Annotated in this window: 74 protein-coding genes and 2 pseudogenes (1 of these 76 cut by a window edge); 24 read left to right on the top strand and 52 right to left on the bottom strand. The window is 41.5% G+C overall.

The features are described 5' to 3' along the window. Positions 1-344: 344 nt before the first annotated feature. The 8 genes from P6709_RS15875 to fbp form a co-directional block, all read right to left on the bottom strand. Positions 345-1,961 (bottom strand): FAD-dependent monooxygenase, encoded by a 1,617-nt coding sequence (locus P6709_RS15875; RefSeq protein WP_278241920.1) that lies wholly within the window; start codon positions 1,959-1,961, stop codon positions 345-347. Positions 1,962-2,188: 227 nt separating this feature from the next. Next, entirely contained in the window at positions 2,189-3,052 is an 864-nt protein-coding gene (locus tag P6709_RS15870) for an AraC family transcriptional regulator (RefSeq protein WP_278241919.1), read from the bottom strand. Positions 3,053-3,342: 290 nt separating this feature from the next. After that, positions 3,343-3,909 (bottom strand): signal peptidase I SipW, encoded by a 567-nt coding sequence (sipW, locus tag P6709_RS15865; RefSeq protein WP_278241918.1) that lies wholly within the window; start codon positions 3,907-3,909, stop codon positions 3,343-3,345. Between the two features lie 5 nt (positions 3,910-3,914). Continuing rightward, positions 3,915-4,436 (bottom strand): hypothetical protein, encoded by a 522-nt coding sequence (locus tag P6709_RS15860; RefSeq protein WP_278241917.1) that lies wholly within the window; start codon positions 4,434-4,436, stop codon positions 3,915-3,917. A gap of 215 nt (positions 4,437-4,651) precedes the next feature. Next, positions 4,652-5,257, bottom strand: coding sequence for a TasA family protein (locus P6709_RS15855; protein ID WP_278241916.1), 606 nt, complete (start codon positions 5,255-5,257; stop codon positions 4,652-4,654). Between the two features lie 200 nt (positions 5,258-5,457). Continuing rightward, a complete protein-coding gene (locus tag P6709_RS15850) occupies positions 5,458-9,789 on the bottom strand; it encodes a S8 family serine peptidase (RefSeq protein ID WP_442905353.1) in 4,332 nt (1,443 codons plus the stop codon). 984 nt (positions 9,790-10,773) lie between these two features. Then, positions 10,774-11,202, bottom strand: a complete 429-nt coding sequence (locus tag P6709_RS15845) for an SRPBCC family protein (RefSeq protein WP_278241914.1) — start codon at positions 11,200-11,202, stop codon at positions 10,774-10,776. A gap of 51 nt (positions 11,203-11,253) precedes the next feature. Further along, positions 11,254-13,185 carry a fructose-1,6-bisphosphatase gene (gene fbp / locus P6709_RS15840; protein WP_278241913.1) on the bottom strand — a complete coding sequence of 644 codons (1,932 nt, stop codon included), beginning with the start codon at positions 13,183-13,185 and terminating at the stop codon, positions 11,254-11,256. 357 nt (positions 13,186-13,542) lie between these two features. Here fbp and P6709_RS15835 point away from each other — a divergent pair, with 357 nt between their 5' ends. The 4 genes from P6709_RS15835 (at position 13,543) to P6709_RS15820 (ending at position 17,149) form a co-directional block, all read left to right on the top strand. Further along, on the top strand, positions 13,543-14,625 hold the full coding sequence (locus P6709_RS15835; protein ID WP_278241912.1) for a DUF1611 domain-containing protein: 1,083 nt from the start codon (positions 13,543-13,545) through the stop codon (positions 14,623-14,625). A gap of 53 nt (positions 14,626-14,678) precedes the next feature. After that, positions 14,679-15,722, top strand: a complete 1,044-nt coding sequence (locus P6709_RS15830; RefSeq protein WP_278241922.1) for an alanine/ornithine racemase family PLP-dependent enzyme — start codon at positions 14,679-14,681, stop codon at positions 15,720-15,722. 514 nt (positions 15,723-16,236) lie between these two features. Next, positions 16,237-16,869, top strand: coding sequence for an HNH endonuclease family protein (locus tag P6709_RS15825; protein ID WP_278241911.1), 633 nt, complete (start codon positions 16,237-16,239; stop codon positions 16,867-16,869). 37 nt (positions 16,870-16,906) lie between these two features. Further along, positions 16,907-17,149 (top strand): hypothetical protein, encoded by a 243-nt coding sequence (locus tag P6709_RS15820; RefSeq protein WP_278241910.1) that lies wholly within the window; start codon positions 16,907-16,909, stop codon positions 17,147-17,149. A 330-nt stretch (positions 17,150-17,479) separates the two neighbouring features. On the opposite strand, the gene P6709_RS15815 is transcribed toward P6709_RS15820, so the two are convergent. From P6709_RS15815 to P6709_RS15760, 12 genes are all read right to left on the bottom strand, one after another. Further along, positions 17,480-19,135, bottom strand: coding sequence for an ABC transporter substrate-binding protein (locus P6709_RS15815; protein WP_278241909.1), 1,656 nt, complete (start codon positions 19,133-19,135; stop codon positions 17,480-17,482). A 21-nt stretch (positions 19,136-19,156) separates the two neighbouring features. After that, a complete protein-coding gene (locus tag P6709_RS15810; RefSeq protein WP_278241908.1) occupies positions 19,157-20,059 on the bottom strand; it encodes a carbohydrate ABC transporter permease in 903 nt (300 codons plus the stop codon). A gap of 12 nt (positions 20,060-20,071) precedes the next feature. Then, a complete protein-coding gene (locus tag P6709_RS15805; RefSeq protein ID WP_278241921.1) occupies positions 20,072-20,962 on the bottom strand; it encodes an ABC transporter permease in 891 nt (296 codons plus the stop codon). Between the two features lie 212 nt (positions 20,963-21,174). Then, positions 21,175-22,641 (bottom strand): response regulator transcription factor, encoded by a 1,467-nt coding sequence (locus P6709_RS15800; RefSeq protein WP_278241907.1) that lies wholly within the window; start codon positions 22,639-22,641, stop codon positions 21,175-21,177. A 4-nt stretch (positions 22,642-22,645) separates the two neighbouring features. After that, positions 22,646-24,424, bottom strand: coding sequence for a cache domain-containing sensor histidine kinase (locus P6709_RS15795; protein WP_278241906.1), 1,779 nt, complete (start codon positions 24,422-24,424; stop codon positions 22,646-22,648). A gap of 254 nt (positions 24,425-24,678) precedes the next feature. Continuing rightward, the gene (locus tag P6709_RS15790; protein WP_278241905.1) at positions 24,679-25,419 is read right to left on the bottom strand and encodes a YesL family protein; all 741 of its coding nucleotides are present in this window, start codon (positions 25,417-25,419) and stop codon (positions 24,679-24,681) included. After that, positions 25,349-27,688, bottom strand: coding sequence for a glycosyl hydrolase family 95 catalytic domain-containing protein (locus P6709_RS15785; RefSeq protein ID WP_278241904.1), 2,340 nt, complete (start codon positions 27,686-27,688; stop codon positions 25,349-25,351). Before P6709_RS15785 ends, P6709_RS15790 begins: the two co-directional genes overlap by 71 nt. Next, positions 27,685-29,712 (bottom strand): beta-galactosidase, encoded by a 2,028-nt coding sequence (locus tag P6709_RS15780; RefSeq protein WP_278241903.1) that lies wholly within the window; start codon positions 29,710-29,712, stop codon positions 27,685-27,687. Before P6709_RS15780 ends, P6709_RS15785 begins: the two co-directional genes overlap by 4 nt. Beyond that, positions 29,709-32,039: an alpha-xylosidase gene (gene yicI / locus P6709_RS15775; protein ID WP_278241902.1), complete on the bottom strand. Its 2,331-nt coding sequence runs from the start codon at positions 32,037-32,039 to the stop codon at positions 29,709-29,711. The genes P6709_RS15780 and yicI overlap by 4 nt, the downstream gene beginning before the upstream one ends. 237 nt (positions 32,040-32,276) lie before the next feature. After that, the gene (locus P6709_RS15770; RefSeq protein ID WP_278241901.1) at positions 32,277-33,146 is read right to left on the bottom strand and encodes a DMT family transporter; all 870 of its coding nucleotides are present in this window, start codon (positions 33,144-33,146) and stop codon (positions 32,277-32,279) included. A gap of 94 nt (positions 33,147-33,240) precedes the next feature. Beyond that, positions 33,241-33,432, bottom strand: coding sequence for a hypothetical protein (locus tag P6709_RS15765; RefSeq protein ID WP_278241900.1), 192 nt, complete (start codon positions 33,430-33,432; stop codon positions 33,241-33,243). A 117-nt stretch (positions 33,433-33,549) separates the two neighbouring features. After that, a complete protein-coding gene (locus P6709_RS15760) occupies positions 33,550-33,900 on the bottom strand; it encodes a DUF3221 domain-containing protein (RefSeq protein ID WP_278241899.1) in 351 nt (116 codons plus the stop codon). A 176-nt stretch (positions 33,901-34,076) separates the two neighbouring features. Between P6709_RS15760 and P6709_RS15755 the strand changes: the two genes are divergently transcribed. Then, positions 34,077-34,598, top strand: a complete 522-nt coding sequence (locus P6709_RS15755; protein ID WP_278241898.1) for an AAA family ATPase — start codon at positions 34,077-34,079, stop codon at positions 34,596-34,598. Between the two features lie 195 nt (positions 34,599-34,793). Here the strand turns inward: P6709_RS15755 and P6709_RS15750 are convergent, their stop codons facing one another. The 7 genes from P6709_RS15750 to P6709_RS15720 all read right to left on the bottom strand — a co-directional run bounded on the left by P6709_RS15750 (position 34,794) and on the right by P6709_RS15720 (position 43,437). Then, positions 34,794-37,361, bottom strand: a complete 2,568-nt coding sequence (locus P6709_RS15750; RefSeq protein ID WP_278241897.1) for an ABC transporter permease — start codon at positions 37,359-37,361, stop codon at positions 34,794-34,796. Further along, positions 37,358-38,041 carry an ABC transporter ATP-binding protein gene (locus tag P6709_RS15745; protein WP_278241896.1) on the bottom strand — a complete coding sequence of 228 codons (684 nt, stop codon included), beginning with the start codon at positions 38,039-38,041 and terminating at the stop codon, positions 37,358-37,360. Before P6709_RS15745 ends, P6709_RS15750 begins: the two co-directional genes overlap by 4 nt. Positions 38,042-38,151: 110 nt before the next feature. Next, positions 38,152-39,168 (bottom strand): sensor histidine kinase, encoded by a 1,017-nt coding sequence (locus tag P6709_RS15740; protein ID WP_278241895.1) that lies wholly within the window; start codon positions 39,166-39,168, stop codon positions 38,152-38,154. A 1-nt stretch (position 39,169) separates the two neighbouring features. After that, on the bottom strand, positions 39,170-39,856 hold the full coding sequence (locus tag P6709_RS15735) for a response regulator transcription factor (RefSeq protein ID WP_278241894.1): 687 nt from the start codon (positions 39,854-39,856) through the stop codon (positions 39,170-39,172). 117 nt (positions 39,857-39,973) lie between these two features. Next, complete coding sequence (locus P6709_RS15730) at positions 39,974-41,044, bottom strand: Ger(x)C family spore germination protein (protein WP_278241893.1); 1,071 nt, start codon at positions 41,042-41,044, stop codon at positions 39,974-39,976. A gap of 1 nt (position 41,045) precedes the next feature. After that, positions 41,046-42,113: a GerAB/ArcD/ProY family transporter gene (locus P6709_RS15725; RefSeq protein ID WP_278241892.1), complete on the bottom strand. Its 1,068-nt coding sequence runs from the start codon at positions 42,111-42,113 to the stop codon at positions 41,046-41,048. Continuing rightward, on the bottom strand, positions 42,106-43,437 hold the full coding sequence (locus P6709_RS15720) for a spore germination protein (protein WP_278241891.1): 1,332 nt from the start codon (positions 43,435-43,437) through the stop codon (positions 42,106-42,108). The genes P6709_RS15725 and P6709_RS15720 overlap by 8 nt, the downstream gene beginning before the upstream one ends. A gap of 188 nt (positions 43,438-43,625) precedes the next feature. Between P6709_RS15720 and P6709_RS15715 the strand changes: the two genes are divergently transcribed. Next, positions 43,626-44,318, top strand: coding sequence for an AIM24 family protein (locus tag P6709_RS15715; protein WP_278241890.1), 693 nt, complete (start codon positions 43,626-43,628; stop codon positions 44,316-44,318). A gap of 364 nt (positions 44,319-44,682) precedes the next feature. Here the strand turns inward: P6709_RS15715 and P6709_RS15710 are convergent, their stop codons facing one another. The 9 genes and pseudogenes from P6709_RS15710 to P6709_RS15675 all read right to left on the bottom strand — a co-directional run. Continuing rightward, positions 44,683-45,009, bottom strand: a complete 327-nt coding sequence (locus P6709_RS15710) for a DUF1048 domain-containing protein (protein WP_278241889.1) — start codon at positions 45,007-45,009, stop codon at positions 44,683-44,685. Beyond that, complete coding sequence (locus P6709_RS15705; RefSeq protein ID WP_278241888.1) at positions 45,006-45,359, bottom strand: DUF1048 domain-containing protein; 354 nt, start codon at positions 45,357-45,359, stop codon at positions 45,006-45,008. The genes P6709_RS15710 and P6709_RS15705 overlap by 4 nt, the downstream gene beginning before the upstream one ends. Positions 45,360-45,404: 45 nt before the next feature. Next, entirely contained in the window at positions 45,405-45,737 is a 333-nt protein-coding gene (locus tag P6709_RS15700) for a DUF1048 domain-containing protein (RefSeq protein WP_278241887.1), read from the bottom strand. 1 nt (position 45,738) lies between these two features. Continuing rightward, complete coding sequence (locus tag P6709_RS15695) at positions 45,739-46,077, bottom strand: PadR family transcriptional regulator (RefSeq protein ID WP_278241886.1); 339 nt, start codon at positions 46,075-46,077, stop codon at positions 45,739-45,741. 334 nt (positions 46,078-46,411) lie between these two features. Continuing rightward, the gene (locus P6709_RS15690) at positions 46,412-47,917 is read right to left on the bottom strand and encodes a S41 family peptidase (RefSeq protein ID WP_278241885.1); all 1,506 of its coding nucleotides are present in this window, start codon (positions 47,915-47,917) and stop codon (positions 46,412-46,414) included. Positions 47,918-47,995: 78 nt separating this feature from the next. Continuing rightward, positions 47,996-48,163, bottom strand: coding sequence for a hypothetical protein (locus tag P6709_RS15685; protein WP_278241884.1), 168 nt, complete (start codon positions 48,161-48,163; stop codon positions 47,996-47,998). A gap of 111 nt (positions 48,164-48,274) precedes the next feature. Further along, positions 48,275-48,766 (bottom strand): SRPBCC family protein, encoded by a 492-nt coding sequence (locus tag P6709_RS15680; protein WP_278241883.1) that lies wholly within the window; start codon positions 48,764-48,766, stop codon positions 48,275-48,277. Between the two features lie 244 nt (positions 48,767-49,010). Then, complete coding sequence (locus tag P6709_RS20570; RefSeq protein ID WP_442905352.1) at positions 49,011-49,244, bottom strand: VOC family protein; 234 nt, start codon at positions 49,242-49,244, stop codon at positions 49,011-49,013. A gap of 126 nt (positions 49,245-49,370) precedes the next feature. Further along, positions 49,371-50,098, bottom strand: a pseudogene (locus P6709_RS15675) (transposase); the annotation flags it as partial. 246 nt (positions 50,099-50,344) lie between these two features. Between P6709_RS15675 and P6709_RS20565 the strand changes: the two are divergent. The 4 genes and pseudogenes from P6709_RS20565 to P6709_RS15655 form a co-directional block, all read left to right on the top strand. Continuing rightward, the gene (locus tag P6709_RS20565) at positions 50,345-50,566 is read left to right on the top strand and encodes a helix-turn-helix domain-containing protein (RefSeq protein ID WP_442905350.1); all 222 of its coding nucleotides are present in this window, start codon (positions 50,345-50,347) and stop codon (positions 50,564-50,566) included. Positions 50,567-50,633: 67 nt separating this feature from the next. After that, a complete protein-coding gene (locus tag P6709_RS15665; RefSeq protein WP_278241882.1) occupies positions 50,634-51,005 on the top strand; it encodes a hypothetical protein in 372 nt (123 codons plus the stop codon). A 523-nt stretch (positions 51,006-51,528) separates the two neighbouring features. Continuing rightward, a complete protein-coding gene (locus P6709_RS15660) occupies positions 51,529-52,761 on the top strand; it encodes an erythromycin esterase family protein (RefSeq protein ID WP_278241881.1) in 1,233 nt (410 codons plus the stop codon). Between the two features lie 1,026 nt (positions 52,762-53,787). Then, a pseudogene (locus P6709_RS15655) lies at positions 53,788-54,012 on the top strand (JAB domain-containing protein); the annotation flags it as partial. A 31-nt stretch (positions 54,013-54,043) separates the two neighbouring features. On the opposite strand, the gene P6709_RS15650 reads toward P6709_RS15655, so the two are convergent. Both P6709_RS15650 and P6709_RS15645 read right to left on the bottom strand, forming a co-directional pair. Beyond that, complete coding sequence (locus P6709_RS15650; RefSeq protein WP_278241880.1) at positions 54,044-54,592, bottom strand: GNAT family N-acetyltransferase; 549 nt, start codon at positions 54,590-54,592, stop codon at positions 54,044-54,046. Positions 54,593-54,623: 31 nt separating this feature from the next. Next, entirely contained in the window at positions 54,624-55,367 is a 744-nt protein-coding gene (locus P6709_RS15645) for a phosphotransferase family protein (RefSeq protein ID WP_278241879.1), read from the bottom strand. A gap of 259 nt (positions 55,368-55,626) precedes the next feature. Between P6709_RS15645 and P6709_RS15640 the strand changes: the two genes are divergently transcribed. From P6709_RS15640 to P6709_RS20560, 3 genes are all read left to right on the top strand, one after another. Next, a complete protein-coding gene (locus P6709_RS15640) occupies positions 55,627-57,042 on the top strand; it encodes a hypothetical protein (protein WP_278241878.1) in 1,416 nt (471 codons plus the stop codon). A 187-nt stretch (positions 57,043-57,229) separates the two neighbouring features. Next, positions 57,230-58,000, top strand: a complete 771-nt coding sequence (locus P6709_RS15635) for a metal-binding protein ZinT (RefSeq protein ID WP_278241877.1) — start codon at positions 57,230-57,232, stop codon at positions 57,998-58,000. A gap of 397 nt (positions 58,001-58,397) precedes the next feature. Further along, positions 58,398-59,039 (top strand): CPBP family intramembrane glutamic endopeptidase, encoded by a 642-nt coding sequence (locus P6709_RS20560; RefSeq protein ID WP_442905349.1) that lies wholly within the window; start codon positions 58,398-58,400, stop codon positions 59,037-59,039. Positions 59,040-59,322: 283 nt separating this feature from the next. Here P6709_RS20560 and P6709_RS15630 read toward each other — a convergent pair whose 3' ends face one another. The 4 genes from P6709_RS15630 to P6709_RS15615 all read right to left on the bottom strand — a co-directional run bounded on the left by P6709_RS15630 (position 59,323) and on the right by P6709_RS15615 (position 64,663). Further along, a complete protein-coding gene (locus P6709_RS15630; protein ID WP_278241876.1) occupies positions 59,323-60,714 on the bottom strand; it encodes a sugar porter family MFS transporter in 1,392 nt (463 codons plus the stop codon). Positions 60,715-60,899: 185 nt separating this feature from the next. Beyond that, positions 60,900-62,318 carry an L-arabinose isomerase gene (gene araA, locus P6709_RS15625; protein WP_278241875.1) on the bottom strand — a complete coding sequence of 473 codons (1,419 nt, stop codon included), beginning with the start codon at positions 62,316-62,318 and terminating at the stop codon, positions 60,900-60,902. Positions 62,319-62,342: 24 nt separating this feature from the next. Then, the gene (locus P6709_RS15620) at positions 62,343-63,041 is read right to left on the bottom strand and encodes an L-ribulose-5-phosphate 4-epimerase (RefSeq protein WP_278241874.1); all 699 of its coding nucleotides are present in this window, start codon (positions 63,039-63,041) and stop codon (positions 62,343-62,345) included. Next, a complete protein-coding gene (locus tag P6709_RS15615) occupies positions 63,035-64,663 on the bottom strand; it encodes a xylulokinase (protein ID WP_278241873.1) in 1,629 nt (542 codons plus the stop codon). Before P6709_RS15615 ends, P6709_RS15620 begins: the two co-directional genes overlap by 7 nt. 214 nt (positions 64,664-64,877) lie before the next feature. Between P6709_RS15615 and P6709_RS15610 the strand changes: the two genes are divergently transcribed. Continuing rightward, on the top strand, positions 64,878-65,963 hold the full coding sequence (locus P6709_RS15610) for a GntR family transcriptional regulator (RefSeq protein WP_278241872.1): 1,086 nt from the start codon (positions 64,878-64,880) through the stop codon (positions 65,961-65,963). Between the two features lie 75 nt (positions 65,964-66,038). Here P6709_RS15610 and P6709_RS15605 read toward each other — a convergent pair whose 3' ends face one another. The 5 genes from P6709_RS15605 to P6709_RS15585 all read right to left on the bottom strand — a co-directional run bounded on the left by P6709_RS15605 (position 66,039) and on the right by P6709_RS15585 (position 70,211). Beyond that, a complete protein-coding gene (locus tag P6709_RS15605) occupies positions 66,039-66,659 on the bottom strand; it encodes a YdhK family protein (RefSeq protein ID WP_278241871.1) in 621 nt (206 codons plus the stop codon). Positions 66,660-66,859: 200 nt separating this feature from the next. Next, positions 66,860-67,756 (bottom strand): sensor histidine kinase, encoded by an 897-nt coding sequence (locus P6709_RS15600; protein WP_278241870.1) that lies wholly within the window; start codon positions 67,754-67,756, stop codon positions 66,860-66,862. A 21-nt stretch (positions 67,757-67,777) separates the two neighbouring features. Next, a complete protein-coding gene (locus P6709_RS15595; protein ID WP_278241869.1) occupies positions 67,778-68,527 on the bottom strand; it encodes an ABC transporter permease in 750 nt (249 codons plus the stop codon). Further along, positions 68,496-69,443 (bottom strand): ABC transporter ATP-binding protein, encoded by a 948-nt coding sequence (locus P6709_RS15590; RefSeq protein WP_278241868.1) that lies wholly within the window; start codon positions 69,441-69,443, stop codon positions 68,496-68,498. Before P6709_RS15590 ends, P6709_RS15595 begins: the two co-directional genes overlap by 32 nt. A gap of 81 nt (positions 69,444-69,524) precedes the next feature. Continuing rightward, the gene (locus tag P6709_RS15585; RefSeq protein ID WP_278241867.1) at positions 69,525-70,211 is read right to left on the bottom strand and encodes a response regulator transcription factor; all 687 of its coding nucleotides are present in this window, start codon (positions 70,209-70,211) and stop codon (positions 69,525-69,527) included. A 342-nt stretch (positions 70,212-70,553) separates the two neighbouring features. Between P6709_RS15585 and P6709_RS15580 the strand changes: the two genes are divergently transcribed. From P6709_RS15580 to P6709_RS15560, 5 genes are all read left to right on the top strand, one after another. Beyond that, positions 70,554-71,522 carry a LytTR family transcriptional regulator DNA-binding domain-containing protein gene (locus P6709_RS15580; RefSeq protein WP_278241866.1) on the top strand — a complete coding sequence of 323 codons (969 nt, stop codon included), beginning with the start codon at positions 70,554-70,556 and terminating at the stop codon, positions 71,520-71,522. Positions 71,523-71,705: 183 nt separating this feature from the next. Continuing rightward, on the top strand, positions 71,706-72,557 hold the full coding sequence (locus tag P6709_RS15575; RefSeq protein ID WP_278241865.1) for an ABC transporter ATP-binding protein: 852 nt from the start codon (positions 71,706-71,708) through the stop codon (positions 72,555-72,557). Then, entirely contained in the window at positions 72,554-73,303 is a 750-nt protein-coding gene (locus tag P6709_RS15570) for an ABC transporter permease (RefSeq protein ID WP_278241864.1), read from the top strand. Before P6709_RS15575 ends, P6709_RS15570 begins: the two co-directional genes overlap by 4 nt. A gap of 24 nt (positions 73,304-73,327) precedes the next feature. Beyond that, the gene (locus P6709_RS15565) at positions 73,328-73,516 is read left to right on the top strand and encodes a DUF6440 family protein (protein ID WP_278241863.1); all 189 of its coding nucleotides are present in this window, start codon (positions 73,328-73,330) and stop codon (positions 73,514-73,516) included. Positions 73,517-73,773: 257 nt separating this feature from the next. After that, positions 73,774-74,568 carry a hypothetical protein gene (locus tag P6709_RS15560; RefSeq protein WP_278241862.1) on the top strand — a complete coding sequence of 265 codons (795 nt, stop codon included), beginning with the start codon at positions 73,774-73,776 and terminating at the stop codon, positions 74,566-74,568. Positions 74,569-74,668: 100 nt separating this feature from the next. Here the strand turns inward: P6709_RS15560 and P6709_RS15555 are convergent, their stop codons facing one another. Together P6709_RS15555 and P6709_RS15550 are read right to left on the bottom strand one after the other, a co-directional pair. Continuing rightward, on the bottom strand, positions 74,669-75,742 hold the full coding sequence (locus P6709_RS15555) for a PQQ-dependent sugar dehydrogenase (RefSeq protein WP_278241861.1): 1,074 nt from the start codon (positions 75,740-75,742) through the stop codon (positions 74,669-74,671). Between the two features lie 70 nt (positions 75,743-75,812). Next, entirely contained in the window at positions 75,813-76,562 is a 750-nt protein-coding gene (locus P6709_RS15550; protein ID WP_278241860.1) for an RQC-minor-1 family DNA-binding protein, read from the bottom strand. Positions 76,563-76,776: 214 nt separating this feature from the next. Here P6709_RS15550 and bla point away from each other — a divergent pair, with 214 nt between their 5' ends. The 3 genes from bla to blaI all read left to right on the top strand — a co-directional run bounded on the left by bla (position 76,777) and on the right by blaI (position 79,973). Then, a complete protein-coding gene (gene bla, locus P6709_RS15545; protein ID WP_442905351.1) occupies positions 76,777-77,661 on the top strand; it encodes a class A beta-lactamase in 885 nt (294 codons plus the stop codon). 137 nt (positions 77,662-77,798) lie between these two features. Further along, positions 77,799-79,568 (top strand): BlaR1 family beta-lactam sensor/signal transducer, encoded by a 1,770-nt coding sequence (locus tag P6709_RS15540; protein WP_278241858.1) that lies wholly within the window; start codon positions 77,799-77,801, stop codon positions 79,566-79,568. A gap of 21 nt (positions 79,569-79,589) precedes the next feature. Then, positions 79,590-79,973 (top strand): penicillinase repressor BlaI, encoded by a 384-nt coding sequence (gene blaI / locus P6709_RS15535; RefSeq protein WP_278241857.1) that lies wholly within the window; start codon positions 79,590-79,592, stop codon positions 79,971-79,973. 203 nt (positions 79,974-80,176) lie between these two features. On the opposite strand, the gene P6709_RS15530 is transcribed toward blaI, so the two are convergent. The 3 genes from P6709_RS15530 to P6709_RS15520 form a co-directional block, all read right to left on the bottom strand. Further along, positions 80,177-80,320, bottom strand: coding sequence for a hypothetical protein (locus P6709_RS15530; RefSeq protein ID WP_278241856.1), 144 nt, complete (start codon positions 80,318-80,320; stop codon positions 80,177-80,179). A gap of 242 nt (positions 80,321-80,562) precedes the next feature. Then, positions 80,563-80,787, bottom strand: a complete 225-nt coding sequence (locus P6709_RS15525; protein ID WP_278241855.1) for a hypothetical protein — start codon at positions 80,785-80,787, stop codon at positions 80,563-80,565. 322 nt (positions 80,788-81,109) lie between these two features. After that, positions 81,110-81,403, bottom strand: a complete 294-nt coding sequence (locus P6709_RS15520) for a hypothetical protein (RefSeq protein ID WP_278241854.1) — start codon at positions 81,401-81,403, stop codon at positions 81,110-81,112. A gap of 239 nt (positions 81,404-81,642) precedes the next feature. On the opposite strand from P6709_RS15520, the gene P6709_RS15515 reads away from it, so the two are divergent. Continuing rightward, the gene (locus tag P6709_RS15515) at positions 81,643-82,659 is read left to right on the top strand and encodes a LacI family DNA-binding transcriptional regulator (RefSeq protein ID WP_278241853.1); all 1,017 of its coding nucleotides are present in this window, start codon (positions 81,643-81,645) and stop codon (positions 82,657-82,659) included. Positions 82,660-82,810: 151 nt separating this feature from the next. Continuing rightward, positions 82,811-83,841: the start of a carbohydrate binding domain-containing protein gene (locus P6709_RS15510; RefSeq protein WP_278241852.1), read on the top strand. 1,972 nt of this gene lie beyond the right edge of the window; the window shows 1,031 of its 3,003 coding nt (coding positions 1-1,031); the start codon lies at positions 82,811-82,813; the stop codon falls past the right edge of the window.

The raw sequence follows: 83,841 nt of genomic DNA, 5'->3' as shown, positions 1-83,841 counted from the left end.
AGCGGGAAGGGTGAGACCATGCAGATGCGAAAGCATCAAAGGGGCTCACCTCACGCCACGCGGAAAGCCTCCGGACGGAGCGGAAATGAACCGGTCCCCGTTCCTTTTACAACAATAGTTGCTTGCAAAAAGAAGAATAGAGAAGGTTACATATTTTATTTACAAGTGAACTCACCAAAGAATAGGTTCATTGCAGCGGAGACCGGGGACTCCTGCGTGATGCAGCGGGAAGGGTGAGACCACGAAGATGCGAATGCATCGAGGGGGCTCACCTCACGCCACGCGGAAAGCCTCCGGACGGAGCGGAAATGAACCGGTCCCTTTTAAGAAAAATTAATTTAACCTCAAATAAAATACCGCTTTAATTTCCCCATCACCTGCTGCAAGTCAGCAGATCCATCATGAAACCCCACATGTCCATCCGGGCGTATGAATAATGTGCTGCCTTTTTTCATCCCAAGATTTCTGTCTAAGTGGCGATAGGAATCATAAATAATAGGCAGTTCATCCCTGTCAGTCAGCACCGTTCCGCCCCTTGCCACAAGATACACCTTCATCATATCAGGAAATGCTTCATTTGCTTTTTCTGTAAACTCATACGCATAATCCACCAGACCCTGCTGATAGGAGTCAATATAAATTAAACAGACATAGCCCATTCTTTGAATGATCGGATACAGTCTTTCATCCGTGGTCCCGTTCATAAATAGCAGCTGATCCGGCACCCGTTCGCCTGCCTGAATCGCTCTTCTTGGCAAAGAAGTATCTTTAAACGAGCGGTTGATCGGCGTTTTATCATAATCGCTGTGAACATGGGACAAGGCTTTAGCAAAGATAGCCTGAACCCAATCTTGTGTTAAAGCGGCTTTGCCTGCCCAGTTACGGAGCTTGCCTGGTATACCCTGCAAACGGATGAGCTTCAACTCCATCGTGGTGTGTCGAATCACCTCTTTGGCAACTGGAGCCCTTTCTTCATGATACGTATCCAGAAAAGGATTGCCGGCATATCCCTTTAATACCGTATCAATTTTCCAGCAAAGATTCGCCACGTCTTCAAGTCCAATGTTCATTCCCTGGCCGCCCAGCGGATTATTGATATGTGCAGCATCTCCTACAAAAAAGACCCTTCCTTTTCGGTAATTGGGGACTTGCCTGTGTGCTGTTCCAAAATAAGCCAGCCACTTAGGGTTTTCAACCTGATAGGATGTATCCAAAATTGTATCTAGAGTACTTTGCAGTTCTTGAAGCTCCATTTTCCTTTTTCGGGGTCCATCCTGTCTTGTCCGGTCAAATCCTACTACCCGGTACGTACCATCCTTGTATGGGAAAAAAGCAGCTGCACCTCGATCGTTAAGATGAAGATTGATATGAATTTCCTTCATGTCGGGAATTTCCACATCTCCTGTAAAAAAGGTAATTCCCTCATCCTCACCCTCAAACTCAACATCCAACAGCTCTCGAACTTTACTGTGTGCACCGTCACAGGCAAGCACATAATCTGCTAAATAGGTTTTCTTTTCGCCGTGATGCTGAGCTGTAACATACACTCCTTCAGCCTGCTCATTTACTTCCAGGACCTCATGTTCACGTGAAATTTCTCCCCCCCGGTCATTTAAATGCTCCTCAAGAATTTCTTCTATCTCATGCTGAGGAATGATTAACAAATAGGGATATCTGCTTTTTATATGATACATCTCCACATAGGAAGGTGCTTTACCTGCCAAATGAAGCTTTGCACCAGGACCTGGATAGCCCCTTTTCACAAAAGGCTGATTCACACCCAGGAATTCAAATAATTCAAGAGACCTGGCTTGAATCCCGAGGGCCTTAGAAAGAACTGAGCGCCCTGCTTTTTTTTCTAGGCAGACAAAATCTACCCCTCTTTTCTGCATGACATTCGCGGCCATCAGTCCAGCCGGTCCTGCTCCTATAATTAAGACATCTGTTTTAATCACTGCCATATGACGAGCTCCTTTCGTTCATCATTGGTTTATAAAATAAAGATTTGGACTGATTCAACAATAGTCTCTTTGAAAAACTGCCAGTAAAAAAGCGTTTCAGAATAAACGTAACCTACCATACGATACCCTTATTCCTTTCCTACATGCACAATTTAGCCTATAAAAAAGAAGAGGGGGTCCATTTACTGCAATTGGACCCCCTCTTCTTTCACTATTGACTTATTGATTTATTTTTTTACCGGAATCCAGATTTCAGAATAGTAATCCTCTGAGTATGGATTCCCTGAAGGATAGACCTCTAATTCCGGAGTACCAGCGTGTTTGTAATTACTCACTGGAAACCATTCCGTGTAGATGCGATTCCACATCTGTTGAATCGCATGCGGCATGGCTCCTCTTACTTCAAACACCGCCCATTTAGATGCAGGCAGTTCCATCATTTCGAAACGTTCATCACCACTGCCATCATGAGCAACTCCAACCCAATAGTCTAATGTGTCAGCCTTCTCTTTACTCTTATCCACGCAAATGCCAAGTATTCCTTCTATTGAACCAGTATTCACCGCAGCAAGTTCCTCAGTCGTACCATCTTGATTTACCCTGTCCCAAATTTTCGTGATCTCTACCAGGTTGTTACCATCCACACAACTTACTTCCTGTTTTAATCCGACAATTTGAACAGGCCCCTTTTCAATAATCTCAACATTCATCGGCGTTTCTCCTCTCACGATCACCTGGACCACCAGGCGATTATAATATTTAAGCTTTCCTTTCCCGCTCTTTGCTTCTCTTGGTGAAAGTCCATGCTGCTTTCGAAAGGCTTTTGAAAACGATTCAGGAGTGTTATAGCCAAACTTTAAAGCGGCATCAATAACCTTAACATCGTCCCTTACCAACTCGTGCGCTGCGAGTGTCAGTCTTCTTTTGCGTATATATTCTCCAACTGACATGTCCGTCAGCAGTAAAAACATGCGCTGAAAGTGATACGGTGACACAGAAGCCCGGTTTGCTGCTTCTTCCAGCTGAATCTCTTCTAGAAGATGGGTTTCAATGTAGTCAATGGATGCCTGTAATGATTGAATCCAGTTCATGAGCTTCACTCCTTATGACCATCATAATGGATTCGAAACGAGAAAACATGTCAATTTTTGCTTTTGGGGAACAGGTTTCGATCAATTACTTCGTTATTGTAAATCAGCATTAAGAAAGAGCCTGGGACAAATATGTCTCTGGCTCTCAAACCGTTTCACTTCGATTAAGACGAACCCTTTCAGCTGCGTTCACTTCTTACTAATAAGATATGTCATCATTCTCCAACTTTTTTCGGTTACATCCCACCTTCTCTTATTAAAAAATCGTTTATATTGGACCTTCTGCAGGATCATCCCGCATGTGATTCTTTTATGCTTTTTTTATTTTCTTCTATTATTAATCTTGCCACTTGATAAAGGGATTGACTGAGCAGAAAAAGACCCGGCAAAAAAAACAGCAGGAAAATACCGTTTTTTGACTGAGAAAACTCAATAAGATAGCCGATATAAGGAACCGTCACTCCTTCGTATTTAGCTACTATATTTTGGGGCAGCAGAAGAGCAGTATCCGGCCCGTCATTAGCATCTCCTTTTGTTCTGTACATCATTTGATTGTTTTGCGAAATGACTTCTATAATTCTATGAGTGACGAGCTGGTGACGATTCACTTTATAGGTGACGATGTCGTTTTCTTTAAAACTTTTAAGATCTCGCGCACCTTTCACCACAATGATGGATCCCGTTTGAATACCGGGCTCCATCGATCCTGATAATACAGTTTTTATTTGATATCCAAATACTTGGGGCGGTTCCCCGGTGACTTTAGATGAAGCAACGAAAAAAACCATGATCATCAGCATCAAATAAAACAAACCGGTTATGCATTTCGTTAAAAATAGTACCATTTTCTCCTTCACTTCTATCACCTCTCATTCTTCATTTCCACTTCTTTATTTTTTACATCATTTATATCTTTCTCACTTTTTCCTTCCTCAGCCTGTGTTTCCAGCTCCTCAACCTGTTCTATTTCCTCACTTTCATGTTCATCTTCCTTTACAGCCATTTCCTCTTCTTCACCTGCTTCTATTACATCTTTTTCCTGCTCTACCGTTTCATCTACAACGTCTACTTCATCTTTTTCTTCTATTTCTTCATTTAATACATCATCATTTTCATCTTGATTTGATGCCTCTCTTGCCGGATCCTCCACAGTGGTATTTTCTTCTTCTTCCTTTTCTGCGGGTGCTTCCTGCATATCATTTTCTTTTTCATGTTCCTCTTCGGTCAAGGCATCAGATGGATCTGTTTCTTCGTTCACCTTGTTATCCTCTTTATCTGACTCTTCTTCCCAATGGCCCGCCTGAATCGTTCCTTTGAAAGGATAGGAGGTGGTGTAAAAAGCAGTTGTGGTAGAACTTATGTACGTTATGATTACGAACATCATATAAAATACGCCTATAGAATAAGCGGCCAACCTATAGCGGCTTGTTTTTTTGGCTTGCTTGAATTGTTTTATCATAATCCCCCATTTCTCATGTATGCAGAATTAACTTTTCAGCGTACTTCAATAGCAAACTATTACGGTACGCTCAAAATTCAATATCTTTCTATTTAGGATAGAAAGGTGAGTTTCCTCACCTTTCCGGCCTTTACATATCTTTATTCAATATGTTCTCCCTCACCCTGGTTTGCAATAAATTCCCATGTGATTGACAAAGAATCACCTTGAAATTGATTTTGATCTCCTTCGTTATCAATAAATTCAAACTGAACAAACATCTCGTCACTTGTTCCCGCGTCTAAACCACTCTCTTCTCCAAAATAATCTTCAACAATCTTTTTTACAGCGTCCGGTGTCATATATTGCAGATCATACAGCGTCGTTTGAAAGATGATATCGTTATATTCAGCACGCCCCGTTTTGTCTGCATTTTCAAGAAAATTCACTTGAATGTATTTTCCGAAGTCTTCTGTATTATCGTTATTTGCATCTATTACTTCGTAAGTAGAATTTAGTGTGACTTCCGGAATATCGAGTGATCCGTTATTCTCAATGTAAAAGACACGATTCATCCAGTCACCTGGTTTCATGCCATCCACATCGATAATGGTCTCCGGATTTACGGCAATATCTAAAGTGCCTGCGGCAAACGTACCATTTGCTTCGGCTGCATCAGTAAAATATGCGTATGTACCTCCAGCCATTAAGGTTATGCCAAGTGCCGCCGGAGCCAGTCCCATTGCAATTTTCTTTTTCATTCCCATTTAAATTCCTCCTCTTATTTGATTACCTGTTGTTCTTTAGTAAGAATATAGTTCTTGATTAAGAACTAAAAGACCATAGATATCTCATTTTATTAAACGATTTACACTTTTTTATCCACTTTTGTTCTCTTACTGGATTTCACATTTTTTTGGAAAAGAGTAAAGATGCAAGATCGCTTACATCTTCACTCTTTCTTAAGTTATCTTCCAGGAATATCAGGTCTTCCCGGTATCGGTCTTACCGGCCGGTCCTTGTCTCCAGGCGACCAGCTGTTAATAAACAGCTTGCCTTCAGCAAGTTGACGGGCTTCGTTTCCGAATTCATCGTTCACCATGACTTCTACTCCTACTCCATCGGCAATAACGGACGATGTGGCTGTCCAATACGCCTCATATTGACCCGGAGCTACTTCATTGACAGGGAGCTCGGTTACATTACTTGTGCCTGAAAGATTCGTTAAAGGCATACGTAATATAAAGCTGGCATCCAAATCTTCTTCACTTTCAAAAGAGATCTTAACAGATTCTCCTGCTTTAAGATAAACATCTTCTGAAGGCTGAAGGTTTTGTATTTCAATTTCGCCAAACTTCGCTTCAACTGTTAAAGTTTCAGTTGTCGAGTTGCCGGCTAAGTCTGTTGCCGTCATTTCAAATTGATTTTCACCGTTTTCCAGGAGTAATCGTTTGGAGAATGCACCGTCCGTAACGGACACGTTCTGCCCGTTAATCGTGAATGTGTCAAGATGCTCCTCGTTTACCATTCCTGTGATGGTGATCGTCTCTTTATTGGTCTTCAATCCGTCTTCAGGACTCGTCACTTCTATGACAGGGGATGTCAGATCTACTGTAATTGTTACAGGAGAGGACTCGTCTGTCATGCCGGCTTCGGTAGAAACTCTGGCAGTAAGTACGTTTTCCCCTTCTGACAAGTCAACAGCTACCTCATATTGTCCATCCTCAGAAGCAGTTGTTGTTGCAGCTTCTTCGCCTTGGTTGTAGACAATTACATCTGTATTCGGTGCTGCATTCCCTGTTACATTGACGGACGTTTCATTCGTAAATGAACCATCTGCAGGAGAGGTAATAGAAGGCGCTGTTACCTCATAGTCCACGAGGGCGCGTATCATGTAATTTCCTTCTTCTTCAGGCACTGGTGACCATGCACCGCCTACATACTGCCAGCTTCGGCCGGCATTTGGTCCATCTTCATCTGTACCTAGCCCAGGGGTGTCAGGATTAGCCTTCGATTGAATGTAAACCAGATAAAACTCTCCGTCTACGACAACACCTTCGCTGCTAAGATCCACCTGAGTCCAAGTACCATCACGCTTAGCTTCAGCATCAATTGGACCTGCTAATTTTTGTCCAGGTGCACCATCTGCTCCGCTCGCATCATAGATCTCTACTTGAAATTCAGTGCCGCCCGGGACCGGCCATTCTGTGTCCCAGAATCGGAACAATCCGCCTGTTACAAGAGCCGCATCAGAACCTTCTTCCAGTGACATTTTTACAGCCCAGCCATTTCCAGCATCAAAGAAAGCTCTCGCATTTTCTGCTGTCCCATCGTCATAGCCAATTTCACCTGCATAGCCGATGAATGGACGCAGTTCAATATCCTGTTCTACATCCCCTTCAAGCATTACTTCAACTTCTTCCCCATAAAAGTTTGGTGCTACAACTTTTAAAGTGTAGGTGCCTTCGTAGCCTGTAATGGAATAGTCTCCATTTTCATCTGTTTCAACAGGCGCCACCGCGGCATCTTCCATTAGATACAAAGTTGCTCCGGTAATTGGTTCACCCGTTGCCTGGTTGACAACTGTTCCCGTTACCGTTCCTGTTGGAAGCTCTTCAAGTGAGAAGGAAACGTCTGTATTTTCATCTTCCACAACGGTAACCTCTTGTGTTTGAGGTGCAAATCCGTAAGCTTCAGCAAGCAGCGTATAGTCGCCAACCGCATGAGTCATAGAATACTCACCCGTTGCAGGGTCTGTATTGACAGAACGATTCGTTTCTTCCACCGTTACTCTTGCACTTACAGGCAATCCGGAAAGAACAGATTCTTCTGCTGGATTTTTCTCTTCAGCTGCTTCGGCATTTTTCCGATCAACGGCTTTTTGTGCATTAAATTTAGGTGCACGTTCTTTTTTAACGGGTCCGCTGTCTTTTACCGATTTTACTTTCGTCATTGAAGAAAGAGCTTCATCCGTAATTTTAAAATCATCGATATACCAGCCTGGTCTTACAATGGTAAAGTCCGACTCAAGCTCAAATGCTACAACAATAGTTTTGCCGGCATAAGCAGATAAGTCGTATTGGCCATCAATCCAATCACCGCTTAATCCGGTAAATGAGTCAATTAACTCCCATGTAGTTCCCCCGTCCTCCGAGATAAATACATGGCCGAAATCCCAGTTTGTTTCAATGTTGTACCAGTGTTTAAACTGAAGATAGGCAGCACCTTCTTCAGGTATGGCAAATGGCGGAGATTCAACTGATTCAAATAAATCATTGTCATAGTCTCCAGCTAAATTAGTTGCTATGACTTTCTCACCTGAGAATGCTGAACCAGGACCGGATGCAGGAGCACCCCACTGCCATGTTTGCATTGGGCCAGTCATTGTCCAGCCATTAATATTGTCTTCAAAATCCTGCTCGTATCCGACAGTCGGAGGAGCATTCACGGTTATATCAGCTTCTTCGCTGACGGTTTCATTTGCACCGAAGTCCACCGCTTTCCAGCGATAGGTGATGGTGCCTTCTGTAATCCGATCCCCGTCGATCGTTGCGCGGTACGTTCCATTGCGGTAATCACCGCCAACACGTGATGCAGCTGCCATTTCCCAAGTCCCGTCCTGCTTTTGGTACTCAAGCATTACGTCTGTAACACTAACATCATCTGTTACAGTCGCTTCTAATGTGACAGGCAAGCCTGCAAATACTTCTTCAGGACCTGAAAATTCAATTTCAGGAGCAGTTGCATCCTCTCCATCTTTCGTTACTTGACCGCTGATCGTTCCCAGTCCGGAAATAACAGCAGATACTGCGTCAAACACATTGATTATCCCGTCGCCAAAACCATTATTCGGCGCGGTTGGGTATTGTGCATTGGTTCTTGGCGTTGCTGTATCCATAAGTAAATCTTCTACGTCATCAATGCTTAGGCTTGAATTAGCCTGAAGGACAAGCGCAGCCGCCCCTGCAACATGCGGTGCTGCCATTGAAGTTCCATTGTAATTTCCATAAGAGCCTCCCGGAACGGACGAGCGAATCGAAACCCCAGGTGCGGAAACATCCGGCTTCTGCGTCCCATATGGAGAAGGACCTTGTAAAGAGAAGGAAGCCAGGTTTTGATTAATATCCGTCGCCCCAACAGCAAATGATTCAGGATAATTCCCCGGAGCTGATACAGAACCAGGCCCGCCCGGATTTCCTTCACGCGTGTTTCCTGCAGCAAAAACCGGAATAATTTCAGCCGCTCTCCAGGCCTGAACCATTGGGCGATACCACTCATCAAGTCCAGGACCGCCGCCCCAGGAATTATTTACGATATCCGGAGCCATGGCTGGATTAGGATTGCCCTCTGCATCAGTAGGCGCTAAAATCCATTCACCCGCTTGCAATAAGTGAATATCCTCTCCGCCTAATGGACCGAATGCATTTGCTGAAATCCATTTAGCCCCCGGTGCAACCCCAACCTGATTGACATCGTCCGGCTCTGTACCCGTCATCGTTCCGGTTACATGCGTTCCGTGGCCATCAGGATCGACAGGTGTGGCAGAGCCATTCACAGGATCAAACCAGTTATATTCATGACTGACTTCGCCATTATTGAATCCCCTGTATTGCTCTTTAAGAGCAGGATGATCCCATTGAGCACCCGTATCGATTGATGCCACTACAATTCCGGCGCCATCAATCCCCTGTTCCCACACTGCCGGTGCACCGATTTGATCGACTCCCCATTCGACGGCTTCGGTTTGGTTTTCAGGTGCTGCCGTTTCTGTATCAATGACTGCTCGTATTTCATTTGGATCAATACTCGCAACTTCAGGAAGCAATGCGATTTTTTCCATTACCTCCTTTGAAGCTGTAACAGCAAGTCCATTCACAATGTAAAAGGATTGAATATCCTTTGCATTTCCTTTGCTTTCCTGCTTTTGCAGAAGATCCAATACTCTTTCTTGTGATACTTTAGCTGTGGATCTTAATTCGTTGACGATTAGAGACCTTTTTGTCAGTTGAGCTTTTGAAGGAGTTAATTTTGATTTTACGGCGGCTTTATCTGCTTCTTTAGCTATACTGGCCGTATCCACTTGCTCCTTCATTCGCACTAAAAATGTCACCATTTCATCTTCTTGGTATAGCTGATTCAACTTTTTATCCACTTTACTTTCTACTATTTCCTTACTGCTGCCTAAATAAGAGGTTGAAGGTCCATTTGATTGTGCCGATGCCTGGCCATAAGTGAATGACGGTGCAATTAACAGCATGCACATCACCAATGACGCCGCTCTCGTAAACTTTCTTTTCATGTTCTTATTCATTCTCATCCTCCATTATTTGTAGTGTTTGAACGAAAAGATCGTTCCCCCTTTCGCTATGTTCCCTATGATCCGAGTCAGACATTGAAAGCAGCAGTTCAGAACGCAGCTCCTCATGTACGCTGTTGTTATGAGATCAGTTTAGACCAATCAGTTATGTAGGAAAATAGGTATATCTATACTCTACTAATAGTGATAAAAGGATGTTGTCGAAAAAAGAATGAATTTTCAAACTATTTAAAAAGAGGTCATATGAAGCAGGCAATTATACATATGACTAGTTTTTTGTAACCATATTTTCCTTGATTTGTCATTATAAAATGTTTTTTTAAGTAAAAATCAGTTTATGAGGGTAGTGTGTAATTTCTTACTTCGTTCAAATTTAAATAGATTTTACACATAAATTGTAAAAAAACAGTCGATATAGGTTGTTATATAACGATTTACTTATAGAAAAAAGTCGAATGTGGAAATTTGATCATTAGCGCTTTCTACCCATTCACTCGAATTCTTTAGTTTTCCTAATGAATATTCACCTTTGGAGAGTGTATTTTCTTTAAAAACATCCATATAAGGGATGGACACTTCTTGATAAATTTTTTTGTCGAAACCGAAATATTTTAGGAGAAAAAGGAAACACCAAAAAAGAGCTTGGGACAAAAGTGTCTCAAGCTCTTTGACCTGTTCGGCTACGCTTCATGCGGACGCTTTCCGCAGGGACGGCGCTGAGCCTCTCTAGGCCCTTGCCCCGGATAGTCTCAGCTTGCCGTCAAATCCTGCAGGAGTCGTCACCTTCCGCTCCGCTCTCCTCTTACTATTAATAAATACTTCTTCATTCTTAAAATACTTTTGAGTTTTGTCCCAGCCTCTAGAAAGAGCTCACTGCGCTTCAAAGGACCCTTTTCGCTCTGCTCACTTCATACATAGAATAGATACTGCCTCATTTTTAACTTTCTTCACTCAAGATCCAATCACTCAACCCTGCTTAATTAAAGAGGCTCTTAAACTAACACCATATTCCATGTACCCTTTCAGGCACGTTAGCATATAAACCCATCCTTCTTTATTGTCCAATAGTTGAGAAATTAGGTTTTCGTCCTTGTTGTCAAACCCATCTTCTTTAACTTTTACAATCGTACTGTTGCTTTGTTCGGGCAGGAAATGAATGGTCACAGCGTGACTGCCAGCCCATTCGAAAACAATTTTCTCATTTTCCAGAAGTTCAATGATTTTAATATCCCCTTCAGCATCATACTCTTTATAGGTTAATGTAACGGTTTTTCCTTCCTGCCATCTTTCAGAACTAGAGGAAAACCAAAATCCGCCTATCTTTTCAGGATCAACAAATGCTTCGAAGATTTCTTCTGCCGGTTTTTGAATTCTCATTTGCGATACGGTATTCAATCTGTCTCACCTCCTTTTCAACGTGAGGCGTTGCTGCTTGAAATCAGTAGCTTATTTTATATAACGGTATTCCATTAAACGATTCAGCAGGGTGACCTTCTGAAGCAGTTCTTCCCCCACATTCGTTTCCATCACTTTTTTTCTCTTCAGCTCTTTATCTACCAGTCTCTTAACCGACAACACGTCTGTTCCATTTAGAAGAATGTCTTCTTTTGAATTAAAATGCTGGTGAGCGACAAGCTGCATGCCGTAGGAATTATATAACAGCGTATAGCCCGCGATGCCGGTTTTGGATTGATACGCCTTTGAAAAGCCCCCGTCAATCACGACCATTTTGCCATTCGCTTTAATTGGGTTTTCTCCGTCGATTTCCTTCACCGGTGTGTGGCCATTAATAATGTGGCCCTGATCCGGATTCAGGCCGAACTCCTTAAGGATGGTGCGGCAGGTTTCCTCCTGTTCACGCAAATGGTAATAGGGATTTTTCTTTTCTTTATGCGCTTCCTTATCTTGAATAAAATAACGTTCAAATGTCGTCATTTCCCGCTTTCCGAATAGAGAGGAATATTCTCCGGTCCACAAATACCAAACCATATCTGTATCCAGGTCTTCGGTTTGATCAGGATTGGCAAATGACCTGCGGAGACATTGTTCAAAAAGATCAAGCAGCTCACGGCCTGCATAGGTTTCATTCTCGATCATCATTTTTTCCATATTTCCTTTTTCATCAAGAGGAATGCATCCATGAATTAATAGATTCCCATTATATTGTAAATAAAGACTCCCTTTTTTCATGAGAAAATTCATATGTCTGGCTAATTTTTCCGAATGCTGGACGGAAAATAACAGCTTGTCCATCACTTGCTTTTCTTCTTCTAAAAGCTCATCAGGCTGCTCCGGGTTAATTGTTTTAAAGCAGGTATTTTCCAGCAGATATATTTTTCCATTTATATTAATTTCCCGTTTATCAAAATCAATTTTTTCAAGCAAAAGCCTGCCTGACATATTAAAATTCGGACGCCTTTTAATAATCGGGCTTTCTAGCTTAAACTGAATCATCGCGATCGCCTGATGAATTTTTGTTATTTGCAGCCGTTCATGGTCCGATGTATTTTTATCTGTCTGGGTTTTCGGTCTGAAAACAGGATTATCCTCGTAGTATTTTTCCGCCAGGTTCAAAAGAGGTCTTAGGTTAATGCCATAAACGTCTTCAATAATATCAAGATTGTCATAGCGGGCGCAGATTCGAATGATATTTGCAAGGCACACCTTGGATCCGGAAAACGCGCCAAGCCAAAGCACGTCATGATTGCCCCATTGGATATCAACAGAATGATAGTTAATAAGCGCCTCCATAATTTTATCCGGCTCCGGTCCCCGGTCGTAAATATCCCCCACTACATGAAGATGATCTACGACCAGCCTCTGCGTGCTGTAGGCAAGTCCAATAATGAGCTTATCTGCCTGACCGAGCGAAATAATCTGCTGAACGATTTTGTTATAGTACTCCTCTTTATTCGCGAATTCATCTTTCTTATACAGCAGTTCTTCAATGATATAGGCAAACTGTTCCGGCAATGCCTTCCGCAGCTTCGACCTTGTATATTTGGAAGATGCATAGGAAATCAGCTTGATCATCCGCTGAATCATTTCTTTATACCAGTGATTCAGCTCCTGTTCATTATCAAAACTATTTTTAATAATCTGTAATTTTTCTTCAGGATAATACACGAGTGCCGCCATATCATTAATTTCATTTTCGTAAATGACACCGCTGAAGATGTCCCTTATCTTCTCTTTAACTCTTCCCGAGCCATTTCTCAGCACATGCTGAAACGCCTGATATTCCCCATGCAAGTCACTTACAAAATGCTCTGTACCTTTAGGCAGATTTAAGATCGCTTCATAATTAATAATTTCTGTCACGACCTTTTCTTCGCTGTTATATTTTTGCGCCAGTAAATCCAGGTAATTTTTGTCCATTATAATGAAGCCCCCTTTTCCTTGCATCCCCATACTTACTCTACTTTTTAAAATTTATATTCCTTTTCATCTCTTATCATCTTATCATTCTATCAGGAATTCCTCATAAGTTTTTATGACAGGCTGTCCTTAACCGAATGGCTATGTAATCTTTTTTTAGAAATGAATTCCCTGCCCCTTTCATTTTTCTTATAAGGGTGCAAGTTCCTGTTGCTAGAAAAAATTAAAAAAATTGGAAAGTGTGCTATACTAAAGAATACAAAGAATACACCTTTCCCTTTTAGACCAATGACCTCTGTTCACTTCGTCTAAACGGGTAAGGTGTTTTTTTATGTACAATTATAGGAGGAACACTAATTGAAGAATACTGCCTTAATATATTGTGAAAGAAACTTTGGTAAAATGGACGGAAAAACAGCCAATGGATTGATTCGTCAGTCAGGAAAATATGATATTACCGGCGTAATTGACAGTACACAAGCAGGTTTAGATGCTGGTGAAGTGCTTGATGAAGGAAAAAACGGGATTCCGGTATTTGCTAGTTTAGAGCAAGCGATTGAACGTCTGGAGCAAATGCCCACAGATTTTATTTATGGGATTGCGCCTGCTGAAGCATTTCTTAAATCAGAAGAACGCGAGCTATTATTTCAAGCGATGAAGCAAGGGATGAATATTATTAACCCGCTGCATGAATTCTTAGGGGAAGATGAAGAATTTAAACAATATGCTGAAAAGTACAGCGTGACAATTGTTGACGTGCGAAAACCACCTTTGAAAAAGGATCTTCATTTATTTTCCGGGCAGATTTTATCAATTGAGACACCGATCGTAGCTGTACTCGGAACGGATAGTGCAGTAGGAAAAAGAACCACCGCCGTTTTGCTTCAGGCTGCTCTTGAAAAAGCCGGTTTCTCTGCGGCTTTTATCGCGACCGGTCAAACAGGACTGCTTCAGGGTGCTGCTTATGGGGCCGCTGTTGATGCGCTTCCTTCTCAATATATAACGGGGGAAATTGAAAACCAGATAATGAAAGCGTATAACAAAGAACATCCTGACATCATTATTGTAGAAGGACAAGGCGCTCTTAGTCATCCTGCTTATATCAGCTCTTCTGGTATTTTAAAAGGGGCAAGACCAGGCGCTGTCATCGTGCAGCACCCGCCTATGCGTGTAAACCTGGGCGACTTTCCTTTTATGAAAATGCCTACAGTAAAAAGTGAAATCGAATTAATCGAAAATTTCTCTCATTCAAAAGTAGTTGCCATTACCATTAACCACGAAAACATGACGGACCATCAAATCGATCAAACAGTTAAGAAGTATGAGGAGGAACTTGGTCTTCCTGCCACGGATGTTCTTAAGCATGGCTGCGATAAACTGGTTCAAAGCATCTTAACCGCCTTTCCGTCATTAGCACATAAGAAAACGCTCGTTAGGTGAACGCAGCCAATCAGCCATTTATTGAGACACACTTCAATCATTCATTGCCTAAAATGGAAATAAACCTTTCGAAAATTACGCATAACGCCAGAAAAATTATGGAGATCTATGGAGCGAAAGGGATTCAAGTAATGGCTGTTACAAAAGGCGTCTGCGGCAGCTTAGAAATTGCTAATTTACTGATTGATATTGGAATTCGTCAATTAGGAGATTCAAAGATCGAGAATATAAAACAAATGAAAGACGCCGGGGTACAAGCCGAATTTGTTTTATTGAGAACGCCAGCCTTAAGCCAAATTGAAGCCGTTACTGAATATGCAGATATTAGTATGCAAACAGAGCTGGTAGTGATCGATCATCTCTCTCAGTGTGCAATGAAAAATGAGACTGTGAAGAAAATCATTTTAATGATTGAACTCGGGGATTTGCGTGAAGGAATCATGCCCGACCAGCTAGCTCACTATCTCCCTCATATCATACAGCTGCCGGGAATCGAGCTAGTTGGAATTGGAGCTAATTTTGCCTGTTTCGGAGGAGTAAAGCCCGATACGGAAAAAATGAACACACTCTCTGCATTGGCAGCTTCGATCAGAAAACAATATGCCCTCCCTTTGCCGATTGTTTCTGGAGGAAATTCTGCCAATTATAATTGGTTTTCATCTAGTGAAGAAGTAGGTGAAATTAATCATTTGCGCATTGGAGAATCCATCCTTCTTGGACGTGAAACCCTTTCCCGTGAAGCTATTCCGGGATTGTATACAGATGCTTTTACATTTTACTCAGAAGTCATCGAATCTAAAGTAAAACCTTCTGTCCCCTATGGTCAAATCGCACAAAACGTTTTAGGAGTATACCCTTCTTTTGATGAAATGGGTGATATAAGGCGTTGCATTCTTGGCGTTGGTTTTCAGGATGTCTTAGTCTCCGGGCTGACTCCTTTATTGGATCTGAATATTATGGGATTCAGCAGCGACCATACCGTACTCAACGCAAAAAAGGTGGATTTGCAGGTTGGGGATGCCGTCGCTTTTTCAGTCAACTATGGGGCTTTGTTGTCTATCATGACTTCTTCTGCTGTAGCCAAAGAATATATCTAAAACAGATGTAACGTATACGGCCGTCTATGTTGAGTCCTTCTCAACAGACAGGCCGTTTTTCTTTGCTGTATAGCAAAATAAATAGGTATACACTCTATAAATCTAGATTATATCGAAACAAATTTGTGCTAGTTATTAATTTTTAGTAAAGCACCTTTTGGATCGCTGAACAGGTCCTATGTCACATTGAAAGCCCAATAAGATTTTAAAGAGTCTGGCTTTCTATCAAAATGAAGTATTTTTAAGGTGTACAAAGATCTACTCCAGTGTCATTGATCCTTTATGAGTGCATGTAGATGTCTCTTACGTATGTGGGTCGTTTACAAATTATTAACTTGTTATATGTTTGAACTATACTCTAACATTGCAACTAGAACCACTCCTGTTTTATCTGTCAGAAAACGATTTTTGCTGTAAATTTTAATGTACTCCCCCTACCCGCGGTATTCACATTTTGTTCAACTCACATGAGCAGGATGTAAATATATAAAATTACATACTAGGAGGCATTACTTTGTTTAAAAAATCGATGGTATTTATTTTTGCCCTGCTTATCTCTTTTGCTGCTTTTCAGTTTGATGCGCAGCCAGCTTCAGCTTTTTTGCCTGATACTCCTTCCAAGTCAGCTGCCCAATCTCAATTGAACTCGCTAACCGTAAAATCGGAAAACTCGATGGCCGGCTACTCCCGTGATGAGTTTCCTCACTGGATCGGACAGGGCGGCGGCTGTGATACCCGCCAATTGGTTCTTCAACGCGATGCTGACTATTTCAGCGGAGACTGCCCTGTCACATCCGGCAAGTGGTACAGCTACTTTGACGGCATCACGGTGTATTCTCCATCTGAACTCGATGTAGATCATGTTGTTCCATTAGCTGAAGCATGGCGCTCCGGAGCTAGCAGCTGGACAGAAGCGCAGCGCCGTGAATTTGCAAATGACTTAAGCGGTCCGCATCTGATTGCTGTAACCGCCAGCGTTAACCGCTCCAAAGGGGACCAGGATCCATCAACTTGGCAGCCTCCCCGCTACAGCGCACATTGCGGATACGCGAAATGGTGGATTAATACAAAGCACACTTGGAACCTAAGCCTCCAGGCATCGGAGAAATCTTCCCTGCAAACCATGCTTAACACCTGTTCGTACTAATCGTTAAATGATTCATATCAGGAAAGGAGTCTTTCTCATGGATAAAAAGTCAACGATCTTTACCGCAACACACGGAGTCATGACCACTGAAGTTGGCGTCATCAGCGGAGAGCTTGAACTGCAGACTACTTGTGATGACAGCGGTATGCTTACACTCTCCATTACATATGCCGGAGCCAAGGAATGGTACACTTTACCCGGCAAAGACTACCGTCTGAACGATACAAGTGACCATGAAGTTGTCCACCGTATGCTCTCTGCTGTTCTTGAGCGTCCATAATAACTGGGTGACGTAATTCTAAGTTGATTGTAAAGTTTAACAAGCCATGCACAACGGAGACTATTTATTCCTTTTAACAGAGGCATAAAAAGAACCTGGGACAAAATTCAAAAAGTTTAAAAAATGAGGAAATTTTTATTACTAGTAGTAGGTGAGCGGAGCGGAAGGTGGCGACTCCTGCAGGTTATGACGGCAAGCTGAGCCTTTACAGGGCAAGGCCCTGAAAGGCTCAGCGCCGTCCCTGCGAAAGCGTTCGCCTGAAGCGCAGCGAACCGGTCAAAGAGCTTGAGACATTTTTGTCCCAAGCTCTTTTTTCACTTTATATCACTGTCACTGCCAAAGCTCCAGTCGATCCTTAATCATTTCTGTGTAATCAGCCTCAGCCTGTTCAACACCTGCACTCTCCAGATCGGCCATGAAGCTCTCCCATACATCGTCAAACTCAGACGGGTCTGCCAAAATGGCTTCAGGTATACGTTTTTTCACAACATCCAGCGACTTTTGCATGATCAGTTCAAGATCGGAACCTGCTTCAACCTGCATGTTGTAAGCTGCTCCCCATGGTTTTACCGGGAATTCCTCTGTTTGCGGATACAGGTCTTTCCACATCTCTACATTGTAGTTTGACAGCACTTCTTTTTCTGTATCCGTATAGGCATTAATAATTTGATCCGGACTAGCAATGGAATAAGTCTGTCCGGTTGAATCCGTTACACCATCTCCATATAATGGAGCAAATCCGCTTAATACGCCGATACCCGTATTTTTCACATAGTTGGCATTGTTATTGCGTTCATTCATTTCCTCATCTGATATCACACGTTTGCCGTCTTCAATTGTGTAATGCTCACCCTCGATGCCCCAATTTTGCAGGATTTGGCCTTCATCAGATGCTAAATAATCCAGGAACTTAATTGCACGAACCGGATCTTCACACTCGGTTGTGATCCCGATTCCCCAGCCTCCAAGATAACCGGTATCCTGGAAGTTTGCATGTTTATATTCTTCAGTCAAAGTGACAGGGTACATCCCATGCATTCTCTCTGTTTTACCTGCTTCACGTAGTGCACGCTGTGCGTCTCCTACTTCCCAGTCTGTGTCAATCAGACCAAGCACACGGCCAGAGGATATTTTCGCCAGGTACTGATCATATTTTTGAACAAAGCTCTCCTGGTCCAGCAGACCTTCAGCGTTCATATGGTTCAGCCACTTAAAGTACTCTTTTTCTTCAGGACGGCGATAATGCATGGTCGCTTCATATGTCTCGGGATCAATATAAAATTCGCCGTCATCCGGAGCACCTGTTGCGTAAAAAGCCGGATTCGTTGTTGAAATCATAATTCTCCAGTCATCAGCCAGCAATGACAATCCGATCGTCGGCTGCCCGTCAATGGTTGGGTTCTTTTCCTTGTAGTCTCTGATGGCATTCTCAAAATCGTCTACTGTACGAATTTCCGGATAACCCAGCTGCTTTACCACATCATGCTGCAGCATAAAGCCATTGCCCGGTGCCCAGTACGTATGATCAACTCGGGATGTTGGCAAAATATAAATAGATTCGTCTTCTCCGCTCCATTTTAACCGGTTGAAATAATCACCATATACTTTTTTCAAATTCGGAGCATGCTCTTCAATCAGATCCGTTAAATCAATGAGCGCACCCGCATCTACCAATTTGCCTGCATTCCCTTTTGGCAGAATCAAATCCGGATATTCACCGCTTGCGATCATGAGAGGGATCTTCTGTTCTCCGCCTCCAACGTCAAATTCCGGCTCAATCGTGACTTCAGTTGTCTCTTTCACCATCTGACTGACCGGGCTTTCCATGTTGTCCCATTGGGAATGAGGATCGGCACTAAAGAGTGAAAACGTGACTGGACCGGTTGTTTCTTCTTTTGTCGCTGCATTGTCACTTTGACAGCCTGCCACTGTAAGCATGGTCCCCATAATAAACACAGCACTTGCTTTTCTCCACTTTGTTTTCATCAATTTCTCCCCTTTATCTAGTTAGCTTTTTACTGCTCCAAGCGTCATGCCTTGCACAAAAAACCGCTGCAGAAATGGATATACCAGTAATATTGGGATAATGGTAACCATTGAGATCGCCATTTTAATAGATTCCGGTGACACAGAAGAAGCTGCCTCCTGCCCCTGAGCATCGCGAAATGCATTGGCATCTGTAGCACCCATTGTAGTATTCTGCAGTATTTTCATTAATTCAAACTGCAGTGTAGTTAAACTCGGATTGGAACTATTGTATAAGTATGTGTCAAACCATGAATTCCATTGGCCTACTGCGATAAAAAGAGCGATTGTTGCAAGTACCGGTGTACATAGCGGCAGGATGATCCGCCAGAAAATAGCAAAGTCATTAGCGCCATCCATCTTGGCTGATTCCTGCAAAGCAAACGGCAGTCCATCCATAAACGAACGGACAATAATGATGTTGAAAGCATTTACCATGCCCGGAAGGACGTACACCCAGAATGTATCAATGAGCTGTAAATCGCGCATTAACATATAACCGGGGATCAGACCGCCGGAAAAATAAAGTGTAAGAACAAGAACGGTTGAGAAAGCTTTTCTTCCCTGAAAATCTGCTCTGCTTAATGTAAACGCTACCATAGCAGAAGACACCACACCGAGCACCGTACCGATTACCGTACGTAAGGTGGAATTTATAAAGCCGGTGATCAAGTTATCGTACTCAAAAATGGTCTGGTAGTTGGTAAGTGTAAACTCCCGCGGAAAAATAGTGATGCCGCCTCTGACCGTATCGGTGGATTCATTTAGTGAAATTGCCAGCACATTTAAAAATGGATAAAGCGTAACAAGTAAAACGACTGTTAAAAACGAATAGTTAATTATATCAAACAGCCGATCATCCCATCCCTTTCGGCTTCCTTTCATAATATCCCTCCTTTACATGACACTTTGATTCGTGTAGCGCTTAAAGATGCCATTGGCAAGAAACAGCAGAACAATACTTACCAGAGAGTTGAAAATTCCGATCGCTGTTCCGTAGGAGAAACGGCCAAGACCGATTCCATAATTCAGAGCATACAAGTCAAGCACTTCAGCGTAATCCACGACAATCGGATTGCCGAGTAAAAACTGCTTTTCAAAGCCGATGGTGATTAAATGACCGATGGATAAAATTAACACAACAAGAATCGTTGGCCGGATTCCAGGAAGCGTTATATGCCAGATTTGACGCAGCCTGCTCGCACCGTCTACCTTCGCTGCTTCGTATTGCTGCGGATCAACCCCTGCCATTGCGGCCAAAAAGATAATCGAATTCCAGCCCATTTCCTTCCACAAATCCGACAGCGTCACAATCATCCAGAACCATTCGCCTTTGGTCATAAACTGAACAGGATCATTTACAAAGCCTGCCGCCATCAGCATTTCATTGACGATTCCCCCGTCAGTAGACAGCATCTTGGTAACAATGCCCGCCACAACGACCCATGAGACAAAATGGGGCAAATAGGAGATCGTCTGAACCGTCCGCTTAAACGTCTGGACCCGCACTTCATTCAGGAAAACCGCAAAGATAATGGGAACAACAAATCCAATAGCGAGCCCCATAATGCTCATCGCCAGCGTGTTGCGGAGAACCAAATAGAACCGTTCATCCTGAAAAAGGGCAGCAAAGTTCGCAAGACCCACCCACTCCTGCTCCATGAATGACCTTGCCGGTTTAAAGTCCTGAAAGGCCATGGTCCAGCCCCAAAGCGGGACATAATTAAATACAATCACCCACAGAACAAATGGAACAGACATCGCATATAAATACTTTTGCTGCTTCATCGTTTTAAAAAATCTGTGCTGTGTTTTGGCAGAACGGTTTATTTTTGTATGCGCTTTCTTTTCAACCGATTCCACTTTATCTCCCCCTGTTCTATACCTCCATCTTACAAGGAAAGATTCGGGTTCAATACCTGCTGATTTGCGTTAAAAATCATGTCAAAATTAAAGGATGCCCGTCCTCATTGGTTTAAAGCAACGAAGAACGGACATCTTTATTGGTTGTGCTTGTTTTTAAAAGTCGTTGGAGAAACACCTGCATGCTTTTTGAACTTCCGGTGAAAGTAATCCACATTTGCATACCCGACTTTTTCTGCGACTTCATATACTTTATAGCCTCTATTCAGCATTTCTTTCGCTTTTTCGGTGCGGACTTTATCTACATACGTATTAAAATATTCACCAGTATGGCTTTTAAACAGCTTTCCCAGGTATGCACTATTATAGTTGAAAATCCCGGCAAGCGTTTCGAGTCTCAGATTTTCGTTATAGCGTGTGCGGATCAAGTCAATCATTTTATTCATGACGCTGTCCGGTGTACCGTCATCCATTATGTCAAGTACCGCTGTGAGAAAAGAATGGCATGATGCATGCATGGCTTCCATGGAAGAAGCCTCATATAACTCCGTTGTTTTTAATCCCGTTTTGAGAAGCAATGATTGTTTTTTTGGATGGACGGCAGCAAGTTTATTCATCACCTGATTGCATAGGGAAGCTGCTTCTTTTTTTACTTCCTGCTCCGGCCATTTTCTTGCTGTCCATTCTTCCATTACCTCATCTAATATGGCGTACGCTGCTTCACTGCTTGAAGCTTCCAGGGCAAAGAAAAGACGATTGCGGTACACATCCGGATGCCATTCTTTCGTTACCACATCTTCTCGATCAAACGGCTGCTGAAGTACTGTTTTTTCAGGTATGTAAAATGATGAATCCAACACCCGCTGAATGTCCTTCCATTGGAGCAGACTATCTTGTAGTTTATGAAGAACCGCAGACGCTGCCACATGATAAGGCATTGATTCGCCAAGCTCCTGCAGGAATGTAGCTGCATGGGAAGAGACGGGCAAAATAAAAATAAAGAGGTCTTTAATAGGAAAAACAATCACTGATTCTGTCCGGTGAATCAGCTCATCTATTCTCTGCTGCCAGTGCTGCAAATGGCGACCGGGCTTTACGACTAAAAGGCGAGAGGGCCCTTGCCAAATTCCTTTTTGTTCAAAAATAGAAATGGCTTCAGTTCCATTTTCATCAGGAATATGCTGAAAAAGTTCTTTCCAGGCGCTGGACCGGCTTGGTTGATGGACAGAGAGTATAAAAGATGACTGAATGGCGATAAGCTTCTCAATCAGCTCATCTTCATCAATCGGCTTAAGCAAGTAAGCCTCAGCTCCGCAGCTGATGGCACGCCTTGCATAGTTGAAGTCTGCATAACCGCTAAGCAGAATAAAGCGGATATTGTGTGATTCATCGCGAAGTGTTTCGAGCAGTGTAATTCCATCCATTTCCGGCATCTTAATATCGGCTATAATTAAATCCGGCTTCAGCTGATGAAACTTTTCATAGCCGTCTTTGCCATTTCGGGCCAGCCCAACCACACGATAGCCGTATTCCTCCCAGTCAATCAGCGTCTTTAGTCCCTCTCGGATCATCGGTTCATCATCTACAATCAAAACGTCACGCATCATGTCACTCTCCTTGTATAGGAATCACAAAATGAATCACTGTACCTTCTCCTTCATCACTTCTAATCTGCAGTCCGGATGAGTCGCCATATGTCAGCAGAAGCCGCTGATGCACGTTTCTTAATCCAATTCGATTTTCCTCTTCTGTATCATTAATAAAATGGAGCACTTCAAATAACCGTTTTTCTGTGAATCCTTTACCGTCATCTTTTACGGTCACTTTCATTCCGCCAGATACCATTTGAACATAAACAGAGACCTTTCCTCCGTCGTCTTTATCTTCAAGTCCGTGAATAACCGAGTTTTCCACAAGCGGCTGAATAATAAGAGGTTCAATATACACATCTTTTGCTGACGGATCTACAAAGAGGTCATAGGAGAGACGTTTCTCATAGCGGAACGATTGAATTTCCAAATAACAGCGGACCATTTCAATTTCCATTTCCACCCGAACCGGGCGCCCGCCAGTCTCAATGCTTTTTCTCATCAGCTTCCCTAACAGCTTAACAATGCCTGCCGCTTCCTTTGCCCCTTCCATATGGGCTTTCATCCGGATCGATTCAAGCGTGTTAAATAAAAAATGCGGATTGATTTGACTTGCCATCATCTTTAATTTTATATCTGCCTGGTTACGCTGCAGCTGTGCTTTTTGGCTGTTTGATTCCTTCAGGGTCTCAATCGATGCATCCAGTTCTTCCACCATGTGCTGAAACTGACGGGACAGTTCCCCAATTTCATCATTGCCTGACATTTCAACACTTGTCGATAAGTCTCCTGTGGCAACTCTGCTGATCCTGGCGCTTAGCTCATCAAGCCTTTTTGAAAATAAACGGGACATAATGGCAATAAATCCAATCGCTACAAGTGCTGCTAAAACCGTCATGAGTGCCCCTTTTGCGGCCAGGGCATTTGCGTTGCCAACGATATGATGATGCTGAACGGCAGTTACTACACGAAGCCGGTTTTGACTTAATTCATCGATTAAAATATCACTTGTTATAATTTGAGAAGCATTGCCATCTACAACCGCTTCATATAGCGCCTCCTCATCATCTTCTGTACTGTCATCCAAAATCGTGCCTAGCTTCTGACCTTTATTTGAAGGGTCATTAGAGGCAACAATATGATCATTTTCATCTACAATCATCGTTAAAAACATTTCCTGATTTAAAATTACATCTAAAACAGCAGGATTGATGGTAATAATTAAAATAGCGAAGCTTTTTTCCTCCAAAAAATTGATGCGGCGAATCAGGCTCAGATACGGCTTACCGCCTTTTGTTTCATCTTCTATGTACTGCCACTTCATAAACCCGGCATCAGCGGCTGCTTCCCGGTACCAGGTTTCGTCCATTATCGTTTCATTCAGCGGGATCAGCTCCCAATTATTGATCATCGTTTGATTTTGTGTATACAATCTGATGGACTGTATATCAGGGTAGTATTGTTTATAGTAAGAAAACGTATTGAATGAACGATAGGCTTCCACCACCTCGTTTGTTCTCGTAAATCGGGTATTTACAAGCATTCTGAGACGGTCATCAAACATGAGATTGTTGGAGACAAATACAGGTACACGAAGGACTTCCGATGTCCGCTGACGAACCCGCTCATTATTTAATGCAGATTGGGTAATCGCATCATCAAGAGCGTCCTGACGCATTTCATTCGTTAAATAGATACCTGCAGACAGAATCGGAAATACAACGATAATGAGAAAAAACCAAATAAACTTCTCCGGCAATTTCATATTGTTAAACCGTAAAAGCAGCCACTTTTTCACTTAAACACCTTCCCGTCCATCTGTAAGCGCTTCCAATTATGTTACTTCATTTTATCATGATCTGTTTTGTTTTCTGAAAGTGTATACTGTATCTATTTTCATGTCAAAATTAGTGATATTCAATTTCAGATATCTGCTTGGAGTTGTTTAATTAAATATAAACAGCAAAATCCGAGCGCAATCGAAACTGAAAAAATTTCGATTGTGTTCGGATTTTTCATAAGGTAAATGTTCCTCTGGATTTTTCATTTGCGCTACTCACTTGCTTTTGACATGGCCGTATCGAGACTTGATATAGGACGGGTATGCCCGGTACTTTCCATATTCTTCATCTTTAAATATCCCGTTTGCTGAGTCAGTCTTACTTGATAAAAGCGGTAAAAGAGACTAAACGCAATATAAGCAAGAACAACTGCTGAACAAAATGGCAGTAAGAAGGTGTAGATAGAAGAGATGTAAAAGAGCGTCCCCGCCATTGCAGCAATCATGACGATAGAGAGCGGTCTCATAGCAGTCATAATTACTGCATTTTTAATTGTGTGCAGTACATTTACGGAAAAATGTACTTGAAACGCAAAGAAAAAGAACATCCATGCGAGCAGCCAGCTGCTGATAATGACGATAACCAACTGAGGAAGCGATCCGGCCTGTACAAGCCATCCGGTCCAGACGATCGTAAAAAATACTCCCCCGATCAGGCTTTGAATGAAATTGTTTTTAAAATATCGAAAAAAAGCCAACACTGTCTCCTCTTCCTTCAACACCCACTTCCGCACAATCGCAAACAAGGCGGCTGTGGATGGAAAAAACAGCAACGGCACAAGGGCAATAGGTACACCCAGCCCTAAAGCCAGCTCTCCGCCGTTTGCCCAATAATCCGCCAGTATAAAGAAAAGCGGAGCGTTGCATAAAAACCACAGAAAGTTAAGACTTGCTCCCTTTGTGATCCAGCTCGTACTCCGGTGCACACTTCCAAGCATTCCGCCCATTTGCATACGATCTCCTCCATTCAAGTTGAATCGGTTCTTCTGCCGGCAAGGGTTGCATCCACTCCATTCCTTCCTCTTCGTTTAGTGACCATCCGGGTTGCCGGGTATAGAAGACAACTTCCTGCTTTATTCTTGATTTGATGATCAGCTGCATAATGCCCGCTGGTACATTCCAGTTAAACCGAATCACTGTCAGCCCGCCGCGGCACAGCATGCCTTTTAAGATGCCTTCGCTCATTTCAACCGGCAGTGCCGGAAGCAGTTCAATCCTGCCTGGCAATGAAAAGAGTGCCGTATGTTGAATCAGCTCCGGAAAAGCCCCATTTGCATCTACATTAAAAACATCATGATGTTCAAAATGTGCAGTCATAAAGCTTGGATACACTGCACCTCCTGAAAGCATCATTTTCATTATATCCGCAATGGTTTTACCGTCTCCCAGCCTCGCTGCACAAAGAGCAGCATGCATCCGGCCATGAGACGATGTATCTGTATCCGGATTAAAGAGCCAATGCTTCAGCTTATTTTGATAAGCTTTTTCTGCCGCTTTCCATAAAACCGGGGTTTTTTCCGGGGTAAATTCATAGCTTTGAAACAGCGGATACAAGTGTGAAAAGTGGCGGTGATTATCATTTTCTTCGTGGTCGTCTACAGCCCACTCCTTTAAGGCGCCATCCTCAGTCAATTCATAAGAAGGCAGCTTCTCCAGCATCTTCTGCCAGCGTGGAATGTCTTCTTCTCCTGTTTCAAGAAGGCGATTTGCCCTAATCAAATTTGTTAGAAGCTCTCTAACCACGGCAATGTCCATCGTACTGTTGGCAGCAATCCCATTTTCCGCTGAATAAGACGGCAAAAAAAGCAGTTTGCCGTGTTCTTCTATTAAAAAATCCTCATAAAACAGTGCTGCTTCTTTCATAAAAGGAAGGGCATGATCACGTAAATATTCGAGGTCTCCAGTGTATTGATAGTAATCAAAAAGCCAATGAGCCAGCCACCCTGCGCCGCACGTCCAAAATGCACCAAAAAACGTATCGCACTCCCGGTCTCCCCAGCTTGAATCGCCCCAATGAGTGTGACGTCCGCTCGAAGAAGCACAAACACCCGATAAAATTCCCCTGCAGCCAAACATCCTTCTGGCATTATAACGGAAATCATCCATATAGGATTCCAGCAGGCGCGTATAAGGTTCCATTCCGTGCAGCATGTTTGCACTGAAAACGGATGCCATCGCCAGCTGCAAATTCGTGTCCATGGTATAATCCGAGGACCACGGCGGATCAAAGGCTCCTGTCCAGATTCCTTGCAGATTAGGCGGGCGGCTGCCTGCACTGCATAAGAACATATAACGTCCTGCGTCGTAGCATTTTTCAATCAGTGCGGGGTGCAGTACACCCGTTTCTTTGATTTCTTTTAGCAATGCCTCACCTGTCCAACTTCTTCTCTCTCCACCGTTTAAATCCAATGAGGCCTTGTAAAACAGCGCTTCATGTTTTCTCTTGTGACGTTCAAAGCATTCTGCATAGCTGCCACTTGAGAATAAGAAGTCATTCCCGATCTCAGGAGCCACTTTCATTTTCAATTCAATCGTTGTCGCACCGTTTATGATTAAACAATCTTCTGCAAATCTTGCTTCACCATTATGATTTGCTTCAATTTTGCTTCGGTAGCCGCCACCGTGTGTATAGGAGTGGATTCCGCTCCAGGTTTCCCCCTTGAATTGGACATCTGCTTTTACCCCTGGATGGCCTGCTTCTTCAATTGACAGACGTACATTTTGACGCGCACTGCCGGATGAAATTCGCAGCATGACGCAGCCATCCGGACGGGAGGCAAATAATTGATGCGTAAACGTCTCACAGCAGGAGATGATTTCGCCGGTTGCATAATTAACCGAGCGGCTATAGCCTCTTGCTCCACTTGCCTCCTCCTGTTCAATCACAAGTGTTAATGCCGGATGAAAAGGGTCGGTTGAAACAATCGTATGACCCAGTTCCTCCCCTTTTCGGATAAAGTAATCATGCCCAGCCCTGTATCCTTCTGATCGGCTGATTCTCCGTACTTCCTCCAAATAAGGTGCCATGTCCGGAATAGAGCCTGGAGAGCCAAGCGGCATAAACAGCTCTGCATGGCTTAAGACGATCCGCTCTTTTTCGGGCGGCCCATACTGAATCACACCCATTTCACCATTGCCTGTCATGTGACCGAATTGCCAGGTTAAGGCAGGAGTAAGACTGTGCGTACCGTGTCTTGGCACTTGCAGGGTTCTGCCGCTCATTGTCCGCTCTCCTTCAGTACTGCCACCCCATATGGAGAAAGATCAATGGCCCCTTCATATTCCTCTCCATCCAGTATATTCGTGTAGCTTTTATCTAATGAAACTCTCCCGCTCTCCTGTGAATGATTTAATAGGAATATAAACGTGACGCCGTCTTTTTCACGCGCCGTCACTTCAACGTCGGCACGAGCCTTTGACCCAAGCAGAGGCTTAAGACCATGAGAGGTGCACAGCGATGAAACAATCCGCTCCATAAATTCATGATCCATACTTGCCGCCACATACCAGGCGTGTCCTTGGCCAAAGCGGTTTTTTGTCAGTGCGGGCATCCCTTCATAAAAATCACTGGCGAATGACGCAACCGCTTCAGCCCCTTCTAAATGAAGCAAATCGCATAAGATGGAAGCCTCATATTCACTCCCGTCTTCCTTCATCACCACTTTATTGGTTTTACCAGGAGGCAGGGAATCAATTTCTTCTACCCAAATGCCAAGCAAGGGGCGAAGTTCACCAGGATATCCACCTGTTACGACTAAGTCGTGTTCATCGACGATCCCGCTGAAAAAAGTGGTAATAAACGTCCCGCCGCTTTGTGTAAAGGCCTCAAGTTTCTTGGCCATTCCCGGCTTCACCATATACAGCACCGGCGCTGCGACGATTTGGTAGCTGCTCAAATCATCCTCTGCACTAATCAGATCTACTGGAACATCGCATCGCTGGAACGCTTCGTAATACTTAAATACTTCATTAACATAGTTTAAGTCCCGGCTCGGTCCGCTTGACAGCTCCATCGCCCACCAATTATCCCAATCAAACAGGATGGCGGCTTTGGCAGGAGTTGTGGCGTGAAGAAGCGTATCTCCAAGAGCAGTCAGTTCATTGCCAAGCGCTGCACATTCGCGAAAAACGCGGGTATGTTCATGACCCGCATGATCAATAACCGCTCCATGAAATTTCTCACACGCACCGATCGACCGCCGAATCTGGAAAAACATTACGGTATCTGCCCCATGGGCCATCGCCTGCCAGCTGTGTAGCCTCATTTCACCCGGCCGCTTCAGTTCATTGTAAGGATGCCAGTTTGTTACGCTCGGTGTCTGTTCCATCAGCATGAAGGACTGACCCTGTTTTAACCCGCGCATGACATCATGACTCATCGAATTTAAAAGCGGGGAAGATCCTGCCTGCGGATAGCTGTCCCATGATACAATATCCATTTCTTTCGCCCATTTATGATAATCAAGAGGTTTATACGTCCCCATCAGGTTAGTCGTTACGTTGATCCCAGGCGTCCATTTTTTTAAAATGTCCCGCTCAAGCTTAAAGCAATCAAGCATGCTGTCTGAGTTAAAGCGGCGGTAGTCGAGTGAAATCCCTTGAAACGCTGTGTAATCATATTGACCCAAATGCTCACTGAGATTATTTGGCGCTACGATTTCCTCCCAGTCGTAAAATGTGTGGCCCCAAAATGAGGTATTCCACACCCTGTTCACTTCATCCAGCGAACCGTATTTGTTTTTGAGCCAGTTCCGAAAGCCCTCTTCGCACTGGCAGCAGTAGCAATCTCCTCCAAATTCATTGGATACATGCCACAGCAGTAGAGCCGGGTGGTCGTGATACCTCTTTGCAATCTGTTCAACAAGCCTCCCTGCGAAGCGGCGGTAGGAGGGACTGTTCGGACAGGAATTGTGCCGAAGACCAAATTTCCTTCTCCGCCCCTCAAAATCTGTCCGCAAAACATCGGGATAACGATGAGCCATCCAGGCCGGATGCACTGCAGTAGAGGTGGCAAGGCATGCATATCGATTTTCTTCCGCCAGCAGATCCATGACTTGATCAAGTGTGGAAAAATCGTAGGTGTCTTCATCCGGCTGAAGCTTTGCCCAGCTAAACACATTGACCGTCATGATATCCATTTCTGCAAGCTTTGTGATTCTCATATCTTCCTTCCATATCTCTTTTGGCCATTGTTCCGGATTGTAGTCGCCTCCGTAGAGCACCTTTTTTACTTTTTCATGAATCATAAATGAGATTCTCTTCTTTCATTTAGTGAAAGAACTGCTTTATCTCCTGTCATGACGAGCATTTTGCCTGTTCCTGCAGCTTCCAGCTTACCGCCGTCAGCCCGGTCTATATCTTCACGATGGAGGTGCAGAGTACAGCCTGACAAGCCTCCTGTTTCTACCGTGATGGTGCTTCCATTGCGCGAGGCTTTTGCCCACCCTGCTTTTTCTCCATCTTTTGTCCAGACATCCGCAGCAGCCGTTTCCCCTTCCTGAAGGTCAAATACATGTACGGTCACATCTTGCAGATAATCGTACTCAGCTGTTTGTTCCTGAGCTCCTGTAATCAAAAGGGACGATCCTTTTACTAGAAGCGGCAAAGTCATATAGCTGTGTTCTTCTGTATACCAGCGTCCGCCTGCCATTTTTTCTTCAGTTAATAAATTCGTCCAGCTTCCTTTTGGAACATAATACCGCACCGTTCCTTTATCGTTGAAAATCGGCGCCACAAGAAGTGAATCCCCAAGCATATACTGGCGGTCAAGATACTGACACGTATCATCCTCGGGAAATTCCAGCACCATCGGACGCATCATGGCCACACCGCTTTCAGTTGCTTCACAAGCCTGAGAAAATAAATAAGGCATCAATCGGTTTTTCAGCTTGGTAAACTGCCGGGTCACGTCCACTGCCTCTTCCCCGTATTTCCATGGCACCTTGTATTCAGAATTCCCATGATAGCGGCTGTGTGAAGACAGCAGGCCAAATTGTGTCCAGCGTTTATAAAGATCAGGCGTTGCTCCATGTTCAAAGCCTGAAATGTCATGACTCCAGAAGCTGAACCCGGATAAGCTGAAAGACAGCCCCCCGCGCAGCGTTTCAGCCATTGACCTGTAATTTGACCAGCAGTCTCCTCCCCAGTGGACAGGGAATTTCTGGCTACCTGCAGTCGCAGAACGAGCAAATAGAGCCGCCTCTCCCTTCCCTCTTTTGCGTTCTAAAAGAGTAAAGACGGTTTCATTGTATAAATAGGTGTAATAATTGTGCATTTTTTCGGGATCTTCCCCATTATGATATACGACATCAGTTGGAATCCTCTCTCCAAAATCGGTTTTAAACGAATCCACTCCCATGTCCATCAGTACCTCAAGCTTTTCTTCGAACCACTTGCATGCATCTGGATTGGTAAAATCCACAATCGCCTGCCCTGCCTGCCATTTATCCCATTGCCAGACCGAGCCGTCCTCTCTTTTTAGTAAATAGTCATTTTTCCGGCCTTCGTCAAACAGCTGTGATTTCTGTCCTATGTACGGATTAATCCAGACGCAGATTTTTAACCCCTTCTCCTTTAATCGTTTCAGCATAGCGGCGGGTTCCGGGAATACACGGTCGTCCCACTCAAAGTTGCACCATTCAAACTCTTTCATCCAGAAGCAGTCAAAGTGAAATACATCAAGTGGAATATCCCGTTCAATCATGCCGTCTACGAATTGGTTCACAGTTTCTTCATCATAATCGGTCGTAAAGGACGTGCTCAGCCATAATCCGAACGACCATGCAGGCGGCAAAGAAGGCTTTCCCGTTAAATCGGTGTATTTTTTCAGCACTTCTTTCATTGTCGGACCATAGATCACATAGTACTCCAGCGACTCCCCTTTAACGGAAAACTGTACATTGGACACTTTTTCAGATCCAACTTCAAACGAGACATTCTCCGGCTGATTGACAAAAATTCCGTACCCTTTGCTGCTTATGTAAAATGGAATACTTTTATAGGCCTGCTCACTGCCTGTACCGCCATCTTCATTCCAAATGTCGATGCTTTGTCCATTTTTCACAAATGGGCCAAACCGCTCTCCAAGACCGTAAATTAGCTCACCGACATCCAACGACAGCTGTTCGCGCATGAATGCCTGCTTTTTATCGCTCGTGATATAGCTCATATTTCTCGAGCCTGTCTCGGTTAAAAACTCATCGTCCCCTTTAAACTGAACAGACCACCCCCCGGATTTGTTCACTTCCGTTTTTAGCCGGCCGCTCTGAAAGATGAACGTGCGATCTGTTTCTTCTGTGTGAAAGGACGGTTCATGGGATGCTATTTCAAAAGAAGGGAATTCCTTCATTTTTCCTTTGTGATGAATCATTTTCACACCAATTACATCTGCTGCCGGCGCTGACAGCTCAATTGTCATCATTCCGCCGTCAAGTGTATTGCCTCTATGTACGACAGGAACAAACGGGGCATACAAAACCGCTTTGTCATCGTGAACGGCTGTATCATGTAGCTGTGACGGATATTGCAAAGTAAAGCCTTCCCGGTCCATCCAATTCCCATTGCTGAATTTCATAAAAAACTCCTCTTTTCCATGATGTTTTTGCCAGTATAGCATCACAAAAAAGCGCTTACATCCCTTCGACTTTCACACATAATCATGTCATTTTTAGGGATTAAAGAGAAACTAACAGAATTGATGGCAATTATTCAGTATAGAAAAAACCTGCGACAAAGGGTCACAGGCTTTTTGAACGGCTCACTATACTACGCGCTTTAGCTTATAGCAGGGACTATGGAATGTTTTACATGGTCATGATGATTGCTTAACGCTCAAGAACGTAATGGTTGTCAGAATGACCACCATTCCAAGAACTTGAATGATGCCCAAATGATCTCCAAGCAGTAAAACGCCCAGCAAGGACGCTGTAACCGGTTCAATCATGGCCACCATTGAAGCAGTTGAAGCGGCAGTCTGCCGTATCCCAATGACATAAAAAATGAAAGATAGCCCCGCCCCCATCAATCCTAATAATAAAAACCAGCCAATGTCATTTGAAGTCAGCACGGCTGCTGCCTGATTATTGTCTGTAAATATGAAAAGTACTAGGCAGAATGATAAAAATGCGATTGTTAAGATAATGGGAGGCTTACCGTATAAGGAGGCTTTTTTGAATCCGAATATGAATAAAGCATAGGAAAGCCCAGCGGCAAGTCCTGTTGCAACTCCTGCAAAACTTACTGAAATAGAACCGGGGTTGTACGCACCGGTAAGAAGGATAATGCCCAGGAGCACTCCGCCTATACTGCCCCATTTAAACCATGTAGAGCGCTCCATTCCTAATAAAAAGGAAGTAATCAGTACAAAGACAGGTGCGGTATACATTAACGTAGCGGCAACCGGTACACTGGAAGCCTCGATGCTTAAAAAATAAAAAGTGAAATTCCCGGCAACCCCCACCCCGGCAAGCAGGGACCAGATATACAAACCTTTAGATACAATCCAGTTTTTCTTAAAACGGAGTAAAAACCATACGAGAAAAAGCAGCAGACCGATTGCTCCGCGATAAAATGAGATGACAAGGGGACTCCATTCTTTATCCAAAAGGATATCACCAATCACTCCGCTAACACCCCAGAATACAGCGGCCAGCATAACGAACAACACGCCAGTATATTTCATCAGATCCCCCTCCCAAAAAACCATTGATAAAATGGATCGATAATACAAAGAGACTGAGACAGTTCACTATCGTCCCAGCCTCTCATCTGTCTGTTTAATTTGGATCCACTGTCACCATTACCACATGTTTTAAATTAAACTTGTGGAGTTTGCCGTCCGCACTTTCCACAAATTTATTTTCATCATGACCAAACATTAGGACGGCACTTGTTTTATCTTCGGCCTCCACATGATCCACAACTTCTGCTCCAGTGATAAGATGATACGTTACTTTAAATTTTTCCATGAAATTTACCTCCCTGATTTAACTACATATAAACACTTACATCCCGCTAGTTACCCTGTGGCAGATGCGGTTAAACGAACTGGATGAGATGTACTATTCTTATGCAAAACATTTCTGTTACTGTAACGTTTCTATTTTTTCAGCCTGACGTATGGGAGGATCTGAATCCTCCTGCTCACCATTCCAATACAGTAGAACCCGGATGCCCTTCTCCAGCTCTTTCAATTGCTCCGCTTCCACTTCATAGTAGGCACCCTCTTTTTCGCTGGCCATCATCACCAGCTCTTCGTTTCTTTTATTATCAATATCTTCTTTTTTGAGATTTGGAATCACTAAAATGTGGTCCTCATTTTTCTCCGCAATAAGGCCTTCCTGCTGTTTCAAAGCATCATTATTTGTTTCTTCTGATGAACAAGCGCTCAAAATAGCAGCAAATACTACAACAAATACTATAATTGCTTGTCTCACGCTTACAAATCCTCCTTTCCTTATACAAAAAGCTTCCTTTTACCTATATATACCTTACGAATAATGATGAAAACAATGAATCTACTGGATGAAGGAAAACATTTTACGATTTTAAAGGAAACCCACCCCCTTTCCTAGAATGGAGACTCAGTACGGCAAAGAAACGGGGTGAGGATATGAAACAGCAATCTCTAAATAAAATCCACATTATCGGCTCTGTAGGAAGCGGTAAAACGACGTTAGCAAAAGAACTTTCCTCCATGTTAAGAATTCCTTATTTCGAATTGGATAATGCGGTTTGGATCAGAAGCAGCAATGGAGATATCAGAAGAACTGAACAGGAAAGAGAAGAATATCTAAACGGCATCCTGCAAACTGATCAATGGATTGTAGAAGGAATACATAATGAAGATTGGGTAGACCGCAGTTTTAATGAGGCAGATATCATTATCTATTTTAATACTAGATACTCTATAAGAACCTATCGCATCATTAAAAGATTCCTAAAACAAAAGCTTCGGGTAGAAAAATCGCATTACAAACCTACATTCACGATTTTCATGAAGATGTTTAAATGGAACCGGTCATTTGAAGATGTTGGGAAAGTTAACTTTTTCACCAACTATGCCATACATAGCGAAAAAATTTTGGTGATTAGATCAACCAAGTGGCTGAAGAAATGGATCAATCAAGCATGAAATTACCATACTTCTCATCATTCTTTATTAAAAAAGGGGAATACATCATGAACAGACATGTTACTTTTTGAGTAAGGACCAACAGAATTTGAGGCAGCAGAAACGTTTAACGCCGTCCATGCGTAAAGCGTCCGCCTGAAGCACAGCGAACCGTCAAAGAGCCTGAGACACCTTTGTCTCAGGCTCGCTTTGATGTTAAATATTTTCCTGCTTCAAACCATCTATGATGTTTTGTTTCTTTATTTTGGAAATAGAGTACAGCATAGCTGAGCTGACAATGATGAAAATGGCAACGACCACAAAAAGGATATCGAGCCATGGCAGTTCAAATCCGTATTCAAATGTTTCTCTTACTGATAGATGAATGAGATACATCAGAATGAAACTAATTGGCAGGCCAATCATCAGTGAATTCAATCCGTAAAAAATGCTTTCATAATTGATCATTTTATTAAAGCCTTTTGGCGTCATGCCAACTGACTTCAGCATGGCAAATTCTTTCTTTCTCAGTGAGATGCTGGTGGAAATCGTATTAAAAATATTTGCAATGGAGATCAACGAAATCAGCGCAATGAATCCGTATGTGAAGACGGATAAAAACATGATTATCTGTTCATCACGTTCTCTGTTTTGAACAACATTATAGATATAGGTTGAAGAAGGAACGATTTCTTCGAGTGCCTCCTGTGTTTTCATCGGATCACTGCTGTTAAGGTAAAGGCTTGAAGTCACTTCACTTTCTGCCTGTCCGGTAAGGAGATGATCTAGAGTTTCCATTGTGACAATTACATCAATTCCACCAAGATGCGCAGTATCACTAATCCCCATCGGAATCTCATCAGTTAATGCACCGATTTCCACATTTCCTAAAGAAGAGATTTCCTCCGTTTCATAATTCGTAAACAGCAGTTCAATAGTCTCTTCAGGCTCTGCATTAATAGACTTTGTTTCAATAAATTTGGAGCTTTCAAAATCCTGAAAAGCAATGTCTTCAATCAAAATGGCTCTTGGCTGTTCAACATCCTGATAAGCATCCCAATCGGTTCCCACTTTAGCAGCATATTCTTTAAAGCTGCTTTCACTTAAACCATAAAAATTGACGTAGTAGGGATACCTGCCATCTTGAAGTTCAATCTGCTGTTGATTGATTAATGCAGGCAAGCCTTCAGGAAATTTTTCTTCCTCGATCAGAGAAGTAAGGGAAATGTTTTTTTGAATACTATAATCGGTTACCCCTTCCAACTGGACTAGTGACTCAAATTCAGAAGTATCTCCATTGCTGCTGCCAACTGAAATATCAAAATTAATGCTTTCCTGTGACATTTCGACCGACCTGCTTAAGTTATTCGTGAAAAACGACACAGATAAGAACAGGATGATGCTAATGACAAGTGAAAAAACCGTCGCGTAATATCTCTTTTTATTTCTCTTCATGTTTTTCATGCCGATTTCAGCTTCCAGACCAAAAGCTTTTCTGACGATACTGGAGGTTTTAACCCCTTTAGCGGTTAGTTTTATGTCCTGTGTCTGGCGGATAGCATCCATTGCTGAAACTTTTGATGCTTTTCGGGCTGGCATATAAGTAGATATAAAAATTGTACCGGAGGAAATTAAACAAGCAATAATAATTGAAGCGGGTGTCACCACAATAGCCAGCTTTTCTGTTGTACCTAATGCCTGTTCCATAAAGGAGTTAATGAACAGGAAGGTGATGGAAATCCCGCCAATTCCTGCTAGAATGCCAATCGGGATACTGATCAATCCTATGACTGCTCCTTCAAAAAAGACCGAATTCCGCTTTTGTTTTTTCGTTGCCCCAACACTTGAAAGCATCCCCAAATGTCTTGCCCTTTCAGAAACACTAATGGCAAATGCATTATAAATGAGTGAGACAGAACCAATTATAATGATAGCGATAATAATGCCTGCTAATGAAAACATGGTCGTCTGAAGGTTTCCATTATCCGTCACACCGTAATATCTTAAAAGCTCGTCATTGTACCCGACACTTTCAATCCCATTTTGTTCTGCCAGATTTTCTGCTTCTTTATATAACGATTTGTTTACTTTTTCTAAAGTAACAAGTGCATTTACTGATTCCGTTGCTGCGATTTCTTCCTGATCAATATAGCTGACCATTGTATAACCAGGTGACCACGAAGGCTCCCATTCCGGTCTTTTTATGATCCCGACTACTTTAAAGGTTTTGGTTGTTTCGATTTGGAGACGTTCATCTTGAAAAGTATCATTTTGGTCAAGTAATATACTTTCTTCCTCTAAATACCTTTCTCCGATTTCAACAGTCAGTTCATCGCCAATGTCATAATCTACCGAAGTATCCTTCAAAAGATGTTCAGGAACAACGATCTCGTCTGCTGCGTCCGGAAGACGTCCATCTGTCACCTCAACGGGAAATACCTCGACCCCTGCTGAATTGTATCCCTTGAAGAATAAATAAGGCTTATTTTCATTTTCTGCTTCCTCTAATTCCGCATAACCAAGATCATTGGAAAGAATGACGTTTTTGCTATTTTCCTCTTCTTCTATTGCCTCCAGTTGTTCGGCAGTAACATTTTTGTATTGAACATGCCACTCCCCGTTGTCCGCAATGGACTGTCTTTTCATCAGGTCAAGAAACGAAACACCAAGTGTAGCAACAGCTGTAATCATCGCCACTGAGATAATAACGCCAATAATCGTTACAAGCGTTCTTCTTCTATTTTCTTTTAAATGCCTCAGTGTCAGCTTGTGGATGATGTTCATGGACGGATCACCTCATCCCGGGCGACTTTTCCGTCATTGATCTCAATCACCCGATCCGCCTGCAGAGCAATCCTTTCATCATGAGTGATCACAATCAGCGTCTGATTGTACGTTTTATTGAACATTTTCAACAGTTCCATGATCTCTCCGCTGTTTTTACTATCCAGGTTCCCGGTTGGTTCATCGGCAAGAATGATCGCTGGATTACTGATCAGCGCTCTGCCGATTGACACACGCTGCTGCTGCCCCCCGGAAAGCTGATTGGGCAAGTGATTTAAACGATTTGTTAACCCCAGAGTCGTTGAGATTTCTTTAACTTGTTTTTGATCCACTTTGTGTTCATCCAGAAGCAATGGCAGGGTCATATTCTCTTCTACCGTCAAAATTGGAATCAGGTTATAAAATTGATAAATTAACCCGATTTGTCTGCGTCTGAATATCGCCAGCTGAGTTTCATTCAACTGATAGATATCCGTATTGTCTACCATCACCTTGCCCTTAGATGGTCTGTCCACCCCGCCGAGTAAGTGCAGCAGTGTCGATTTGCCTGAACCGGACGGACCAATTATCGCGACAAATTCCCCTTTTTCAACCGTAAATGATACATCATCTAATGCCTTTACTGCTGTGTCGCCCTTGCCATAAATTTTAGACAGATGTTCGATTTGTAAGATACTCAATTGCATTCCCTCCATATTTTAAATCCTGATCTCAGTGTATCTGCCTAAGATGACTTTAAAGTGACTATTATCGTGACAGTTTAGTCACTTAAGAGGAGAGGCTCCATATCCTAATCGGACGAACCTCTCCCCTGATGGTAAAACTTTATATGAAACTCGGTTCCGCTGCCTTGTTTGCTTTTGACCTCGATGTCCCCCTGCTGACTTGTAATGATGCTGTAAGCCATCGCAAGCCCAATGCCAACACTGTCTTCTCCTGCATTTTTCCCTTTGTAAAAACGTCTGAAAATATATGGCAGGTCTTCTTTAGGAATTCCTCTTCCATTATCTTTAATTATGATTTCTGTAAAAAGAGGGTTCTCTGAGAATGTAATGGAGATATGCCCCTTGACCGGGGTGTGCTCTACACAGTTTTTCAAAATATTAATCAGTGCCTCAGCTGACCACTGGAAATCGCCAGAAAAAGAGACGGAATTATCCCCTTCTACCAATAACGTCTGCTCCTTAATATCCATAGGAATCATCACAGGCTGCACGCTGCGATCAATCAGCTCTCTGAGGGATACATGTTCTTTTTTGAACATGGCAGTTCCTGCGTCGATTTTTGATAATTTCAGCAAGGAAGACACCAGCCACTCGATTCTCTCCAGCTGATTGAGGATATTCTTTGTAAATTCAGCCCGTTTTGATTCACTCAGCTGACTGTCACTAAGCAAATCAGCCATGACTGTCATGGAAGTCAGCGGTGTTTTCAGCTGATGAGAAATGTCTGAAATGGCATTGGTCAGCTTACTTTTATCTTGTTCGAGATAAGAGCTTTGTTCTGACAGCATGAAGGTCACTTTATATATATCGCTTTTTAAAATACTCAGTTCTCCCTCATAGTTGTCCCGAACATCCAGCGTATAATCACCGTTGCTTATGCGGCGCAAATAGTCAGAGAGCTTTCCTATTTCGCGGTATCTCCATCGGGTAAAAATTACACTGCATGTTATAAGAAGAACAGAAGTCAAAAAAACCAGCAACACAGCAGGCATGGGCAGGAAGAGTGCCGCACCAGTACTTGCCGCAGCACCAATGAGAATCATGAACATTAGGTAGAGCCGTATTTCCCTATTTCGCAACATCTTATTGACCTGCCTTGTAGCCCATGCCGCGAACGGTTCGAATAATCACAGGGTTTTGCGGATCAGCCTCCAGCTTTTCCCGCAATCGCTTAATATACACAGTAAGCGTGTTGTCATTGACAAAATCACCCGCAACATCCCAAATCCGATCAAGAAGCTGGGCTCGAGTTAAGACCTGCCCGATATGATTGGCAAAAATCATCAGCAAGCGGTATTCCAATGCCGTCAGCAGGACCTCTTCCCCATTTTTCAGCACCTTGCCTTCGAGTGTATTAATTCGAATAGTTTCAATATCTATGTAGGTTTTTATTGGTTCAGCCTGCTTCTGGTAACGTCTCAAAACGGACTTTATCCGGGACAGCAGCTCCCGAACCCTGAATGGCTTTGTGATATAATCATCTGCTCCCATATCAAGACCCATCACCACATTGACCTCATCGTCAAAGGCTGTTAGAAAAATAACCGGCTTATCCTCCCGCTTTTTTACTCTTTCGCACAGGTCATAGCCGCTGCCGTCAGGCAAAGACAAATCGAATAAGCACAAATCAATATCATTCAGCCGGTCGTCAATCACGCGGCCCGCCGATTCAACATTATGACAAACAACCGTGTCATATCCATCCTGCCGAAGAGAATAGTCCAAACCAGCAGCAATCGTCCGATCGTCCTCTACCAGCAATACTTTCATCGTTTCAACACCCTAACCATTTTCTTCTATCATATTTTATCTTATACTTTCCGTCAAAAGGCATAGGAGAAGAATCCCTGGGTTTAGAACATTGTTAGCAGAAGTAATTTAATAATTCTAGTTTGTAGTATGCTTTAAATTGCCATAATTTTGTATATCTACTTGAATGATTGGATTAAACGCAAGGTTGGGGTAATAGTCAGAACGCCAATTTTTCAGGTCTTTTCTGGGTATTTCTTTTCTGAAATGCTGCCCGATTCCTAAAATATCGGCTTCACTTGTTTTCAATTTCACGATCAGGGCTTTATATCGATCTAGTAGCAGCTCCTCTAAATTCATTTTAATGTCCTGAGCGCTCGGATTTCCATTGGTTTCAAGTATCATGACACTAAAATTGAAAGTGGTTTGCAAGTGCGGAGTCTGATCAGTAAATTCAGCTTTATAATCCGTATCGTTACTTAAGATCATTACGCTGGCATCATCTAAGATTTCAATTTTCCCCCTGGTGCTTTTATTGTTAAATGCGTTATAAAGGAGCGTTTCGTCCGATGATATCACTTCTACCAGCCTGCCGTTTTTAATAACAGCAGAGCCCACAATTTCAAGAAAGGTTGTTTGCCCTCTCTTTATCATTGGTATTGCTACATCTCTGGTATAGGAATGACTGCTGCGATAGACCTCCCATACTCTTGACAGCGCTACGTGAGGATCCCATCCGGAATACTTTTCAAAGTAATCAAGAAGAATGGTTCCTTCACCTCCTTCTGCGTTTTCCATACTCTCAAAAAATTGATCAATATTATCGTCACAAATAGCGATGACTGCTTTAGCTGATACATCTCTTGATCGTATAAATCCGGAAATCAAATCATTTAAGCCTTCTTCAGCCAACCGTTTGTCTACTACAATGACTTTCACATGCAGCAGATCCACGGCACTTTCCATATTCACGCTGATGTTATCGATAATTTGGTTAATGGTTTCTCCCTCTCCTGTCACGATTCTTGTCCCAAGACTTTCTGAAGAGGGCTCAGGGATTTGCAGAAAAACTTTGTATCCTTCATCCATTTTTGCTACACCTATGGAAATCGGCATAACTCGATGATTAATATCTCTGTTATCCCAGCATCCGCTTAATGGAAAGAGGAGAAACGGAAGTAAACTGAATATAAGCATTTTCTTTAACATGTTAATACACCTTCTTTTTTGACAAATGCCCTAAAAAATAAATAGACAGCGGGACGGTCAAGAGCACGTAAAATCGCAGAACTGAATTCCACTTAAAAAGCATCTGGACTTGCTGCCAGTTAGGAATCAACAAACAAGCGATATAGATCACAAACGTCAATGATACTACTATATAAACTGGCTTAATCGATGGAAGCGAATGATGAATAATAATCGAAGCTTTCCATAATACAAGTGAGATAAACAGCATGATAAACGTAATCAAACTGAGAAGAAAAAATACGGTAGCCCGATCAAACATGATCCAGGACAAAGTTATCGTATCCAGCGCTAGCACAAACGGAAAGAGGAATGTTTCAGCGGTTGCTTTTCCGAAAGTAAGAAGAGGAATATAAACTGAAAGAATAAAAGCAGGAACGACGGCCGCAAATGCAATCACAATTTTCTTGTGCTTATACGAAATTTCAGGTTGTATAAATCCAAGGAATAAAAAACCTCCACTGATGGCAAAAAAACTATTGATATAAGATTGTTTTGTCATGAAAGAAAAATCATTATTCCATAGAGGATATATATAACTAGCATCTACATTTTGAAAAGAAACGATTAAGATAAATACAAGAAAGGGCAAGAAGAGAAATGAAACTAAAATGCCTGTTCTAAAGATCGCCTGAACACCTTGAATAGCTAAGAAAAATGGTATAAAAAGCAATAATGCCATGACTGCCCATAGTGGAGTATTCGCAAGAAAAATGATCGTAAGGATTTCAGAATAAGCCCGAACAGTTATCGTTACAGCAGAAATAAAGTACAAAAATATTGGCAATAGGAATAAAATTAAGTACACTTTCCCAAATGAGGAGTAGATCATGATGATATTTCTTCTCGGGAAAAAGCTTAGTCCTTTTAAATAAACAAGCACAAAAATGATGTGAATAACAATTCCTAAAGAAATAGGAATCCAATGGCCTTGATCTGTGCTTTCAATTATATTTGAAGGATAAAGAAAAAAAATAAGCCCTAGATGAGTGAGGATATACATCATAACAACCTGTACACTTCTATCCATTATTTCCTTCACCCTTTGAATGTTTAAAATTTAAATAAGGCACCCCTATTGAAGAAACACCTGCAAGATAAGCACAAATAAAAAAAACACCTGCCAAAATTCCAAGAACCCCAAAAACGGAAGAAAATATCAACACAATATATTTAAGTAAACGAATGGATATCAGATTTTGAACCCCTATTACTGTAGAGTTTGCGATCGTGGTGGCAGCTAATACAATGACCAGCAAGTTACTTACAAGCTGTGCTTCTACAGCAGCCTGGCCGAGAATGATCCCCCCAACCATTGTGATGGTCGGACCTATGCTTTTGGGAAGCCTGACACTTGCTTCCATGATCAGTTCGAGAACAACAAGCATGATGATTATTTCAATAAATGCCGGGTAAGGCACTCCTTCACGACTTTGCGCAATAGATAAGGCAAGCTCCAGTCTTAAAACTTCGGGATTTACAGCAACAAGCGCTACATAAAGACCTGGAAAAATTAAAGCAATTAACGTTCCAGCTATTCGGAGCGAACGAAGTGAGATCATAAGAGGAAAAGTCAAATTTTTATCGCTCTCCAGAAAAAACATATCAATAAAAACACTTGGAAGAATTAAAGCGAATGGGAGACCATCTAAAAACAAAACGATTTTTCCTTTAAGCAATGATTGAGCCGCTTCAGAGGGTATCTCGGTTGTTTTCACTCTCGGTACAATACTATATGGTGTTATACCCAGCATTTTAGTAACGTCCTGCAGGCTATAAAGATCACTTTTGCTATTGCCTTTAATTTCTTTTACTACAGTTTCTAAGAGATTCTCTTCAACTATCCCTTCGTAATAAATAAGTGAAAGTGCTTTTTTATGGTGAATTCCCGTACGAAAATGTTTAACCCGAATTTTTTCAGATAGTAATTGCTTCCTCATAACCCCTATATTTGTAAGTGAATCTTCATTAAAAGAAACTAATGGTCCTAACATTGTGTTTTCATTTGTAATCTGATCGATTGCACGATTAAGCTTTACAGGGACTGGATCTACACTTACGACAGAATCTGAGTTGAGCGAGATGGCAATCATTAACTTGCCCTCTAAAAGCAATGAAGTGATCTCACTGGCATTTCTTTTTATTTCCCCTAACTGACTGATTTGCTTAAGTTTTTCTTTGCTTGAATAATTTTTTTGTCCCATTTTTTCCAATTGTTTTATAGAAGGTCCTAAATCAACAAGGCTGTTAAGACCAATAAATACGACAGAAAGATCAGTTAATTGATGTTCAGTGAAAAAAAGATCATCATTATCACCTATTGAATCTTTAATTTCTTTTATTAAAGAATTCATATTTAAAACCCTTTCTTTTGTCCATTTCGACTGTGTTCTAGTATCTCCAATCAGAATTACAGGTATTCAGATTATGAACTTTGACTTGAGAACAGTCTTTCACTGGGGTTAAATTCTTTTGATTACTATCAGAACTTTTCGGCTTTCCAAACGTAGTACCTACTATCCACATAAAGGAGGAATTTTTGATGTCAAAGTACTCCATTAAACAATTTGTTCAGAAAACGAAGCAGGAAGAAAGTGCACGTGCCTTTTTCGAGCTTGAAACAGATCGGATTTTAGAAGTAAATCTAAACGGACAGGTTTGGGCAAAAGCCGGATCGATGATTTCCTATGAGGGAGCCATCAAGTTTGAACGTGAGGGAATGTTAGAGCACGGAATTGGGCGATTTGTAAAAAAAGCATTCAGTGGTGAAGGTGCTCAGCTAATGAAAGCCAATGGCCAGGGAAAACTGTATGTAGCGGATATGGGGAAGAAAATCACCGTTTTGGATCTTGAGGGAGAAAGCATTTTTATAAATGGGAATGACCTTCTTGCATTTCAGGACGGCCTTGATTGGGATATCAAGCTCATGCGCCGTGTAGCGGGAATGATGGCCGGCGGACTATTTAATGTACGTCTAGAGGGACAGGGACTTGTCGCTTTTACTTCTCACTACGAGCCGCTTACATTACTCGTTACACCTGACAGACCCGTATTCACAGATCCTAATGCAACGGTCGCCTGGTCCGGAAACCTTGAGCCGGAATTTGTAACAGATATTCAGCTGAAAAGCTTATTTGGCAGAGGAAGCGGAGAATCTGTGCAGATGAAGTTCTCCGGCAATGGATTTGTGGTCGTGCAACCGTATGAAGAAGTGTACCAGACGCAGCAGAGCTGATAAAGATGAAGGCCAACATTCCACTTTAGTGAAAAAGGGGGTTGTTGGCCTTTAATTCTAAAGCTCTTTCTGTACAGAGGTATGTCTGAAGCTTTTGCAGGACATCAAATAGAGATATAACAATGGCATCAGTTCATTAAAGAAATCACTGCATGTTTCACTCACTGTATAGTTACTGATCCACATCACTTCACTACTCTGTAATACTTACTACAATGATAAAATAAAATCTGAATAATGAGGGAGTTAAGCATAGATCTCCTTTATTCAGTCAGATTATCATTCCTTTTTCCAAAGCTTTATTACTTCAACAAATGGAATGATTCGGCATTTCCGCAAAACTTTCTCGCGGAAAAAACTTCTTCTACTTTTCCTTACCTTTATCGATATTAACCGAATCCAAATATAGATCAGCGTATGTCTTTGAATCCCCAATCAACTCATCGCAAAAAGCCGCAACGTCAGTTCCTGTGACGTCAAGCACAGCTTTTCCGGAAGCCGCATTCTCTTCAAAGAAGCTGAGAATTTCCAACAGCAGCCCGTTCCCTTCATTTAGTTCAACAGGACCTACTTTGAACAGGTATTTTTGAATTTCTTTATAAACAATCTGGTAATCTTGCGGTAGGTGTTTGACACGTGAGACAGTGGCTCTCCATTCCTTTTTTTCTTCTATGATTTTTTTAAAGTTCATGTCAGCCCTCCCAATTTTTTCATGACGCTTTTGTTGAGTTGTTCACGCCATTTATCCCGGTACGTTTTAGCCCCTTCACCACCCACAATCGCCGCGCTAAAGCCTTTAATATCATCTCCGAATACTTCATCAATACTCTGGCCCTGTGCTGATGTCACTTCAAGCAGTTCAAGGACATTCTCAAAAATCGGAATCAGATTTCGACCGCTGAAACTGCCGTGGACCCAGAGACTGCATGCAATTTCGTTCCAGGCAATTTGATAGTCAGCTGGCAACTTTTTTGCACGTACTTCAAAACTTTTTATATCTCTTGTCAGATCACTGCCGGTTATTTTTTCTAAAAAGCTCATATCAGCTTCCTCCTTTAAGGAACGAATCTGTTTATCAAAATAACATTATTTAATCGAGTCGTTCAGCTTCTGCCTTTCCTTATCTCTCCAGGATTTTGCATCCACGACCAGTTCGTCGCAGAAGGCTGCTACGTCACCGCCGGTCACTTCTTTCACGCGTTTGTCGTTGGCGGCTGCTTCTTCAAGCAGGTCAATGATGTGTGTAAAGACCAGTTTCGTTTCCTGCCAATCGATTATGCCCCCAGTGTTCCACAGATATTTTTGCATTGCTTTGTAAGCATTGTGGTATTCACTTGGAAGTGTTTCTGCCCGCGCCTCCATCGCCTTCCATTCCCGCTTGTCGTTCATGCTGCCGATAATCTTCTCGAATATGCTCATGCTACACATCCTTTTGAATTTTTTTTGCTTTCACTTCGCTGATTTTACTTGAGACGAATTCCCACTTTCTCCAAAACGTTTCAAGATGCTCATGTCCTGCTGCATTGAGTGTGTAAAATTTTCTTGGGGGACCCATAGTGGATGGCTTTTTCTTAATGTCCACCAGATTGTTTTTTTCAAGCCTCATAGTAATGGTGTAAACCGTTCCTTCCACTACATCAGTGAAACCAAGCTCCCGCAGCTGCTGTGTGATTTCATAACCATAGGTTTCGCCGCGGCTGATGATCTCAAGCACACATCCCTCAAGCACCCCTTTCAGCATTTCTCTGAAATTATCCATTTCACCCTCCATATGCCTTTGTATTTTCGACTCTGGTTTACAGTATTAATACTGGTACTTAGTATAACTTATTACTAGTATATAGTAAAACAGAGTAGTTGTGCTGTCAAGAATCAAAACTATTGGTGTAATTCTATATTTTAGAAAAAAGAGCCTGAGACAAAAGTGCCTCAAGCTCTACATTCGATTCATCAGGGGGACGCCGCCTTCCGTACACCTCATTCTAATAAGTATTTTTTGACTCATTTTAGTATTTTTCCAGTTATGTCCCAACCTCATAGATAAAATTAGATAGATCCTCTTTTAGTCTTTATACAATAAACAGAAGCTGGTTTTATTCTTCATCGGACAAAGCACTCTCTGCCCATTTAACCGTGCGCTCCATTGCACCGCCGCCTGAAATCCAGACGTCTGGTTCAATGCCAACCCCTTCTCTTTGATAAGAGTATGGACCGATCGATAAACTCGATGGCATGCCAATCATAACGCCTGAATGAGGCAGAAAGAACAAGGATCCTGCATCACTCGTAAAGGCACCTGACGTTGTACTTCCAATTAGAATCGTGTTTTCATATTTCATTAGCCCCTCTATAATCAGTTCGGCAGCTGAAGCCGTATTTTCATTCATCAAGATATAAAGCGGAATATCTAGAGACGGTTCTTTGGAAATTTCAACGTCTGTTCCTGCCCATGCCGTTCCAAAGGTTGTAACCCCAGCATCTGGGACCACGGGCAAATAGTCAACGTCGTATCCTCCATATATTTCTGGCGGAAGATGTTCATAGAAAGTTTCCAGTATTGCCCCTTGCTGCTGGTACAATTCTCTTATGGTTGACAATAAAACATGGTTCGTATTGGTATCAATCCAGATAGACTCCGTACCTGTTGGGGGAGACCCTGTCAGATCATGAATAAACCGCGTCGAGAAAAAACCATTTCCCCCACCGTTATTTCTCAGGTCCAGTATTGCTGCTGGTGCTTCCTTTATATAATCCACTGCCGACAGCATATCTTCATATGTAAAAAAATCTTCTTCGTGAACCATCATTGTACGAAATGTTACAACAGAAATTCCTTCGTCTGTTTCACTAATGTTAAACGGTTCTTGCCCTTCTGAATGCGTGGTCAATTGAAAGGGAACAGCTCTATACGTATCTGAATCGGTTTCAAGCGTCCATTCCTCTTCACTTTCCTGGGTCATTGCTGCAGCAAAGTAGATCAGCTCGCCTTTTTCATCGAAAGACGATTTGATATAATTCTTCGGGGATTCATTATTGATAAGCTCAACTTCCTCGCTATTAAAAAAGTATGCATTTTCCTCCTTTGTAAACTGCCATTCCTCAACTCCGACTGGAGCCACTTCTTTTTGAAATGGATTCAATCCCTCAATGTAAAAATGCTGGTCTTCAACAAATGAAAACGATTCCCGCAGCTTTTTCGAATATTCTTTGCCGCTTCTCACTTCAGCAGAGGAGTGAATCCAGTTTTCAACTTCATCCGCTGCAGCCAAAAATGCTTCATCTCCTCCATAAAATTCATATGGCCCGAAGCCGTAGCGCATCGCACTCAAAAATGTCTCCAAGTCCTTTACCATGTCCTCCTGTGAAAGCTGGCCTGCAAGTTCACGTTCTTCTGTAATGGATTGAAGCATGTCAGTCGAAAGCTCTGGAATTTCAGTCTCCTCAAAATCCGGCAGATAAGCTGCAATTGCAGGCGGTTCCTCAAACGTACGATTAACTACAAGCTCATTCTCGAGGCTTTCTTCTCTGATAGAATCAGCTTGGGTACACCCTGAAAGCAATGCGACTGACAATAGTCCAATGCCCATGAATTTTTTCATCTCATCCCCACCTTCTTTTGATTTTTTACGTGGAAATGTTTTGAAAAGTTTCAACATTATTTACTTTTATTGTTCTTTCTATATTTTTCCTTCTGGTTTTTCTTCGCTATATTTTCGAATCCCGTATCCTGTTCCGATTCCTATAATTAAGCAGGTTAACCCCCACATGTCCCAGTCACCTGTAAAGCAGCTAATGGCACCCCATGCTATGCAGGCCCCTAAGATTGCCCAAAGTAAATGTTTCATTCAGCATCCCCTATCAAATTCTTTTACCATTTTTCCTAAATAAAAGGCAGCCTGAAAATTCCCGTGCAGTAAGTACACGTAAGAATCTTTTCCCGGCTGCCCCGTAAGCTTCTATTCAGATAAGTAGTTGGTCAGTTTTGTCATCTGTGAGTTATATCCTTCGATCATGCCCATCTCACTCATTTTTTCTAATGTTTCAGGTGAATCAAATGTTGTGGTCGTCACCACCATCGTGCCACCATCTGTCGGTTTGAATTCAACTTTTATATCCATTGCAGGCATTTCCGCGTTCACGTTGCCTTGCTGATCAGAAAACATATCCTCATAGTGAAATCTTTCAGGTGCCTGGATTTCTTTGAATTTTCCAATCCCCCACGATTCCATGCCGTAGAAATCACCCTGGCTTTCATCCTCGCATTTCATGCAGTAGTGCCAGATTCCGCCCGGCTCGAATTCAAACCGCTTGTTTTCTGTTTGCCAGCCTTCAGGACCCCACCACGCTTCAAGTTCATTTGAATTTGTAAAAGCCTGAAACAGCCTCTCCTGCGAAACAGAAAACGTGCGTTCAGTGATTAACGTATTACCTTCTGCCATTGTTCTCATTTTAAAGCCTCCCATTTTGTAATCCAAGCATCCTTGAATGAATGACAACATCCGGATTTAAAAGCCTGAAAGTAAAACAGTAAAACCTTTAGGGCTTGCAGAAAGCATATTCCTCCGACCGTGAAAACTGGGACCTAAGAAATAAATACATTACAAATTAGAATATATCAAAAAATTCAGTTAGTTGGTAGAGTGGTAACTAAATTTACTATTAATCTACCGCGTTTATCAGAAAAATTTATATTTAATCATCAAAATAACACATCTGCAACCGATTCCCGTCCGGATCGTAAAAATCAAAATAATGGTTTACACCGTCTTTTTGCAGCACATTGATGCGAACACCATGATCTTTTAGCTTTTCATATGTACCTTCAATATCTTTTGAGTAAAAGATGGGGTAGCTTTGATCTGAACCATTTACAATTTTTAAGAGTCTTTCTGTTAATAAGAATTTTTTCCTTCTGCCTTTAAACATATAAAACAGAGGCTGGGACATAACTAGCTGAAATTCAGAAAAAGAAGGTACTGCACACCATTTTTGATGAGCGGTGCCTTTTTTCTATTGGTAGTTTGTTTGGTTACTGGGTTATCTTGCGCTAATGGCTGCGAACTTTCTCAAGTTCACAGCCATTAGCGCAAACCCCAATTCATTTTTCACTCGGGTTTTTCCTCGGACAGATAACCGGGTGAAACCTAAATTAGCCTTCAGAAATCCAAAAACTGGCTCTACGTCTATTTCCGTCTTCCGTAGATTTTTCCCGCTTTTTCTTCTGAAAGCAATGTTCTAATTTGTTCTTTTTGTTGTTCCCATTTTGGGTTCATAAAGATCTTTCGATTGTTTCCTTCTTTTGCTTTGGTCCATTCCGAACGGAATGGACAACCCATACAGTTCTCACTTTCGTATACTTTGTATTCCCTGGTAAAGCCCTTGCGATCGGTCTTACGGGAATGATAACGGAAGGTGAGTTGTTGGTCATTTGGGCATTGGAAGGAATCTGTTTCATTATTGTAGTTCCAGTTGGCCGAATTAAACACATTTTTCTGATTGCGTTTCTTTTGTTCTTTCCGATACGTATTGTAGGTAATCAATGGTGTACTCTCCCGATTGTCCAGTACATCCTGATAATTTTCTTCACTTCCATAACCGGCATCTGCGACTATAAAAGTAGGAAGTTTAAAGAAGTGCTGTTCAATCGAATTAAGAAAAGGAATGAGCGTACGTGTATCCGTTGGATTTGAAAAAATCTCATAGGCAAGCGTATATTGACCTTCGGTCGCAATTTGAAGATTATAGCCAGCTTTCAGTTGGACATTTTTCATATAATCATCTTAAGGAAAACTGATATTTTAAGGCACAAAAAATAAAATTTTACAATTTTATAAAATTTAAATTATACAAAACGATGTATAACAATAAATATTGAATAATAAGTAACATTTACTTCTTTTATAATTTCTTATAAAATAAGGAAAAAATAAGGAGATAATATAGTCATTCTCTATAATTAGTTTTAGAAGGTTACATGTGGAAACTAATCCAGGTTATAGAATTAGATACTATAGAAAAAAGCAAAGATGACACAGACAGAATTATCACGAGGATTTATTTCTGTTTCCTATTTATCAAAAATTGAAAACGGTTATATGAATCCGCCAGCAGAAATAATAAGGCTTTTAAATGAAAGATTAAAAATAAACTCTCATTCAAAAGAAGAAAATAGTGTCTTTAAAATATGTCATGATTGGTTTAAATGCTTATTGCAAGCGAATAAGGAATCGTCTGATGAACTATATTAGCCAATACTCCCCTGATAAGATTAGTTGAAATTCATAAGCTGTGTTATTTTATGCTGAATGTCAGATATTGATCGGAACCTCCTTTCAACTGGCTAATGAATTTGAGGACGCTATTGAGAGCTATCATTTTGCCGAAATTACTGCTCTTAACATGAGTGCTAGCGATATCCACGCCATTTGCAGGCAAAATATTGGAGAATTATATTCCATACAAAGAAAATCTGATCAAGCCATTGATTCTTACTTAAAAAGTTATGAGTTACATAATATTAGCCCGATACTCAAAAAAATCATGCCGGTCTCCGGTTTAATGAAAGAGTATTACACGAATAGGGATTTAAGGAATGCCAAAAAGTGGTTAGAAGCAGGACTAGACTTGACCACTCAGTTGGACCCTTTTGACTCAATATATGTATACGAGTTTGAAGTTTATACCTAATTAATTAAAGGATTTAATAGCTCATTTGAAGACTTAATGATTAAAAAAGTATTACCTTTCTTAGCTGAGAGGGAACTACACTATGAGAACCTAATTTATTCACGTATTTTAGGAGATTATTATTTTAACAATAAGAAGTATAAATTAGCAGCAAAGTACTACAATTGTACAAACAAAACCTCAACTAATTTCTATATAGGATAATGGTGTACCAAATGAATCTCATCTAAGGTTTCAACATACTTCTGGGGAGAACCAATCTATTTACAACTAAATAAAGAATTTTAAGGATTTTTAATTATCTTGTTTGATCCCTCTGAGGTTGCCAATAGGGTTTTCTAAACATGGATCTTTAATTAATGGACCAAGAGTCCAAACATTTTCATTCATGATCATAAATTTCAGTCAGGGATTATCCAAAAGACTTAAAGGTTTTTTAGAATTTTTTTCATGCAAGAAAATTCTCTTGTGTAGATGCACTTTGGTATTGTTAATCAAAAACTATGAACAGTAGGAGATCTCGATGAAAAATTTCCAATTCATAAACAGAAAATACAATAGGTCTGCAGAATGGGTGAAAGAACATTCTATCGGTATGGAGACCTTAATTGACGTTAAAATGGAGGATTTTCATTTTTTAGAAAGGGTTTTAAAAAATAAGAGAATAGTATGGATGGGTGAAAATGGCCATGGGGTTGCAGAGCATAATTTATTAAAATCCAAGCTAATTGAATTCCTATATCATAAGATGGGATTTAAAGTTATTGCATTTGAGAGTGGATTAAGTGAATGTTATAGCTCGAATTTTTTGAAACAAAAACTATCAGTAAATGAACTAATGGATAAATCCATCTATTCGTTATGGAAAACAGAAGAAACCGTATCTTTATTTAAATTAATAAAAGAAACTGATTTGAACCTTCTTGGATTCGACTTCCAGCCATCTACTAATCAAAACTTGTTCCCAAAGTTTTTAGAAAGCATCGACATTGATATTCCGGTAAATTTTATATTGTCTGTAAAAAGGATAGATAATGTAACTATTGACTGGTACAAACGTATTGGTAAGTATAAAGCGAGCAGAAAAAAAGTTCCAAAAACCATCGCTCAAGAGTACCAGAAAGACCAACAAGAACTACTCGATGTAATAACTGAATTAAATAGCAAACTTGGGGATTTAGAAGATGAATTTCTTAAAAAAGACTTGCATATTTTCTATAAAATAATTCAAAAAGTGTTAAGTAATAAGCGTCTTTTTTTAGACTTTCTAAGAGTTGACCGTCGCTCTTATTTAAAATTCCGAGATCAGGTGATGGCTGACAATATAGAATGGATTTGTAATGAGTTGTATCCTAATGAAAGGATAATCATTTGGGCTCATAATTCACATATTTTCAAGAATTATGAAACTATGTTTAAGTTCAAACCTATGGGGTCCTTAATGACCCCTGACATTGTAAGCCACTCCTATTATCTTGGTCTTTTCATGTATGAAGGCAAGGCTGCTTTAGATAAGGGAACTATTTACGATATAAAGAAACCACCTAAAAAAAGTCTTGAAGATTATATGAATCATAATACAAAGCCAGTATCTTTCCTAGATTTTTCAAGTGCTTCACAAAATTCATTAAATAAGTTTTTATTCAGTAAAACTCTAATATTAGAGTCAGGTACCATGCATAAGTTAATAATTCCAGCAGAGCAAATGGACGGTATTTTCTTTATAAAAAAAATTTCACCACCTCATTATCTCTAGGCTTTTTAGTGTCCAAAATTAATAAGCGGAAAGTCATAAATTCATCTACTAATGGCAGTTTATATGATTTTACTGCTTTGAAAAAGGAAGTGTTCACATGTTGTTAGATATGATAGTAGATATATTCTGTACAATCTATTTTAATTCCAATTTTGGATCGAATGAAAATAGAATAAAAAGAAAAGTTAAGAGATTATCAAAATATTCTCCTGAAATACTGGACCTTTACAATACGCATCAAACTGAGTTTGAAAAGAACCAGGAACTATTTAACTTAGTCTTAAAGTCTAAAGTGAAAAATCAAGAACAGAAAGAAGAACTACTATTCAAAATTCAAGAATTTCTTAAAGTGAAAAATCATGCGTGAAAAAAGAGGATGAAAATTTATTTAAACAGGCGATTAATCCTTCCAAACTCCCCCCTACATTTACATACCTAGGTTGTTATTAAGGTTTGTGCAAGCAATGGAACTTAAAAGGATGGCTTCGGCCTAATGCCCAAGTTATCTCATCTCAGGAGAAGAATAACACACTCCTCCTCTAAAATTTCTCCTCCAAATAATCAGTGGTAAATGTATTAGCTTATTGATTACAATGATTGTAAGTCTTCAAAGATACTTCTCCATTTACTGTATAAGACACTGTAACAAACGTACAGCCAGTATTAATAACACAAGCAATCCTTCGTTAGATTCTCGTTTTCCGGTACCTTACACTTACCAATTGGTTTAGGCGTTTATTATTCCGAATAACCAATCAAATCCCTGTTGTTCGAGTTAAACCTTACCTCTTAAACTAAATAGTATTGATCTCATTTGGTTTAAAACTATTCTTACAACATCCAATCCTTTTCAGCTACTTTCAGGGTAAAGGTTTATTTAAGGTTGATCATGATAGCAATCAGCTGGCGGCAGTGCTACGGCTGAATCAAAAAATAAAGAATCTTTTTGTTCATCCATACGCATCGCTTCAACACTAAACAGCCCGATAAACACGGTCCGTACGGCTGTCACCTACGGGCCGAAGGGTTCATCGTCGTCATGCAGGTACATTAAATGCTAGTATCGTTCATCCTCGTGATGTGTTTAAAACCGTGATTTTGAATAATTCGGCTTCAATTATTGTCAGCCATCAGCATCCGAGCGGTGATGTTAGTCCAAGTAAAGAAGATATCGATATAACCAGACGCTTAGCTGAAGCCGGGAAAATACTCGGTATTGAACTTCTTGATCATTTGATTGTTAGTTATCGAGGGAATCAAAACGTATCGATCCTCTCAATCATTAATAAGCCTCCTTTAAATCCGTTCTTAAAAGCGAAAACACCACCGCATCGTGGGACTGATTGTTTTGATAAAGGTACCCTCTCAGCCGTCCTTCTTCTGTAAATCCTGCTTTTTTCAAAAGCTTGATAGACGGTTTATTCTGAGGGTAGGTGACAGCACCCATTCGGAATAAATTCAGATGATCAAATGAATAGCGCAGCACTGCCTCCACGGCTTCACTCGTAATCCCTTTCCCCCAGAGCGAGGGCTTCAACTCGTAGCCAATCTCCGCACACTTTGAAGGCAGATTCAGATTGTTCAGTCCGACCGTACCGGAAAATTCAGCTGTTTCCTTGAGCACTATCCCCCATCTGATGCCTCTTTTACTCTCATATGTTCGTTGCATAGAAGCGATAATATTCTCAGCTTGTTCCAGCCTTTTCAGTGAATCCATGCCATAATACTTTGTTAGATCATCATTAGACATAATTTCAAAATAGCTTTGTGCATGATCTTCTTTTATTTGGACAAGTCTCAGACGACTTGTTTCTAATTCTGGAAATGTCATTTATTTTATCCCTTCTTGCTAATGATTTGAACTAGGAGTTGTTCTGGATCAACTTCAACAGCCGCTCTGAATCTTCCGTTGAAACATGTTCAGCTAATCTGGCTGCAGCAATAATTGGCGCCCATTGCATAATTTCCGACTTTAATAGACCGCTCTTTTCACAGTAAATCGTTATATACAGCTCCGCTAATTCAGTTGAAAAAGGCATATATAATAGATAGGTTCGACAGACGTCTGCGCGAATATCCCCTGAACTCGAATCAACCCAGTCAATGACCGTAATCTTTTGATCCCTCTGAATTAAGTTAAATAAATGAAAGTCACCATGACAAAGCCTGCTTTCATAGGAGAAGGAATTTAGTTTTTTTAACAATTGTTCCTTTATTCTTTGATCTAATTTCTGCACGGACTCAATCTGCCTTTGCAGCTTATCAAACATCGTTTCAATTTTATCCGGGATGACACTGTGAATCTTGAGCTGTGCATCCACTGAAATCGTCAAGTAATCATGAATAGCTTCTCTGTTTTGTAAAAACATCTCCCCTAATGAAACTCCCTCTACGTATTCCATGATGATGGCTTGTTTTCCATTTATAGTGGTAACCTCTAATACTTCAGGTACAGGAAGCCCACATGAAAAGGCATATCTTTGTTTAGTGGCTTCCTTTTCAGACTCTGTATCAGGCAAAAAATCGTTAAACACTTTTATGATCTTATTTTTAGAGAGATAGATCTCCGCAGTGTTGCCTCTTGCGATTGGTTGTCCTAAATCCATGAAATCACCTCCCTATTCTGGTTTTTTAAATGGGTCTTTCCTTTTATCACTTTAGTCATTTATAAGATACCTCTTTTCTTTATCATATTTTATTCTATAAACTATGTTCAAATCCTTGTTTATTCTCGTGTAAAAGGCATCTTGTTTTTAAATTAATCTGGATAAGAATAACACTACCCTAGAATCACCTAATGCGTTCTTTCCTCTTTGCTGTGATACCATAGATCGTGAATCATAATTTAAGATGGGAGTATCCAGAATGAATCAATTCGCTAAACGGGGATATACCCTATTAATCAGTTTGTACGTGATCATGCATTTTATCGTTTCGTTTATACAGGATGAATCACTAGTGACGATCTTGTCGTTGCTGGGTTTAGCCGCTTTTATAATCGGGTATTTTTTCCTGCCGGTGAAGCAGGCCTCCATCTCTCTTTTACTTTTTGGTATTGCAATAATCATACATTTATCAGCTGATACCTCTCTCGTTCAATCAGGCGTTTCAGGATTTACTGTCATGAGCGGTCTGATTGCGCTGCTGCTGATTGTCCCCTCTATCAGCTGGGTGCTTGAAGAAAAACCTTATATAGAATCGGTGATCCATTTTGCACAAAAGCTTTTGAATACAAGCCGTAAATTTTATTTTGGCATGCTCATGATTACCCAAATCATCTCCTACTTTTTATTGTTTGGAGCGATTCCAATGGTGTACGGGATGGTAAACGGATTTCTAAGCGATCAAAAGGGTGAAGCATGGGAAAACTATAAAGGAACGGCCTTACTTCGTGCCTTTGCCTTAACCACTATGTGGGTTGTAAGTATTCCAAGCTTTATTTTTGCCGTTGATGCACTTGGTGCTTCATTAAGTTTATCGATTCTGCAGGGCTTTTTTCTCTCTTTTGCAGGAGTGCTGCTAGCTGTACTCTTTTCCTATTTTCAAGAACGGCATTACGGTGTGGATCTGACGGAAGGAATTCAGGAACAGCTTGCAAAAATCTCAAAAAACACGTTCTCTGAAACGCAGGGAAAACGGAATGTAATTGAGTTTATTTTTCTCTTTATTACTCTGTTTGGATCTATTTTTCTGTTAAATGCGATCTGGGATGCCAGTTTATTATTGATCATTCCTATCGTCATCACAGCCTGGGTCACGATCTATTTTTTCATCACTAGAAAAAGCATCAGGATTATAGAAAATGGGAAGCACTATTTGAAAAAGGGCATTCCCAACAAGGCACAGCAATTTTCTATCTTGCTGGCAGCTGGGTTTTTGATTGATGCGGTGAATCAGTCAGGGTATGGTGAGTTTATCGTGGATGGTCTATTTTACGTCACAGAGGCCGTTCCATTTTTAAACTTCCTTTGGATCTTGCCTTTCGTTGTCATCATCTTAGGGTTTATTGGACTTGGGCCTCTGACTGTGATCGTTTTGGTGTCAGGTATTTTACAGGGTGTTGAAGTGCCTTACCCACCCGAGCTTATTGTTCTAGGGATCACCTCCGGAAGTGTGATTTCCATCATGCTCTCCCCGCTTATTTTACCGACCATTGTGTTGAGTGCTGTAAACCGGCTGAGTATTGTGAAGAACAGTCTGATGTTTAACTACAAGTACGCGATAGCGTTTTATGTGATGACACAGGTATACATGCAGGTTTTTGTGCTGCTCTTCTTATAGAATTAATGAGTCTGAAACTAATGTGTTTCAGGCTTTTTTTACTTCTAATTAGGCTGATTGTTACTCAAATCACCTTCTACTTTTAAAAATGATCTTACGTGCAAACCCTAAAAAGGAATGATTACTATTTACAAATCGTAATGATTACGATATATTGTGTTATGTAAAATATGAGGAGGAGATACATATGAGCAAAAAATGGATGACTACATTTGCGTTACTTACTGCCTTAACTCTGGCGGCCTGTGGAGAAGAAAATACGGCTACAAATGAGGAGGAAAACGGCTCCGCTGCAGAAGAGGTTGAGGAACAGGAACATAATCACGAGGAAGAGCATGATCATGACCATGAAGAAGAGCACGATCATGAACATGACGAGGAGCACGACCATGGCCATGATCATGAAGTAGATGAAGAAGCACAGAAAATCTATGACGGCTATTTTGAAGACGACCAAATTCAAGACCGTGAGCTGTCTGATTGGGAAGGCGACTGGCAATCTGTTTATCCATATTTAGAAGACGGAACGTTAGACGAAGTGTTTGCCCACAAAGCAGAAGAAGGCGACATGACGGCTGAAGAATACAAGGAATACTACAAGGTAGGATATGAAACAGATGTTGATCGTATTGTGATCGAAGATGATACGTTTACCTTCACTGAAAACGGAGAAAAATCTTCCGGAAGCTACACCTATGACGGCTATGAAGTGCTGGAATATGAAGCCGGCAACCGCGGCGTACGATACATTTTCAAACTGGATGAAGAACAGGAAGGATCCATGCCTGCCTATATTCAGTTCAGTGACCACGGAATCGAACCGACCGATGCAGACCACTACCACTTATATTGGGGAGATGACCGAGAAGCGCTGCTGGATGAAGTCACCAACTGGCCGACCTATTACTTCTCAGACCTAAGCGGTGAGGAAATTGCTGAAGAAATGATGGGGCATTAAGCAAACATCTGACCAAATACTATACGAATGAGAGCTTGGGACAAAAGTGTCTCAAGCTCTTTGACCGGTTCGGCTGCGCTTCAGGTGGACGCTTTCCGCAGGGACGGCGCTGAGCCTTTTCAGGGCCTTGCCCTGTAAAGTCTCAGCTTGCCGTCATATCCTGCTGGAGTCGCCACCTTCCGCTCCGCTCACCTATTACTAGTAATAAATATATCCTCTTTTTTAAAACTTTTTTGGGTTTTGTCCCAAGCTCTTTTTGACTGACTCACTATGCTACAGAGGACGCCTTCCACTCCCTTCACCTCATACTATTATTAGATACTCTAACATTTTTATTCTGCTAGTATACTGCGTGTGGTAAAATTCAAATATAATAATTTACCATATTAGTGAATTGATGTTAAGTAAATTTTGTATGGAGGTTACGAAAATAAAACTTACACTATTTATTTATATAGGACTGCTTATAACTACAGGTTACCTTATTAACAGCTTTTTTCAATTTAGTCCAAATTTTAATGAGTATAGAGGTGAGATATGGTTCCTTGCATTTATATCTTTTACACTCGGCTTTAAAGATGTAAGAGAAATCATAAAGCCCTTGCTGAACGTAAAATTCATTTACAAACCATCAGCCTATCTATATATAATCATTTCATTAGTAATACCTTATTTACTTCTACTTATATGTGTCCATTATGAAATCTTATTAGATGAATCATTTATTTTTAATTATAAATATGGACAATGGCCGACAGCAGGGTGGAGCGTCTACTTAAGATCAGGCATTCTTACTCCTATATGGGAAGAATTCTTCTTTCGTGGTTTTTTATTGTTTTTTCTGATAAAATACACTAAGCCATTTCTGGCAATTAGCACAACTTCCATTTTGTTTGCATTGTTTCATCCACAGTTCTGGATCATCACACTTGCTGCAGGTGTACTTTTCTCTATAACAGCGTACAAAACGAACTCATTAATTCCCTCGTTACTTTCACATTCTCTTTGGAATTTATTTATGACGAGTTTATTTCTTTAAAAATACTACTTCATAAACGCTACTTTACCTTCTACTTTAGATTTACTTTACAACTTAAAACCTATGCCAATCTTCTAATTACCCTGAGGAAGCAAGAACGGTTAATTTACACCTAAAGACGTATAAGGACGTATTTGGAAAATACCAATTACCTAAAAAGAAATGGATTGATGAACTGGCGAAACGAACGATTGCATCTAAGAAAAATGTGACAACCTTTATAAAATACTAATGAAACCAGAATTGAAAAAGCCCGGCCCAATCGCCTGACTTTTCCCACCATCTATCCTTCCCTTGCTATTTGCTTTCCACTTTTCTTTGGCTTCCACAGCTCCCCTATTTCTTCGAGAGATTTGTTTTTCGTTTCAGGAACGATGGTCATGACAAAGGTGAAGCAAATGACATTGATGACGGCAAACATCCAAAAGGTGAATGCCCCGCCCATATTGTTAATCAGGACTGGTGTAAACTGTCCGATTGCCCAATTGGCGCCCCATAGAAACATCGTTGCGATCCCGACTGCTTTTGCACGCAGGTGGTTCGGAAAAATTTCCGGGATCATAATCCATGGAATGGGTCCCATGGAAACGCAAAATGCGGCAGTAAATCCTGCGATAAAAATGATAAGCAGCGGTCCGCTATTGGCCGGCTCAAAGTAGAATACACTCCCAATCAACACCATAAAAATGGCCATGAGGCTGGAGCCAATTGCCATCAGCTTCTTTCTTCCCAGCTTATCAATAAGTAATAGGGCTACGATGGTGAAGACTACCTGCACACTTCCAATAATGCTTGTTGCGAGAAATTCGGTATTGTTTTCAAAGCCGACACTCCTGAAAATATCCGGCCCATAATATGTTACAGCGTTCATTCCGATTACCTGGTTGAACAGAGCAAGGAAAATCCCTACACCGAGTGCCATACGAAGTCCTGGCTTTAATAGTTCCTTGGCTGAGTAGCTTTGCTCAACATCCAGGGAAGCTTTAATTTCTTTTGATTCTTTTTTCGCGATCGTTTCTCCGTTAATTCGTTTAAGAATTTGAAAGGCCTCTGAGTCCCTCCCTTTTTTTATCAAGTACCTCGGACTTTCCGGAATGAAGAATAACAGGATTAAAAAAATGATTCCCGGTATGGTTCCATAACCGAGCATCCAGCGCCACCCTTCTTCGAGCCCCCATGCATAGCTGCCGCTGTTGGCCACACCATAGTTGATATAAAAAGTGGCACAAATCCCAAAGATCGTGAATAGCTGATAAAGTGATCCAAGTCTCCCACGGATAGCCGGCGGCGCACATTCACTGATGTAGGTAACGGACAGTGCAGAAGCAAAACCGATTCCGAACCCGCCGATGATTCTGGCCCAGACCAGCATGGTTACACCTGTCGCAAAGGCTGAACCAAGCGCTGAAATTATGAACAGGACCGCTGCTACAATCATAATATTTTTTCGGCCAAAGCGTTCACTTAAGAAACCGGAAGCCGCAACTCCAAGGACTCCCCCAATCATGACACAGGAGATGACCCACCCTTCCATTGCGGGGCTTAAATCATATAGCTCCTGTAAATAACCAATCGCTCCAGAAATAACTGCTGTATCAAAGCCATATAAAAGTCCAGCCATACCAGCCGATACTGCGATGACAATAACATACCAGGTTGAATGTTTTTCTAACATGTGTATCCTCCTTGTCTGCAAGCACAAGATGCATATAATGAGCCAGGAACGCGTTGCACCGTTTATAAACAGCCGCCGCTTCTTGGTAATAGTCAATTTTATACAAGCACAATCTTTTTAAGTGAGCCGAATCCATCGAAGATATAGACGGTTCGGCTCCTCATAGTAATTAGCATCCTGCAGCCTTACTTGATAATGACGTATTCGAGGTCAACGAGTTTTGCATACGCAACAATTTGATCAGTGGTCAGGTTAAGCGATACGACAGTATGATGACCGCCGCCATTTTCGATCCAGGCCTTCACTCCATCGTGAAAATTCGGTTTAACTTCCCACAGCACACGTGCCACCGGCAGTTTCGGTGCTTCTACGGTCGGTTCAAACGCTGAAACCTCGTTAATCAACAGCTTGAAGTGCGTGCCAAAGTCAGCCATCGACACGACTACACCGTCTCCTGCTTTGCCGTCAAATACTAAGCGGGCAGGGTCTTCCCGGTCACCGATTCCTAAAGGCGAAACAACGATGGCTGGTTTATTGCTTGCAAGCGTCGGGTCCACTTCAAGCATATGAGACTGCAGAATAGATTCCTGCCCCGAAGCCAGCTCATACGTATAGTCCTCCATAAATCCGGTTGATTGGTTATGGCTCATGACCTTAAGCAGACGGTCAAGGGCTGCTGTTTTCCAGTCCCCTTCCCCCGCAAATCCGTACCCCTGAGCCATTAAGCGCTGAACCGCAAGTCCCGGAAGCTGCTTCATCTCATGCAGTGTTTCAAAGTTCGAGGTGAAAGCAGTATAGCCGCCTTCGTCAAGGAAACGCTTGATTGCAATTTCATAGCTTGCCTGCACCTTTACGCTCGCTGTCCAGTCTTCTTTGCTGTAGGACCCGTAATCAAATGCATAAAGTTCTTCATATTCTTTAAAAAGAGCGTCTATTTCTTCCTCTGAAACTTCGTTTACATACTGAACCAGGTCGGCAATGCCATAGTAGTCGACCGTCCATCCAAATTGAATTTGCGCTTCAATTTTATCTCCCTCAGTTACTCCAACATGGCGCATATTATCTCCGAAGCGGGCAACTTTGATGTTGAAACTCTCATTGTATGCTGCCGCAACATCCATCCAGTCTGCCATCTGTTTTTGAACCTCCGGCCGTTCCCAGTAGCCCACTACAACCTTATTATTTTTATTTAATCGGGCATTAATAAATCCATACTCACGATCGCCATGAGCCGATTGATTCAGATTCATAAAATCCATATCAATGGATTGCCACGGAATGCTTTCATTGAATTGAGTCGCTAAATGCAGCAGTGGTTTTTGTAATAATTTCGTGCCGCGGATCCACATTTTTGAAGGAGAGAACGTATGCATCCAGGTGATGACCCCCGCTACTTCATCCCGGTAGTTCACTTCTTTCATCATGCTTGTAATCTTATCTGCACTGACTGCCAAATCCTGCAGCACAATCCTGTAAGGCAAGACACCGCTTTCATTTAATGCATCTGTCATCGACTGGGCATTGGCTTTAACCTTAGCCAGTGCTTCTTCTCCGTAAAGCTGCTGTGAGCCTACAACAAACCAAAACTCTTTTTTCTGTGTCATGTAGTAATCTCCTTTTTCATCGTTTTATGATTTTTGTCCATAATAAGCATTCTCGCCGTGCTTTCTTAAGTAATGCTTATCTAAAATCCGCTGCGGCAGCTCTTTGGCGAAATGATTTAATTCACGTGCAAATAAATTCATTTTTGATACTTCTTCCAGCACTACACTATTCATGACGGCGGATGCTACGTCTTTTCCCCATGTAAATGGAGCGTGTCCCTGAAGCAGGACGCCTGGTATAGCTAAAACATCCAGCCCTCTTTGCTTGAAGGTTTCGATAATGACATGACCTGTTTCTGTTTCATATCCGCGGTCAATTTCTTCCTGCGTTAAAAAACGGGCACATGGGACATCCCCGTAAAAAGTATCGGCATGGGTAGTGCCCATAGCGGGTACATCAAGACCTGCCTGAGCCCAGATTGTCGCCCAGGTGGAGTGGGTGTGTGCGATGCCCCCAATTTCTTGATAATGCTTATACAAAACTGCGTGAGTGGGGGTGTCTGAGGAAGGATTAAGCTTTCCTTCTACAACTTGGCCATCTAAATCCACGACCACCATATCGCTTGCTTTCATTTCGTCATACTGCACCCCGCTTGGCTTGATCACAAATAACCCACTTTCACGGTCAATGGCGCTTGCATTTCCCCATGTGTATTTCACAAGTCCCTGCTTCGGCAATTCAAGGTTTGCCTGGAATACCTCTTCTTTCAGCTGCTCTAGCAATTCAATCCCTCCCGTTCAGACAGACTGTTAATGGCAGCCCGTTCAATCGATAGCCCTTCTGTATATCGCTTGATAAATGCTTCAAAGCCTTCAACATCCGTTTGATCAGGATGAATTTCCTGTACCTCAGCACTTGAGAATACTTTTTCATCCAGAAACTCTTCTAAACTTTCATTCTCTTCTTTTTCCTTCATATAGTTAGCGAGAATAGCCATTCCCCAGGCTCCACCTTCTCCAGCGGTTGGCATAACGGAAACGGGAACATTCATCGCAGCAGCCAGTATTTTTTGAACGACTACAGGCGTTTTAAATAACCCGCCATGACCGACAAGATGGTCAATGGAGACATTTTCCTCTTTCGTCATAATGTCCACGCCTAATTTTAAGGCGCCAAAGGCTGTAAAAAGATGGACTCGCATAAAGTTCGCTAACGTGAATTGACTCTGCGGCGAGCGGACAAACAGCGGACGGCCTGCTTCAACACCTGTAATGTTTTCACCAGAGTAATAGCCGTAGCTGAGCAATCCACCCCCATCAGGATCTCCTTCAAGTGCCTTGTTCATCAGCACCGTAAACAACTGATCCTTCTCTGCTTTTTGTCCCATCGATTCGTAAAACTCGTGAAACAAGCCGATCCAGGCATTGAGGTCACTTGAACAATTATTGGCATGAACCATCCCAACAGGACTGCCGCTTGGTGTAGTTACCAGGTCAATTTGCGGATATACCTTTGAAAGCTCCTTCTCCAGCACAATCATGGCAAAAACAGAAGTTCCGACAGAGACATTTCCCGTCCTTTTTCTCACGCTGTTTGTAGCAACCATCCCAGTTCCCGCATCACCCTCCGGAGGACAGAACGGAATTCCAGGCTGCAGACTTCCTGAGCTATCCAGCAGTTTTGCACCGGCGTCAGTTAGCTCCCCTGCCTGATTGCCAGATTGATAGACAGAGGGCAATACATCCTTCAGTTTCCACGGATAGCCTTGGCTTCCGATCAGCTCATCAAACGCTTGAACCATCGTTTCATTGTAGGTATGAGTAGTTTCATCGATAGGAAACATTCCTGAAGCGTCTCCTATGCCGATCACCTTTTGTCCTGTCAGCAGCCTGTGAATAAACCCGGCTAATGTGGTGATGTAATCCACTTTCTCTACATGTTTTTCCTGAGCGAGAATGGCCTGATATAGATGGGCAATACTCCATCGTTCCGGGATATTAAATTTAAAATATTCCGTTAATTTTTTCGCCGCAGAAGTTGTCGTCCCATTTCGCCATGTTCGAAATGGAACTAGCAGCTCACCATTTTTGTCAAAAGCCAAGTAGCCATGCATCATAGCTGAAATGCCAATCGATCCGATTTTACGAATGGTAACGCCATACTTGCGTTCCACTTCCTGCTTTAAATCCCGATATGCTTCCTGTAGACCTGTTAATATGTCTTCTAAGTTGTACGTCCAAAAACCATTCTCCAGGCGATTTTCCCACTCATGACTACCAGAGGCGATTGTATTAAATTGATCATCCATCAATATTGCTTTAATCCTTGTAGATCCAAGTTCTACTCCGAGTGATGTCTCCCCATTTGCAATGCTCTGTTTTATTTCTGATTGTACTCTACTCACTTTTTCACCTCTTTTGATAGCGTTTTCAACAATTCCAGTATAATTTCTGTACGTACTATTTGTCAATTAAACATAAAATGTACATACAAATAATCCGTAGATAGCTGACTTTAGAGTACAGCTTTTCAACCAATTGAAGCTGCGCTATACTATGAACATCAGATAACTGACTCCATTAAGCATTTAATCGAACTCGGAAAGTAGTGATTTCTCAATGAAGCCAAAGTATCAGACATTGTTTGAGGATATAAAAAGCAAGATTCTTTCAGGGGATTATGCAGCAGGAGAAAAAATTCCCACTGAATCTGCTTTGCAGGAATTATACGGTGTCAGCCGTCACACTGTTCGAAAAGCCATTTTGGAGCTTTCCAACGATGGATTTTTAAGAAGTGAAAAAGGCTCAGGGACCTACGTCAGCAGCCAATATTTATCAAAATCCCGTGACAATGCCCATAATAAAATTATCGGAGTCATTACTACCTACATTTCCGATTACATTTTCCCCTCGATTATCCGGGGAATTGAAGAACGTTTAAAAGAGGACAATTATTCGCTTCTGTTAGTCAGTACGAATAACGATGTTGATCAGGAAAAAAAAGCGCTTGAAATGATGCTGTCATTCGGTGTGGACGGCCTGATCGTCGAACCGACAAAAAGCAATCTGTACAATCCCAATATTGCCTACTACTTATCGTTCAAGGCACAGGACGTTCCGCTCATCATGATTAATGCGCATTATGAAGAATTAGATGTTCCGTTTCTCCGTCTGGATGATGTGCAATCAAGCTATCTCGCCACGAAGGAATTAATCTCTAACGGCCATACAAATATCGGGCTTATCTCAAAGATGGATGATTTACAGGGGAAATATCGAATGAAGGGCTATATTAAAGCACTTGGCGAGGCAAAGTTGAAGTTCCAGCCAGAGCATGTTCTTTCCTTTAAAACAGAGACAAAGCTCGACCTATACAGCAATTTAAAGCAATTTTTAACCCAAAATCAAGACATGCTTACGGCGATCGTTTGCTACAATGACGAGGTCGGACTGGAATTGATCAATGTATGCAATCAGCTGGGAATCACTGTTCCCGGACAATTATCCGTTATTGGTCAGGATAATTCGTATATCGCAAAAAATGCCAATATCAAACTTTCCACTCTCACTCACCCTCAGGAAAAAATGGGGCGGGATGCTGCTGAGTGGATTATAAAAAAATTGCAAGGAACGAAAGATCTGCCGAATGAAACGTATTATCAGCCTGTGATTATTGAAGGGGAAACGATCAAAACAATCAAATAAATATACCTAATTGTTTCAATCAAATCTTCATGCGCAAAAAAACCGGCAGTCATGTGTTGACTGCCGGTTCTCGGTTTAATTAGCCGATAATTCTTTTTCAAGAAGCCACTTGTAGTTAAGAGCTGTATCTTCGCTTTCAGTCAGGGAAAAATCCACCATATAAACAGTGGCATCTTCCTCTATCGCTTCAATGACAGCATTTGCCTCATACATACCTTCTATTCGCTCTGTACTGAGTTCAACTTCTTCTCCTTCAGCGTAAGAGCCTTCATTAGATCCTCCACGGATTTCTTCGTCGATTACCCATTGATAATTCTCTACTCGTTCACTGCTGTCTGACCGGTCATACGATACACTATAAGCATTTGTATCAAACGCACTGACAATGGTTCCTTCGGCGCCTTCCATACCTGCAATATGCGAGGCATTAATTGTTACAGTATCCCCTTCTCCATATGCAGGATCCTCAGCACCCTCAAGTCCTTCCGGAATCTCTCCATCTCCAGAGAGCTCAATGCCTTCAAAACTTTCGTTAGGCTGTGGATTGGCCGTTCCATCTTCACCTGTTTCAACAATTTCATCTCCGCCTTCTGATGCCTCATCTCCTGAATTCTCTTCAGGATCACTGCAGCCGCCTGCAACAAGGACTGTGCTAAGAGCAACAGAAGCCGTTAAAAATTTATAATTCCGTTTCATTTGATCACCTTCCGTAAATCTGGTTATTAATTGTTTACCCATTTGAGCTTATCTAAATCAGATTTAGCACATTTGGTATAGCTGACAGGTATAGGCATCAAAATAATAGAAATTCTTTCAATCGTAAAATTAATCCCTCGGGCTAATAAATACATGAGTAGTTTTTTCTCATTTCATTGCAATCATGGCAGTAAAAAACGCTAGATTTCCCACTCACATATGATTGTTAGGTAATTCTCCCTTAACTCTGCACGAATCGTTCCATTTATTTTCCCCATTAAACTTTTGGCAATGGGCAGACCCAGACCGGTTCCTTTTCCCGTTCTCGTTTGATCTGCTTTGAAAAAACGGTTAAACATTTGCTTTACATCCTGTTCACTTAAGTTGTCTGCAGAGTTTGATATTTTCAACTGCACCACTGAATTCATTTTCCGCAGATCAATGGTAATATCTCCTGTGGAATATCTGATGGCGTTAACGATTAAATTTTCTAAAATTCTTATGAATGCAGAAGAATCCGTCCTCATATAAATCTCATCTTCAGATATGTGAATATTCGGCTCTATGCGGTTGTTGGTAAATTCCCCATAGAAACTGAACAATGTATCCATAACTACATCATTTAGCCGAATCGTTTCCATCTTTAACGGAAAATCATCTTGTTCGATGATGGATAACTCAAAAAAATCCTCAAGTAAAACCTTCAATCGTGCTGTACTATTTTTTATTGTTGACAGATATTCTTTCTTTAACTCTGAACTAATTTCATCTGATTCCAAGAGTTGAATATAGCCTACTATTGATGTCATCGGGGTGCGGATGTCATGAGAAATATGTGAGATCGCTTGTTTCAGCTCATATTCAGTTGAACGCTTCGTCGCTTCCGCCTGTTTCGTTAAGTCAATCTGCCCATTAATCTCCATTGCGAGTTCCTCAAAATCCCTATCAAAAAAGGAAACATCCAATTTTTTTTGGGTTTGATTTTGGTTCACCTGATGAAGCTGCCGAGCCGTGTTTTTTATTTCTTTTTTGAGCAGATACAGGCGAGTGAGCAGATAGATAAACCCTATGATCGCACCAATCAATAAATAGAGCATCCGAGCTCACCGACCTTTCGTTTACTTAATTTCTTTTCGCATAAAAATAGAAACGCCTATTCCCCAAAGAAGCACGAACGTTAAAACGGGAATTCCATAAAGGAATAGTTTATCCGTGCTGCTTACCTCATTCACAATACTGATATCGTAAATTAATTTGAAAACAGAATGAGAAAGAACCGGTTCAAACGAAGGGACTTTAACTGCTAATAATTGCAAGGGCCAATCCACAAACACAAAAAACATCAACAGAAATCCTATCGTTTTTCCGCTGTCAGTAAACAAGATAGAAAAAACGGCCATAATCGAGGCAAAAGCTGCAGCATATAAAAGGATTAATCCGATGGTTTGGAAATAGTAGGACCATTCAGGCATACTTTCGAAGCCGAAATAAACAGCACTCGTCCCTGTCATAATGATCGGCAATATAAGCGATAACAAAATGGCTCCAAGTGAAAACACAAAAAGTTTAGCAGAATAAATGCTAATTCTGTTATTACCAGAAGAAACCATGCTTTTCATGGTGCCCATAGAGTATTCGCTTGTAATAAAAAATCCGGCGAGAATACTTGGTATAAGCTTTAGTATGTTTGCATGCGGACCGAGGATGCTTTCGACGTAGTAGTCTTTTACAGCAGGAAGTCCGGGAGCACCATTATCGAATTCCACAAGAGGAGCCAGCACGGCAGCAATCAACAGCATCCAGGTCAAAAATCGGAATGAGCGATCCTTTGTTAATTTATACCATTCCGCTTTCAATAGCCTGCCCATGCTTTTCACCTCCTATGCGATTAGTAAAATACGTTTCCAAATCTTCTCCCATCGGCATAAATTGTTCAATAACCAGCCCTTCATCCGTTAAAATCCTGGACACTTTTCCAGGAGAATCTACTGAAACAAACAATTTAATGATTCCATCAGGCATGACTTCATACTCACGTGTTGACAACTGACTTTCAATTATCGTTGCAGCCTTTTCCGGATGATCCACTTTTATATGCAGGTACTGCTGACATTTCCCCTGCAGTTCTTTTGCAGATAACTGCTCAATCAGCTTCCCCTTATGAATAATGCCATAATGAGTGGCCAGTAAATGCAGTTCGCTTAAAATATGGCTTGAAATCAAGATCGTGATTTCATATTCCCGGTTCAGCTTCTTTAGTAATTCCCGTATTTCAACCACACCCATTGGATCCAGCCCATTGATTGGCTCATCAAGAATCAGAAATTCAGGATCCCCTAATAAGGCTATGGCAAGTCCGAGACGCTGCTTCATTCCTAAAGAAAAATTCTTCGCTTTCTTTTTTCCTGTATTCTGCAAACCCACCATTTTAAGTGTTTTTTCAATACACTCTTTCCCTGGTATTCCTTTTAACAAACGATGGGCTTCGAGATTTTCAACAGCCGTCATTTGCGGATATAAAGCAGGACCTTCAATGATGGTGCCAATCCTTTTTCTTGCTTCAATGATTTCTCCTTCATGAACTTTTCCAAATAATTCATACGATCCTTGGGATGGAGAAGCAAGACCAGTTATTACACGAATCAATGTTGATTTCCCGGCGCCATTTTGTCCTATAAATCCATAGATAGAGCCCTTTTTTATACGCAGACTCACTTTGTCGAGCGCCATAGTATGTTGATATTTTTTTGACAGCCCGTTCGTTCGTAATACATATTCATCCATTGCGATTCCCTCCTTAAGCAAGATAATGTAACAATAAGCAGGGAACCTTAAAAAACTCTTAAGTAAATGCTTAAGAAACCCTTAAGTTTTCAGCTTGTAGCCCATCCCCCAGACGGTTTCAATATATTCTTCCTGCTGATTAGCCCTGGATAATTTACTTCTAATATTACTTAAATGAACATTAATGATATTATCGTCACCATGAAAGGTTTCGTGCCAGACACTTTCAAATAAATTAGCCTTAGAAAAAACCTTATTTGGCGAGGACATCATCAAATGCAGGATATCATATTCCCGGGCTGTTAATTTAATTTCTATTCCACTCACTTCTACACTCTTAGCCTCCTTATTCATCACGATATCTTTATGTTCAAGTTTTGAAACAGTCGTGTTGGATCTGCCTCGTCTTCTGAGACAAGAATCGATCCTTGCAGACACCTCTTCGATATCAAAAGGTTTTGTAATATAGTCATCAGCCCCGCACCTTAAAGCATTAACTTTTGATCGTGTTTCAAGCTTTGCAGAAATAATAATGACTGGAGCATCACTCTGCTTTGTCACTTTTTCTAAAAGTTCTTCGCCTGTCAAACCAGGGAGCATTAAATCAAGCAACACCATATCCCAATCCTGGTTGTCCAGATAGACCATCGCTTCAGTGCCTGAAAAAGCGGGCTTAGGAAAATAACCGCCTTTAGCTGCGATATCACAAAGCAGTCGATTAATATCTGCATCATCTTCCACAACAAGAATATGAACCTTATTATCCAATTTACTCAACCTCGCATTTAAGAATGTATTTCATGATCTTTTTCTGTCGGAAGACCTTTTACCCTGGATAGGAGAATCACTTCTCCTATTCATACTTTTCATTTTACTTTACTATTAGACAATGAAGTAAGCTGCAATTCATATTAAATCTATCGCCGGATCTACGGCGGTACTATCATTCCATATGGTTGTATTGTAAACAACTGACGAATTCCTACAACACAAATCAAAGCGTAGCCCTTTTCTTTTAAGACCTATACAACCATAATGTATGACATGAACAACTCCATATCACAACGAAAGCGAGTGTTTACGGTGCCCTTAGTTACGTTAGAGAATGTTATGAAGCAAGAAGACAATACCACCGTTTTAAAAAACATCAATTTAATGATAGAAGAACAATCTCAAATTGGCATTAAGATGACCAACGAAGAAAGCTTCGTTTTCTTCAAACTGCTCACTGGCGAATTGACTCCTTCGAGCGGACAAATTAACAGTGAAACAAACGGGATCCTGATGGAATTTACGGAGGATGGTTTATATGACAATTTGTCTGTTTTCAGCTACTTGGACATTTTCAAGAAAATTGCTTACTTTAAACATCCTTTGAAGGAATTTAGTGCCATTTTTTCGTTATCCGATGTGTGGGATACAAAGATCAAGCATTTATCATTTGATCAAAAGAAAAGGGTCAGTTTATTTCGAATGTCCTTATTTTCCCCAAAGCTTTTATTGATTCAAAGTCCCTTAAGCCATTCTACTGTTGAGGGCATCGAGCTATATAAAAAAGCACTGGAATACCTGCAGTCTCAAAATGTCGCCATTTTATTTACCTCTCATTTTCTTGAAGAGCTCGTATTAGTGAGTAACGAGATTTATCGATACAACCGGAATACCGGTTTAGAAAAAACAGATCTTATCAATGAAAGCAAAACCGAGTCTTCAGAACTAAACGATACAGATAGTAAACCGTCGAGCGTATATAAAGTATCCAGTAAGATGGCTGATAAAACCATCTTCTTCAGCCCGGACGAAATTGATTTTATTGAAAGTGTCAACAGCGTAAGCACGATCCGTATTGGTGAAGAATATTTCCCTACAGCTTTGACAATGAATGAATTGGAAGAAAAGCTTACCCGATTCGGATTCTTCAGATGCCACAGATCCTACTTAGTGAATTTACAGCGGGTGTCCGAATTAGTGAGCTACTCGAAAAATTCTTATACATTAATTCTTCGGGGCAGCAATAAGGTAAACTTGCCGATTTCCAGAAATCGTTTGGAAGCAATGAGAGCATTAATTGAATTTTAGGGTACAGTTGAGGGTGAAATGGGTTAATTTCAGCCTCTTTTTGCTACAATTGACGGTTTGAGCATGACGATTCAGTTTGGTTTTACGACTTTTCCGTCCCTTTCCTATAAAGTTTTTAGCAGATGGAGAAGCAGCCAAGAAACATTCTTACTCCATTATGCAGCGAAAAAAGGAGAGACAAAAATGGGAAAAAGAGTGATCCAGGTTGAACGTTTATCTAAAAAATTTAAGGATCAAGTGGCCTTAAAAGAGATTTCTTTTTCTGTTCATGAAGGAGAAATTTTTGGATTCTTAGGTCCTTCAGGGTCAGGTAAAACCACCACTATTAAAATTCTGACCGGGCAGCTTGCTCAATCATCAGGTCATGCTTTTGTATTGGATCAGGCAGTGGAACAGATTAATGAAAGTATTTACGAGCAAATTGGAATTGTGACGGATAACAGCGGATTATATGACAGGCTGACGGTCTATCATAATTTAACCGCCTTCGCCAGGCTGTCGAATGTGGAGACCAGTCGGATTGAGGTTCTGCTGAAAAGAGTGGGGTTATTTGAGCATAGGAACAAAATCGCCAAAAATTTATCCAAGGGCATGAAGCAGCGTTTGATTCTATCGAGAGCCATGCTCCATCAGCCAAAGGTTCTTTTCTTAGATGAACCAACGAGCGGTCTTGACCCAGTTACAATGGAGGCCATCCACGCACTGCTGGTGGAATTAAAAGAAAATGGAACGGCGATTTTTCTCACTACTCATAATATGGAAGAAGCAACAAAGCTTTGCGATCGTGTAGCGCTATTGAATGATGGGTTAATTGTCGAGCATGATTCACCTAAAGCGTTAACGCTTAAATATAACCAGGATAAACGGTATCGGATTCTATTGAAGAATGAAAAAGAAGTGCTGCTGCCTCACACGTACGATTCCATTCAGAAAATTAATGAATGGCTGACTGCTGACGAGCTTTTAACCATCCATTCATGTGAGCCCAATTTAGAAAAAGTATTTTTAGAAGTGACCGGGAGGGAATTAATATGAGTCTATCCTATAGAAAAATAAATGCCGTTCTTCAATTGAAGCTTCGTTTAATGCTGAGCAATTTGAGTGTTCTGTTTCCCCCGATCTTTTCCATCGTGTTTGTAATCGCTATGGGGAATCTGATACCTGACGTAGATGCCGGCGATGCGGGCGCACCGTTTTCCACAAGTGGTTTTTTATTGAGCTTTGGACTGATCTTCAATATTGCCATTGCCGGCATCACGATGAGCAGCTCTCCTATAGCGGAAGAAAAAGAAAAGCATACATTGAGAGTGCTTATGACCTCGTCTGTTAAAGGCGCAGAATATTTTATTGGCAGCATGATTCCAATATTGTTCATCTTAGTCCTGACCAATCTTTTGTTAATACCGGCGAGCGGAGTGTCTTTTGCGGATATACCTGTCCCTACTTATCTCGCTATAACAACTTTGTGCAGCTTAATCAGTATTTTGATTGGCTACATTATTGGTGTATATGCGAAAAACCAGGCGCAGGCCTCACTGATGAGTACGCCAATTCTACTAATGCTTACATCGACCCCTGTCCTGAAGGCATTTGACGAAAACCTTGCACGATTTTTAGATTATTCCTACGGCGGCGTCCTATCCAATCTGTCTGATTCACTGGCCGCAGGGAACGGATACGAGTGGAACCTGACCGATGCCAGTGTTCTTTTCGTCTGGCTTGCAGCTGCCTTGGTAATCTTTATATATATCTATAAGAAAAATGGGCTGGATAACGGCTAATAAAAAGAATAGGAGTGAGGACGAATGTTTGGTAGTAAAAAAGAAAAAAGATTTGAGGAAATTTCAGTTCAGCATTATCAATATGGGTTAATTATGCTTTTGGTTGATACTGAAACCGGCGTAAACTATATGCATGCCTGGACGCCGCAGGGGATTTCTCTTACACCTCTGTTAGATGAAAATGGTGAAGTGGTGGTAAAGAACATAGAGTAGGATCGCTAACCAAAACATGGTATTAACCACGATACTAAGCGGCTGGGACAAATCTGTTCCGGCTTTTTTCAAATTGTACATAATCAAGCGCTAAAGAAAAGCATTATTTTCACAATCTTCCACTATTCGGTTTACCATCTTCCACAATGAGGTATAAAGTCTTTTGAAGACTGGATAAATATGCTTATTTATTCGCTGTCAGGCAGTGTCTTCAGTCATAGTAATTGATTTAAGTATGCCTAGGAAGGAGAAATACCATGGTTATTATTGCAGCAGTCATCATCGTCTTTGTGATTCCTTACATCTGGATGGCCTGGTCTGGCATCGATGTAAAAAATGGAAAGCGCGAGAAGATGGAGTGGAAGAAGCCAGCCATCACTTTCCTCATCATTTCGGGAATTAGTTTAGCAATTAATTTTTATTATTATCAAATGTACCATCTTAATTTCTTTCCCAACCTCTTTGAAAGCATGGTTACCCTAATTGTTACCGGGGCGTTTTTAGTTGTTTTTATCATAGTCAATATTTTGGCAGGCATTGTTTATAAAAACGCGCCTAAGTCGTTTCACAATCCGAAAGTTATGTGGATCTTTACAGCGGTTTTTTGCCTGACCGTCCTTTTCTTCGGTTCCTGGGTATTCCCTTTTGGACAAAAGAGCTCCTATGTAGTCAAAGTTGAAGCTGCGATGCAGGAGCTGTCAGAAACGGAAGAAGATACAGAAGTGTCCGTTCTTTTTTTAAGCTCTGAACAAAACTGCATCAGGCGCAGAACCTCGGGTTGTGTAAGCGAGGAATATCAAAATGTTTTCTTTGTTAAAAACAATCTGGATGAAGAAAAAGAGGTGCAGGTGCGCATCCGTGCACTAGACTTTAATCAAAATGAACTAAAAGTAGTAGATTCAAAGATTATGACTCTTGGCGCAGAAGAACTGAGAATGGTGGAGACGGAGGAGACATCGGATAAAACCAGTATTTGGAACAGCTCCACGTTTGAGACAGAACAACGGACGCAATTCTATGAATATCAGTTCCGGTTTCGGGAACCAGAGTGAGAGGCTGGAACATCTTTGTATCAGCCTCCCTTTAGATATTCACACTAGAGCCAAGGGCTATTTGATTTCATACTTGCTTCCAATCATTCCAGTCATTAGATTAAGAAAGCGGAATTTCATAAAGCATGTCATCCTGATCTTGCGGATTTCCTCGCCCATCTGTGTTGTTGCTGATAAAATAAAGGGAATCCCCTTCAATGAACACATCCCGAATTCTGCCAAGATCCGATACGAAATCCCTTTGTTCATTTGTTTCAAGGTCAAATTCCAGCACGGCAGTTCCTCTTAAAGCGGCAACGTATAATTTCCCCTCGTAATAAGCAGCTCCAGATGGCGCCCAGGTGGATTCATCTCCGGAAGTAAAAAGCGGTGAGACCATTCCATCCTGTTCTTCATCCCCTTCAATCACAGGCCAGCCATAATTCTGACCAGGTTCAATTAGGTTGATTTCATCATTTGCATTGTTTCCATGCTCACTAGCATACATTGTTCCATCCTCTGACCAGGCAATGCCCTGAGGATTTCGGTGGCCATAGCTGTAGACATAGGAATCAGAGATTGGATTGTCCTCCGGGATCGATCCGTCGAGGTTTAATCTTAAAATTTTCCCGCCAAGAGAATCGACATCCTGTGCAATCTCACCGACAGAAGCATCTCCTGTTGTCGCGTACAGCTTATCATCCTCTCCCATTTTAAGCCTTCCTCCATGATGGTATGTTCCGCTCGGAATTTCATCAAGAAGAACTTCCTCTTCCAACCATTCATCTCCGTTTAACTGCAGCAGCACAATCCGGTTAAACTGGTCAGCCCCTTTTTCATACGTATAATAGGCATAGGCAAGATTTGATTCAGCAAAGTCAGGTGCCAGAACGAACCCAAGCAGCCCTGCCTCCGAGGCTGTGGATACTTCTTCTTCCAGGTCTACACGCTGCCGTTCGGTCTGTCCTTCTTCTATTTTCACGATGCTTCCTTCTCTTTCCGTTACATAAAAGACATCATCCAGCTTCTCAATGGACCATGGAGCCTCCAAATTTTCAGCGACCACTTCCAAATCGGATGATGCTTCGTTCGTTTGTGAATCGTTCATTCCGTTCGAAGAATCCTGTGGTTCGTTTTCAGAACATCCTGCTATGAAGATCATAGAGACAAGTGAGGTGAATAATACCTTTTTCAATTCAATCTCCCCTCTCCTCATTTTTATAATAGAACTGTTATTTATGTTTAATAATTGAGAATCAAACCGTTTACCTCCATATCGGATTCTTTCGGCACTTCTTGCACCTATTCGGAAACGACAATCCTTTCTGCTTAAAGAACTGCTGCTCTCCCACTGAGAATGTAAACCGCTTCAGACATCCCATGCACTTAATCTTAAGGTCAACTGGATCTTCCACCTCGAGCGCTTCATTGATAGCTTCCTCTCTTGCCTTAACGACTGAGGGATCGATTGGTTCGTTATGATTAATAGCTTCAATCGCTATGCGAATTTCCTGCTTCATTTTTTTATAATCAATTTTTTCCCATAGTTCCAAATAAGGAATGAAAGCTTTCTCTCGAGACTCTTTTATCTTTTCAATCAGCAGTAAAATCATTTCCCTGTTTCGGTCCTTTAAATAACTCATATCCGGATTTTGATATCCGTCCCTGATCCATTTCCGCCATTCCTCCAGCAGCTCGTCTGTGTACTGGTCCATATGAATCTGCCAGCCTCTAGGGGAAAAAACAACTAAGGGCAGCTTTCTATCGTACCTGATTTCAAGAAACTCATGATCGATCATCCAATCGATTTTAAGCAAAATATCATCGATTTTCCAAGTCTTATAGAATCCGTAAACAGGACACTGATCGAGCTTCAGTTCCATCACTTTTTTCTCTTTTGAACCCTTTAATATTTTTGCAAGAAGGGTTCTTCCCCCCTGAAGAATGATCTCGTCCGCCGCTCTCAATATGACTTTAATTTCATCAGCAGTTAATTGATTTGCTGCAGTATTCAATGGCAATTCCTCCTCTAGATCCGGGTCATTTATGTTATTTAAAAGATAACATTAAAAGGGGCTGGAGAAAATGTATATCTTTCTGAGTATGGTACTTGACCTCTTATAGACTACAGTTGTAATATTAGATTACAAACGTAGTCTATTACGTTAAATCTATCGGAAAGAAGGTAATGATGTGAGAAAAAGATTCTCAACTAATAATCGAATTCCTATGCTGGCGCTATCCCTGCTGTTTTTCCTGGCACCGCTGTCCGGTTGTGTGAATGCAGACAGCAAAACATCAGCAAAAAAGGAAACTGATAAGGATCAAGCGATTCAACTAAAGGAAAAATTTGAACAGCTTGAAAATGAATCTGGCGCACAAATCGGTGTGTATGCACTGGATACTGAGACAAATCAAACCGTGGAATATCGATCAGATGAACGTTTTGCCTACGCATCCACCTTTAAAGTATTGGCAGCTGCTATTCTGCTAAAGCAGCATGATGAAAAAGCTCTTGAAAAAAACGTTACATATACGAAGGAAGATTTGGTTACTTATTCTCCCGTTACAGAAAAACATGTAGATAAGGGCATGACGCTGCTTGAAATAAGTGAAGCAGCCATCCGAAAAAGTGACAACACCGCGGCGAACCTTATGCTTGAAGCAATTGGCGGCCCTGAAAAATTTGAGGCGGAACTTCGTAAGCTTGGAGACGACACAACGGTGAGCGAACGGTTTGAAACGGAATTAAATGAGTATGCACCCGGACAGGACCGGGATACGAGCACGCCAAAAGCCATGGCCGAGAACCTGAAGAAAGTCGCAATTGAAGAATATCTGCCAGAGGATAAGCGGGAATGGTTAAATGACTGGATGAGCGGAAATGCCACAGGAGATGCTTTAATACGGGCCGGAGCACCTGAAGGATGGATCGTTGATGATAAAAGCGGGGCAGCCAGCTATGGAACAAGAAATGATATTGCCGTTGTAAGACCTCCTGACAGAAAACCAATCCTCATCGCCACCATGTCGAAGAAGGATAAAGAGGATGCGGAGTATGACGATGCACTTATCGCGGAGGCTGCCAAAATTACGCTCGACACGTTTAAATAAAAGCCCAATCCCAAACTCTATTTAGCTTTTTTTATTAAATCTATGTGTTCATAAACTTTCTTTGTGGTAGATTCATACTAAACAGAGCGCGAGTTTAAAGCTTTTAATAGATACTTTTATAGAAAGGGGTTGTACATATGTCTACCCTCCACTTGGCAGTCAGTTTGTTTTTCTCTTCTGTCATGGTGCTCCTTGTCCTGCTGATGAGAAAACTGCTTAAAAGCCAATTGACACCGACATGGACGTACAACCTCTGGTTCGTGTTTCTACTCGCTTTACTGCTTCCTTATCTGCCTGCGCAATTATTGAACTCTGGCAGTCCGTTTATGGAGAATGAGAATCCAGGAAGGAGTTTGCTCTCTGCAGGCACTCCCGCCGAAAACATTGGATTGGAAAGCGGAAAATGGATGCAAGACTTCTCCCTCTCCGTTAATCGAACGGACTTGACCTTTTCAAATCAGGTGTTTACCATCATATGGATTTCAGGTGTGTTCATGATGGGTGCTTTTGTCATCCATGCCTGGACAAAGCAGCAACAAATAAAAAAGTCTTTAATGCCAGTGACAAACCCCGGGGTTTTATCATTATTTGAACAATGCAAGCAAATGGTCGCTGTAAAAAAGCCTCTGGTGTTGGCGCAATCAAATCTGATCAGCTCCCCATTAACGTTTGGGCTCGTTAAAACCTATATCATCCTGCCGCAGGACGCTGAAGCATCGCTGAACTTGGACGAAATAAAACATATTTTGCTTCATGAATTACAGCATTATAAATATAAAGATATTGCAACAAATTATTTGATTATCCTTTTTCAACTGTTGTACTGGTTTAACCCGCTAATCTGGATGGCCTTCAGGGAAATGAGAATGGATAGGGAAATCGCTTGTGACCATGCTGTCCTGAAAAAATTAGATCATAATCAGCGCATAGCTTACGGAAACACCATTATTAAATTTGCCGATAAATCCTTTCTGTCTGCCCACTTCTCAATGGGGAACCAGCTGGCCAGCCCCAAAAAACAGGTAAAAAAGCGGATTGAACGGATTGCTGACTTTAAAACCGAAACTAAGTGGGATAAACTAAAAAGCATTCTGGTTTTTCTTCTTCTTGCCGGGACAGTCGTAAGTCAGGCCCCAGCCGTTTCTGCGATCCCTTGGGGTGAGGATCGGATTGATTTTGACAACAGCCGGACAGACTATGAGGATTTAAGTGCATTTTTCGGTGAACACGAAGGCAGCTTTGTTCTGTATGATTTACACGAAGAGAAATACACCATCTATAATGAAGACCGAAGCACGTTACGCGTTTCGCCGAACTCCACGTATAAAATTTACAGTGCATTATTTGCACTGGAGGCAGGTGTGACCACACGTGATGACAGCTTTATGCAGTGGAATGGAAACCCCTATCCCTATGAAAGCTGGAATCGCAATCAAACGATCTATACTGCAATGGAAAATTCTGTGACCTGGTATTTCCAGCAGCTCGATAAAAAGACGAAAATGAAGAACATACAATCCTACCTAAATCACATTCAGTACGGGAATCAGAATGTATCGGGCGGAATTGAAGGCTTTTGGCTTGAGTCTTCCCTCAGGATTTCACCCATTGAACAGGTCCAGATTCTTAAGGACTTCTATACAAACGAATTTGGCTTCGATCGTGAAAACGTTCAATTCATTAAAGATGCAATCAGACTGGAGACACGGGACGGGGTTACACTTTATGGCAAGACCGGTACAGGAACGGTCAACGGTCAAAACGTGAATGGCTGGTTCATTGGCTATGCAGAAACGGAACAAAGCACCTACTTTTTTGCCACCAATATTGAAAATAACCGCCATGCCAGCGGCAGTAAAGCCGTTGACATAACAAACAACATTTTGCGAAAAAAAGGCTTAAAGTAAGAAGAAAAGGAAGGGATTCATGTGACCAATCAAATACCCCCTATTTCAGAGTCGGAATGGGAAGTCCTGAAGGTGCTTTGGGCAAACTCTCCCCAAACAGCAAACGAGATTATCTCTTCACTGCAGGAACAAACAGGCTGGAGTCCCAAAACCGTACGCACCCTATTGGACCGCCTTACGAAAAAAGAGGTTGTTGGCGTCCATAAGGACCTTAGAGTTTTTACATTCTACCCGCTGTATTCTCAAGATGAGTGCCAGCGTGCCAAAACAAAATCCTTTTTAAAACGGTTTTATGACGGGACATTAAAGTCCATGCTCGTTCAGTTTATTGAGGATGAAGACCTGTCAGAAGATGAGATTAAAGAATTAAGATCGATCTTAAACAAGAAAGAGAATAAGAAATAGGATAGGCGTTTTTGGGTAATCATTCCCTTAACGTCCTATCCTTTCAACACCTGTTTAACCCCTCTCCTCAATCGTTAAAAAGGCAAATCCTCGTCACTTATTTTATGTTTGGAGGCAGTGTTCCTTTGCTCTTTATCTTGTAACAATACCTCTCCAAATTTATTCTCATAAAGCTCACGAATCCAGACATTAACGGGTGCCTTCTATTTTTGATTAGGAGCAGGGATGTTTTTTATCAAACTTTTTGGGGTCATGCCCAGCTCTTTAGCCATCTTTAGCTCATTTTCATTCAAGCGGCATCGTTTTTTGGCTTCAGTCCATTCCTGTGATTTCTTTTTTGCTGTCATTTCGAGAACCAACCTATCTCTTTTTATTTCTGGTAAAGTTTTCTTAGCTCATCCAATAAAACAAACTTTCACTTATACTGATCCAGACGCCATTCTGATGAATATATCAATCAGTTGCTTGAATAACTGATGAAATGAAAAAAAGATGGAAAAGGAATTATATTAGATTCAAATTCCTTTGAAACTGTTATACGTTATACAGCTGTAAACGAGAGTCTGCTTAGGATGATCCTCATTTTAAATTAAATAATCATACCCAAAACGGATACTGCCAGCAATACACCACTTAGACTTGCCATCAGATACCCCTCAGCCTTTGACTCTTCCTTTATAGAAATGATGCCTGTAGTACCTCCGATTAATGCCAGGAAGAATAAAGGAAGGAAAAAACCAATATTCATGCCAACGATGGCAACAATAAATAACACAAGTGAAGCTATGAGGATTGTTCTCTTTATGCTTATCAACCAACCATCCTTTCTGCATATCGTCATATTATATATAGTAAGAATAAACCGGATTTTCATCAAACAGTTACACCGTATGTGCCGTTTTCTATTGCATTACCACATATCCCTGTCATTTAATCCGGGAATTTAATGAAGAAGATCCGACAGGTTTTATGAGGTTAAATCCATTCATTAGCCTTTTCACCAAATCCTACATAGATTCAATACCGTTTCCAGCAGGGAACGGTCTTTTTCTTTAGACAGAGTTCTCCTTCAACACTTCCTCACATGTTCCGGACGTAATAAAATAGCGGATCCGTGTTTCCTGTTCAAAGCTTTTTCATTCAGTATCTTTGTATTCTTTCTTAATGGAATCGGCAGAACCCGTGTCCGGTGAAGAAGAAGTTAAAGCAAACACAAGGTTCCATTCTTCTTTTGGCTTTATTTTTGCGTGAACAGCATCAATACGTTCCTCCCAATTCTCGGGCAGTAGTAACGCTGGGGTATCGTCTGGCCCCCAAGCGCCAAACCCTAGAAGCGGCTCTTCAGGCATAAGCTCCACCAGAACGGCCTCTGTGAGTTTCAAGCTCTCTGCATGAACTAAAGACACATCTGTAATGGTACCAAGATTCAAACTTCGGCCAACTGATTTTGTGTCAGTACATCACTGATAACCAAAAACACCATGAGAAATAAAAGGGACTTTTTTGAATCAGCTTAAAGTTTTTTATACCGTTTATATTCCAGTCTCCTTATCTATCGACGGAAATTTATTTACACGCCATTTCCAATCCAAAATCACTCGCATATAAAATCATTCTATCATCCGGTATACTTAAACATAACGAAAGATGAACATTTCAGGAGGATCCTATGGACATTTTTGATATTGCAAACCTTGCAGGAGTATCAAGAAAGACGGTGCAGCGTGTGTTAAACCAATCTCCTCAGGTTAAACCGGAGACGCGCGACCGCATTCTTAAAATCATGAATGAGCATCAATACCATCCAAATGTGTCAGCAAGACGGCTGGTAAAGAAAAAAACCCGTACCATCGGGCTTTTTATCATACAGGATCCGGCGAAGCATGATATTTATTCGGATGATCTTTTTTACAGTGTCGTCATCGGCTCGATGATCAGGTCTTCATCAGAAAGAGGCTACAACGTGCTTGTGACGACCACAGATGTGACAGACCCCGCACCAATTTTGAAGCTGTACAGGGAAAAAAGCATCGATGCCGGCATGATTATCAGCTGGACAAATGTTCAATCGATTGTGGATTCAATCATTTCTGCCGGATTTATCGTCGGTCTATTTGACCAAAATAATGTGAGCGAGCGTCACCCCGTCGTTCCCATCCCGCTGTTGTGCAACGAAGAAGGAGCGAAGACTGCGACCAACTACCTGATTGAACTCGGCCATAAGGACATAGCCATTATTACGGGTGAGGAAGAAAATCCAGCTGCCAATGAACGCCTGAATGGCTACTTGGAAGCATTAAAAGAAGCTGACATCCCGGAACAAAAAATTTTCAAAGGCCGGTTCGTCGAGCAGGCAGGCTATGAAGCCGTCCATCATTGGATAAGTCAAAAAGCCCTGCCGACAGCGATTGTCTGCTCCAACGATTTAATTGCCTTTGGGGCATTGAAGGCTTTAAATGAAGCCGGTCTCAGTGTGCCGGATGACGTTTCCCTCATTGGATTTGATAATGTCCTCCTAACTCAATACACAACACCTGCTTTAACGACGATGAATGTACCAAGAGTTGAAATGGCCGCTTCTTTAGTTGAACAGCTCGTTCAGCAAATAGAAGATGAGCCGATGATCAAACCTCCCTCTTTTCATGCAGCTTTGATCGAGCGAAATTCTTGTGCGCCATTAAAATGACTCCTATAAAGCATACTGATCGTTTCATGCAGCAAAGAATTTTACATATAACGCATTTATTATTGTAAAAAAATGTTGTCAAAACGTGAAGATGCTTTTATAGTTATAATCAAATGTCCCACGTAAGACATTATTAAAAGGAGGCGTTTAAATGTACAAAAAAATGGTGTCCATTCTGCTCGTATTTCTTCTCGTGCTGCCTTTTGTACCAAATGACACGGAGATTAGTGAGGCAAAGCCAAAAGGCCATAACATTTCAAAAACCACTAATCTTAAGCAATCTACACTGAAAAATCAAACGATCCTGGGAGACCTGATTATCACCCCTGCTGCCGGAAAAAATATTATATTAGAGAACGTGAGGGTTCTTGGAAAGACCTACATAAGGGGAAAAGCCCCAGACACACTTGAATTATCTGATACAACCTTGCGAACCCTGATAGTAAAAACCCCCTCCCACTCTCCAATTATGACAGTTAGCGGGAAATCAGTTGTTCATGAGACGTTCATTGATGCAAATGCTACATTAAAAGAAAGTGAGATTACGAGTAAAGGATTTCACAACGTCACTATCCACCCTGCCTCCTCTAAAGAAGGAAAAGTAACATTGTATGGAGATTTTAATACCATCACGACTGCCTCTGACGGAAATAAAAATAAGAAAAGTCAATTGGAACTACACGGCATTTCAGAACGACTAATTTTGAATACGCTTTCACACATTGCCCTCACGGATGAAGGAGTAGTGAAAGAGCTTGAGGTCACTTCAAAAGCCCGTCATTCAGCTATTACGGGTGATGGCTTGATTCAAAAAGCCGTATTAGAAAGCCCTATTGAAGTGAATGGTGAGGAAACAGACGATCCAGACACATTTGTCACGCCATGGTCCCTTGTGTGGAATGATGAATTTAATAAAGAAGAAATTGACCGCTCCAAATGGGGATTTGAAACAGGCAACGGCTTTACTGATGCCAACGGTGAATTTATTTCAGGCTGGGGCAATAACGAAAAGCAATACTACACCGACCGCCCTGAAAACGCCAAAACAGAAGATGGCCAATTGGTCATCACAGCAAAGGAAGAGGAATATGAAGGGTTTTCCTATACCTCTGCCCGGTTAAGAACTAAGGGGCTTTTCTCTAAGACCTATGGAAAATTTGAAATGAAGGCTTCTCTACCAAC

This window comes from Jeotgalibacillus sp. ET6 (genome assembly GCF_029667115.1).
In the GTDB taxonomy this organism is placed as follows: domain Bacteria; phylum Bacillota; class Bacilli; order Bacillales; family Jeotgalibacillaceae; genus Jeotgalibacillus.
Note: the sequence above shows the minus strand (reverse complement) of the source record. Positions and strands in the feature narration are given on the sequence as shown.

Bases quoted from the DNA above. Each gene is read 5' to 3' on its own strand.
- P6709_RS15875 (WP_278241920.1), bottom strand. From the start codon at position 1,961: ATGGCAGTGATTAAAACAGATGTCTTAATTATAGGAGCAGGACCGGCT.
- P6709_RS15870 (WP_278241919.1), bottom strand. From the start codon at position 3,052: ATGAACTGGATTCAATCATTACAGGCATCCATTGACTACATTGAAACC.
- P6709_RS15860 (WP_278241917.1), bottom strand. From the start codon at position 4,436: ATGATGTTCGTAATCATAACGTACATAAGTTCTACCACAACTGCTTTT.
- P6709_RS15855 (WP_278241916.1), bottom strand. From the start codon at position 5,257: ATGGGAATGAAAAAGAAAATTGCAATGGGACTGGCTCCGGCGGCACTT.
- P6709_RS15850 (WP_442905353.1), bottom strand. From the start codon at position 9,789: ATGAAAAGAAAGTTTACGAGAGCGGCGTCATTGGTGATGTGCATGCTG.
- fbp (WP_278241913.1), bottom strand. From the start codon at position 13,185: ATGGACAAAAATTACCTGGATTTACTGGCGCAAAAATATAACAGCGAA.
- P6709_RS15830 (WP_278241922.1), top strand. From the start codon at position 14,679: ATGGAAATAAACCTTTCGAAAATTACGCATAACGCCAGAAAAATTATG.
- P6709_RS15820 (WP_278241910.1), top strand. From the start codon at position 16,907: ATGGATAAAAAGTCAACGATCTTTACCGCAACACACGGAGTCATGACC.
- P6709_RS15815 (WP_278241909.1), bottom strand. From the start codon at position 19,135: ATGAAAACAAAGTGGAGAAAAGCAAGTGCTGTGTTTATTATGGGGACC.
- P6709_RS15810 (WP_278241908.1), bottom strand. From the start codon at position 20,059: ATGAAAGGAAGCCGAAAGGGATGGGATGATCGGCTGTTTGATATAATT.
- P6709_RS15805 (WP_278241921.1), bottom strand. From the start codon at position 20,962: ATGAAGCAGCAAAAGTATTTATATGCGATGTCTGTTCCATTTGTTCTG.
- P6709_RS15800 (WP_278241907.1), bottom strand. From the start codon at position 22,641: ATGCGTGACGTTTTGATTGTAGATGATGAACCGATGATCCGAGAGGGA.
- P6709_RS15790 (WP_278241905.1), bottom strand. From the start codon at position 25,419: ATGCAAATGGGCGGAATGCTTGGAAGTGTGCACCGGAGTACGAGCTGG.
- P6709_RS15785 (WP_278241904.1), bottom strand. From the start codon at position 27,688: ATGAGCGGCAGAACCCTGCAAGTGCCAAGACACGGTACGCACAGTCTT.
- P6709_RS15780 (WP_278241903.1), bottom strand. From the start codon at position 29,712: ATGATTCATGAAAAAGTAAAAAAGGTGCTCTACGGAGGCGACTACAAT.
- yicI (WP_278241902.1), bottom strand. From the start codon at position 32,039: ATGAAATTCAGCAATGGGAATTGGATGGACCGGGAAGGCTTTACTTTG.
- P6709_RS15770 (WP_278241901.1), bottom strand. From the start codon at position 33,146: ATGAAATATACTGGCGTGTTGTTCGTTATGCTGGCCGCTGTATTCTGG.
- P6709_RS15765 (WP_278241900.1), bottom strand. From the start codon at position 33,432: ATGGAAAAATTTAAAGTAACGTATCATCTTATCACTGGAGCAGAAGTT.
- P6709_RS15755 (WP_278241898.1), top strand. From the start codon at position 34,077: ATGAAACAGCAATCTCTAAATAAAATCCACATTATCGGCTCTGTAGGA.
- P6709_RS15750 (WP_278241897.1), bottom strand. From the start codon at position 37,361: ATGAACATCATCCACAAGCTGACACTGAGGCATTTAAAAGAAAATAGA.
- P6709_RS15740 (WP_278241895.1), bottom strand. From the start codon at position 39,168: ATGTTGCGAAATAGGGAAATACGGCTCTACCTAATGTTCATGATTCTC.
- P6709_RS15735 (WP_278241894.1), bottom strand. From the start codon at position 39,856: ATGAAAGTATTGCTGGTAGAGGACGATCGGACGATTGCTGCTGGTTTG.
- P6709_RS15730 (WP_278241893.1), bottom strand. From the start codon at position 41,044: ATGTTAAAGAAAATGCTTATATTCAGTTTACTTCCGTTTCTCCTCTTT.
- P6709_RS15725 (WP_278241892.1), bottom strand. From the start codon at position 42,113: ATGGATAGAAGTGTACAGGTTGTTATGATGTATATCCTCACTCATCTA.
- P6709_RS15720 (WP_278241891.1), bottom strand. From the start codon at position 43,437: ATGAATTCTTTAATAAAAGAAATTAAAGATTCAATAGGTGATAATGAT.
- P6709_RS15715 (WP_278241890.1), top strand. From the start codon at position 43,626: ATGTCAAAGTACTCCATTAAACAATTTGTTCAGAAAACGAAGCAGGAA.
- P6709_RS15710 (WP_278241889.1), bottom strand. From the start codon at position 45,009: ATGAACTTTAAAAAAATCATAGAAGAAAAAAAGGAATGGAGAGCCACT.
- P6709_RS15705 (WP_278241888.1), bottom strand. From the start codon at position 45,359: ATGAGCTTTTTAGAAAAAATAACCGGCAGTGATCTGACAAGAGATATA.
- P6709_RS15700 (WP_278241887.1), bottom strand. From the start codon at position 45,737: ATGAGCATATTCGAGAAGATTATCGGCAGCATGAACGACAAGCGGGAA.
- P6709_RS15695 (WP_278241886.1), bottom strand. From the start codon at position 46,077: ATGGATAATTTCAGAGAAATGCTGAAAGGGGTGCTTGAGGGATGTGTG.
- P6709_RS15690 (WP_278241885.1), bottom strand. From the start codon at position 47,917: ATGAAAAAATTCATGGGCATTGGACTATTGTCAGTCGCATTGCTTTCA.
- P6709_RS15685 (WP_278241884.1), bottom strand. From the start codon at position 48,163: ATGAAACATTTACTTTGGGCAATCTTAGGGGCCTGCATAGCATGGGGT.
- P6709_RS15680 (WP_278241883.1), bottom strand. From the start codon at position 48,766: ATGAGAACAATGGCAGAAGGTAATACGTTAATCACTGAACGCACGTTT.
- P6709_RS20570 (WP_442905352.1), bottom strand. From the start codon at position 49,244: ATGTTTAAAGGCAGAAGGAAAAAATTCTTATTAACAGAAAGACTCTTA.
- P6709_RS20565 (WP_442905350.1), top strand. From the start codon at position 50,345: ATGACACAGACAGAATTATCACGAGGATTTATTTCTGTTTCCTATTTA.
- P6709_RS15660 (WP_278241881.1), top strand. From the start codon at position 51,529: ATGAAAAATTTCCAATTCATAAACAGAAAATACAATAGGTCTGCAGAA.
- P6709_RS15650 (WP_278241880.1), bottom strand. From the start codon at position 54,592: ATGACATTTCCAGAATTAGAAACAAGTCGTCTGAGACTTGTCCAAATA.
- P6709_RS15645 (WP_278241879.1), bottom strand. From the start codon at position 55,367: ATGGATTTAGGACAACCAATCGCAAGAGGCAACACTGCGGAGATCTAT.
- P6709_RS15640 (WP_278241878.1), top strand. From the start codon at position 55,627: ATGAATCAATTCGCTAAACGGGGATATACCCTATTAATCAGTTTGTAC.
- P6709_RS15635 (WP_278241877.1), top strand. From the start codon at position 57,230: ATGAGCAAAAAATGGATGACTACATTTGCGTTACTTACTGCCTTAACT.
- P6709_RS20560 (WP_442905349.1), top strand. From the start codon at position 58,398: ATGTTAAGTAAATTTTGTATGGAGGTTACGAAAATAAAACTTACACTA.
- P6709_RS15630 (WP_278241876.1), bottom strand. From the start codon at position 60,714: ATGTTAGAAAAACATTCAACCTGGTATGTTATTGTCATCGCAGTATCG.
- araA (WP_278241875.1), bottom strand. From the start codon at position 62,318: ATGACACAGAAAAAAGAGTTTTGGTTTGTTGTAGGCTCACAGCAGCTT.
- P6709_RS15610 (WP_278241872.1), top strand. From the start codon at position 64,878: ATGAAGCCAAAGTATCAGACATTGTTTGAGGATATAAAAAGCAAGATT.
- P6709_RS15605 (WP_278241871.1), bottom strand. From the start codon at position 66,659: ATGAAACGGAATTATAAATTTTTAACGGCTTCTGTTGCTCTTAGCACA.
- P6709_RS15600 (WP_278241870.1), bottom strand. From the start codon at position 67,756: ATGCTCTATTTATTGATTGGTGCGATCATAGGGTTTATCTATCTGCTC.
- P6709_RS15595 (WP_278241869.1), bottom strand. From the start codon at position 68,527: ATGGGCAGGCTATTGAAAGCGGAATGGTATAAATTAACAAAGGATCGC.
- P6709_RS15590 (WP_278241868.1), bottom strand. From the start codon at position 69,443: ATGGATGAATATGTATTACGAACGAACGGGCTGTCAAAAAAATATCAA.
- P6709_RS15580 (WP_278241866.1), top strand. From the start codon at position 70,554: ATGAAGCAAGAAGACAATACCACCGTTTTAAAAAACATCAATTTAATG.
- P6709_RS15575 (WP_278241865.1), top strand. From the start codon at position 71,706: ATGGGAAAAAGAGTGATCCAGGTTGAACGTTTATCTAAAAAATTTAAG.
- P6709_RS15570 (WP_278241864.1), top strand. From the start codon at position 72,554: ATGAGTCTATCCTATAGAAAAATAAATGCCGTTCTTCAATTGAAGCTT.
- P6709_RS15565 (WP_278241863.1), top strand. From the start codon at position 73,328: ATGTTTGGTAGTAAAAAAGAAAAAAGATTTGAGGAAATTTCAGTTCAG.
- P6709_RS15560 (WP_278241862.1), top strand. From the start codon at position 73,774: ATGGTTATTATTGCAGCAGTCATCATCGTCTTTGTGATTCCTTACATC.
- bla (WP_442905351.1), top strand. From the start codon at position 76,777: ATGCTGGCGCTATCCCTGCTGTTTTTCCTGGCACCGCTGTCCGGTTGT.
- P6709_RS15540 (WP_278241858.1), top strand. From the start codon at position 77,799: ATGTCTACCCTCCACTTGGCAGTCAGTTTGTTTTTCTCTTCTGTCATG.
- P6709_RS15530 (WP_278241856.1), bottom strand. From the start codon at position 80,320: ATGACAGCAAAAAAGAAATCACAGGAATGGACTGAAGCCAAAAAACGA.
- P6709_RS15515 (WP_278241853.1), top strand. From the start codon at position 81,643: ATGGACATTTTTGATATTGCAAACCTTGCAGGAGTATCAAGAAAGACG.